The sequence below is a fragment of the Arenibaculum pallidiluteum genome (assembly GCF_017355985.1).
In the GTDB taxonomy this organism is placed as follows: Bacteria; Pseudomonadota; Alphaproteobacteria; order Azospirillales; family Azospirillaceae; genus Arenibaculum; species Arenibaculum pallidiluteum.
Window position 1 is genome coordinate 1 of record NZ_JAFIQU010000020.1, and the last position, 111,305, is coordinate 111,305.

A 111,305-nucleotide genomic window follows, 5' to 3' on the forward strand; every position below is an offset into this window, starting at 1 on the left:
GCACCACCGCAGCCCCCGCCGCAACCGGCAGAACGACCGCCGACAGGCGCTGAAAACGGGCGGGATTCGCAAATCGATGCATGGCGGGCTGCGGCGACGTCGGTTCCGGGGCTGCGCATCATATGTCGATGCGCACCGGGTTTTCGAGTCGCCGCTTGCGCGGCCCTGCCCCGCCGGCGGGTCGCGCGCCGGACCGCCGGCTCAGCGCGCGGGGGCCGACTCCCCGTTGCCGGCCCCCTCGGCGGGGGCGGCCTCCGAACCGGAGGTCGCCGCGCCCTCGGCCGGTCCCGACGCCTGCCCCTGTGCGTCGTTCGATGGCACCGCCGGCTGTGCCGCCAGCGCGCCGCGCGCCTGGTCCAGCGCGGCCTGCACCTCCTGGAGCTGGCGGGCATAGACGGCCACCTGCTCGGTGCGCTCGGACAGCTCGTCCGTGGCGGCGGTCAGGTTGGCGCGCGCCAGCGCCTCGCGCTGCTCGAGCGCCGCCACGCGCTCGGCCAGCGAGGCGGCCTCCTGGTTCGTGCGCGCGATGCCCTCGGTAAGCCGGCCGAGCTCGGCCTCTGCCGCCGCCACCTGCTGCTGAAGGGCGGCGGCCTGGGCGGTCAGCTCCTGGTTCGTGGCGGCGGTGCGCTGCAGGCTTTCGGTGGCGGCGCCCGCCTGGTCGTTCAGCCGCGCGAGCTCGTGCGTCGCGCGCTGGACGTCCTCGGCCATGCGGGCGCGCCGGTCCTGCAGCTCCGCCACCTGGCCCTGCAGCGCCTCGATCGTCGCCTGCAGCTCCTGGGCAGCCTGCTGGAGCAGGCCTTCGCGCTGGACCCGCTCCTCGAGCGCTGCCAGGGCCGCCACGGCCAGGTCGCGTTCCTGCGCCGCCTGCTGCAGGGCCGCGCGCTCCTGCAGGGCGGCGTCGAGCTGCCCGCGCAGCTCGGCAAGCTGGGCGTCGCGCTCGCGCCCCAGGGCCTCGACGCGCGCCTGCGCCTCGCGCCCCTGGGCTGTCAGGGCCTGCACCTCGCGCTGGGCCTCGGAGGCCTGGTGCGCGGTGTAGTCGAACCGGTCCTGGAGGTCGGTCAGCCGGCGCTGCTCGCGGTTGAGCTGGATGCCCTCGACGACCGCGATCACCAGCATCACGGCGGCCACCGCCCCCGCCGCGATGGCGGCCAGGCGCCAGCTACGGCTGCTGTCCCGGATCTCCTCGGCCATTCCGGTCCTCCCCCGCTGCATTCCGCCGAGTTAATCGCCGGAGGGGCCGCGAGGTGGCGCCGGACACGGGGATTAGTACCGACGCAACGCGCTGCCGCGCCCTTTCGCGCTGCATCTGCCTGCACCGTCCCCATTCGAGCTGGGTGCCGCGGTCACTCCAGCGCTTGGCGCAGCGCGGCCGCCCCCGCGATGGGTGCGAGCGGCAGCGTGGCCGCCAGGATGCCGCCCATCAGCAGGAGCTGGGCGCGTGCGGGAAAACCCGACAGCGCCGCATCCACGGCCGAGGCGCCGAAGATCAGGACCGGGATGTAGAGCGGCAGGATCAGCAGCGACAGCAGGACGCCGCCGCGCCGAGCGCCGAGCGTCAGCGCCGCGCCGATGGCGCCGATCAGGGACAGGGTGGGCGTGCCCACGAGCAGCGTCAGGACCAGCACGCCGAAGCCGTCGGGGTTCATGTTCAGCAGCACGGCCAGGACCGGGGCGGCGGCGATCAGAGGCAGACCGGTCACCAGCCAGTGAGCCAGGGTCTTGCCGGCGACCACGGCCTCCAGCGGCAGCCCGCCGAGCGCCAGCAGCTCCAGGCTTCCGTCCTCGTAGTCCGCCTGGAACAGCCGCTCCAGCGCCAGGAGCGAGGCGAGGAGCGCCGCGACCCAGATCACGCCCGCCGCGATCCGGGCAAGGATGTTGGGCTCGGGCCCGACGCCGAAGGGGAACAGCACGACGCAGAGCACGAAGAACATCACGGCGACCAGCGCATCGGCCCCCTGCCGCATGGCCAGCCGGATGTCGCGCCGGACGAGAACGAGGAACCGGTTCATGCCGCCTCGCCGGGCATGCCCGCCTCGTCCCGGCCGCCGCCGTCCTCGCCGCCGTCCTCGCCACCGTCCTCGTCGTCGTCGGTCAGGACCTTCGGGGCGAAATGGTCGAGGTGGAGCGTCTCGGCCCCGGGAAGATCGATCTCGGCATGGGTCGAGACGACCACCTGGCCGCCCGCCGCGCGGTGGCCCGCGATCTCCCGCTCCAGCAGGCGCACGCCGGCGCGGTCGAGCGCGACGCTGGGCTCGTCGAGCAGCCAGAGCGGGCGCGGGGTCGCGACAACCCGCGCGAGGTTCAGCCGGCGCCGCTGCCCCGCGGAGAGATAGCGCCCGGGAACCTCGGCGATGTGGGGAACGCCCATGCGGTCCAGCGCCTCGCCGGCGACCTCACCCGGGTTGGCGGCGCCCCCCATGGCCGCCCAGAAGGACAGGTTCTCGCGGGCGGACAGGACCGGCTTCACGGCGTCGTGGTGGCCGACATAGTGGATCCGGGACCGGTGGGCGTCGGGATCCCTGGCCACCGGCGCCCCACCCCATTCGAGACGGCCGGCGAAGGGCCGCAGCAGCCCCGCCATGAGGCGCAGCAGGCTCGACTTGCCGCTGCCGTTCGGACCCAGCAGGACGAGCGCGGCGCCGGGGGCGACCTGGAAGTCCAGCCCTGCGAAGACGATGCGGTCGCCGCGCAGGCAGGTCAGGGCGTGGCCGGTGAAGGCGGACATCACGGGGCCGGATGAGGAGCGGTCATGGTCGTGCTATAGCATGGCGACGCCGCCTCCTCCAGGAGACCACCGTGACCGCATCCGCGACGATCGGGACCACCATCAGACCCTGCCTGCCCGGCGACGTCGCGGCGATCCAGGCGATCTACGCGCACCACGTGCTGAACGGCGTGGCCTCCTTCGAGACCGAGGCGCCGAGCATCGAGGAGATGGCTAGCCGGCGTGACGCGGTGTTGGCGCGCGGCATGCCCTATCTGGTGGCGGAGCGGGACGGGGCGACGGTCGGCTACGCCTATGCCGGACCCTACAGGACGCGCCCGGCCTACCGCTTCACCGTCGAGAACTCCGTCTATGTCGCGCCGGGCTTCGTCGGCCAGGGGATCGGCCGAGTCCTGCTGGCGCGGCTGATCGCCGAGTGCGAGGCGCGCGGTCTGCGCCAGATGGTCGCGGTGATCGGCGACAGCGCGAACGCGGCCTCCATCGGACTGCATCAGGCCCTGGGCTTCCGCCAGGCGGGGCTGCTTCCCGCGGTGGGATTCAAGTTCGGGCGCTGGGTCGACAGCGTCCTGATGCAGCGGCCGCTCGGCGAGGCGGACACGACGCCGCCCGAGTGAGCCGCCGGACCGGGGATCACGCCTGCCTGCGGATCATGCCTGTCTGCGGGCCCCCTGCCGCACCTCCGCCGCGGCCGCCCTGTCGAGGGATTCCTCGGCCGCGACCAGCGCTTTGCGCAGGGTCGTCTCGCGGTAGGGTTTCTCGACGATGCCGACGGCCAGGCGCAGGGCCTCATCGGGGATCTCGCGCGCGCTGCCCGTGACGAACAGGCTCGGCACGTCGAACAGGCTGCGCAGGGCCAGCATCGCATCAATGCCGGTGATGCCGTCGGCGAGCATGACGTCGACCAGCGCCAGGTCGGGCCGGTGCCGCTCGGCCAGCCGCAGCGCCTCGGCATGATCGCGCGCGATGCCCACCACCTCGTGGCCGAGGTCGAAGAGCATCCCCTCCAGGGCGAGGGCCAGGATGGCCTGATCTTCGATGATCAGCAGACGCAAGGTGGCACGCGGCGTGGTGGTCGACACCGAACAGCAACTGTTTCGCACGGGATTCGGTTCCGATCCCTATCCGGATGCCGAGCGCCGTGGATGGAGGCCCAGCCGGCGCGTCCGGCCGGTCCCGAGCTGCGGACCTGAAAAGAAAACGGCCACCGCGGGGGGCACGTGCGGTGGCCGGCAGATCCAGCGGGGGCTTGGCTGGCGGCGCCCGTGCTGGGCGCCGTGATTGGGCTTCGGTGGTCGGCTTTGCCGTCCTGCCTTGCTGCGAGGAATCTCGTTCCGAAAAGTGGCGAAAATGGGGATCGCGGCGCTACGCGGGGCGTGCCTCGGGATCAAAATGGGGGTAGGCGCGAGCCGGGAGCGGGCCGGCCACGGCAGGGCAGACCGGGCGATTTTGCAGGCGGCGTCACGCGCCCCGCCGCGGTATGGGAATGCCTCTGCCCCGCCACTGGAGACGCGCCATGCGATTTTCGCCGCTCGTGAACCGGGTCGCCGGAAAGGGTGCCGCCGCCTGGGCGGTCCACACCGATGCCATGCGCCTGCGCGGAGAGGGGCGCGACGTGATCCTGCTGACGGTGGGCGATCCCGACATGGCCGCGCCCGCGCCGGTGATCGACGCCGCCGTCGCGGCCCTGCGCGCGCGGCGGACGACCTATTCGCCGATCGTGGGCTATCCCGAGCTGCGGGCCGCCGTGGCGGCCCGCTTCGCCGCGCGCACCGGCCAGCCCTGCACCGCGGAGAACGTCGTGATGGTGCCGGGCGCGCAGGCCGGCCTCTTCTGCGCGATGCAGTGCCTGGCCGGACCGGGCGATGCGGTGCTGGGCATGGAGCCGCTCTACGCGACCTACGAGGCGGTGGCGAGGGCCGCGGGCGCGCGCCTCGACACGGTGCCGCTGCGGCCCGAGCGGGGCTTCCATCCCGACCTGGACGCATTGGCGAAGGCCGTGACGCCGCAGACGCGGGTGCTGTGGCTGAACAGCCCGCACAACCCCACCGGCGCGGTGCTGGAGCGCGCCGAGATCGCGGCCATGTGCGACCTCGCCCGCCGGAACGACCTGTGGGTGCTCTCGGACGAGGTCTACCAGGACCTTGCCTATGCGCGGGAGCATCTCAGCCCCTGGGCGCTGCCGGGCATGGCGGAGCGAACCGTCGTCGTGTCCAGCCTGTCCAAGTCCCATGCCCTTCCCGGCTTCCGGCTTGGCTGGATCATCGGGCCCGTGGAGCTGGCGCGGCACCTCCACAACCTCGTGCTCTGCATGCTCTATGGCGGGCCGCCCTTCATCCAGGACGCGGCCCTGGTGGCGCTGACCGCCGAGCTGCCCGAGGTCGCCGGCATGGCCGAGGCCTACCGGCGGCGCGCCGCCCTCTTCGTCGAGGCCGTGGCCCCGGCACGCGGCTGCCGCGCCGCGGCTCCCGAGGGCGGCATGTTCGTGCTGCTGGACGTGCGCGGCACCGGGCTGGAGGCCGAGGCCTTCGCGCGCGGGCTGCTGGATCGGGAGGGTGTCGCGGTCCTGCCCTGCGACGGGTTCGGCCCGAGCGCGGCGGGGCACCTGCGCATATCGCTGGCCGCACCCGACGCCGTGCTGGCCGATGCCGCGCTGCGCATCCTTCGCTTTGCGGATTCCCTGGCCTGAATCCTGGCCCAAATCGTGGTCACGGATCACCCGTGGGCATTTTTTGGACAGGCCTATTTTTCGCTTTGATCCCCGTTCGATCGGGTGTATTCGGGACGTCCGCGAGAGCACGTGCCCCTGGCCCCCACGGTTCTTCCAAGTGGGGTTATGCAACGACGAACGCGTATCCCCGACCGTCCCTTAAACAAGGCGGCGTCTTGGAGGTTACGATGTTTGATGTTGTCCCCGGTGGGCCGGTGATGCCCGCCCCTGCCCGAAAATCCGGCCGGTACAGTCCAGGCTCCCCGAGCGCCTGATCGACGCGGCGTCCGCTTTAGGCGCCGGCACGGACCGATCGACCCAACCCGCCCCGACCTGAACCTTTGTCCCTTGGGAGCCCTGGGATGAACGAGAAGATTGCTCGTTTCCTGGACGAGCGACGTCCTGCTACCCCCTGCCTCGTCCTGGACCTCGACATCGTCGAGGGGAACTATCGCGCCCTGGCCGGCGCCCTGCCTGACGCGCGGATCTATTACGCGGTGAAGGCGAATCCCGCGCCCGAGATCCTGCGCCTGCTGGTCGGGCTGGGCTCGTCCTTCGACACGGCGAGCGTCAACGAGATCGAGATGTGCCTGGAGGCCGGCGCCACGGCGGACCGCATCTCCTACGGCAACACCATCAAGAAGGAAGCCGACATCGCCCGGGCCTACGCGCTCGGCGTGCGGCTCTACGCCTTCGACAGCATCGACGAGCTCGAGAAGATCGCCCGCTCGGCCCCGGGCTCGCGCGTGTTCTGCCGCATCCTGACCTCCGGCGAGGGCGCCGAGTGGCCGCTGTCGCGCAAGTTCGGCTGCGAGCCCGAGATGGCGCGCGCCCTGCTGCTGCAGGCGGCCTCCATGAACGTCGAGCCCTACGGCGTCAGCTTCCACGTGGGCAGCCAGCAGAAGGACGTGACCCAGTGGGACACGGCGCTGGCCCAGACGGCGCGGCTGTTCAAGGAGCTCGAGGCCCAGGGCGTCAACCTGCGCATGGTCAACCTGGGCGGCGGCTTCCCGACGCGCTACCGGACCGACGTCCCGGATTCGGGGGCCTATGGCACCGCGATCGACGAGGCGCTGCGCCGCCACTTCGGCAACCGTATCCCCGAGACGATCGTGGAGCCCGGCCGCGGCATGGTCGGCAACGCCGGCGTGATCCAGTCCGAGGTGGTGCTGATCTCGCGCAAGTCCGCCAACGACAATCGCCGCTGGGTCTATCTCGACATCGGCAAGTTCGGCGGCCTGGCCGAGACGATGGACGAGGCGATCCAGTACCCCATCAGCACCGAGCGGGCCGGCTCGGCCGAGCCGGTGATCCTGGCGGGCCCGACCTGCGACAGCGCCGACGTGCTGTACGAGAAGGCCGACTACCGGCTGCCGTCCGACCTGAAGATCGGCGACAAGGTCACGATCCACGCGGCCGGCGCCTACACGACGACCTACGCCTCGGTCGCCTTCAACGGCTTTGAGCCGCTGCGCCAGTACTGTATCTGATTGCTGCATCTGATCCCGACGGGATCCGATCCGACAGGATCGCGGGGCGGGACCGGCCATGCCGGTCCCGCCCTTTTCTTTTCCGGTTCCTTTGTTGGGCCCGCTCAGCGCAGCGCCGGCGCCAGCCGGGCCACGGCCTCCTCGAGCTTCTCGGGCGAGGAGGCGAAGCACAGGCGCAGATAGCCCTCGCCGGCATCTCCGAAGGCCGCGCCGGGCGCGAGGCCCACGCCGGTCTCGTCGATCAGGCGCTTGGCCAGCGAGACGCTGTCGGTCTCGCCCTCCACCGAGAAGAAGGCATAGAAGGCGGCGTCCGGCCGGGAGAGCCGCAGCCGCGGCAGCCGCTCCAGCGCGTCGCAGACGATGTCGCGCCCACGCCGGCAGCGCTCCACCATCTCGGCCACGAAGGGCTCGCCCTGCTCGATGGCGGCGAAGCCGGCCATCTGCACGAAGCCCGGCACGCCCGAGGTCGAGAACTGCACGAGCTTCTCGAAATGCGGGCCCATTTCCGCGGGCGCGGCCAGCCAGCCCAGCCGCCAGCCGGTCATGGCCCAGGTCTTGGAGAAGCTGTTCAGCACGATCATCCGGTCGTCGGGCGCGGCCAGCTCGAGCATCGAGGGGGCGGGACGGCCGGTGTAGCTGACGCGGGAATAGACCTCGTCCGAGATCACCCAGATCCCCCGCTCGCGGGCGAAGGCCAGGAGGCGACCGAGATCGTCCCGGCCCATGGTCCAGCCGGTGGGATTGCCCGGCGAGTTCACGAAGATCGCCCGGGTGCGCGGCCCGCAGGCCGCGAAGAGCCGCTCCAGGTCCAGGGTCCAGCCGCCATCGCCGGTGCTCAGCGGCACCTGGACGGGCACGCCGCCGACGATCCGGACCGCGGCGAAGACGTTGGGCCAGACCGGCGCCACCACGGCGACCTCGTCGCCGGGCCCGACCAGGGCCTGCATGGCCAGGACGATGCCGTGCATGCCCGAGGTGGTGACGGTGATCCGGTCGACCTCCACCGGCACCCCGTGCACGCGGCCGAGATAGGCCGAGAGCGCCGCGCGCAGCTCGGGCAGGCCGCGCTGCCAGGTGTAGAAGACGTGTCCCTCGCGCACGGCGCGGTCGCAGGCATCGGCCACGAAGGAGGGCGCGGGCACGTCGCCCTCGCCGAACCACAGCGGGATCAGGCCCGGGCGGCCGCGGCCGTAATTCGCGACCTCGACGATGGGGCTGTTGGGCAGGGCTTCGATCTCGGGGCGCAGGAGCATCGCTTGTGTCGGGTTCCGGGAATTGGCGTCGCACGCTAGCCTAGCGGCTCGCCGGCGGGTTTCCCAGGCGTCAGCGGGCCGAAGGAGCGAATGCATGGCTGAAGCGACCCAGGAGACGGTCCACGAGACCCACGAGGGCGGCTGCCTGTGCGGCGCCGTGCGCTACCGGGTGTCGGGCATCCCGGTTTCCGCCAATGCCTGCTTCTGCACGATGTGCCGGCGCCAGACCGGCTCGGCGCTGCCTGCCTTCGCGACCTGGAACCGCGCGCAGTTCGTGCTGCTGGCGGGCGAGCCCGCGGCCTACGCCGCCTCGCCCAAGGCCGAGCGGCAGTTCTGCCCGCGCTGCGGATCGGCCCTGTTCTGGATCAAGAACGGCGGCGAAGAGGTCGACGTGTTCCTCGGCAGCCTGGACGCGCCCGAGCGGATCCGCCCGCCCGACTACGCGATCTGGACGCGGCACCGCCTGCCCTGGGTCCCGCCGCTCGGCGGGCCAGAGTTCACGCAATCCCGCGGCTAGGTTCTGTCTGGCGGCCTGATGGCACCGTTTTCGTCCTTGTTGCCGGCGCCTGGGGCAGCGGAAGGTGGAGCCGATGCTACGGCATGAGCTCAATCCGGCCCTGAGTCCACGGCCCGGGCCCATGGCGTGGTAGTAAACCCCGTTTCGGTCCGAGCCGAGCCCGGATTCGCTTGCTCCTGGCCGCCGCCTGCGACCTCATCCTCGTCGAGGAGATCTGCGGCGCCTGATCGCCTGACTTCACATCCACGTGCCTCAAGCGCCTCGCTCGCGTCAAGATGACGCCGGCAAGATTACGCAGCGGATAACAGGGCCTACGACCCGAGGCATCATGTACCCGCTACTCCCGTAATAATAGCATGCATGAGCGTTTCCGTCCGGAGATAGTGTCGGCAAGACTGCAGATGGGTCTGTTTCTAACCAAGAATCCCCAATCTGGATCTCAAGGCCTTTCTCGACAGTGTAGCGGTGCCCGACCGGGCGGCAATCTCTGCTGTTGCAGCACGATGTTCCATTCTTCGCCCTAAGGTCCGAATACCAGTCGTGAGCAGATGCGTGGGGCGATGCCACCTTGATCGACAGCGCTGTCGCCAACGCCAGAATGGCACGCGACGTGACTTTGTCTTTCAGCATGAGCCGAGCTCCCCCGATACATTGGCAGCGAACCCGCCTGATGGAGCCTGAGTTTCCTTCCGCCACCCGGCAGATGCGGGGCTACGCGGCCGGCCGATCCTCGTAGCAATACCCGCTGGCATCGGGCAGACGGTTGAGGAACGGCACCGGATCTACCTCGGGGTGCGGCAGGCGCCCGACCTCCTCCGCACAGCCGTCCCGGTTCGTATCGAGCGAATACTTGCTGGTCCGGAAGTCAAAAATCAGGAAGGGCCGGCTCTCGAGTAACCTGTCGCAGGCCAAGCGGAACGCGACCAGGTCGTTCGCCCCCTCGGCTGCTTCGGAATAATACATGCCCTTCACGAGCTTGCCTTCGATCAGGACATCAGGATCGGTCTGCCGAACCATTGCATCAAGTGCCGGCATGGGGCCCACGGCAAAGCGCGCACTGCAGAACGCGTCGATCCTGCGTTGCGGTTCGGTGAAGGAGATCCCCGGCTCCACCCCGGCTAGGACCGCAGACGAAATCAGTCCGCTTGCCCCGAGCAGCACCGCCTCCAGGAATTGGGCATTTGTCATGATGCCGTCCTCTCGGTTGACAGGAGCCGCCAAGCGCTCCGGCGTCACGGGCACCGTGATCGCCCGGCCATCCTTGGGCACACTAAGGGATCGCTCCTGTCCCGTCGTCGTATGAACATACTAGGCGTCTGGACTCCGTCGCACGGTTGCATGACCCTTCCTTGCAGCGGTGGACGTATCTCAGCCGCTCGCGAGATGGGCCCGTATCGGGCGGAATGGAGGCATCGCCCGCTGGCATCAGGAGGCGTGTCCCATGGTCGCGCTGAACGATTTCGATGAACTCGTATCCGCCATCTACGACGCCGCGCTGGATGAGCAGCGGTGGGGCACTGCGCTCGATAGGTTCAGTCGAGCGTTCGAAGCGTCCCAAGTGGTATTAAGCATCGAAGACATGAGGCGTGGGACCGGGAGGACCATGACCCATGGCGCGGACGACAGCTACGTGCAGCGCTATCGCGACCACTTCATGCACTGCAATCCGATGAGCCGGCACAATGTTGCCCTCTTCGGGTGCACTGCCTTGATCGATCGCATGTTCCTGCCGAAGGAGGAGTTCCGCCGGACCGAATTCTGGAACGACTTCCTGCGGCCGCAGGACATTGACACCTGCCTCGCCTCACTCCCGTGGCGCTCCGGCGCCGAGGTCGCGGCGCTCGCGCTGTGGCGGTCCGAGCGCGCCGAACCGTGGGAGCGGCCTCACATCGAGCTGCTGACCCTGCTTACTCCCCACGTCAGGCGCGCCCTTGAGGCGAACCGGAGGATGAAGGAGCTGCACCTCACCCAAGGCATGGCATTGGATGCACTCGACCGGCTGGAGTGCGGCGTAGTTCTCCTGCGGAATGATGGCAGCATCGCATTCCTGAACCGCGCTGCGGGCGGGATCTTGATGTCCGGAGACGGAATCATGGTCGACGGAGGCCGGCTTCGCGCCATGTCCCGCTCACGGGATACCGCCCTGCAGCGTGCGATCGGGTCCGCCGCCGCAGGCGGCGCGTCGGACGGAAACTCTGGTTCTTCAATGGCGGTATCACGGCCGTCAGGACGGAGGCCCTTGATCATTCACGTCATGCCGTCGAGGGGCCGGGCAGACGGGATTGCCTTGCGGGGCGTCGGCGTTTTCGTGCTGATGGTGGATCCGGAGGTGGAGTCCAAGACATCACTGACGCAGTTGCGACAGCTCTACGGGCTAACGGCGGCGGAGGCCGCGGTTGCGGCTCTTGTCGCGCACGGCCATGGTCTGCAGGCTGCCGCTGACTCACTCGGGGTGACGCTGTCGACCGTGCGCGTCCACCTGCAGCGTGTATTCGAGAAGACGGATACTCATCGGCAGGCCGAATTGGCTCGGCTCTTAGTCAAGATCCAGTCCAATATTGGATCAGAGGATATCTGCGAGCTCCGACCACCTGACCTAAGCCACTACTGAAGACCGACCAAGTGTAGCAGCCTGAGGTTATTTGGTATCCGACCATATCTCAACGCGGCTTCCAACCCGAACTGGCTGAGACTGCAGCATGCCGTCAGCCAGGACTAAGTGCGACTGAGCCAACCATCATGAGCTCAGTCCAACAGACAAATTTGATCGCAAGCTTGACGCCCTAAGAGCGCGTGGCGGCGGGCGCAGCCCGTGTTGACAACGCCAAGCCGTGCCCTTAGTGACCGGCACAACCTCATGAAGGAGGAAACATTACCCCTTTAGGGCAGGAACCCAACGTCTCCAATGGAATAACGAAATCATGCCGGGGCAATTTCGCGCCCCTGCACGACAACAATCAGAACACGTCTTAAGAAACGAACCAAGGCTCAAGACAAAAACTATCAAGCCTTTACAAATTTGGCGAAAATCGGAAGAATGCCGTAGAAACTCAGGGTTTGCGGCATGCCGAGAAAGCTGGGGAACCTGCAGAGCGTCATCGCGGTGACTGGCGCCGTTCTGGCCGTCGGAGCGGCCGCCATGCTGAGCCTCGCCGTGGGTATCCGATCGGAACGGCAGCTCGAACGCGAGATCGGCCGGTCGCTCTCGGAAGCGGCGTTCCAGATGGCCGAGAAGCTCGATACCGACATGTGGGCCCGCTCGAACCAGGTCGCCGTACTCGCCAGGATCGACGCCCTGCGCGACGCCACCGTCGCGCAGAAGGTCGTCGACGAGTTGAAGCGCAAGGACCACACGCTAGCCTGGGTGGGCGTCCTCGACCGGGATGGTCGGATCGTTGCGGCCAGCGGCGGCATTCTGCTGGGAGCCGACGCGTCCTCGAGGCCGGTATTCCGCGAGGGCATTCGTGGGCATTTCATCGGCGACGTCCATGACGCGGTGATGCTGGCGAAGCTCCTGCCAAACCCGAGCGGCGAGCCCATGAAGTTCGTTGACGTCGCGACTCCGATGCGGAATGCGGAAGGAGACATCGACGGCGTCCTGGCGACCCATTTCTCCTGGGGCTGGGCGCGCGAGGTCGAGCGGACGCTGATGCGGCCGATGCAGGACCGTCGAGGTCTTGAGGTCTTCATCGTCGGCGCAGACGGAACGACGCTGCTCGGTCCCGAAGGCAGTCTCGGCCAAATGCTGCCGATCCACAGCGTCGGATCGGCTCGGCTTCGGGCGATCGGATGGGCGGTCGAGACCTGGCCGGACGGAGAGACGTACCTGACCGGCTACGCGCAGGGGCCCGGGCATGCCGACTACCGAGGTCTCGGCTGGACCGTTCTGGTTCGCCAGCCGGTCGAGGCGGCCTTCGCCGATGCGGCGGCGCTTCGTCGCGAGATCTTCGTCTGGGGAGCCGGATTCGCCTTGCTCTTCAGTGTCGCGGCATGGTTCGCCGCCGGATGGCTGGCGCGCCCATTGCGGGCCATTGCCGACGCCGCCGTCCGGCTGCGGCGGGGCGAGCCCGGCGTAGAGATCCCGGCGATTGGCGGGACGGCCGAGGTGGCGGACTTGTCGGCCTCGCTGCGCGACCTCGTCGCGTCGCTGACCGACACGAAGGTGGCCCTGTCACGGATGGAGGATGCCGCCTACCAGGACCGGCTGACGGCGCTGCCGAACCGGCGATTTCTCGACCGGTACCTTGAAGCGCAGGTCAGCCGGTCCGACGCCCGCCCCTTCACGCTGCTTTCCCTCGACCTCGACGGGTTCAAGCCGATCAACGATACGCTCGGGCATCAGGCCGGCGACGCCGTGCTCCGGCACGTGGCGAGTCGGATGGCGTCGTGCCTGCGCGGCGACGACGTCATCGCGCGTCTCGGGGGCGACGAGTTCGTCGCCGTGCTGAGCTCGTGTCCTGAAGGCGAAGCCGCTGCGGAGGTTGCGGATCGGCTGATCGGCGCTGTCAATGAGCCGCTGGTGGTGGGCGGCCGGGCCGTTCGCGTGGGATGCAGCATCGGCATTGCGGTTTGGCCGGACGACGGCATGACGCCTGAGCGTCTCCTGGCGACGTCCGACAAGGCGCTGTACGAGGCTAAGCGCGCCGGGCGAAACCGGGCCATGTTCGTGCGCGGCAACGCCTGCCGCGCTGGATCGCTGGCCTCGAGCTGAGCGGTCGCGACGCCGGGGATGCGAACGATGCTCTTCCGGCCATCCTCCTCGCCCAGTCCGAACGATGCGGCTGGGGGTATGGAGAGTGGTTGAGCTGGTCTACCAGCGGCGGAACCCTGTGGGCGCGGCCGGCCACGAAGTCGTCCGGGTGCCACGGCATATGCTGCGCACCTCCTTGCTCTGAGCTGAAGGAACGACGCTCAGCAGCGCCGGCGCCGCTCCTCGCTTCGGGCCCGGAGAACAGGCTCCGGATCGCAGCCCAGCGGCATCGCGGTCGCGTCGTGCAGATCCTGCCGCGCGAGCCCGATATCCGCCAGCTCGCGGTCGCTCATGGCGGCGAGTTCGATGAGCAGGCGCGGGCCACGAATGATGTTGGCAACCCTGGCGGCGAACCCGGTCGCGGCGTGACGCGCACGGATGATCCAGGACGGCCGAGCGGCGGCACACAGCGTATCGAAGGTTGTCGTCATTCCCCGTATCCTCGTCCTGCCGGGGATGCGATCCCTGGCACCGCCATCCTCGTGCCGCGGGCGCCCATCGGTCTAACGAATGTTTGACATGAGACCAATCGCGTTTCACGATCGATCTGCCATGCTCGACACCGACCAGCTCCGTTCCTTCATCGCGATCGTCGATACAGGAAGCTTCACGCGCGCGGCCGAACGCGTGAACAAGACCCAGAGCGCCGTGTCGATGCATGTGCGACGTCTGGAGGAGCGCATCGGCCGGCCGCTCTTCGTGCGCCAGGGACGCGGCGCCGTGCTGTCGCCGGACGGCGAGAGGCTGATCGACCATGCACGACGCATGCTGCAGGTCGAGGCCGAGGCGCTTGCGGAGATGGGGGCCGAGGGGCTCAAGGGCCGGGTCGTCCTGGGCATTCCCGACGATTATGCCGAGCCCTTTCTTCCAGAGATCGTCGACCGCTTCATCCGCCGGCATCCGCTGGTCGAGCTGTCGATCGTCTGCGACCCCAGCATCATGCTCGCGGAGCGTGTCAGGGCGGGGGAGATCGACGTTGCGATCGTCACCGATTGTGAACGGATCAAGGGCATCGAGATCCTGCGCGAGGAGCCGCTGCACTGGGTGGCAGGCCTGCGCGCAGGTCCGGTCGAGGAACGCCGCCCCTTGCCGCTTGCGCTCGCGGGCCCGAACTGCGCCTGGCGCCGCGCGGCGCTGACGGCGCTCGAGGCGCAGGGCGTGCCGGCACGCTTGGCCCTCGTGTCGAGCAACTACGCCGCCATAGCCCCGCTGATCCAGGCGGGGCTGGCCGTCACGGTTATGCCCGACAGCGTCCTGCGTGACGGGCACCGGGTCGTTGCGCCGGATGCCGGGCTGCCGGCACTGCCGGACTGCCGGATCGGGTTGATCCGCAACAGCGCCGGTCAGGCGCCGCAGGCAACCGCCCTTGCCGAGGTGATCAGCGACCGGCTCCAGGCGGCCGACGCCGGACGGGTGCGCATGCCGCGTGTCGCCGCCCCCGTTCCCGGCGCCGCCTGCCCCGCCTAGCCGCCGCTGCAGTCGAGCTGCAGTTCGCCGCCGACGGAGGGTGATGAAGCCTCGCCGGACGACGGCGCGGCGAAGCGCCCGTCGCGTCAGCGGATGCACGCCTCAGCGCCGCTTATCCCCGGCCTTAGGAGAATTGCCCTTCCCGGGCCGCAGCCCGCGCGGGAACATGAGCGTGGCGGCGGCTCGCCGCCGCGATCGGGAGCAGGTGGCATGGAACTCCGCGCGGTCATCTTCGATGTGGACGGCACGCTGGCCGAGACGGAGGAGCTGCACCGCCGCGCCTTCAACGAGGCCTTCGCGCGCTTCGGCCTGCCCTGGCGCTGGGACCGCGAGACCTATCGGCGGCTGCTCGCCACCACGGGCGGCAAGGAACGCCTGCGGCGCCACGCCCGGGACGTGGGCATGGCCGAGGCCGGGCTGCCGGAGAGCCTGGTGGCGGAGATCCACGCCTTCAAGAACGCCCGGTACCATGCCCTCGTGGAATCCGGAGGGGTCGCGCTCAGGCCCGGCATCGCGGAGCTGATCGGCGACGCGCTGGCGGCGGGCCTGCGGCTGGGCATCGCGACGACGACGAGCCCGTCCAACGTGGACACCCTCCTGCGGGCGACGCTGGGACCCGGCTGGCGCAGCCAGTTCGCCGCCGTCGCCGCGGGCGACCAGGTCCCACGCAAGAAGCCCGCGCCCGACGTCTACCACGCCGCCCTGGCCGATCTCGGCCTGGACGGCGACGACTGCCTGGCGCTCGAGGATTCGCGGAACGGCGTTCTCGCCGCGGTCGGTGCCGGCATACCCGTGGCCGTCACGCCGAGCCTCTACACCGCCGGTGAGGACTTCTCCGGCGCCGTGGCGGTCCTCGGCCCGGACGCGCCGCCACCGGCGCTCGCCGCCGTGGTGTCCTGGCACGCCGCGGCGCCACGGGTCCCCGGGGGACGCCCTGGGGGACGGCCCCACCCCGCGGGCGGGGCAGCCGGCCTCAGCCGTTGAGGCCCGGGCCGAGCTTGAAGTCGGGCTCGGTCTTCTGGCGGATTTCGTCGACGGTGACGCCGGGCGCCAGCTCGACCAGGGTCAGGTCGCCGCCCTTGTGCTTGTCGATGGTGAAGACCGCGAGGTCGGTGATCACCATGTCCACGACGCCGGCGCCGGTCAGCGGCAGGGAGCAGGCGTTCAGCAGCTTCTTCTCGCCGTCCTTGGCCGTGTGCTCCATCACGACGACGACCTTCTTGACGCCGGCCACCAGGTCCATGGCGCCGCCCATGCCCTTGACCATCTTGCCCGGGATCATCCAGTTCGCCAGGTCACCGTTGGCCGCCACCTGCATGGCGCCCAGGATCGACAGGTCGATATGGCCACCCCGGATCATCGCGAAGCTGTCGGCCGAGCTGAAGTAGCTCGTGGTCGGCAGCTCGGTGATGGTCTGCTTGCCGGCGTTGATCAGGTCCGGGTCCTCCTCGCCCTCGAAGGGGAAGGGGCCCATGCCGAGCATGCCGTTCTCGGACTGCAGCGCCACCGTCATCCCGGCCGGAATGTAGTTCGCGACCAGGGTCGGGATCCCGATCCCCAGGTTCACGTAGAACCCGTCGCGCAGCTCCTGCGCCGCGCGCGCGGCCATCTCCTCACGGCTCCATGCCATCGTCCGTCCCTCCCCTTCAGGCGCGCTTGCGGGTCGTGCGCTGCTCGATGCGCTTCTCGTAGTTCCGGCCCTGGATGATCCGCTGCACGAAGATGCCGGGCGTGTGGATCTGGTCGGGATCGATCTGGCCGGGCTCGACCAGCTCCTCGACCTCCGCGACCGTAAGCTTGCCGGCGGTCGCCATCATGGGGTTGAAGTTGCGGGCGGTCTTGCGGAAGACCAGGTTGCCCTCGGTGTCGCCCTTCCACGCCTTGACGATGGAGAGATCGGCCTTCAGCGCCGTCTCCATCACGTAGCGCTCGCCCTCGAACTCGCGGATCTCCTTGCCCTCGGCCACCAGCGTCCCGACGCCGGTCTTCGTGTAGAAGGCCGGGATGCCGGCACCGCCCGCGCGGATGCGCTCGGCCAGGGTGCCCTGGGGATTGAACTCCAGCTCCAGCTCGCCCGAGAGATACTGCTGGGCGAAGGTCTTGTTCTCGCCGACATAGGAAGAGACCATCTTCCGGATCTGGCGGGTGTCCAGCAGCTTGCCGAGGCCGTATCCGTCCACGCCGGCGTTGTTGGAGATCACCGTCAGGCCCTTCACCCCGCTCTCGACGAGCGCGTCGATCAGGTTCTCCGGGATCCCGCAGAGCCCGAAGCCACCGGACATGATGGTCATGCCGTCGAACAGCGCGCCCTCCAGCGCCGCCCGGGCATCCGGATACACCTTCTTCATCCCTGCAGTCCCCCTTCTTCTTGGCCGCGCCGGTCGCGGGGCATCCGCCGCGTCTGCCTATCCCGCGTTTCCGCCGGTGTCAACGGAACCGACCGCCGCTTGTCACGAGGAGCCCGGCGGATTAGACACGCGGCACGCCCATGCTCGATCTCGCCGCCACGGCCGCCATAGCCCTTCTCGTCACGCTCGATCCGCTCGGCACCGGCCCGATCTTCGCGGCGCTGACGCGCGGCGACGATCCCGCGCACCGGCGCCGGATGGCGGTGAAGGGCGTCCTGATCGCGGCCGGCATCCTCTTCGTCTTCGCTTTCGCGGGCGAGGCGCTGCTGCATGCGCTGGGGATCGGTTTCCCGGCCTTTCGCATCGCCGGCGGCATCCTGCTGCTGCTGCTGTCCGTCGACATGGTCTTCGCGCGCCCCTCCGGCCTGCGCTCGACCACCGCAGGCGAGGTGGAGGAGGCGACGAACCGGCAGGACATATCGGTCTTCCCCCTCGCGATCCCGCTGATCGCGGGTCCGGGGGCGCTGACGACCGTGCTGCTGCTGATGGGACGGGCGGACGGCGACCCCTGGGCGCAGATGCTGGTGCTGGGCGTGCTGGCCGCCGTGCTGGCGGTGGTGCTGACGGCACTGCTGGCGGCGGGCTGGATCAGCCGGGTTCTCGGCGTGACGGGGATCAACGTGGTGGACAGGGTGCTCGGGATCCTGCTGGCGGCGCTTGCCTGTCAGTTCGTGATCGATGGCATCCGGGAAAGCGGGGTGGCGGGATGAGGTGGACGATCGGCTTCGACGGGGACGACACGCTCTGGCACAACGAGACGCTGTTCTCGATGACCCAGGAGCGCTTCCGCGCGCTTCTGGCCGAGGAGGTGTCCCCCGATGACCTGGACGCGCGGCTTCTCGACACCGAGCGGCGCAACCTCGAGATCTTCGGCTACGGCATCAAGGGCTTCGTGCTCTCGATGATCGAGACGGCCGTCGAGGTGTCCGCGGAGCGCGTCCCGGCCAGCGACATCCGCCGCATCCTCGATTTCGGGAAGGAGATGCTGCGCCATCCCGTCGAGCTGCTGGACGGCGTCGCCGAGACGATTGAGGCGCTGTCCGGCCGTCACGACCTGCTGCTGATCACCAAGGGCGACCTGTTCGACCAGGAGAGCAAGATCGCGCGCAGCGGCCTGGCCGAGCACTTCCGCGGGATCGAGATCGTCTCCGAGAAGGACCCCGAGACCTATCGCCGCGTGCTGGCCCGCCACGGCGTCGGGCCCGAGCGCTTCGTGATGGTCGGCAACTCGGTGCGCTCGGACATCCTGCCGGTGCTCGCGCTCGGCGCGCGCGCCGTCCACGTGCCCTATCACGTCACCTGGGCTCACGAGCAGGCCGACCCCCCAGCCGAGGGCTACCTGCGCGCCGCATCGCTCGCCGATCTGCCGGATCTGCTGGCGGCGCTGTGAGGCCTGCGGCGGAGCGATGCTTGGCGCCACCGGTCCGCGACGCCATATTCCGTCCATGACGAGCACCGAGACCAATCCCACGCCGCGGGACGCGGCGGCCGATCCCGCCGCCGAGGAAGCAAAAGAGGGCGGCGCCCCGCCGGTTCCCCCAGTCCAGAAGCAGGGCGAGATCGGCGGCCCTCCCGGACCCGAGCCCACGCGCTACGGCGACTGGGAATTCAAGGGGCGCTGCTCCGACTTCTGATCGCGCGATTCCGATCGCGCGACTCTGATCAAGGGGCCCGCGGCGGGGATGCCCGCCCGCGAAGGATTCCCCGACCCACCCCATGGGGGCAGGCCGGAACAAGCACCGCCCACCCGTGTTCGCTTGGCATCAGCAAGACGATCGGAAGGGGCGACATGCGGATCCGCATCCTGCTGCCGGCCATGGCATGCCTGACCGTCGCCGGGGGCGCCCAGGCGGTCACCGAGAAGACTCCGCGACCGGATTCAGGCTTTGACCTCGTGGTCGTCGGATCCATGCCCAATGTGGAGCAGAACGCCTTCGTCGACGCCATCGCCCAGGCCCTTCCCCCCGCGCTGGTCGATCCGCAGGCCAACTTCACGCGCAGCCCGGCCTACCAGCCGAACCACACCTATCGCCTGGTGATGGTCTTCCACGGCGATGACGTCGTCGACGGCCAGCGCATGTGCCGCGAGCCCGAGGCGGTCCAGGCGACGCCGCCGGCCGATCCCGCGGATCTGCGCGCGACCACCCATGTGACCGGTGTCTTCTGCCGCGGGGCCGAGAAGCTCAGCGAGGCCTCGGATCGCATGTCGGGCAGCCTGCAGCCGGGACAGGCCGGCTTCCGCTTCCTTGTGGCCGACGTTGCGAAGCGGCTGTTCCCGCTCGGATTTGCGTCGATCCCCGGCGTCGTCGATTCGGCTGCCCCCAGCGAGACCGCCGACCGCCCGAACTGATCTCCCGTTCCCGGGATGACGGACACCATGCCCGGCGCGGGCTTGCGCTGCCCTGCGGGCATGAGGATCGGCGACCGGTTCCATTCCGGGACCGGCCGCCGTCCTCTGGCGGCTTCCCGCACGGGGCGCCCTTCCGCCCGGGTCACCCCCATGCTCACATGGGACTGTAGGGGCCGGTCGTGGACCGGTCGTGGCCGTCTGCGAGCGACCCGGCACCCCTGGCCGGTCCGGCGCTCGATGCCTGCGGCGGCTCGGCCGTCTTGGCCCGGCTCATGAGCGACGCCTGGGCGGACGCCGCCGAACGGACGGCGTTGAATGAGGCCAGATCCGTCGACCCCACGAACAGGTTCTCGGAGCCGATCCCCTCGTTGGCGAAGGCCGGAGCGGAGAACAGGGTGGCGGCGAGCGCCACGGAAACGATCTGCAACTTGTTCATGACAATTCTCCTTCCTGCGGCGCCCGTCATAGACGCCACCGGATGATTTGAAAGGAAGCTCAAATAGCTTTACGCCACCAGCAATGCGGAGAACACGCGAGAGAGAGCCGTCTATGGTCTGCTTTCGCAGAGCCCTTCAGGATCCATTGGGAGAGTCTGCTTCATTGCTCGCAGGATCGGATATAAATCTTGCGGACGGGACTTGCGAGTTAAGGGATGTAAAGCGCTGCTAGCGCGCGTTTGGGAAGCACGGGCCCGGCCCCGTGGGGCTGGGGAGGTCGGTTGCGCCCCTCGGTCTTCAGTTCAGGGCGGCCGCGAGCGGACGTGCAGCCCGGACAGCGGCGCGCATGCTGAGCGTGACCGTGGTGCCGCGGCCGGGCTCGGAGGCCAGCACAAGCGAACCGCGCTGCATCTCGGCCAGGCGCTTGGCGATCGGCAGGCCGAGCCCGGCGCCCTCGTGGGTGCGCGCAAGCGGTGTCTGGACCTGCTCGAAAGGCCGCATGACGCGCTCGAGTTCGTCGGACGGAATGCCGATGCCGGTATCGGAGATCCGGATCGTCACGGCATCGGCTTCGAGCCGTGTCGCCACCACGACCGAGCCGCGCGGCGGCGTGAACTTCACCGCATTGGAAAGCAGGTTGATCAGCACCTGGCGCAGCGAGCGCTCGTCCGCGAGGACGGCATCCACCGCGGGGTCGTGCTCGGCCGAGAGCGCGATGCCCGCCGCCACGGCCCGATGCTCCACCGTGCGGATTGCCTCGGCGACCGCACTCCTGACCGGCACCGGCCCCAGCCGGAGCGAGACCTTCCCGGCCTCGATCCGCGCGAGGTCGAGCAGGTCGTCCACGATCCCCAGCAGATGGGATCCGGCGGCATGGATGTCGGCGGCGTAGTCGCGGATGCGCAGCACGTCGTCCGTGACGCGGCCGTCGCGGATCACCTCGGAGAAGCCGATGATCGCGTTCAGCGGCGTCCTCAGCTCGTGGCTCATATTCGCGAGGAAGACCGATTTGGCGCGGTTCGCCTGCTCGGCCTGCTGGCGCGCGGTCTCCAGCTCCAGGCTGCGCCGGCGCTCGTGGGTCGAGCGCCGCGCCGAGCTGACGGTGAGGAATCCGAGCAGGCCGATGGAGATCGCCCCGATGAACAGCAGCGGCACCGCCGTGGTCGCCCAGCGCTCCAGAAGGCTCGCGCGCGGAACGTCGATGACGGCCGCAAGCGGCAGGTGCCCGAAATTGGCGACGGCGGCGATGTGCGGATGCCCCAGCCCGAGCGGGTCCGGCCCCTCCAGCAGGCGCGGGGCGAGATCCGTCACGGGGCGCAGCGCGGCGGCCGCGACGGTCGCCCGCGCCGGGGTGTGCGCACGCCCTTCGGCGACCGCCTCGACCAGGACGACGCCGTCCGTGCGGGCGACGGCCATCCGGCAGCCGGTGCAGCCGTCCAGCCCCTCGATCATCGGAATGTAGTAGCCGGGCTCCATGGCCGCGACGATGACGCCCTGCAGGCGTCCGCCGTCGCGCACCGGAATGCCGACCGGGAAGTACCGGCGCGCTGCCTGGCGGCCCACCGTGGGGCCGCCGATGAAGGGCAGGTCGGGCCCGGCGCCCTGAAACGCCTGGATGTAGTGCCGCTCGGAGACGTCCAGCGCCGGCGCCGGGAAATGATCGCTGTCGAGCCGCATGCGGCCCTCGGCATCGACGAGCCAGACGGAGCGGATCTGGGGAAGCTCGTTGGCGAGCGCGCGCAACTCGGTCCACAGGGGCCGCGAAGTCGCGACCTCGTCCCAGCTGCGGCCCGCGACCTCGCGGGCGAGGCGCCGTAGGGACAGCTCGGTCCCCTCCAGGGTGCGGTCGACATGCTCGCGCAGCAGCCGCGCGTAGCTCCGGGCCTCGGCGCCGGCCGCAGCCCGCGTCTTCCAGTAGTCGGTGACGAGCTGGTAGGTCAGGCCGCCTGCGACCATGGCGATGGCCAGGGCGCCGAGCACCAGGATCCGCGCGCCGGGATGCCACCAGGCCTGGATCGCGCGGCGCTTCCGGCCGGCTTCGGAGTCCCGGAAGACCTCCGGCTTCACGCCAATTCCCTTTCGTCCGCGCCACCTCACGGGCGCAGACCATAGCAGCATTTATAGAATTTTTAGCAAATACATTGTATCAGCCGGCGGCGTGTTGCGGGAGGCTCCGGCGCCTCCTTCCACGGGCGGATCGCAGCTCAGCCGGAAGGCGGAAGGCAGGCCGCAGCCGGCCCGGCGCTCCCCGGCTCCGCCGGGGAGCGCCGGGCCGCGGATCAGCCGCGGTTCATGCGGTTGTCCACGAGGTCGTTGACGACCGCGGGATCGGCCAGCGTCGAGGTGTCGCCCAGCGCTTGGTGCTCGTTGGCCGCGATCTTGCGCAGGATGCGGCGCATGATCTTGCCGGAGCGGGTCTTCGGCAGGCCGGGTGCCCACTGGATCAGGTCCGGGGTCGCGATGGGGCCGATCTCCTTGCGGACCCAGGCGACCAGCTCCTTGCGCAGGTCCTCGCTCGCGACCTCGCCGGCATTGAGCGTGACATAGGCGTAAATTCCCTGACCCTTGAGGTCATGGGGATAACCCACCACGGCCGCCTCGGCCACCTTGGGATGTGCCACCAGGGCGCTTTCGATCTCGGCCGTGCCCATGCGGTGACCGGACACGTTGATCACGTCGTCGACGCGGCCGGTGATCCAGTAATAGCCGTCCTCGTCGCGGCGGCAGCCGTCGCCCGTGAAGTACATCCCCTCGAAGGTCGAGAAGTAGGTCTGCACGAATCGCTGGTGGTCGCCGAAGACCGTGCGCATCTGGCCCGGCCAGCTGTCGGCGATGCAGAGGTTCCCCTCGGTCGCCCCTTCCAGCGTCTTGCCGTCGTTGTCGACGACGACCGGCCGCACCCCGAAGAAGGGCAGCGTCGCCGAGCCCGGCTTGGCGGCGATGGCGCCCGGCAGGGGCGAGATCAGGATGCCGCCGGTCTCGGTCTGCCACCAGGTGTCCACGATCGGGCAGCGGCTGTCACCGGCCACGCGGTGGTACCAGAGCCAGGCCTCGGGATTGATGGGCTCGCCCACCGAGCCGAGGATGCGGAGGCTGGCGCGGCTGGTGCGCTTCACGGGCTCCTCGCCCTCGCGCATCAGGGCGCGGATGGCGGTCGGCGCGGTGTAGAAGATGTTGACCTTGTGCTTGTCGATGACTTCCCAGAACCGCGACACCGTCGGGTAGTTGGGAACGCCCTCGAACATCAGCGTGGTGGCGCCGTTGGCCAGCGGCCCGTAGAGGATGTAGCTGTGCCCGGTCACCCAGCCCACGTCGGCCGTGCACCAGTAGACCTCGCCGGGCTTGTAGTCGAAGACGTACTGGTGGGTCATCGCCGCGTAGACGAGATAGCCGCCCGAGGTGTGCAGCACACCCTTGGGCTTCCCGGTCGATCCCGAGGTGTAGAGGATGAACAGCGGGTCCTCGGCGTTGACCTCGGTGGGCGGGCAGTCCGCCGGGACCTTGGCGGCCGCCTCGTGCAGCCAGACGTCGCGCCCCTCGCTCCAGTCCACGGTGCCGCCGGTGTGGCGCACCACGACGACCGTCCCGACGCCGGGGCATTGCTTCAGCGCCTCGTCCGCATTGCGCTTCAGCGGCACCTTGCGGCCGCCGCGCAGGCCCTCGTCCGCGGTGATCAGGACCCGGCTGTCGCAGTCGATGATCCGGTCCTTCAGGCTGTCCGGCGAGAAGCCGCCGAAGACGACCGAGTGGATGGCGCCGATGCGCGCGCAGGCCAGCATCGCATAGGCGGCCTCGGGGATCATGGGCAGGTAGATCGTGACCCGGTCGCCCTTGGAGACGCCGCGGGACTTCAGCACGTTGGCGAAGCGGCAGACCTGCTCGTGCAGCTCGCGATACGTGATGGCGCGGCTGGTGCCGGGGTCGTCGCCCTCGAAGATGATGGCCGTCTGGTCGCCGCGATCCCGAAGGTGCCGGTCGATGCAGTTGGCGGCGACGTTCAGCGTGCCGTCCTCGTACCATCGGATGTGCACGTCGCCGCGGTAGCTGACGTCCTTCACCTTGGTGAAGGGCTTGATCCAGTCGATGCGTCGGCCCTGCTCGGCCCAGAAACCCTCGGGATCGCTGATCGAGCGCTCGTACATCTCCTTGTACTTCGCAGCGTCGATCCAGGCCTTGGCCGCAACCGATTCGGGCGGGGTGAAAAGGGTATCGTTGGTGTTCATGGGCTGGCTCCCCCGATGTGGTTATGTCCTTGGGCGCGTGCCTTAACGCGATCGCCGCCGACTTTCCGCGGACCTTAACAATCAGGACTGCAACGCGGCAAGGCGACGAACGTAGCGGTCCGCGGCCCGTGCGGTCCGCCCCGCGAACCGCAGGGAAGCACCGGCCGATCTCTACCACTTTCGGTGGGTCATCAGCGCTTCCGGGCGAGGGAATTGATTCCCCTTGTGGCGTTTCAGTCCCTTCGCCTTAAATCCCATCATAAGCGAGGCGGGCCACGAAGCCCGCCCGACAGGGGGAGGGTTCGTCGGCCGGCGCCTCACGGGGCCGGCAGTCTGAACCGTCAGGGAGAGACAATGGACGCGAATGCTACCGCCGCCGGCGCCGGGCGCCGTGGCTTCTGGACCATTGGCCGCAAGGTCACCGCCGCCTTCACCGCATCCATCCTGCTGGGCTTCGTTGCGATGGTGGGTCTTCAGGCCCATCGCCAGCACGCCCAGTTCGTGGCGGTGGCCACGGCGGATTCCGTGACCAAGACGCAGATGCTCGCCAATGCGGCGCGCGTCGGCGTGGCCGGGCGGGACGGCGCCTCGATCGAGAGCGAGTTCCTGCCCCTGGCCCAGGCGGAGGGATCGCAGCTTGCGGCCCTTGCGGCCTTCGCCGACGCCTCCGGGCCCATCATCGCCTATCAGAACCCCGCCCATTCGGCCTTTGATGCCGCCGCCGAGAACGCGATGGTGCAGCGGGTCCTCGCCGGCGAGGGCGTGCAGACCCGGGCGACGGACGGGCATCTCGCCGTCGCCGTTCCCGTCATGAACACGCGCGGCACCCGGATCGCCGGCGCGCTCGTCGTGGCCTGGAGCCTGGACCGGCAGAACGCCGCGACCGCCTCTATGCTGGTCGAGCAGGTCGGCCTGTCCCTGGTGGTGCTGGCGCTGCAGCTCGTCGTCCTGAACCTGCTTTTGGGCAGGGTGGTGGTGGGTCCGCTGCGCGCCATGGCGGGCAGCATGGTGGCCATCGCGCGCGGCGCGCTGGATGCCGCCATCCCGGGGCTCGGGCGCCGGGACGAGATCGGCGTCATGGCGGCCTCCGTCCAGGTCTTCCGGGACAACGCCTCCGCCATTGCCCGGCACGAGGCCGAGCGCGCCGAGCAGGAGCGCCGGGCGGAGGCCGAGAAGCGGGCCGCGCTGGTTGCGCTGGCGGACCGCTTCCAGGGCACCGTCAGCGCGCTGGTGGCGGAGATCGGCGACGCGTCCCGCCGCATGGCGGGAGTCGCGGGCTCAATGGCCGAGCTGGCGGCAGTCACGGCGCAGGGCACGGACGCGGCGGCCGGCAGCTCCGCCGAGACGCTGGGAAGCGCACAGTCGGTCTCCAGCTCGGCCGCCCAGCTGGCCGGGTCGATCAACGAGATCGCGCGCCAGGTCGGCCATTCGACGGAGGTGGCGACCCGCGCCGTCGCCGATGCCGAGCGCACCGACGGCACGGTGCGCGGCCTGTCCGAAGGGGCGGCCCGCATCGGCGAGGTGGTGAAGCTGATTCACGACATCGCCGCGCAGACGAACCTTCTGGCGCTGAACGCCACGATCGAGGCGGCGCGCGCCGGCGAGGCCGGCAAGGGCTTCGCCGTGGTGGCGCAGGAGGTCAAGAACCTCGCGAACCAAACGGCAAGGGCGACCGAGGAGATCTCGGGCCAGATCGGCGCCATGCAGCAGGTCACCGGCGAGGCCGTCGGCGCGATCCAGGAGATCGGGCGGACCATCGGCGACATCAACCGCATCGCGACCCTGATCGCGAGCGCGGTCGAGGAGCAGAGCGCCGCCACCCAGGAGATCGCCCGGGCCGTCGACCAGGTCGCCAGCGGAACACAGGCCGTCTCGCGGAGCATCGGGGCCGTGACCGAAAGCGCGGGCAGCACCGGCCGGTGCGCGTCCGAGGTGCTGGAGGCCGCCCAGAGCCTGACGCGCCGCTCCGAGACCCTGAGCGACGAGGTCGCGCGCTTCCTGTCCGAGATCCGCGCGGCCTGAGGATCGGCCCGGCCCCGGGACTTAAGCCCGCGTTAACCCCGCGGGCCTAGCCTTGGGCCGGTTTCCGATCATGAGGTCAGGTCATGGCGAGGGACATCGAAGCGGGCGGCGGCCGTGGACGGGACGGGGGGCAGGACGATCCGCCCCGCTCGCCCGACACCGCCGGCCGGCTGGTCCAGATGGCCGACCGGACCTGTCTGATGGCGCTCGACGAGATCCTGCGCGCCCTTCCGGGCGAGGGACGTCCCGCCGCCACGGCCGCCCGGGATGCGAAGGCGGTCGCTCAATGCGTGGCCGCCGCGACCGACGCCTTCCTGGCCGGGGCCGCCGAGCTCCGCTGAGCCCGGCGGCCGCCAGGCGCTCAGGCGGCGACCCCCGCCAGCGTGCAGACGCGGCGCCATTCGGCCTCCGTCACCGGGCAGACCGACAGGCGCGACTGGCGGATCACGGCCATCGCCGAGAGTTCCGGATCCGATTTCATGGCCTTGAGCGTGACCGGGTTCGGCGCCGGCGCGACCGGGGCGACGTCCACCATCACGAAGCGCCCGGCTTCGTCGGACGGGTCGGGATAGGCTTCGCGCACGATCTCGCAGACACCGACGACCGCCAGCCCCTCGTTGGAATGGTAGAAGAAGGCGCGGTCGCCGACGCGCATCGCCTTCAGATTGGCGGCGGCCTGGTGGTTGCGCACGCCGTCCCAATGGGTGCGGCCGTCGGCCACCAGGCGGTCCCACGAATACTTGAAGGGCTCGGACTTCAGGAGCCAGTAGGCCATGGGATGCCTCAGCCGCGCGGCAGGACCCGGCGCCAGGGCCGGATCGTGACCTGCTCGAAGAGCCCGGCCCTGGCATAGGGATCGTCCGCGCAGAAGCGCTCGGCCTCCGCGCGGTCCTCGAAATCGACCACCAGCAGGCTGCCGGTCATCCCGGCCCCATCCTCGGTCAGGGTCGGGCCGGCGCAGAAGACCTTGTCGCCGAAGCTCTCGAGATAGGCCAGGTGCTCCGCCCGGTTGGCCGCGCGCACATCCGCGGCGCCCGGCCTGTCCTGGCACAGGATCGCATACAGCATCGTTCGCTCCTCTCCTCTTCGTTTTCGCTTGGTCGCTGTCTCGTCGCTGCCGCGTCCCCGGCAGCTTTCTCACTTCGCCAGTTCGATTCGCATGCTCAGGCGCCTTCGGCCTTCAGCGGCCGGCTCATCAGCGCGGCGATCGTCTCGTCGATGGCGCCGCCACGCGCCAGGATCGTGTCCACGGCGGCGCAGATCGGCATGTCGACGCCCAGGCGCGCGGCCAGGTCGGTCACCGCGCGCGAGGTCGCGACGCCCTCCGCCACCGAATGGCGTTCCGCCAGGATCTCGTCAAGGGTCCGGCCCTGCCCCAGCGCCATGCCGAGCGAGGTGTTGCGCGACTGCATGCTGGTGCAGGTCAGCGTCAGGTCGCCGAGCCCGGAAAGGCCCATCAGCGTCTCGGGCCGCCCGCCCAGGCGCACGCCCAGGCGCACGATCTCGGCGAGACCGCGGGTGATCAGGGCCGCGCGGGCGTTGTCGCCGAGCCCCCGCCCCGCGACGATGCCGCAGGCGATGGCCAGCACGTTCTTGACGGCCCCGCCGACCTCGGCGCCGACGAGGTCGGCGCTCCAGTACGGCCGGAAGGACAGGCTGCCGAGCGCTTCCGCCAGACTGCGGCCGATCTCCCCGTCGGCGCAGGCGAGCGTCACGGCGGTCGGCAGGCCGCGCGCCACCTCGGCCGCGAAGGTCGGGCCGGACAGCACGGCCACCGGGTTGCGCGGCAGCTCGGCCGTCACGACCTCGGTCATCAGGGCGCCGGTGCCGAGCTCGATCCCCTTCGCGCAGACGACCACCGGCGTGCCGCCGGGCAGCAGCGGCGCCAGGGTCCGGCAAACGCCGCGCAGGAACTGCGCCGGCACGACCAGCAGGACGGCGTCGCAGGCGGCAGCCTCGGCCAGGTCCGTGGTCGCCCCGGGGCCGGGATCCAGCGCGATGCCGGGGAGATAGCGCGGGTTGGCGCGGTCCCTCGCGATCGCGCGCACGGTCTCGGTCTCGCGCGCCCAGAGCACCGCCGGCCGGCCCGCGCGTTCCGCGGCCACGGCCAGCGCGGTTCCCCAGGCGCCGCCGCCGATCACCCCGATGCGCGCGATGGCCACAGCCCGTCCCCGCCCTCAGGCCTTGACGCCGGCGCCGCGGGCCGGGCGCGCCGCGGGGTCGAGCGGCCAGCGCGGCCGCGGGGCGAAGTCCAGCCCGTCCGCGCTGCCGGCGCGCAGCCGTTCGACCCCGGCCCAAGCCACCATCGCCGCATTGTCGGTGCACAGCCGCAGCGGCGGCGCGACGAACCGCAGCCCCGCGCGCTCGGCCAGCAGGCGCAGGCGCTGCCGGATCGCGGCATTGGCGGCGACGCCCCCCGCGACCACCAGGGCGGTGCCGTCGGGATGCTCGGCTCGGAAGGCCGCGATCGCCCGCTTGCAGCGGTCCGCCAGGGAGTCCGCGACCGCCTGCTGGAACGAAGCCGCCAGGTCGCTCCGGTCGGCATCGGAGAGCGGCGCCGGAAGCGAATCGACCGCCAGACGCACCGCCGTCTTCAGCCCCGAGAACGAGAAGTCGCAGCCGGGGCGGCCCTTCATGGGGCGCGGCAGGTCGAAGCGCGCGGGGTCGCCGCCCTGTGCCGCGCGCTCCAGCGCCGGCCCGCCGGGATAGCCGAGGCCCATCAGCTTGGCCGCCTTGTCGAAGGCCTCGCCCGCGGCATCGTCGATGGTGGTGCCGAGGCGCCGGTACCGGCCCACCCCCTCCACGGCCAGGAGCTGGCAGTGCCCGCCCGAGACGAGCAGCAGCAGGTAGGGGAAGCGCAGCTCGGGATCGGTGAGCCGCGCCGTCAGCGCATGCGCCTCCAGATGGTTCACCGCGACGAAGGGCAGGCGCCGCACGCTGGCGATCGCCTTTGCCGTCATCACGCCCACGAGCACGCCGCCGATCAGCCCGGGCCCGCCGGTGGCCGCGACGCCGTCGAGGTCGCCGAGGTCGATCCCGGCCTCCGCCAGGGCGCGGCCGACCAGCCCGTCCAGATGGTCGAGATGGGCGCGCGCCGCGATCTCGGGCACCACGCCGCCATAGGGCGCATGCTCCTCGAGCTGCGAGAGCACCAGGTTCGACAGGATCTCCCGCCCGTCGCTGACGACGGAGGCGGCCGTCTCGTCGCAGCTTGTCTCGATGCCGAGGACGAGCATGGCTCAGGCCCCGCCCTGCTGCGGACCGATGGGGATGCGCTTGGTGATCACCAGCGACAAGCCGCCGCTCTCGGTCTCGAGGAACTTGTCGGAGCTCCGGGGCAGCGGGATCCGGACCTTGCGGCACAGGAGGATCACCGCAGCCGCGGCCTCGCGCTCGTTCAGCGCGTGCTCGTGCAGCGTGCGCGCGCCGGCCTGCTCGATCTGGACGACGAGCTGGGTCTCGGGATCGGCCACGGTCCAGACGCGCCGGATCGCACCCATCGGCACCCGTTCGGGATGGGCCTCGCGCAGCAGGGCGACGGCGTCCTTCAGCGCCTCGTTCGAGAAGATGATCTGTCGGCGTTCGGTGATCATGCGACCTTGATGAGCCGGGCGGCCCGCATCGATTGCGGCGGCCACCATATAGGCCGCCCCGGCCGCTTGTCAGCCGTCGCGACGCTTCACAGAGGCACCGCGACGCCCTAAGACTGCGCAATGACCGAACCGCTCCGCATCGGCACGCGCGGCAGCCCGCTGGCGCTTGCGCAGGCCCATCAGACGCGCGACCGCCTGGCGGCGGCGCACCCCGCCCTCGCCGCCCCCGGCGCCATCGAGATCGTGGTGATCAGGACCACGGGCGACCGGATCCAGGACCGCACGCTGATGGAGGCCGGCGGAAAGGGCCTCTTCACCAAGGAGATCGAGGAGGACCTGGCCGCCGCCCGGATCGACCTGGCGGTCCACTCCATGAAGGACGTGCCGACCTGGCTGCCCGAGGGGCTGGAGATCGTGTGCATGCTGCCGCGCGAGGATCCGCGCGACGCCTTCATCTCGGCCAGCGGAGTGAGGCTGGATGTCCTGCCGCAGGGCGCGGTGGTGGGCACCGCCAGCCTGCGCCGCCAGGCCCAGATCCTGGCACGTCGCCCGGACCTGCGCGTGATCCCCTTCAGGGGCAACGTGCAGACGCGGCTGCGCAAGCTCGCCGATGGCGAGGCCGACGCGACCCTGCTGGCCCTGGCGGGGCTGCGCCGGCTCGGCATGGCCGATGTGGCGACGGAGATCCTGGATCCCACCGTCATGCTGCCGGCCGTGGCCCAGGGCGCCATCGGGATCGAGATCCGCTCCGACGACGCGGCGACGCGCGCCCTGCTGGCGCCGCTGGCCTGCGCCGAGACCATGGTCCGCGTCTCCGCCGAGCGCGCCCTGCTGGCCGTCCTGGACGGATCCTGCCGCACGCCGATCGGGGCGCTGGCGAGGGTCGATGGCGACACCCTGTCCCTGGACGGCCTTGTCGCCGCGCCCGACGGGCGGCAGGTGCTGCGCACGGCCGTCCATGGCCCCGCGGCCGAGGCGGAGCGGCTTGGAAGCGAGGCGGGCGCGGCGCTGAAGGCGCAGCTTCCCGCGGGCTTCTTCCGCGCCTGAGCGCGGGCCCGCCGGTGCCCGCCCCCCGCCTGCGCCTTCTGGTCACGCGCCCGCGCGAGGACGCCGAGCCGCTCGCGCGAGCGCTCGCCGCGCGCGGGCACGAGGCGGTGATCGAGCCGCTCCTGGAAATCCGGATCGCCGAGGGGCCGGCCCTCGACCTCGACGGCGTACAGGGCCTGCTGCTGACCTCGGCCAACGGCGTACGGGCCGTCGCCCGGCGCACGCCGCGCCGCGACCTCCCGGTCTGGGCGGTCGGCGATGCGACGGCCCGGGCCGCCCGCGGGGCCGGGTTCGGGCAGGTCGAAAGTGCGGCGGGCGCCGTCGAGGACCTGGCGCGGCTGATCGTCGCGCGCTGCGATCCTTCGGCCGGACGGCTCGTTCATGCGGCCGGAACGGCTGTCGCCGGCGACCTGTCGGAACTCCTCGCGCAGGCGGGTTTCACGGTCGACCGGCAGGTCCTGTACGCCGCGGAAGCCGCCGAGGATCTCTCCCCCGGGACGGTTTCTCGCCTGTACGCGGGAACAATCGACGCCATCCTGTTTTTCTCTCCCCGTACGGCTCGGAGCTTTGTTAGGCTCGCGGGGCGTGCGGGGTTGTCGGAGCGTCTGGGCCCCGTGACCGCCTTCTGCCTGAGCGAGGCGGTGGCGCATGAGGTTCGTACGCTCGGCTGGGGCGCCGTCAGGACGGCCCCGCGACCCGATCAGGCATCCCTGCTCGCCCTGATCGACCCGCTGGTCGAGACACGGCGGGAGCCGGGGAGCCATTCCGGAAGCCCGAAGGAATGCGGGCCAGAGAATAGGGGGATGCGCGATGAGTGACTTCAACGGTCCGGACGCTTCGGATCCGGCACCGGCGGGCCCCGGCGCGGCCGAGCGGATCATCGAGAGGTTCGGCGGGATCCGCCCCATGGCATCCAAGCTCGACGTGCCGGTCACCACGGTCCAGGGCTGGAAGAAGCGCGGCGCGATCCCCACCAGCCGGCATGCCGACCTGCTGGCCGCGGCCAGCAGGCACGGAATCGCCATCGACCCCGCCGAGCTGGAAGCGGCCGCGCCCGCGGACGAGCGCGGCGAGACCCATCTGGACGTGCTGCCGGGCTCGACGCTCGATGCGGGGCCGGACGGCCCGGCCGATGCGGTCGGCGAGCCCGAGGCCGACAAGCCCCCGATCGGAAGCCTCGAGCCCGAGGCGGTGGCGGTCCCGCTGTCGCCGGCGGCCATGGACAGGATCGATGAAGCCCGCGGCGCGCCAGAACCCCTGCGCGGCGCCTCCGATGATGCCGGCGGCGCGGCGCAGGGCGGCTTCGCCGCCGCGGAGCAGCCCGCGCCCGCCCCGCCGCCGGCGGTCCGCGGCGGCGCCGGCCTGGCCGGCACCGCGCTGGTCGTCTCGCTGCTGGCGCTGGCCGGCGCCGCGACCTCGCCCTGGTGGGCGCCCGCCCTGCTGACGCCAGTTCTCGGGCCGCCCGGGGGCGGCGGGAACGGCATCGAGCAGCGGCTGGCGCAGCTCGACCGACAGGTCCGGCAGATTTCCGAACGCCCGGTCGCAGCCGCGCCCGCCGCCCCGGCGGCACCGGCCGCGCCGGGGGCCGCGCCGGGGGCCGCGCCGGGCCAGCAGGCCGGCGGCGACCCGGCCATGGAGCAGCGGCTCGCCGCCCTGGAGCAACGCCTGGGCGATCTTGCGGCCCAGCCCCGGCCACAGCCGGGCGAGCCCCAGGCGGCCGAGGCGCAGTCGGCCCAGCCGGCACAGCCCGCGGTCGTGCCCGATCCGCAGCTCGACCAGCGGCTCGACCAGCTCGCGCAGGAGATCCAGCAGCTCCAGCAGATCCAGGGGGCGGTGCAGGGCAACAGCCAGCAGGTCTCGGCCGTCGAGGGCCAGACCAGCCGCCTGGCCCAGGAGCTGGCGCAGCTCCGCGACAGGACGGCCCAGCTTGGTCAGGAGCTCGCCCAGCGCCGGCGCGACGAGACGCGGATCGAGGCGCTGGCCCTGGCCTCCGCCCAGATCCGCGCCGCCGTGCAGACGGCGCGCCCCTTCGAGGCGGAGCTGACGGCACTGCGGGCGCTGGGCCCGGAGGAGCCGGCTGTGCGCGAGGCGCTCCAGGCCCTGGCGCCGCACGCCTCGGCAGGAGTGCCGACCGAGGCGCGGCTGACCGAGCGTTTCGACCGGGTCGCGGGCGAGATCGCCCGGGCCGGATCGGTGGGCGAGGAAGGCCGCTGGACCGATCGCGCGCTGTCGCGCATCACCTCCCTGGTCAGCATCCGCCGCCCTGCCGGCTCCGCCGAGGGGGACGGCCCCTCGGCGGCGGTGTCGCGGGCCGAGGCGCGGCTCGAGGAGGGTGACCTGGCGGCGGCGGTGGCCGAACTCTCGTCGCTCCAGGGCCCGGCGCGCGAGGCGGCCGAGCCGTGGCTGGCCGATGCGCGGGCGCGCGTCGCCGTGAACCGGGCCTCCGAGGCCCTGACAAACGCCGCAATCGCGCGGATGGCAGGGGCCGATGCCTCGCAGGCGGCGGCGCCCGCCGGGACGGCGCAGCCATGATCCGCGCCTTCTGGATCATCGCCAGGATCGCGATCGTCATCGCGATCGGCATCTGGCTCGTCGAGCATCCCGGCGTCCTGCGGGTCGACTGGTTCGGATACGTCGTCGAGACCACCGTCGCCGTGGCGCTCGTCGCCCTTGTGGTCCTGATCGCCGTCTGCGCGCTGGCCTACAGGCTGTACCGCGCCCTGGTGCGGACGCCGCGGCGCTACGCCCGCTGGTCGCGCGGCCGGCGGCGCGAGCGCGGGCTGCGGGCTCTGTCGCGCGGCTGGGTGGCGGTCGCGGCCGGCGACGCCCCGGCCGCCCGCCGCCATGCCGAAGAGGCGGAGCGTATGCTGCGCGACCGCGAGCTGACGGAGCTGCTGTCGGCCCAGGCCGCGCAGCTCTCGGGCGACGACCGGTCGGCGGACGCCCGTTTCCGCGCCATGATGGAGAAGCCCGAGACCGCTTTCCTGGGCGTCCGCGGCCTGCTGAACAAGGCCATGCGCGAGGGCGACCGGGACGAGGCGCTGCGGCTCGCCCGGCGCGCGCACGACCTGCGCCCGCGCACGCCCTGGGTGCTGGGCACGCTGTTCGACCTGGAGGCCCGCGCCGGCAACTGGGAGCGCGCGCAGCAGGCCCTGGACGAGGGCGAGCGTGTGGGCACCATCCCAGCCGACGATGCCCGGCGGCACCGTGCCGCCGTTCTGTTGGAGCGCAGCTTCGAGGCCGAGTTGGACGGACGCGAGGCCGAGGCGCTGACATTTGCCGGCCGGTCGCACGACCTGCAGCCGGCCTTCGCCCCGGCCGCCGCGCGCGTCGCCCGCCTGCTGGCCCGTGCCGGCCGGCACAAGCATGCGCTGCGCGCCGTCGAGCGCGCCTGGAAGCTGGAGCCCCACCCGGACTTGGCCGCCGCCTACCGCGACGTCCTGCCGGAGACCGACGCCCTGGCACGGGTCAAGCGATTCGAGCGGCTGCTGTCGCTGAGCCCCGACAGGTACGACGGCCACGTCGCCCTGGCGGAGGCCGCGCTGAAGGCGAAGCTCTGGGGCGAGGCGCGCAACCATCTGGCCAAGGCGCTGGCGATCCGTCCCTCGGCCCGGGTCTACGGGCTGCTGGCCGATCTCGCGCAGCAGGAGCACGGCGACGCCGCCGCGGCCCGCGAATGGCTGGAGAAGGCGGCCAGCGCCCCGCGCGACGCCTTCTGGGCCTGCGAGCGCTGCAACACGCCCTCGGCCCATTGGCGGGGCATCTGCCCGGGCTGCGGCAGCTTCGACACGCTGGAATGGCGCATCATGCCCGAGCCTGCCGGCACCCTGCTGCCCGTCGATGCGCCGCGCGCGGCCGTGCCGGCCGGGAACGGCGCAGGCCCGAATGGCGCGGGCCTGTACGGCTCAGGCCCGAACGGCTCGGCACCGGGCGGGGCGCGCAACGGCGTCGCCGCGGCCGGCCCGCCGGCAGGTGCACCGAAGCCGGGCGCTCCCCTTCCCGGCACCGGTTCCGCGACCAACGGGTCGGACGAGATGCCGGCGGGCAGTCCGTCGAGCAATACCCCAGGCAGTCCGCCGGGCAGCCCCCCGGCCGGGCAGGCGGCCGGCCGTCCGCCAGCCGAGAGCCGCCCGAACGCCGCCTGACCTGCGTGCCGTCCCGATCGGGCGGCACGGGCAGGAACACCCGCCTCGCGCGACCGTTTCCCAGAGGGAACGGGACGCGAGGCGGAGATGGTGCGGCTTGAGATCGACGGTGAAATGACCGCCCACATGGCGGGTGCGATCCGCGACTACGTCGCGAAGCTGCGCGAACATCAGGCGGCGAGCCCGTCCGCGGCCGAGAAGGCGAGCTACGAGCGCACCATCGAGGCCTTCCAGGCCATGCTGGCCGATATCTACGCGCAGAGCTGAGAGCTGAGCCGCGGTGCGGGGAAGGATCCCGGGCGGCGCCCCTGGAGTTCCCTTGGGCGCCGCCCGGTCCGCAGGGACTACTCGGCTGCGGGTGGAGGCTGGCCGGTCGTCCGGCCCATGTCCGGCGCGGGCGCAGCGCCGCTGGGCGACGGCATGCCCGTGCCGGCAGGGCCGGCGCCGGCGCCGGGGGCGGGATCCCGGGGCGCCGGACGGTCGAGCGACACCGTCGAGGAGTCGGGATCGTATTCCGGCATGTCGCGGATCGTCTCCTGCGTCAGGCCGCTGACGGTGATGCCCTCCTGCGGCCTTACCTGCACCCGGTCGACCTCGACCGCGACGTTCTTCTTGCCGATGCCGAGGAAGCCGCCGCTGCCGATGACCAGGCGGCGGATCTGCTTGCTGTCGGGATCGATGATCACGTCCGTGACGGATCCGAGATCCTGGCCGCTTTCGCTGTAGACCGTGCGGCCGATCATGTCGTCGGCGCTGACCCCTTCTCGGTTCCCGGCCGGCTGGCCGGCCGCAGAGCCGTTCGTCGGCGCGGCCTCGGGCGCCATGGGCGCGGGCGCGGTCGAGCTTTGCGCGACGGCCGCGCCGGCGGCGATCACGGCGGCGAGGGAGACGGTCCCTATCAATGCGAGACGCATGGTGAACCCCCTTCTGCTTGAAGCTGCGTTTGGGCGTGCGTAACGCGGACTCGATCAACAGCGCGCCCGGCCGTGCATCTCGGTGCGGCAGGCCGGCACCCGCATCGCCCCGGGCGGCGGATGGCACGTGGATTGGCATGCCTGGCCCGGCGCGAATGGCCCTGGGACCGGCGGCGCGGCCGGTCTAGAAGGGACGATGCGAACCGACGAACGCCCCCTTCCGCTCGCCTCCAAGGACGAGACCCGCGGCCTGCTCATGGGATTCCTGGGCGTCGCCATCTTCGCCGCGACGCTGCCGATGACGCGCCTGGCCGTGGCCGAGCTCGACGCGGCCTTCGTCGGAATCGGCCGCGCCGTGCTCGCAGGGCTGCTCGCCCTGGCCTGGCTGGGGGCCACCCGGGCGCCCCTGCCGGCGCGCGGCCAGGTCGGCACGCTGGTCCTGGTGGCTGCGGGGGTCGTGCTGGGCTTTCCGCTGTTCAGCAGCCTCGCCCTGCGGGACGCGCCGGCCTCCCACGCAGCGGTGATCAACGGCCTGCTGCCGCTGGGAACCGCGCTGATGGCCGCCTGGCGCGGCGGCGAGCGGCCCTCCCCGGCCTTCTGGGGCTGCGCGGTCGCGGGCAGCGCGCTGGTGGTCGGCTTCGCGCTGGCGCAGGGCGGCGGGGGCCTGGGCGGGTCGGACTGGCTGATGCTCTGCGCCGTCGCCGCGGGGTCCCTGGGCTACGCGGAGGGCGGGCGCCTCGCGACCGTGATGGGCGGCCCCCGCGTGATCTGCTGGGCGCTGGTGGTCGCGCTGCCGCTGACGCTGCCGGTGACGGTGTGGCTCGGCTGGTCACGGGGGCTCGCGGCCTCGCCCGCGGCCTGGGCCTCCTTCGCCTATGTCGGCGTGTTCTCGATGTTCCTGGGATTCTTCGCGTGGTACCGCGGCCTGGCCCTCGGCGGGGTCGCACGGGTGGGGCAGGTGCAGCTCGTCCAGCCGTTCCTGACCCTCGCCATCGCGGCGCTGATCGGCGGCGAGGCCATCGGCCCGGTCACCTGGCTCGTCGCGGTGGCGGTCGTGGGGGTGATCGCGCTGGGCCGGCGGACGCGGGTCGCGAGATCCGCCGTGGCGCGCCCGGCTGAGCCCTCGACTCGGGCCCCCGCGGCAGGCTAGATCCCGGGGGATGACCGACGACACCATGCTGGCCTCCCGCGCGGCGGCCCTGGACCTGATCGAGGCGGTGCTGCGCCGCCGCACCCTGCTGGACGAGGCGATCGAGGCGAACCAGCCGCTCCGGGCGCTCGATCCCCGCGACCGGGCGTTTGCGCGCCTGCTGGCCGCGACGGTGCTGCGGCGGCTGGGGCAGCTCGACGCCGCGCTGGCCGAGTTCCTGAACAAGCCCGAGCCGCCGAAGGCGCCGGTCCACGACATCCTGCGCCTGGGCGCGGCCCAGCTCCTGTTCCTCGGCACGCCGGCCCATGCGGCCGTCGACACGGCGGTGGCGCTGACGGCCAGGCGGCGGCAGGAGCCCTTCCGGGGGCTCGTGAACGCGATCCTGCGGCGGGTCGCGCGGGAGTCCGACACGCTGGCCACGAACCAGGATGCCCCGCGGCTGAACACGCCGGACTGGCTGTGGCGGTCCTGGACGGCGGCCTATGGCGCCGAGACGGCGCGGCGGATCGCCGAGGCGAACCTGCACGAGGCGCCGCTCGACATCACCGCCAAGTCGGACCCCGCCGCCTGGGAGGGACCGCTCGAGGCGCAGCTCCTGCCCACGGGGACCCTGCGCCGGGCGACCGGTGGCCCGATCACCGAGCTTCCAGGCTTCGCCGAGGGCGCCTGGTGGGTGCAGGATGCCGCCGCGGCGCTGCCGGCGAAGCTGCTGGGCGACGTGGCCGGGCGCCTGGTCTACGATCTCTGCGCGGCGCCGGGCGGAAAGGCCGCGCAGCTCGCTGCCGCCGGCGCGCGGGTCGTCGCCGTCGACCGCTCGGCCAAGCGGCTGGAAAGGGTCTCGGCGAACCTCGCGCGGCTGGGCCTGCAGGCCGAGCTGGTCGCCGCCGACGCGGCGTCCTGGCAGCCCCCTGCCCCGGCCGACGCGATCCTGCTGGATGCGCCGTGCTCGGCCACCGGCGCGATCCGCCGCCATCCCGACGTCGCCCGGCTGAAAAGCCAGGAGGACGTGGACAAGCTGGCGCTCAGCCAGGATCGCCTGCTGCGGCAGGCGGTCGGCATGTTGAAGCCGGGCGGCGTCCTGGTCTACTGCACCTGCTCGATCCAGCCCGAAGAGGGCGAGGCGCGCATCGACGCGCTGCTGGAATCCGGCGCCCCCGTGACGCGCGTGCCCGTCCGCCCGAGCGAGGTCGGCGGCTTCGCCGAGCTCGTGAACGCCCGGGGCGAGCTGCGCACGCTGCCGGGACAGCTTGCGGATCTCGGCGGCATCGACGGCTTCTTCGCCGCGCGGCTGCTGCGCCGCTGACGCGGGTCGGCGCGGGGCAAGCTGCTTGCAGCCCGCGGCGGGGCTTGCTAGAGGTGCCGCCGACATGCAGCAGCCCACCCGAATCGCTCCCTCGATCCTCTCGGCCGATTTCGCGCGGCTGGGCGAGGAGGTGCGCGCGGTCGACGCCGCCGGCGCCGACTGGATCCACATCGACGTCATGGACGGCCATTTCGTGCCGAACCTGACGATCGGGCCGGGCGTCGTGAAGGCCCTGCGGCCACACAGCGCCAAGACCTTCGACGTCCACCTGATGATCGCGCCGGTCGATCCCTTCGTGGCGGATTTCGCGAAGGCCGGGGCGGACATCATCACCGTGCATCCCGAGGCCGGGCCCCACCTGCACCGCACGATCCAGCTCATCAAGTCGCTGGGTAAGAAGGCCGGCGTGTCCCTCAATCCCGGCACGCCCGTCGAAGCCGTGGACTGGGTGCTCGGCGACATCGACCTGGTGCTGGTGATGACCGTGAACCCGGGCTTCGGCGGGCAGGGCTTCATCGCCTCGCAGCTCGACAAGATCGCGGCGCTGCGCCGCCGGATCGACGCGTCCGGCCGGGCCATCGACCTCCAGGTCGATGGCGGGATCAACGCCGAGACGGCGCCCCTGGCCATCCGGGCGGGGGCCGAGGTGCTGGTCGCGGGGACCGCGACCTTCGCGGGCGGGCCCGGCGCCTATGCCGAAAACATCCGGCGCCTTCGGAGCGCGTGAGGGGCATGGGCAGCCAGCGGGACAATCCGGGCTGGTTCCGATCGCTGGCATACCGCAGTCCGCTCTACGCCCTGACGCTCGGTGGCAAGGTCCCGGCCGCGCTTGCCTGCGTGCCCACCGACCCCTGGCCGGGCGATTCCGCCAGGGGCGCCGCCCTGCTGGCGGGGCGCTACGAATTCTCCGGCGAGACCATCATCGCCGACGAGCCCGACTGGTCGCCCGAGGCGGGATCGCCGGGCTGGCGCGCCGGGCTGCACGGCTTCGAGTGGCTGCGCGACCTGCGCGCCCAGGCCGGCGACGACGCCCGCCGCCACGCGCGCATGCTGGTGGGTGGCTGGATCGACCGCAACACCGGCTGGCAGGGCGAGACCTGGTCGCCCGAGGTGCTGGGCGCGCGCATCTCCAACTGGATCGGGCTGCACGACTTCTTCTGCCTCAGCGCCGACGACGTGTTCCGCGCACGGGTCTTCGACAGCCTGGCGCGCCAGGCCCGCCACCTGTACCGCGTACTGCCCGGCCAAGCCGAGGGCGCGGGCCTGATCCAGGGCATCAAGGGGCTGGTCTTCGCGGCGGTGGCGCTGCCGGGCTCGGACAAGCACATGGCCGCCGCGCTCAGGCTCCTGCAGCGCGAGCTGCCGCGCCAGATCCTGCCCGACGGCGGACATGTGGAGCGATCGCCCCAGCGGCACCTGCACGTGCTGCGCCACCTGATCGACATCCGGGCGGCCCTGCGGGCCGGCCGGGCCGAGGTGCCGGACGCCCTGCAGCATGCCATCGACCGCATGACCCCGGCGCTCCGGTTCTTCCGGCACGGCGACAACACGCTGGCGCTGTTCAACGGGGGGCAGGAGGCGGATGCGACGACGATCGACGCGGTGCTGGCCCAGTCGGACGCGCGCGGCCGCCCGCTGAAGAGCATGCCGCACACGGGCTACGAGCGGCTTCTGGCCGGGCGAACGCTGGTGCTGATCGATGTCGGGGCCGCACCGCCCCCGGGGCTCGACCGCACGGCCCATGCAGGGCCGCTGGCCTTCGAGTTCAGCGTCGGACGCGAGCGGGTGATCGTGAACTGCGGCGCGCATCCCGCGGGCGGCGTCTGGCGCCGGGCCCTGGCCGCCACCGCCGCCCATTCGACCGTCACCGTGGCCGAGACCAACGCCGCCGAGGTCCTGGAGGCCGCCGGTCTGGGCCGGCGGCCCGCCTCCTTCGGATGCGAGCGCATCGAGAACCAGGGTGCGACGCTGGTCGAGGCCAGCCACGACGGCTATCTGCGCGCCTTCGGGCTCACGCACCACCGGCGGCTCTATCTCGCGGACGACGGCGAGGACATGCGCGGCGAGGACCTGCTGGAGGGTCCGGCGGGCCATCCCTTCGCCCTGCGCTTCCACCTGCATCCCTCCGTCCAGGTGTCGCTGGTCCAGAGCGGGGCCGCGGCGCTGCTGCGGCTGCCCAGCGGCATCGGCTGGCGCCTGCGCGCCACCGGCGGCACCATCGAGGTCGCCGAGAGCATCTATGTCGGCCAGGGCCAGGAGCCGCGCCGGACCAGCCAGATCATCGTCACGGGCACCACCGAGCCCGACCGCACCTCCGTGAAATGGGCGCTGCGGCGGGAGAGGAAGGTCCCCTGAGCGCCGATCCCGAAACCCGCCCCGGGACAGATCCCGGGGCCCGAGACCAGACCCGAGCCGAGAGATCCGCCATGACCGCCGCCCCGATCCGCGTCACCCGCGCCCTGCTGTCCGTCTCCGACAAGAGCGGCCTCGTCGAGTTCGGACGCTTCCTGGCGGGCCATGGCGTGGAGCTGCTGTCCACCGGCGGATCGGCCAAGGCCCTGCGCGAGGCCGGGCTGGCGGTGAGGGACGTCTCCGAGCATACCGGCTTCCCCGAGATGATGGACGGCCGGGTGAAGACGCTGCACCCCAAGGTCCATGGCGGGATTCTGGCGCGCCGGGACGACCACGCGGCCGCCATGGCCGAGCACGGCATCCCGCCCATCGACCTGGTCGTGGTGAACCTCTACCCGTTCGAGGCGACCGTCGCCCGCGGCGCCGGCTTCGGGGATTGCGTCGAGAACATCGACATCGGCGGACCCGCCATGATCCGCTCGGCGGCCAAGAACCACGACTTCGTGGCGGTGGTGACCGAGCCCGAGGACTATGCCGCGGTGATGGCCGAGATGGAGGCCAACGGCGGGGGCACGACGCTGGCCCTGCGCCGCCGGCTGGCCGCCGCGGCCTTCGCGAGGACCGCCGCCTACGATGCCGCCATCTCGTCCTGGTTCGCGGGCCAGACCGGCGAGGCCTGGCCGAAGCGGGTGAGCCTGACGGGAACGCTGCGCCAGACCCTGCGCTACGGCGAGAACCCGCACCAGTCCGCCGCCTTCTACGCGACCGGCGAGGAACGCCCGGGCATCGCGACGGCGCGCCAGCTCCAGGGCAAGGAGCTCAGCTACAACAACCTGAACGACACCGACGCCGCCTTCGAGCTCGTGGCCGAGTTCGACCGGCCGGCCGTCGCCATCATCAAGCATGCGAATCCCTGCGGCGTCGCCGAGGGCGCGAGCGTCGCCGAGGCCTATGGCCGGGCGCTGGCCTGCGACCCGGTTTCGGCCTTCGGGGGCATCATCGCGCTGAACCGCACCCTGGACGCGGCCACGGCCGAGGAGATCGCGAAGCTCTTCGCCGAGGTGGTGATCGCGCCCGACGCCGACGAGGCGGCCCGGGCCGTGCTGGCCTCCAAGAAGAACCTGCGGGTGCTGCTGACCGGGGCCCTGCCCGATCCCGGCGCCAAGGGGCCTTTCGTGAAGTCGGTTGCGGGCGGCTTCCTCCTGCAGGACCGCGATGCCGGCCGGATCGACCCCGGCGCGCTGAAGGTCGTCACCCGGCGCGCGCCCAGCGAGCAGGAGATGCGCGATCTCGTCTTCGCCTTCCGCGTCGCCAAGCACGTGAAGTCCAACGCCATCGTCTATGCCCGGGACCTGGCGACGGTGGGCATCGGCGCCGGCCAGATGAGCCGGGTCGACAGCTCGCGCATCGCCGCCATCAAGTCGGCAGAGGCCGCCCGGGCGGCCGGCCTGGCCCAGCCGGGCACCGTCGGCTCGGTGGTGGCGTCGGACGCGTTCTTCCCCTTCGCTGACGGACTGCTGGCGGCGGCCGAGGCGGGCGCCACCGCGGTGATCCAGCCCGGCGGCAGCGTACGCGACGAGGAGGTGATCGCCGCCGCCGACGAGAAGGGCCTGGCGATGGTCTTCACGGGCATGCGCCACTTCAGGCACTGATCCAAAGGACTGCGGCAGATTACCACGGAGGCAGGTGCGGCCCACTGTCACCGTGACATGCGCAGGGATCGGCGGTTCTATGCTCGGGCGTACGATCGCCGCCCTTCGGAGGACCCATGGACCTGGATCCCCTGCTGCTGTCGCGCCTTCAGTTCGCCTTCACGATCTCCTTCCACATCCTGTTCCCGGCCTTCACCATCGGGCTCGCCTGGTGGATCGTGGTGCTCGAGGCGGTCTGGCTGTCGACGAACCGGCCGATCTTCCGCTCGCTCTCGGAATTCTGGATGAAGATCTTCGCGATCTCCTTCGGCATGGGGGTCGTCTCGGGGATCGTGATGTCCTATCAGTTCGGGACCAACTGGTCCCGCTGGTCGGACGTGGTCGGCAACGTGCTGGGCCCGCTGATCCAGTACGAGGTGGTGACGGCCTTCTTCCTGGAGGCGGCCTTCCTGGGGATCATGTTGTTCGGGCGCGACCGGGTCCCGCGCCCGATCCATTTCGTGGCGACCTGCATGGTCGCTCTCGGCACGCTGATCTCGTCCTTCTGGATCCTGTCGGCCAATTCCTGGATGCACACGCCCGCGGGCTACGAGATCCGTGACGGTCGCTTCTTCGTGACGGACTGGTGGGAGGTCGTCTTCAACCCGTCCTTCCCCTACCGCCTCTCCCACATGCTGACGGCGACCTTCCTGACGACCTCCTTCGTGGTCGCGGGCTTCAGCGCCTGGTACCTGCTGAAGGACCGGCACGTGGAGCACGCGCGCCAGGGCCTGACCTGGAGCCTGGGGCTGATCACGGTGCTGGCGCCGCTGCAGGTGCTGCTCGGGGACATGCACGGGCTGAACACGCTGGAGCATCAGCCCGCCAAGATCGCGGCCATGGAGGGACACTGGGAAGGCGGGGCGGGCGCGCCGCTGATCCTGTTCGGCATCCCCGACATGGAGGAGGAGCGCAATCACTACGAGATCGGGATCCCGGCGCTGTCCTCTCTGATCCTGACCCATTCCCTGACGGGCGTCGTGCCGGGGCTGAAGGAATTCCCGCCCGAGAACCGGCCCAACGCGACCATCATCTTCTTCTCGTTCCGGATCATGGTGGGCATCGGGCTGCTGATGGTTCTGGCCGCGGTGCTCCACCTCTTCCTGCGCTGGCGCGGGACGCTGTTCGAGAACCGCGCCTTCATGCGCTTCCTGATCGCCATGACGCCGTCGGGCTTCGTCGCGCTCGAGATGGGCTGGATCACCACCGAGGTCGGGCGCCAGCCCTGGATCGTCAACGGCCTCTTCCGGACGGCGGATGCGGTGACCCCTGCGCTGACCGGGGCCGCGGCGCTGACGACGCTGCTCGCCTTCGTGGTGGTCTACGCGATCATCTACATCGCGGGTTCGTACTACCTCACCGTCATGCTGCGGACGGGGCCGAACCCGCCGTCGGAATACATGCAGCCGCGCGACCTCGCCCGCGAGGCCGGGCGGCCCAAGCGGCCGCTGTCCAAGGCCGACGAGACCTTCGCGGCGGGGGATTGATCCGATGACCGAGGATTGGGAGACGCTGACCCTGATCTGGACCGGCATCTGCGCCTTCGCGGTCATCATGTACGTCCTGATGGACGGCTTCGACCTGGGGCTCGGGATCCTGTTCCCCTTCGCGCCGCGCGACGCCGACCGCGACCTGATGATGAATTCGGTCGCACCCATCTGGGACTTCAACGAGACCTGGCTGATCCTGGGCGGCGCGGGTCTCTTCGCGGCGTTCCCGCTGGTCTATTCCGTGGTGCTGCCGGCGCTCTACCTGCCCCTGTTCCTGATGCTGATCGCCCTGATCTTCCGGGGCGTGGCCTTCGAGTTCCGCTTCAAGGCGCGGAGCAGCCGCCATCTCTGGGACCGCAGCTTCCATTTCGGCTCGCTCTTCGCGACCTTCGCGCAAGGGGTGGTGCTGGGCAGCCTGATCCAGGGCATCGAGGTGAGCGGCCGCAACTACGCCGGCGGGATGCTGGACTGGCTCTCGCCCTTCAGCGTGCTGACCGGCATCGCGCTGATCTTCGGCTATGCCCTGCTGGGCGCCACCTGGATGATCTGGCGCAGCGACGGCGAGCTGCAGCAATGGGCCTACCGGACGGCGCGCACGCTGCTCTTCGTGGTGCTGGCCTTCGTGCTGGTGGTCAGCGTCTGGACGCCCATCGCCGATCCCGGCATCCGCGAGCGCTGGTTCTCGGTGCCCAACATCATCTATCTCGCGCCCGTCCCGGTGGTGACCGGCCTGACGGCGCTGGCGCTCCTGCGCGCGCTGGACCGTGGCCGCGAGGTGGCGCCCTTCGTGCTGACCATGGTGCTGTTCCTGCTGTCCTTCATGGGGCTGGCCATCAGCCTGTGGCCCCATATCGTGCCGCCCTCCATCACCATCTGGGATGCCGCGTCCCCGCCCGAGAGCCAGGTCTTCCTGCTGGTCGGGATGGTGTTCCTGATCCCGACGATCCTGCTCTACACGGCCTATTGCTACTGGGTGTTCCGCGGCAAGGTCACCGGCGCCTTCTACCACTAGGACTGTTTCAGGCGGCGCGTGCGTCAGGTTCCCGGCTCGAACAGACGCACGCCGGCCTTGAGCGCGGCCCTGGACAGCGCGCCGTCCTTCGTCGCGAGCGGCAGGCCCAGCAAAAGCATGACACGCGCGGTATCGGCCGCAGTCTGTCGACCACTGCGCTCGGCCATGACGAGCACGTTGCCGATCTCGTAGGGTCAGATCGACGGCACGATGGCGTTGGTCCCACCCAGCGCCCTCAGCACGGCATCGGTTTCGGGCGTCGCTTCGTCCTCGAAGGCCCAAGCGAGCGTGACCGAGGCATCGAGAACGAACGTCACATTCGCCCCTTCTCGATCATGTCCTTGAGGCTCGGGCCTGGGCCGAGCCGCTTGCCGCGGCGCAGCTCAAGAATCGGATCGATTGTCTGGGCCGTGTCGAGACCGCCCTCATAGTCGGGCACCAGGCGCGCAACCGGACGACCACGGTTGGTGATGCGAATGGATTCGCCGCGCTCGACATCACGGAGCAGCTCGGGCAGGTGAGTCTTGGCCTCGAAGGCACCGACCTCGCGCATGAACTCCCCCGCAACCAGTCTATCGACCAGTCAAAACACATGGGGTATGGGTGCCATAGACAAGCGAGACGGGCCGGGACGGGAGCTTGCTGCTCAGCGGCGACGCAGGCCGCTGCGCACGCGCCCCATGAGGCCGCTGAGGCGCCGGCCCAGAGACCCGGGCTCGAGGCGTGGCGGCAGCAGGTCCTGCGGCATGGCCATCAGCATCAGCGGACCAGGCGCTGCGAACTCCGGCGGGAAAAGACCGGATTCGCAGAAATCCAGCTCCATTCGGTCCTGCACGGCGTGTCTCCGGCCAATGTTGCGGTCGGGGCGGACCATAACCGCAAATGCACGCCGAAGCACCGCCGCAACGAAAAATTCACGGGATCACGGCTGCAACGAAAGCTTCATTTTTCCCGGACCGCCCGGACCAGGACGAATCCCAGGACGAACAGCACCAGGATCGTGGCCATGCCGGCGCGCTGGCTCTGGAATGCTTCGGTCGCACGGGCGAACAGGAAGGGGCCGAAGAACGCGACCGCCCTCCCCGACAGGGCGTAGAGACCAAACATCTCGGTCTCGAGGCCCCGGGGCGACAGCCGCGCCATCATGGAGCGGCCCGCCGCCTGGGCCGGGCCGAAGAAGAAGCCGAGGCCGAGGGCGAAGGCCCAGAACACCCTCTTGTCGGCGGCAAGCAGGACCGGCAGGCCGCACAGCGCGAGGCCCGCCAGCGCCACGAGGATCGTGCGCCTGGCCCCGAACCGGTCGTCCACCCAGGCGAAGCCCAGCGATCCGATCCCCGCTGCCACGTTCAGGGCGATCGCGAAGACCAGGATCTCCTCGAACCCCATGCCGTAGGCGCCGGCGGCGAAGATCCCGCCGAACAGCGTCAGCGTGTTGATGCCGTCCCGGTAGAAGGCGCTGCCGAGGAACCAGCGCACGAGATTGCCGTCGCGGCCGACCGCCCGCAGCGTGCGGCCGAGCTGGGCCAGCCCCTCGGCAACGGCCCGCCCCGCCGGGATGCCCGCGCCGGGGCGGTCGGGCACCATCAGGAACAGCGGCAGGGCGAAGAGCGCCACCCAGGCCCCGACCAGGACCGAGGTCGCGCGGACATGCTCCTGCTCGCTGCGGTCCAGCAGGCCCCAGAGCGGCCGCTCGGCCTGCACCAGCAGGACCAGGCAGGCGACCAGGGCCATCAGGCCGCCGAAATAGCCGATTCCCCAGCCCCAGCCGGAGACGCGGCCGAGATGGCCCGGCGGCGCCACCTGGGGCAGCATGGCGTTGTAGAAGGTCCCCGCCAGCTCGAAGACGAGGTTGCCGACGACGATCAGTGCCAGGGCCGGCAGCACGAAGGCGGGGTCCGGCCGGACGAACCACAGGCACAGGGTGGAGACGACCGTGGCCGCCGTGAACCCGGCGAGCCATGGCTTGCGCCGGCCGGCCCGGTCGGCGATCGCGCCCAGGGCCGGCGACAGCACGGCGATCAGCAGGCCCGAGACGGTCTGGGCATCGCCCCACAGCGCTGTGCCCTCGATCTCCGACGGGGCCACGGCCCGGGTGAAGTAGACGCTGAAGACGAAGGTGCCGACCACCGTGTTGTAGGCCGAGATCGCCCAGTCGTAGAGGCACCAGCCCAGCACCCGCTTCCGCACGGCCGCGTCCATCCCGCCCCCTGCCATCCGCCATCGCCCGGGTCTGCGTAACCGGAACGCGCCGCGGGCGCCAGGGGTCTCGGCTCCCCGCGCCCTCCCGGGCACCCGCCCCCCGGCTCTTCGCCCGCCCCGGCTGGATGCTTGACGGCGGACCATGATCCCTGTCCCTTGCGCCACCATGGACCGCACGCCCCACCTCCTCGCCACCATCACCGCCAACGGGTTCGGCCATGCCGTGCAGACCGGGGCCGTGCTGCACGCGCTGCGTCGGCGCCTGCCCGGGCTGCGCCTGACGATCCAGACGGCGATCCCCGCCGCGCGGATCGCCGAGATCGCGCCACAGCCCTACGACCTGCTGCGGGTCGACCACGATTTCGGCGTGGTGATCCGCTCGGCGACCGAACTGGACCTGCCGGCGACGCGCGAGGCCTATGGCCGCCTGGCGCGCGACTGGGAGATCCTGGCCGAGGCCCAGGCCGCCACGATCCGCGGACGCGCGGTCGACCTCGTCCTGGCCAATGTCTCCTTTCTCGCCATCGAGGGGGCGGCGCGCGCAGGCGTTCCGGCGGCGGCCCTCGCCTGCCTGACCTGGTCGGACATCCTGCGAGGCCTGTTCCCCCAAGGTGACCCGGCCCTGGCCGCGCTGTGCCGGATGGAGGCGGCCTATGGCCGCGTGGCCGCCTTCCTGCAGCCCGAGCCCAGCATGCCGACCGCGGCCCCGGTCGAGGCGGTGCGGACGGGGCCGATCTCGACGCGCGGGCAGGACCGCCGGGATGCCCTGCGCAGGCAGCTCGGCATGGCGCCGGGGGAACGGCTTGTCCTGGTCGCGCTGGGTGGAATGGGGGATGCGCCGCCGGTCGCGCAGTGGCTGGAGAATCCGGGCCTGCGATGGCTGGTCCCGGCGGGAACGCCCGAGGGGCCGCGCGTCCATGCGTTGCCGGGGCTGGATCTCGGCTGGGCGGACGCGGTCGCCTCGGCCGATGCCTTCGTGGGCAAGCCCGGCTACGGCAGCATCACGAGCGCCGCGGTCAACGGCGCGCCGTTCCTGTTCATGCGGCGCGGCGACTGGCCGGAGGAGCCGCCACTGATCGCCTGGGCCCTGGACCGGATCCAGGCGCTCGAGGTGCCGCCGGGGCAGCTCTGGTCCGGCGCGATCGCCGGCGCGCTGGACGCGCTATGGGCCCGGCCGGCCCGGCCGCGCGTGGAGCCCACCGGCGCGGACGAGATCGCCGAGGCCCTGGCGGCGCTGCTGGACTGAGGGGATGGGGGCGAGGCGCCGATGCCCCCGCGGGCATCGGCGCCTCGGTCCGGATCAGGATGCCTTGAAGAAGTCCACGACCTCCTGCTGGAACAGCAGGTGGCCCTTCTGCAGGTGCATCATGTGGCCGGCGTCGGGGATCACCACGTACTTCTTGCGGGGGTTCGGAAGCTGCCCGAAGAAGGGCAGAAGCCCGTCGGTATCCGCGACGTCGTCGTACTGGCCGTGGATCATCATGGTGGGAACCGTGATCAGCCGCGCGTTCACCAGGGGCATGGCGGTCGCGAGGTCGAGCTGCGGCCCGGTCGCGCTCTTGGGCTCGGCCACGACGGCGGCCTTCGCGAAGGCGTCCACCGTCTCGGCCTCGTTGACTTCGGCCGGGGCCATGGAGACGAAGCGCGTCTTCCAGCCCGCCTCGGGGATCACGACGTAGGGGTTCTCCTCGAAGAAGCCGATGCGGGCGCGCCGGCGCGCGAGGTCCGGGCTGCCCGAATGCATCTGCGCATAGCTGACGTAGCGACCGACCTTGCCCGGATTGTCCATGACGTACATGCCGGCGTACTGGGTGCCCCACGACCAGCCGAGCAGGTCCACCTTGGTGACGCCGCGCAGCTTCAGGACGTAGTCGATGACGGCGCGCAGGTCGTCCTTCGCCTCGCCCGTGGTCATGTGCCCGGCAGGGCGGGTCGAGCGCCCGAAGCCGCGGGTGTCCAGGGCGAAGACGTCGAAGCCTTCCCGGGCGAGCCGGTCCATCAGGCTGTAGGACGGCTTGCCCGGCACCTGGAGGTCGAAGCTCTCGCGCCCGGCCGTGGCCGAGCCATGGGCGAGCACCACGACCTTCTTGCCGGCCGGCGCGTCGGCGTACTTTTCCCAGACATAGATCCGGTTGCCGGCGTTCTCCACCCAGTGCTCGGCGCCGGTGATCCCGGCGGCGGAGGCGACGGAGCAGGCCATGGCGTAGAGGGCCGCGCCCAGCCCCAGCATCAGTGCGCGTTTCATTCTGGAATGCAACCTTTGCTTGCTTCGTACCTTGCGAGGGAGCGGGGCCCGCGGCGAATGCGGGCCCCGTTCGGGCTCACGCGGCCTTCATGGTGTCGATGAACTCGGCGACCTCGCCGCGCAGGCGTTCGGCCTCGCGCGCCAAGCCCTCGCAGGCGCCCAGCATCTCGGTGGCCGCGGCCCCCGTCTGGGCGGCGGCGCGGTTCACGTCGCCGATGTTGGACGAAACCTCGCCAGTCCCGCGCGAGGCCTGGGAGACGTTGCCGGCGATGCTCTGCGTCGCGGCGTTCTGCTGCTCGATGGCCGAGGCGATGCTGGTGGCGATCTCGTTCATCTGGCCGATGGTCCGGCCGATGGTCTCGATCGCGCCGCGCGCGCCGCCGGTGGCGTTCTGGATCTCGACGACCTTGCTCTGGATCTCCTCGGTGGCCCTGGCGGTCTGGGTGGCCAGCGCCTTGACCTCGCTTGCCACGACCGCGAAGCCCTTGCCGGCCTCGCCGGCGCGCGCCGCCTCGATGGTGGCGTTCAGCGCCAGCAGGTTCGTCTGGCCCGCGATCGAGTTGATCAGCCCGACGACCTGCCCGATCTGCTGGGCGGCCTCGACCAGGGTGTTGATGGTCTCGCTGGTGCGCGAGGCCTCCTGCACCGCCTGGCCCGCGATCCGGGTCGAGGTGGAGACCTGACGCCCGATCTCCGAGATCGAGGCCGAGAGCTCCTCGGTTGCGGCTGCGACGGTCTGCACGTTGGACGAGGCCTGCTCGGACGCCGCGGCGATGGCGGCGAGCTGCTGCTGCTCGTGCGTGGCGCTGCTGGCGAGGCCTGTGGCGGAGCTGCGCATCCGCGCAGCGGCCGATGCCACCGAGTCGACGATGCCGAGAACGCTGCCTTCGAAATCGGTCGCGAGCGTCAGCAGGGTCCGGCGCTTCTCCTGCTCGGTGAGGTTGGCCATCTCCGTGCGCTCGCGCTCGAGGCGGGCCCGGGTCTCGGCATTCTCCTTGAAGATCTGCGCGGCCTTGCCCATGGCGCCGAGCTCGTCGCGGCGCGAGGCCTCGGGGAAGGCCACCGACAGGTCGCCGTCCGCGAGCGCGTGCATCTTCTTCGCGAGGCGCGCGATGGTCGCGCTGACGTTCTGCCCGATCAGCGCGATCAGCAGCACGGCCGGCAGCGCCAGGACCGCGACGACGCCCAGCAGCGTCCAGAGCTGCGTCAGGAAGGCCGCCTGCAGGTCGGCGATGGTGACGCCGGTGCTGACGAAGATCTGCCAGGGCTCGAAGCCCTTGACGTAGGAGAGCTTCTCCTCGGTCTCGCTGGAGCCCGTGTTGTTGATGAACCACGGATAGAGGTAGGTGCCCTCGCCCTGCTTGGCGATGCGGACCATGGCGGGCAGGATCGGAACGCCCTTCGCGTCCTTCAGCCCCGAGGCATCCTTGCCCATGATCTTGGGGTTGATGTGGGCGAAGCCGACATTGTCGTAGGTGTAGGAGAACAGATAGCCGCCGTTCTGGTACTTCAGCGCCAGCAGCAGCTCCTTGAAGCGTGCCTGCGCCTCGTCGCGGGTGATCTTGCCTGCGGCGGCATCGGCCTCGAGCTTCTCCGCGATGGAGTGGCCGAGATCCACCAGGTTCCTGAGGTCCGACACCCGGTCCTGGTACATGCGCTGGTAGTTCAGGTACAGGCCGCCGCCCGCGATTGCGAGCACGGCGATGCTGGCCGCGACCACGAGAGCCCAGAGCTTGGCACGGATCGACAGGTTCCAACTCGTCATGGCGTATACATCCAAAAGCATTAATACGATAGGATAGGGCGCTGGTTTAGCGCCGCGTCCTTAACAATGATTGAAGAAGCCGCCACCGGGGGCGGCGGCAGGCATCGCCTGCGGCGGCTCGCCTACAGGAGGCAGGCCGGCACGACCGGCCGGCCGAGCCCGAACCCCTGGAAGAGATCGATCCCGGCACCCTGCAGCCAGCGGTGCTCGGCTTCGGTCTCGATCCCCTCGGCCAGGATCAGGGCGCCGTTCTCGCGCGCGATCGCCGCGAGATGGGTGACGATGCTCTGGCGGAATCGGTCCTGATCGACGTCGCGGACGAGGTCCATGTCGATCTTGATCACGTCGGGCTTCACCTCGCGCAGCAGGCTGAGGCCCGAGAACCCCGCCCCCACGTCGTCGAGGGCGACCAGGAAACCGGCCCTGCGGTAGTAGTCGAGAATGGAGAGGAGGTGGGTGCGGTCGCGCACCTGCGTGCTCTCGGTGACCTCGAAGACCACCGTTCGCGGATTCAGCCCCAGCCTGCGCACGGCGTCGAAGGTGGTCCCGAGGCAGGCCTCCGGATCGTAGATGCTGGTCGGGTTGAAATTGACGAAGAGGTGACCGTTCAGGCCGGCACGTGCCGCCCCCTCGATGGCCTGGCGGCGCCCGATCTGGTCGACGGTGAACAGCATGCCGGCCTCCTCGGCCACGCCGATCAGCCGTCCGCCCCCTACCAGCGCACCGTCCTCGCCGAGCCCGCGCAGCAGGGCCTCGTGCCCGTAAGCCGCGCCGGACCGGTCGAAGATCGGCTGGAAGGCGGGGCGCAGGCGATCGCCTTCGATCATGCGCACGAGCCAGCGGCCCCGGATTGCGCCCACGACCTCTGCCAGGGGGCGGACGGCCAGCCAGTCCTGCGGGCTTGGCAACGCCTGCGCATCCAGCACCAGCGCACGCGTCTTCTGCATCTCCTCGGTCGAGAGGGTGGATTCCGCCGCCCCCGCGAGGGTCTCCAGCTCTGGGGCTGCGAGGACGATCTCGGCCGTCAGCGCCTCGGCCCCGACCCCGAGACCGCGGCCTACGGCGGCATGGAGGAATTTCGCGGCGGCATGCGCGGTCGGGAAACCGAGAAGGACGCGGTTGCGGTCATGGAAGAGGGGATCGACCCTCTCGCAGTCGGGACAGTGCATGCAGGAAGCTCCCCGCCGGCATGGGGCCGGCGGCGGAGCAAACCTACCACTTCCGAGCGGGGGAGTCCTGTGATCAGCCCGCGACCATGCCCCTGAGCTGGCGGCTTGCGACCGCCAGCATGGCGAGATCCAGCTGGCCCGCGGCCCTGAGATCCGCCAGGAGCTGGCGCACCCGCTCCACCGGGCCCGGCCGCGCCGCGATCCAGGCATCGATCGCGGCGCCTGGCTCCGCCTCGGGTCCGGTCTCGGCCAGGTCGGTCTCGAGTACGCGGGTGGTGAGCTGGCCCTGCAGGGCGAACAGGTCGTCGACGATGGCCGACACCGCCTGACGCTGCCAGTGGTTGTCCGCCCTGATCGCAGCGGCCTGCGCCCGCAGCCAGTCGAGGCCGAGCCGGTTGCCGAGCGCGAAATAGACGCCCCCGACCCCGTCGGCGGTCCGGCCCAGCCGGTCGGCGATGCGCACGATCTCGGGCGCGGCGGACAGGGCCGGCAGGCTCGCGACCCTGCGTGCCAGCGCCTCGGGAACGCCCAGCGCCTGGCGGCGCCCGGTCTCGACCTCCAGCCGCTCGCGGTCGGCCGGGGGCAGCAGGTCGGCCAGCCGGGCCGCCAGCGCGGCGGTCCCGGCGGCGCAGGCCTGCCCCGTCTTGCGCAGGTCGCCGGCGGCGTTCACCAGAAGCCATGAGGTGGTGCGGTCCAGCAGGGCCTGGATCTGCAGCAGCATCTCGATCTGGAGCTCGGCCGGGGCGTGGTTGTCGAGCGCTTCGATGCCGTCCCACAGGGCGCGCAGCCCGAACGCCTCGCGCATCGCGGTATAGGCGATCGCGACATCGGCGGGGCCCATGCCGGTGCGGTCCATCTGGTCCATGACGAAGGTCGGCCCGACCCGGTTCACGAGATCGTTGGTCACGACCGTCGCCACGATCTCGCGGCGCAGCCGGTGGCCGGCGACCGCCGCCCCGAAGCGCTCGCGCAGCGGTGCCGGGAAGTAGGACGCGAGGTCCCGCTCCAGGTCGGGATCGTCGGGCAGCGGGGATTCCAGCAGGTCGTCGTAGAGCGTGATCTTGGCGTAGGCGAGCAGCACCGCCAGCTCGGGCCGGGTCAGCGGCATGCGCGAGAGCAGCCGGCCGGAGAGCTCCTCGTCGTCGGGCAGCGCCTCGACGGCGCGGTTCAGGTGGCCGCGCTTCTCCAGCGCGCGCATGAAGCGCAGATGGGCCTCGAACCGCTCCATGCCGGCCGCGCGCTCCACCGACAGCGCCTGCGTCTGCAGGTAGTTGTCGCGCAGGACCAGCGCCGCGACCTCGTCGGTCATCTCGGCCAGCAGCTCGTCGCGGTGCTTCTCCGTCATGTCGCCGCGGGCGACCACGCCATCCACCAGGACCTTGATGTTCACCTCGTGGTCCGAGGTGTCCACGCCGGCCGAATTGTCGATGGCATCGGTGTTGATGCGCACGCCGGCGAGCGCCGCCTCGATGCGCGCGCGCTGTGTCAGCGCCAGGTTCGCGCCCTCGCCGACCACGCGGGCGCGGATCTCGGCGGCGTCGATGCGCAGCGGGTCGTTGGCCTTGTCGCCGACCTCGGCGCCGCTCTCGGACGAGGCCTTCACATAGGTCCCGATGCCGCCGAACCACAGCAGGTCGACCTGGGCGCGCAGCATGGCCTGGATCAGCTCGGCCGGGCTGACGCGCTCGCGCTCGATGCCGAAGCGCTCGCGGATCTGCGGGGTCAGCGCCACCGACTTGGCAGAGCGCTCGAAGACGCCGCCGCCTTCCGAGATCAGGCTCCGGTCGTAGTCCGCCCAGGACGAGCGCGGCAGGTCGAACAGGCGCCTGCGCTCCTGCCAGCTCCGCTCGGGGTCGGGATCGGGGTCGCAGAAGACGTGCCGGTGGTCGAATGCGCCGAGCAGCCGGATGTGCCGCGAGAGCAGCATGCCGTTGCCGAACACGTCGCCCGACATGTCGCCGACGCCGACCACGGTGAAGTCCTGGGACTGGATGTCGGTGCCGAGCTCGCGGAAGTGGCGCTTCACCGCCTCCCAGGCGCCGCGGGCGGTGATGCCCATGTCCTTGTGGCTGTAGCCCCGCGACCCGCCCGAGGCGAACGCGTCGCCGAGCCAGAAGCCGTATTCCAGCGCGATGGCGTTGGCGATGTCCGAGAAGCTGGCCGTGCCCTTGTCGGCCGCCACCACCAGGTAGGGATCGTCGGCGTCGCGGCGCACCACGCCCTTGGGCGGGACGACCGTGCCGTCGGGCGCGAGCGTGTCGGCGAGGTCGAGCAGCCCGCGCATGAAGGTGCGGTAGCACTCGATCCCCTCGGCCTGGAAGGCGTCGCGCCCGGCCTCGGGCGCGGGCGGGCGCTTCACGACGAAGCCGCCCTTGGCGCCCACCGGCACGATCACGGCGTTCTTCACCATCTGGGCCTTCATCAGGCCGAGGATCTCGGTCCGGAAATCCTCGCGCCGGTCGGACCAGCGGATGCCGCCGCGAGCCACCTTGCCGCCGCGCAGGTGCACGCCCTCGACCCGGGGCGAGTAGACGAAGGTCTCGACCCAGGGCCGCGGCAGCGGCAGGTCGTCGATCTGCCGGCTGTCGAGCTTGAAGGCGATGTAGGGCTTGCCCTGGTAGTAGTTGGTCCGGAGCGTCGCCCGGACCAGGTTCACGAAGCGCCGCAGGATGCGGTCCTCGTCCAGGTTCGAGACGGCGTCGAGCCGGTGGTCGATCTCGACCAGCAGGCCGTTCACGGCCTCGCCCTTGGGCGTCGCCTCCTGCGGGCGCGCGGGATCGTGAAGGGCGTGGAACAGCCGCACCAGCAGCGCGGCGATCACCGGGTGGCTGGCCAGCGTGTCCTCGACCGTATCCTGGCTGAACTGCAGCCGGGCCTGGCGCAGGTACTTGGCATAGGCGCGCAGCACCGCGACCTCGCGCCAGGAGAGGCCGGCGCGCAGGACGAGGCGGTTGAAGCCGTCGTCCTCCATCTCGCCGGACCAGACGCGGGCGAAGGCGTCCTCGAAGGCGTCGCGCACGGCCCCGAGGTCGACGGGGCCGCCGTCGCGGCTGCGCATCTCGAAATCATGCAGCCAGACCGATTCGGCGCGCCCGGCCAGCCGCAGCTCGAAGGGGCCGGTCTCGGCCATGACCTTGGCCCCCATGTGCTCGAGCATGGGCAGCACGTCCGACAGCGGGATCGCCCCGCCGGCGCGGTAGAGCTTCAGGTGCAGCGCCTCGGCCGGGGCCTCCACGGGCCGGTACAGCGCCAGGGACAGGCCGCCCGACTGCACCGCCTGCTCGGCATGGCCGATATCGGCCACGGCGACCTCGGCCGGGAACCGCTCGCGGTAGGCCAGCGGGAAGGCGGCGGCGTAGCGGCGCTGGAGGCGCAGCCCGTGCTCCTCTCCGTGCGAGGCGGTCAGCGCGCTCTGCAGCCGGTCCGTCCAGGCGCGGCTGGCCTCGGCGATATGCGCCTCCAGCGCCACGAGGTCGATCTCGGGGATCTGCCCCGGCGTCGTCTGGATCGTGAACTGCACCCGCGCCAGCACGCTCTCGGCGAGCTGGGTGTAGAAGGCCGTGCAGGTGCCCTGGAAGGCCTGTTCCAGGATCGCCTGGATGCGCCGGCGCAGGTCCGTGTCGTAGCGGTCGCGCGGGACGTAGACGAGGCAGGTCACGAAGCGCTCGAACGGGTCGCGCCGCATGAACAGGGCCGTTCGCTGCCGCTCCTGCAGGTGCAGGACGCCCAGCGCCATGTCGTAGAGCTCGTCCTCGCCGATCTGGAAGAGCTCGTCGCGGGGGAAGGTCTCCAGGATATGGATCAGCGCCTTGCCGTCATGCCCCTCCGGCGCGAAGCCGGCGCGGGCCAGGACCCGGTCGATCTTGCGTCGGAGCAGCGGGATGTCGCGCGCCGACCGGCTGTAGGCCGCCGAGGTGAAGAGCCCGACGAAGAGGTGGTCGCCGACGACCCGTCCCCTGTCGTCGAAGACCTTGACGAACACGGCGTCCAGTGGGGTCGGGCGGTGGACCGTCGAGCGCACGTTGGACTTCGTCACCATCAGCAGGCGCGGCTGGCGCAGGAACTGCTGCACGTCCGGCGGAAGCTGCCCGAAGTTGCGCAGCCCCTGGAACACCATGAAGCCGTGGTCGCGCAGGATGCCGAGGCCGGATTCCTCGAGGACCCGCAGCGAGGTCGCCTGCTCGGCCTCGGCCTCGCCCTCGGGGAAGCGGTAGGACCGGTAGCCCAGGAAGGTGAAGTTGTCGGCGTCCAGCCAGCGCAGGAAGGCCGATGCCTCGGCGCGCTCGTCCTCGGGCACCGGCACTTCGGGCGCGCCGATGTCGGACAGGGCCTGCTCGACCCGGGCCCGCATGGGCTTCCAGTCGGCCACGGCGGCCCGCACGTCGGCCAGCACGCGCCGGATGTCGGCCGCCAGACGGGCCAGAGCCTCGGCGTCGGTCAGCTCCTCCAGATGGACGTGCATCCAGCTTTCGGCGGCGGCATCGGCCGGCGCCGCATGGGGCTCGTAGAGCTCGACCAGGGCGCCCGCGTCGTTGCGTCGCACGCGCAGCACGGGGTGGATCACGAGATGCACGCCGAGCCCGTGGCGGTTCAGCTCGGCGGTCACCGAATCGACCAGGAAGGGCATGTCGTCGTTGACGATCTCCAGCACCGAGTGGTGGCTGGTCCAGCCGTTCAGGGCCAGGTCGGGATGGTAGGCCCGGACCTGCGCCGCGCCCGGGTCGCGCGCCTGCCCGAACTGCCAGAAGGCCAGAGCGGCGCCGTAGAGCTGCTCGGGGCTCGCGCGCAGGATGTCGTCGGGCGGGACGTTGGCGTAGAACTGCCGCGCGAAGCGCTCGGTCTGGTCGGAGCGCTCGCGCCCCACGCGGTCACGGATCCGGCGGGCGACCTGCTCGGTCAGCTCGCCCTTGAGCTGCTCGGCCTTCAAGGCCATGGATGCCTCCCTGCGCCCGCCCGTACGGGCAGCGTCTTCGAATCTCGGGTTCGAATCTCAGGGCAATCTATCGGATCGGCCCGCAGCCGTAACCCGCCTTGAAGGGGTCAGGGCGTCGCGAACCGGCCGAGCGAGAGCCGGCCGGGGCCGCCCTCGGGATCGGGATCGCGCCGCAGCGTGCCGGGGGCCTCGGTCAGCACCACCTCCAGCACGGGCCGGACCACCGCTTCCAGCAGGTGGCCGCCGATGACCGAGCCGTCGGCGCGCGCCAGCACGCATTTGATCCAGGGGCTCGGGCCAGATCCGTCGATGGCGACGGTGCCGGTCATGGAGACGACCTCCACCTGCTCGTCGACGGCGATGCGGCGCCAGTTCCGCAGCTCCGGGTCGTAGAGGCCGAGAATGGCGCGCGCGAAGCCGCCGGTCCCGGCCAGCCGGCTGGCCGTGAACTCCTTCTCGCGGGCAAGCGCGTCCAGGCCGGCCAGAGGATCCTCGCCCTCGCGAAAGGCGACCACGTAGGTCCGCTCCGATCCGTCCTTGATGCGCCCCTCGTCCACGCGTCCCTCCGCCCTGCCTTGCCGCCAATCCCCATGGTCTCGGGGGCACAACAGGCGCACCGCTTGAATATCCCGTTGGGGCAGGTCTAGGCTCGCCGCGGCCGTTGAGGAGGCATCTGTGGACCAGCGTTACGACGTGGTGATCGTCGGCGGGGGCGCCATCGGCAGCGCCGTCGCCTATTTCCTGGCGGCCGAGAAGGGATTCGGCGGCTCGGTGGCGGTGATCGAGCGCGACCCCAGCTATGCCGGCGCGTCCTCCGCCCTCTCGGCGAGCTCGATCCGGCAGCAGTTCTCGACGCCCGGCAACATCGCCATGTCGCGCTTCGGGCTGGAGTTCCTGAAGTCCGACGCCCTGGCGCTGGACGGTGAGACGCCGGACCTGGGCCTGCGCGAGGACGGTTATCTCTATCTCGCGACCGCGGCCGGCCGCGGCGTGCTGGAGCGCAACCACGCGGTCCAGCGCGCGGCAGGCGCCGATGTCGCGCTGCTGGAGCCGGCGGCGCTGGCTGACAGGTTTCCCTGGATCTCGACCGAGGGGGTCGCGCTGGCCTCTCTGGGCCTGTCGGGAGAGGGCTGGTTCGATGGCTACGGCCTGCTGCAGGCGTTCCGCCGCAAGGCGCGGGCGCTGGGCGTCGACTACCTGACCGCCGAGGCCGTGGGCATCGAGCGCGAGCGCGGCCGCGTCGCCGCGGTGCGGCTGGCCGACGGCCGGCGGATCGGCTGCGGCACGCTGGTGAACGCCGCCGGGCCCCATGCCCGGGCCGTGGCCGCCATGGCGGGGCTGGAGCTGCCGGTCGCGCCGCGTCGGCGCTCGGTCTTCGTCTTCGAATGCCGCGACGCGCTGCCGGGCTGCCCGCTGGTGATCGACACCAGCGGCGTCTGGTTCCGGCCCGAGGGCACCCGCTTCATCTGCGGGACCAGCCCGGCCGAGGGCGAGCCCGACCCCGACACCACCGACCTCACCGTCGAGCACCAGCAGTTCGAGGAGGTGCTGTGGCCGGCTCTGGCGGCGCGGGTGCCGGCCTTCGAGGCCGTGCGCCAGTCGGGCGCCTGGGCGGGCCTGTACGAGATGAACACCTTCGACCACAACGCGGTGCTGGGGCCGCATCCCGAGCTGCCGAACTTCCTGTTCGCCAACGGCTTCAGCGGCCACGGCCTGCAGCAGTCGCCGGCAGCCGGCCGCGCCATCGCCGAGCTGGTCGCCTTCGGCGCGTACAGGACCCTGGACCTCCGCGAGTTCGGCTGGGAGCGCCTGCGCGAGAACCGCCCGATCCTGGAGCTGAACGTGATCTGACCGAATTCGCGGGCTGAAATACCGGGCCTTTGGAACGAATCCCCGCAAACTGCGTTTCGGCAGCGACCCACAGGAACAAAGGGAAGGGGGCTGCATCATGGACCGCAACGAACGCATCGCCGCGCGCGCCTACGCGATCTGGGAGAAGGAGGGCCGGCCCGAGGGCCGTGACGTCGAGCACTGGCATCGCGCCGCCGACGAGATCGCGGCCGAGGAGCGGTCCGCCTCCGGCCTGCTGAAGCCCATCACCCGCAAGGTGAAGGCCACCATCGAGGAGGTCGCCTCCGCCGCCATCCAGACAGCCGCGACGGCCGCCTCGAAGGGCATCCACGCCGCTGCCGGGGTGGTCGAGGAAGCCCTTCTGCCCAAGCGCGGCCGCACCCCGCGCGCGGCGAAGCCTGCGACGTCCCCCGCCACGTCCGGCGCTGCCAAGCCCGGCGACACCAAGCCCGGCAGCACAAGGCCTGCTGCCGCCAAGCCCGCTGCCGCCAAACCCGCTGCCACCAAACCTGCCGCAGAGCCGGCCCCGGCCAGGGCCCGCACGGGCCGCAAGCCCGCCGCCGGCCCTGCTGCCGCGCCGGCCGCCGCCGCGGCGCAGGACACGGCCAAGGGCGCTCCGGCGCAGGACGCCGCGAAGAAGCGCGGCCGCGCCAAGGCCGACGTGACCTGGACGCCCGAGGACATCGGCAAGACCGCCGCGGGCGGCCGCAAGCGCCGCGGCTCCGTCGCCATCCACTGAGCCCGACGGGGAGATCCCGTCCGGGATCTCCCCGTCGCCCCCGGCGGCGGCCGCTCCTGCGCCGGACGGTGGGTCTGGACCTGGGGCCGGCCGTGACCCACACTCCTTCCCGGCACAGGCGGGAAGGAGGCATGGATGCTCGGGACCCTGCACGCTCTGCGATGCTCCCTGGCGGGGGCCATGGCAGGGTGCCTCGCGCGCCTCGTGCCGGCCGCGGCGGGCGCCTGGCTCCTCTTGCCAGCCGTGGCGCAGGCCATCTGCCTTCCGGTGGCCGACCTGCCGCTGCCCCAGCGCTACGCGGCCCTGGAGGGCCCCGCGCCGCTGCCACTGCCGGCGGGAACGCGCCTCGCGCAGGCGCAGGGCGGGGTACGCATCACCTTCGTCGGCCACGCCAGCTTCCTGATCGAGAGCCCGGCCGGCGTGCGGGCGGTGACGGACTACAACGGCGTGCACCGGCCGCCGGGGATGCCCGACATCGTCACCATGAACAACGCCCACTCGACGCACCACACGGACCGTCTGGACCGCGGCATCCGGCACGTGCTGCGCGGCTGGAGCATCGAGCCCGGCAAGCCCAGCCTGCACGATGTCACCGAGCAGGACGTGCGGGTGCGCAACATCCCCACCAACGTGCGCGACTGGTCCGGGGACACGCGCTATGCCGGCAACTCCATCTTCGTCTTCGAGGTCGCGGGGCTGTGCATCGCCCATCTCGGCCACCTGCATCACGACCTGACGGAAGAGCACCTGGCGGCGCTGGGCCAGATCGACGTGCTGATGGTGCCGGTGGATGGCGGCTTCACGATGGCGCAGGAGTTCATGCTGGAGGTGATCCGGCAGATCCGGCCCGCCGTGGTGATGCCCATGCACTATTTCTCGCGCGATCGGCTGCAGCGTTTCCTGGACATGGTGGGCGAAGAGTTCCCGGCCCGGGTGCTGGACACTCCCACCATCGTGCTGAGCCGCCAGACCCTGCCCTGGAAGCAGACCATCGTGCTGCCGGGGCCGCATTGAAATGAAGATGCGGCCGGGACCACATTGACGCGGGAGTGAGAAAGGGCTGGGTACGGGGCGCGACGACGTGGCCATCGACATCCACCGCATCCTGGTTCGCAAGCAGGAGCGCGACTCGGCGCGGCTCGACGACTTCCTGTTCCGGCAGCGCGCCCGTTCGATCCGCATCCTGGCGGAATGGGCCCGCGGGCGGGCGCCCGAGGCGGCCATCGATCCCCGGGCCTTCGCGGCGCAGATCGCCGACAGGCGCGATGCCGAGCTGCTGGCTGAGCTGCGCGCCCTGGTGCCGCCGGAACGCGCCACCGAGCGGGCCTTCATGCGCGCTTTCGAGCGCGCCCGCTCCCAGGCCTACCGCGAGCTCGTCGAGGAGCTCGGCGATCCCACGCCCTGGACCCTGGCCTGAGGCATCCCTGGGCGCGGCGGGTCGCCGTTGACCTCCCGCAGGAAATCGACCAGGGCGCGAACGGCCGGCGGGGTGTTGCGCTGCCGGGGGTAGTAGAGGTGCCAGCCGGAAAAGCCCGGTGAATGCTCCTCCAGCACGGGGACGAGCCGCCCGTCCTCCAGGAGCGGGCGCAGCCAGCGCTCGGACCAGTAGACGAAGGCGATGCCAACGCCCTGCACCGCCGCTTCGAGCGCCGCGTCGCGGTGCGAGACGATCAGCGGTCCCTCGACCGCGACCGAGATCCAGCGGCCGTCCTGCTGGAATTCCCAGTTGTAGAGCTTCCTGCTGCCGGGCTTGCGCCAATTGATGCAGCGGTGGGCATGCAGATCGGCCGGCGTCCGCGGCCGGCCGTGGCGCGCGAGATAGTCCGGCGAGGCCACGGCGATCTGCCGGACCTCGCCCCCGAGCCGGACGGCGACCATGTCCTTCTCCAGCAGCTCGCCCAGGGTGATGCCGACATCGAAGCCGCCCTCGACGATGTCGATCACGGCATCGTCCAGCGCAAGCTCCAGCACGATGTCGGGGTAACGCTCCCGGAACCGGCCGAGATGCGGCTCGACCAGGGCGGCGGAGGCCGGGCGCGGCAGATGCAGGCGGACGGTGCCGGCCGGCGTGCTGCGGAGATTGGCGACATCGGCGACAGCCGCCTCCATCTCCTGCATGGCGGGCTTGAAGCGTGCCAGCAGGCGCCCACCCGCCTCGGTCAACGAGAGGCTGCGGGTCGTGCGGTTCAGCAGCCGCACGCCCAGCCGCTCCTCCAGCCCGCGGATGGTCTGGCTGAGCGTCGAGGGGGAGATCCTGAGCTGCTCTGCCGCCCGGGCGAAGCTTCCCAACTCTGCGACCATCGCGAAGGCCCGCAGGTCCGCATATTCGTGGCCACGCATTCTATCGCCGAATCCAATGAGGTTGTTCGGATCATAGGCGATAGTTCAAGGAATGACGCCCCTCTACCGTTTCACCCGTTGGGCCGGTGCGCATCCGGAGCCGGACATCGAGACGAGGAGAGAAAGATCGCGATGAGCGGAACCGACGGCAGAGTCTTCCTGATCACGGGCGTGAACTCGGGCTTCGGCCGCGCCTTCGCCGAGGCGGCGCTGGGTGCCGGGCACCGCGTCGCCGGCACGGTGCGGAACGAGGCCGCGCGGCGGGAGTTCGCCGCGATTGAGCCCGGCCGCGCCTCGGCCGTCCTTCTGGACGTGACCGACACGGCAGCCATCGGCCCGGCGATCGTCGCGGCGGAACGGGAGCTCGGTCCCGTCGACGTGCTCGTGAACAACGCCGGCTACGGCCATGAGGGCGTGCTGGAGGAATCCCCGCTGGAGGAGATGCGGCGGCAGTTCGAGGTCAACGTCTTCGGGGCCGTGGCCATGATCAAGGCGGTGCTGCCCGGCATGCGCGCGCGGCGGCGCGGCCATATCGTGAACATCACCTCGATGGGCGGCTTCATCACGATGCCGGGCATCGCTTATTACTGCGGCAGCAAGTTCGCGCTGGAGGGCATCTCCGAGGTTCTCGCCAAGGAAGTCGCCGGCTTCGGCATCAAGGTCACGGCCATCGCGCCGGGCTCGTTCCGAACCGATTGGGCCGGCCGCTCCATGGTCCGGACAGGCCGCAGCATCGCCGAGTACGACGCGCTGTTCGATCCCATCCGCAAGGCGCGCGAGGAGAAGAGCGGCCGCCAGGCCGGCGATCCCGCGAAGGCCGCGCAGGCGCTGCTCCGGATTGTCGAGGCCGAGGATCCGCCCATGCACCTGCTGCTGGGCAGTGACGCGCTGGCCCTGGTGCGCCAGAAGATCGACGCGCTGAGCGCCGAGATCGCGGCCTGGGAGGAGGTGACGCGCTCGACCGACTTCTGAGTCGCCGGCATACGGAATGGGACGACCGGTTCGGCCGTCGCGTATCGTCGACTTGTCGGGAGAAAACTGGAGCGGGCGAAGGGATTCGAACCCTCGACCCCAACCTTGGCAAGGTTGTGCTCTACCCCTGAGCTACGCCCGCATCCGGCGGCCGGTCCGGGTGGTGACCGGCGGTGAGCGGGGACTATACGCATCCCGGAACCGATTGCAAGGGAGGATTTCCCGGCGCGCCGGGGCCCTTCCGCGGGCCGGCCGGGCAGGCTATAAACCCGCGCCATGGACGACCAGACCCGGGAACCCGACACCAGGCCCACCAACGCGCCCGAGATCGGGGATGCGTCGCCGCCGACCTCGCCCGAGGCGCTGCTGGCCTATCTCGACTCGCTCGGGATCGAGACCGAGACGATCGCGCACAGGCCGCTCTTCACGGTCGAGGAGAGCCGCGAGATGCATGCCCTGATCCCCGGGGCGCACTGCAAGAACCTGTTCCTGAAGGACAAGAAGGACCAGCTCTGGCTGGTGGTGGCGCTGGCCGACACGGCCGTCGACCTGAAGCGGCTGGACAAGCGCATCGGCGCGGCCCGGCTGTCCTTCGGCCGGCCGGACCTGCTGTGGGAGGCGCTGGGCGTGCGGCCCGGCTCGGTCACCCCCTTCGCGCTGGTCAACGACCGAGCGGGGCGCGTTCGCGTGGTGCTCGAGCGGGCCATGGTCGCCGAGCCCTTGCTGAATTACCATCCGCTGGTCAACACGCGCTCGACCGTGATCCGGAGCGAGGACCTCGTGCGCTTCGTCCGGGCCACGGGCCACGAGCCGCTGATCGCTGATCTGCATTAGCCCCGCGGCGGGGCCGTCCGGCATGCGGACGCCCGCCCGGGCCGCGTGCTTGCCGAGTGGCGGGCCAGCCTCCATCTAAACTGCGAGCGGAAACGGGAAAACCCATGCAGCCCATCTTCAACAGCCAGCCTTCCGGCAACGGCGCCGGAGCCGACCTCGTGAAGGATGGCTCCGACCGCACCTTCATGGCCGACGTCATCGAGGCCTCGCGCACCGTCCCCGTGATCGTCGATTTCTGGGCGACCTGGTGCGGCCCCTGCAAGCAGCTCGGCCCGATCCTGGAAAAGGTCGTGAAGGGCGCCAAGGGCGCCGTCCGGCTCGTCAAGATCGACGTGGATAAGAGCCCGCAGATCGCGGGCCAGCTCCGCGTCCAGTCGATCCCCGCGGTCTACGCCTTCTACCAGGGCCGCCCGGTGGACGCCTTCATGGGCGCCCTGCCCGAGAGCCAGGTGAAGACCTGGGTCGACCGGCTGATCCAGATCGCCGGCGGCGCCGGCGCCGAGGGGGACGGGCTGGAGGAGGCGCTGGACGCCGCCCGCCAGGCGCTGGAGGAGGGCGACGCCGAATCCGCAGCCGCGATCTATTCCGAGATCCTGCAGGCCGAGCCCGAGAACGCCGCGGCCTATGCCGGCCTGGCCCGTGCCCTGATCGCCCTGGACCGCGCCGACGACGCCCGCCAGATGCTTGACCGGGCGCCCGAGGCGATCGCCAAGGACAAGGATCTGGCGGCGGTGCGCACGCAGCTCGAACTGGCCGAGCAGAGCCGGCAGGCAGGCCCGATCCCCGAGCTGATGGAGAAGGTCGCGCGCGCGCCCGACGACCATCAGGCGCGCTTCGACCTGGCCATGGCGCTCTATGCCCTGAACAAGCGCGAGGCCGCGGTGGACGAGCTGCTGGAGCTGGTGCGGCGCGACCGCGAGTGGAACGAGCAGGCTGCGCGCAAGCAGCTCGTGAAGTTCTTCGAGGCCTTCGGTCCCACCGACAAGCTGACCATCAACGCGCGGCGGCGGCTGTCCTCCCTGCTGTTCGCCTGACCGCCATGGGCGCCAGCGCGTTCGACCTGCGATTCGGGGAGCTGCCCGGCACGCTGCCGGTCTTCCCGCTCTCGGGCGTGCTGCTGCTGCCGCGCGCCCGGCTGCCGCTGAACATCTTCGAGCCGCGCTACCTCGCCATGACGCGCGAGGCGCTGGCCTCGCCCACCCGGCTGATCGGCATGATCCAGCCGTCCGAGGATATCCCGAAGCGCGACCCGCCGCTGTTCGGCTGCGGCTGCGCGGGCCGAATCGTCAGCTTCTCGGAGACCGATGACGGCCGCTACCTGATCACCCTGCTGGGCGTCAGCCGGTTCCGCGTGCGCGGGGAGCTGGACAGGCAGCCCGGCGGGTTCCGGGCCGTCACCCCCGACTGGGAGCAGTTCCGGAGCGACCTGGAGGCCGAGGACGCGGCCTTCGACCGGGGCCGGCTGGTCGAGGGGCTGAAGGCCTATTTCCGCCGCCACGGCATCTCGGCCGATTGGAGCACCATCGAGAAGACTCCCTCGGAGCGGCTGATCAACTCGCTCTCGATGATCTGCCCCTTCGAGCCCAACGAGAAGCAGGCGCTTCTGGAGGCACAGACCCTGGGCGAGCGGGCCGGGCTCCTGACCGCGCTGGTCGAGATGGCCGTGCTGCGGCCGGACGACGGTGATAGCCTGCCGCCTCAGTGAGCGGCCCGAACGAAACGGCGCGAACGAGGCGGCCCGCGTGACGGGGCCAGCCGAGACCCATCGGAGGATCGATGCCATGACCGAACCCGGCCGGACCGAGGACCAAGCGACGCCGCCGAGCGGCGCGCGGGTCGACCCCAAGCTGCTGGAGATCCTGGTCTGCCCGCTGACAAAGGGCCCCCTGCGCTACGATGCCGAGCACCAGGAGCTGATCAGCGACCGCGCGCACTTGGCCTATCCCATCCGCGACGGCGTGCCGATCATGCTGGTGGACGAGGCGCGCCGCCTGGACGGCGAGGCGCGGGACGCAAGACCATGACCGACGACGGGACGGAGAACAGGAACCGGCTGGAGCCCCAGCAGGAGGAGCGCCGGACCGTTCCGCGCTGGCCGGTGGAGATCCGGCTGCGCCAGGCCGAGAAGCGCCTGGAGGTGGATTTCGACGACGGCAGGAGCTTCTCCTTCCCGGCCGAGCTGCTGCGCGTCGAGAGCCCCTCGGCCGAGGTCCAGGGTCACGGGCCCGGACAGAAGCAGATCGTCGCCGGACGCAGCCAGGTCGGGATCCTGGCGGTCGAGCCGGTCGGCAACTACGCGATCCGGATCCGGTTCGACGACCTGCACGACACCGGGATCTTCTCGTGGCGCTATCTCTACGAGCTAGGCGAGCGGCAGGACGAGATCTGGGCGACCTACCTGCGCGAGCTCGAAGCTCGCGGCCTGTCCCGCGACCCGCGCCGCGGCGGCCCCGTCTTCCCGGGCCGGGGATCCGGCTGCGGCTGAGGCCGGTGGGTGGTTCGGAGCGCGCCGCCGTCACGACAATGGCGGCCGGCGCCGTATTCAGACGCTTCGCGGCTGCTCGACATCAGGAGCGGTCTTGGGACCGCCAGGGGGACCGCCAGGGGGATTTGCCTCCATTCTCGGGGTCAATTGAGCCCCGGCAGAACGAAGTCGTTCAGCACGACGCCGGGCAGCCCTCCCTCCTGGGGCTGGTTATAGCGGCCAGCGGCGATGACCACGACGAGGTCGAGACCCGGTACGATGAAGAGCCGCTGGCCGCCATTGCCGAAGCCGGCGATCACGCGTTCGCCACCAGGCAACGCGCTCAGCCACCAATGGTAGCCGTAGCGCATCTTTCCCCCGATCTCGGCATGCGGCGAATGCGACGCCTGGAGCCAAGCCTCTGAAACGATGCGGCGTCCGTCCCAGGTTCCACCGTTCAGCACCAACTGTCCGATCTTGGCGAGATCCCGGGGTCGCATCCTAAGCCCAGAGGCGGCCGCCGGCTCTCCATCCGCGCCTTCGACCCACTCGACGTCCTCGATCCCGAGCGGTCCGAACAGCTTCTCGCGAGCGTAGGACAGCAGCGGCTTGCCGGCCCCCATTGCGATCAGCCGCCCCAGGAGCGCAGTGGCACCGCCATTGTAGGCCCAGCGTTCTCCAGGCGAGTCCTTCATCGGACGGTCGAGGATGTAGCGATAGCGATCGGGAGCAAGCTCCATGGCGATCTCGCTGTTGCGCGGATCGGTGTATGGCAGCTCCTCGCTCCAATCGAGGCCGATCGTCATCGTCAGGACGTGTTCGATCGTGATGGCGCGCTTGGCTTCGGCCTCCAAGACGTCGGGATACTTCCGGAATTGCTCGAGGAGCCGCGCATCGAGCGGCGGGACGAGCCGCTCCTCGAGCGCTATTCCGTAGAGGAGGCCCACGACGCTCTTCGAGACCGAGCGCAGATCGTGCTTGAGGTCGGCGCGATGCTCGACCACCCCGAGAGCCTGACCCCAGCGCTCGTCGGCGCCAGGGTAGTAGCGCTCGATACGCAGCTTGCCGTGACGAATGACCACGACGCCGTGCAGGCCGGCGAGGGTCCCGTCGGCGAAGGCCGCATCGAGCCGATCGCCGAGCGTCGCGTCGAAACCGGCCTCGGCCAGCGGGCCGGTCTCCCAGTCGTGGTGCGGCCCGGCGGCAGCGCCGCCGCTCAGTGACAGCATGACGAGGGCCGACATGACCCAGGCAACGCACCACTTCGCCATCCAGACCTCCCCCAGCGGACATTCCGGATCCTGTTCCCGGTCATGCTCCCGATTCGGACATCTCCCCCACCGACTTGATCAAGACTAGCAGCACGGCGACGTGGAAGGTGAGGCCAAACCAGGAGAACACCAGGTCTCCTCATGGCCGGAGTCTCGGCATTGCAGGCCGCGTCGACATCACGACGGATCGCCGCACTCCGCCGCGCCGACAGCTCGGTTGCATCCGTAGCCCGATCGGCTCCTCGATCAAATCGAGCTGCAACCGAAGCCCCCGACAATCCTCCGACAACAGGAGCGGACGAGGACCGCAGCGGTCCTTGCCCGATCGGATCGGTTCATCGGGGTTGAACGAACACATGAGAAGCATCGCAGTGGGCGCACTCGCCCTCCTTCTGTCCGGACCGGCGGGTGCCGCCGAGGACCCGGTGAAACGGGGCGAGTACCTGTCCAGGATCATGGACTGCACCGGGTGTCACACGCCGGGGGGCCTGACGGGCAAGCCGGAGGCGGATCGGTATCTGTCCGGATCGGAGCTCGGCCTCGCGATCCCGGACCTCGGCGTCTTCTATCCCCCCAACCTGACACCCGACGACGAGACGGGCCTCGGGACCTGGAGCGAAGCCGACATCGTCAGGGCGCTCAGGACGGGAACGCGCCCCAATGGCCGGATCCTCGCGCCGGTCATGCCCTGGGTGTCCTACGCATCGCTGACCGATGGCGACGCGGCGGCGATCGCGGCCTACCTGAAGAGCCTGCCCGCGGTGAGCCACCGCGTGCCGCCCCCGCTCGGGCCGAAGGAGCAGCCGCGGACACCCTATCTGGGCGTCGTCGTGCCATAGGAGGGACAGCGTCTAGGACGCCCGGACCGCCGCAGGGACGATGGCCAGGGCCGCGCCGATCGCCGCGGCAGCGATGGCATCGCTGCCGGGAAGGCCGGGCTCGAAGGACGCGATGGTCATGGCCGCGACGGGGGCGTGACCGCGCACCACGCCGAGACAGGCCATGAGGTCCTCCGTGCCCAGCCCGCCGGGCGCCGCGTAGGCGTTGGCCTGTCCGACGGCGGTGTCGAGGCAGTCCAGGTCGAGATGGATGTGAAGGCGCGCACGGTCCGTCCCGTGCAGCGCCGCCCGCAGGCCGCCGGCGAAATCGGGGCGCTGCCCCGCCGCCAACGTCGAAGTCGGCGTCGCCCCGAGGACGGCCCGGATTCCGTGCGCCTCGACCTTCTCGCGCTGGCCGGGCTCGAAGTCGCGGATTCCGCAATAGACCAGCCGGCGGGGATCGAGCGGGCGGAAGCCGGGGATCGTCGCGGCCAGCCGGCGCCAGCACTGGCCGGCCAGCGTGGCGACGCCCATCCCGTCGAAATAGCCGCTGAGATGCTCGTCCGGGGTGTCGAAATCGGGATGCGCGTCGAACCACACGACGCCCGTCCCGGGATCGCCGAGCCCGGCATGGACGCCGACGCTGGCATTGCAGTTTCCGGCGAGCACCAGCGGGAAGCGGCGCGCCGCCCGGGCCGCCGACACGACCGCGGCCACATGGCGCTTTACCGCGAAGCTGCGGCCGATCTCGCCCTCGTGCTCCTCGACCGGCGGGATCTCGACGATCTCGACCCTGGCGCCGCGGGCGCGCAGGGCCTCGGCCAGCCCGGCGCGCATGAGGTGGCCGGGCCCGCGGCCGACGCGGCATTCGCGCCGGCCGGCGTGATAGGGCGCAAGGACGACGGTCACCCCCGCCGCAGACGGCGCCGCATCGCCGTCCGGATCGTCCCTTCCGTGTTTCGGTTCCATGAAATCTCTCGAATCCCCGGGCTCGGAAATTGCCGCGCGGCGCGGGCCGGGGCATGATCCCGCCAACAACGGGACCCAGGGAGACCTCACGCCATGACGACCGAACGCGATTCCAGCCGCGAGACCCAGCGCGCCGCCAAGGCCTTCACGCGCCGCACGGTGCTGCGCGCGGGCGCGGCGGCGGGTGCCATCGCCGCCGCCGGCCCCTGGTACGTGCGAAACGCGCTGGCCTCCTCGGGCGAGGTCCGGATCTTCGCCTGGGCCGGCTACTTCAGCGACGAGATCCTGGCGCAGTTCCAGAAGGATACGGGCATCAAGCCGGTCTACGTGCCCTTCGCCACCAACGACGAGCAGCTGAACCAGCTCCGCGCCTCGGGCGGCGAGGGCTTCGACATCATCATGCCGACCGTCGACCGCGTGCCGAACTACCTGGAGCTCGGCTACCTGCAGCCGCTGGACGAGAAGAAGGTCCAGATGGACCGGATCCTGCCCTCGGCCATCCAGGGCTCGGCCGAGACCGGCGGCGTCGCCGAGGGCCGGCGCTACTTCGCGCCGACCCATTGGGGCACCGAGGCCATCGCCTTCGACCGCAAGAAGGCCCCGCTGAAGTACGGCGCGTCGTTCGGCGACCTCTGGAAGCCCGAATACGCCGGCAAGGTCACGCTGCGCGGCCATTCGGGCCTGGCGGGGATCGGCCGCTGGCTCGAGGCCCAGGGCAAGCTGCCCCAGCCCTTCCGCAAGGCCTTCACCGACGAGGCCGCCATGCGGGCGAACTGGGACGAGATCCTGAAGGTCGCGATCGCCAACAAGAAGAGCGTGGGCCAGTTCTGGAGCTCGGCCAACGAGGCGCTGGGCGCTTTCCAGGCCAATGGCTGCGTGATCGGCCAGAACTGGGACGAGACCGCGGTGGCGCTGCGCGACCAGGGCCTCGACATCGGCTACATCGCTCCGGCCGAGGGCGCCTTCGCCTGGATGGAGGGCTACTGCCTCCTGAACAAGGCCCGCAACGTCGAGCAGGCCTATGCCTGGATCAACCACTTCCTGAAGCCGCAGGTCGGCGCCACCTTCGCGGCCTCGAAGGGCACCAACGCCGTCGCCCTGGGCGCCGAGCAGCACCTGCCGGAGAAGGCCAAGACCTTCTTCGCCGAGGCCTTCCCGGGCGATGCCCTGCAGAAGCTCTGGTGGTGGCCGGTCCAGCCGTCGTGGTACGTCTCGCTCCGGAACGAGTACACCGACAAGTACCTCGCGGCCTGAGGGGCTGCGGAGGGGCCCCGCTCCCTGCGGAGCCGGGGCCCCTCGCGGACCGGAATCCCATGAGCCAGGGTATCGATCTCGAAGGCGTCACTATGCGCTTCGGCGCCGTCGCGGCCGTGGACGGCGTCGACCTGTCCATCGCCGCGGGCGAGTTCTTCAGCTTCCTCGGACCCTCGGGCTGCGGGAAGACGACGCTGCTGCGCCTGATCTCGGGCTTCGAGGAGCCCACCGCAGGCACCGTTCGCATCGGCGGGCGCGACATGCGCGGCATGGGCCCGAACCGCCGGCCGACGGCTCTGATCTTCCAGAACCTGGCGCTGTTCCCGCTGATGACCGTGGCGGAGAACATCGGCTTCGGGCTGGAGGTTCGCGGGCTGCGCGCGGCCGAGCGGCGGGCCAGGGTGGAGCGGCTGCTGGAGCTGGTGGCGCTGCCCGGGCTGGGCGGGCGGCGCGTATCGGAACTGTCGGGCGGCCAGCGCCAGCGGGTCGCCATCGCACGTGCCCTGGCGGTCGAGCCGCAGGTGCTACTGCTGGACGAGCCGCTCTCGGCGCTGGACCTGAAGCTGCGCCAGCACATGCGTGCGGAGCTGAAGGCGATCCAGCGGCGCACCGGGATCACCTTCATCTACATCACGCACGACCAGGGCGAGGCCCTGACCATGTCGGACCGGATCGGCGTGATGAACCGAGGCCGGCTGGAGCAGGTCGGCGACGGCCGAACCCTGTACGACGCGCCCGAGACGCCCTTCGTCGCCAGCTTCCTCGGCGAGAGCAACCGCTTCGCCGGCACGGTGGCGCTGGCGCAGGACGGGATGGCGGCGCTCGACACCGCCTGGGGCCGGCTGGTCGGGCGCAATCCGCGGGGCCTCGCGCCGGGCGAGGCCGCCGCCCTCTTCGTGCGGCCCGAACGGCTTCGGGCCGGCGCCGGCGCCAACCAGGTGGAAGCCCGCGTCCTGCGCCAGGACTTCGAAGGTGCCTTCGTGACCACACTGCTGGAGAACGCCGCGGGCGGGCAGGTCACGGTCCAGACGCCCCATTCCGGCGACGAGCCGGCGCTGACGCCGGGCGAGGTCGCACGGCTGGGCTTCGCGCCCGCCCATGCCACCGTGCTGCCCGACGCGCCGGGGGACCGCCCGTGACGGCGTGCCGGTCCGGCCGGGCTCGCCGCGCCGCGGGCGAGGGCCGCCCCGGACCGCGCCGGCATCGGGAGCCGCGCCCGCCGATCCTGCGTCCCCCGTTCCCGCGTCCCAGGAACCCGCGCCCTGTCCAAGGGGTTGAGGTGGAGACACCTTTGGATTCCTGGAGCACGGATTATGCAATCTGGCGACGCCCTTTGGCTGTTCGGAACCATCGGCGGAGCCCTGATCCTGGGCCTCGCCTTCCTTTACGGTCTGTCGCGCAACCGGCGGCTGCGCAACCCGCCGGCCTCGGAGGCCGGGAACGGCCTGCAGCCCAACCGCCTGTCGCGGGACCAGCCGACCGCGGTCCGCGTGGGCTCGCGGGAGGGGGTGGTCAGCCCCATCCTGGCGATCTCGCTCGGCCTGGTGGTCGTCGCCATGATCCTCGCCTTCGTTTTCGCGGTCTGAGGAGGGACGGCGCGGCCGCGCCGCGCATGTCCCCGCGGAGCGCCGCATGAGGGCGGCGCTCCGCCATTACGGGCCGGTGCTGACGGCGGCGATCACGGCACTGACGGCGTTCTGGATCGTCGTGCTGATCGTGCTGCCGCAGCTTCTGATGGTGGACTTCTCGTTCCGGCCCATGCTTCCGCCGTCCAAGCTCGGCGGCCCGGAGGACGTCCACACCCTCCGCAACTACGCCACGCTGTGGGGCAACACCGTCCATCGCGGGATCTTCCTGCAGACCATCTGGGCCAGTGCGCTGGTGACACTGTCGACCCTGGCTGTCTGCTATCCCGTCGCCTTCTACATGGCCCAGGTCGCACCGCGGCGGCGATTGGCCACGCTGATGCTGCTGCTGGTGATTCCCTTCTGGATCAACGAGCTGCTGCGCACCTTCGCCTGGTATGTGATCCTGGCCTATAACGGGCCGCTGAATGCCGTGCTGATGACGCTCGGCCTCATCGACGAGCCGCAGCGCTGGCTTGGAACGCCCGGGGCGGTGATCCTGGGCATGGTGTACGTGTACGTCCTGTTCATGGTCTTCCCGATCTACAACGCGATCGAGACGCTGGACCGCGCGCAGATCGAGGCGGCCCGCGACCTGGGCGCGTCCTGGCCGCGCATCCACTGGCGCGTCGTGGTTCCCCATGCCCGGCCCGGCATCGCCGTGGGCTGCGTGATGACCTTCATGCTGGCGGCCGGCAGCTACGCCGTGCCCGCGATCCTGGGCGGCCCGAGCAGCCGCTGGTTCACCGAGATCATCTACAACTGGTTCTTCGAGGGCGGGAACTGGAACCAGGGTGCGGCCTACGCCTTCATCCTCCTGGTCCTGTGCGTGGGCTTCATCCTGCTGATGATGCGCCTGTTCCGGGTCGGCATCGGGGAGATGGCGAAGTGACGGCCCCCGCCGATGCACGGGCAGCCGACGCACAAGCAGCCGATGCACGGACGGCCGACGCACGGACGGCGGCGGACCTGCCCGGGCGCGCCGCGGCAGCCGTGCCGGCCCACGGCGCGGTGCCGGCCGGGGACCGCCTGGCCCGCGGCCTGCTGGGCCTGTGGATGGTCGCCTTCTTCGCGTACCTGTTCCTGCCGCTGGCGGTGATGGCCGCGGCGACCTTCAACACCAGCCGCTTCCCGACGGTTACGCCGTGGCTGGGCTTCACGCTGGACTGGTTCGGCGTGCTGTTCCGGGACGCCCAGCTCTGGCGCGCGCTGTGGACGAGCCTCGCCGTCGCGGTGGGCGTCGTCGCACTGGCGGTCCCGACCGGGCTCGCCGCGGCGCTGCTGCTGTGGCGGCTGCATGGCCGGGCACGCACGCTGCTCTATGCGGTGATGGTGTCGCCTCTGCTGACGCCTGGCGTGATCATCGGCATCTCGACGCTGATCTTCTGGGACCGCTGGCTCGACGTGCGCGGGGGGATCTTCCTGACCGTGATGGCCCAGTCCAGCTTCATCGCGGCCTATGCCATGCTGCTGGTGACGGCCCGGCTGCAGCGCTTCGACCCCGCGCAGGAGGAGGCCGCGCTCGACCTCGGGGCCACGCATCTTCAGACCTTCCGGCGCATCACCCTGCCCTACCTGATGCCCTCCGTGCTGTCGGCGGCATTCCTGGCCTTCCTGCAGAGCTTCGAGAACTACAACACCACGATCTTCGTGCGCGGGCTGGACACGACGCTGACGGTCTACATCGCGTCCAAGGTCCGCACCGGCCTGACGCCCGCGGTCAACGCCCTGTCTCTGATCCTGATCGCGCTGACCGTCCTGGGTGCCGTCGCCTACGAGATCGCGCGCCGCCGCCGCAGGGCCTGAGCCGCCCCCGCCGCCCCCGCCAGTGACGCGGCGCCGGCGGCCTCAGGGCAGCCGCGCCAGCCGCTCCACAAGCAGGTCACAGAAGCCCGCCCGGTCGACAGCATTCAGGACCAGCGCATTGGCTGGCCTGTGTGTCACTCCCCACCAGTCCGCGACGGACATGCCGGCTGTCAGCGGGGATTCGGTCTCGACCTCCAGGTTGACGTGCCGGCCCGCGAAGAGCCCGGGTGCCAGCAGCCAGGCGATCACGCAGGGGTCGTGCAGGGCCACGCCCTCGGCCCCGTAGCGCTCGACCGAGTAGCGCCGGGGCCGGTCCATCAGCCCCGCGACCGCCGCCCCGGCCCGGTTCCCCAGGCCGCGCAGCCGCGCCAGCTCGGCGGGGCCGATCAGCGCCCGGTGCGTCACGTCCAGGGGCACGAGCGTGACCGCCGCCCCGCTCGCCATGACCGCAGCCGCGGCATGCGGGTCGGCCAGGAAGTTGTACTCGGCCGCGGGGCTCGCATTGCCGCCGCGAAAGACGCTGCCGCCCATCACGACGACCTCGCGCAGGCGCGCGGCCAACCCGGGATCCCGGGCGAGGGCCAGGGCGAGGTTGGTCAGCGGCCCCAGGCAGCACAGGGTCAGGCCGCCCGGTCCCGTGGCGTTCGCTGCGGCCAGGATGGCGTCGACCGCGTGGCCGGGGGCCGGCGGCTGCGCAGGCTCGGGCAGGACGAGGCCTTCGAGCCCCGTGCGGCCGTGGATGTGCTCGGCCGTTTCGGGCGGGCGGCGCAGCGGAGCCGCCGCGCCGGCATGGACCGGGATGTCGGGCCGCCCGCAGAAGGACAGCACGGCGCGGGCGTTCCGCTCGGTCAGGGCCAGGGCGACGTTGCCGGCGACGGCCGTGACGGCCGCGATGGAGAGCTCGTCCGGCGAGGCGCAGGCCAGCATCAGGGCGACGGCGTCGTCCTGCCCGGGATCGGTGTCGATCAGGATGCGGCGGGGAAGGGAGCCGGGGGGCAGGGGTGTGGATGGCATCGCGCGACACTACACGCCGGCGGCGCGGCTTGTCGTCCCGCGGCTTGTTCCTTGGGCGCGCACGGAGTATGCCTAGAGCGGGTCGGGCTTCGCAGTGAAGCGCGAGCCACTCTCAACCTGCCGTGGTGGGGCGGATTCCCGCGATCGGGTGTCGACACCAGACCGCGATCCGCTCCGGGCAGTTCCGCAGCCGGGCCGCACCGTGCAGGGCATCGCCTTCTTCGATTTCGACGGCACGCTGGTCAAGGGCGACAGCCTGCTGCCATTCCTGGGCGAGCTGGCCGGACGCCGCCGCGTGCGCTGGGCGCTGGCGCGGGCGGTCAAGGCCGCGGTGCGCCAGCCGCGCAGCCCCGCGGTGCCCGACCTGCGCACGGCGGTGAAGGCCTCGCTCCTGCACCAGCTCCTGGCGGGCGTGCGGATGGAGGAGGCGCAGGCGGCGGCGCGGCGGCTGGCGGCTTGGCCGCGATGGAACCGGCGGGTGCTCGATCACCTCAGGCGCCATAAGGACGCGGGCCGGCGCGTCGTGGTCGCGACCGGCGCGCTGGAGCTCTACATGCCCGAGCTGCTGGCGGAGCTGGAGGTCGATGCGCTGCTCGCCACCGGGCTGGAATGCGTCGACGGGGTGCTGACCGGGCGCATGCAGGGCGGCAACTGCGTGCGCGCCACCAAGGCGCACCGGGTCGCCGCCTATCTGCACGAGCACGGTCCCTTCGGGGAGAGCTGGGGCTACGGAAACCGGCCCTCGGACCTGCCCATGCTGGCGCTGCTGAAGCACAGGACGGTGATATGAGCCAGGAAGCCCGACAGGCGCGCGCATCGGACCCGGAATCGCTGGCCCGGCGCTTCGTCCGCGACGGCTTCCTGGTCATCGAGCGCTTCGCCGACGAGGCGGCCTGCGACGCGCTGCGCGCGCGCATGGCCGAGCTGGTCGCGGACTTCGATCCAGCGGGCCTCGCCTCGGTCTTCTCGTCGCGGAACCAGGATGCGACCTTCGACCGCTACATCCTGGAATCCGGCGACAAGGTGCGCTTCTTCTTCGAGGAGGACGCCTTCGATGCCGAGGGACGCCTGACGCGCGCCAAGGAGCTCGCCATCAACAAGGTCGGGCACGCGCTGCACGACCTCGACCCCGTCTTCGACCGCTTCTCGCGCGACCCGCGGCTGGCCACCATCGCCGCCGCGGCCGGGCTGCGCGACCCGCGGCTGCTGCAGTCCATGTACATCTTTAAGCAGCCCTTCGTCGGCGGCGAGGTGTCGCCCCATCAGGATGCCACCTACCTCTACACCGAGCCGGTCAGCGTCACCGGCTTCTGGTTCGCGCTGGAGGATGCGAGGGCCGAGAACGGGTGCCTGTGGGCCCTGCCCGGCGGGCACCGCGGCCCGCTGCGGCGCCGCTTCCGGCGCCGGCCCGAAGGGGGCGTCGGCCATGACGAGCTCGACGCGGCGCCCTGGCCCGAGGAGGGCTGGATCCCGCTTGAGGCGCCCAAGGGCACGCTGGTCGTGCTGCACGGGCTGCTGCCGCACCGGAGCGCGCCGAACCGCTCGCCGCACTCGCGCCAGGCCTACACGCTCCATGCGGTCGACGGATCGGCAGCCTATCCCGCCGACAACTGGCTGCAGCGCCGCCCGGACCTGCCCCTGCGCGGCTTCGCCTGAGGCCGGCCCGGCGCCGCCCGCTCATGCCCGGCTCCAAGCCCGACCGGCTCCGCCACGTCCTGGTGCTGTCGCTCGCGGTGCTGGCCGCGGCGGCGGCGGGCGAGCTGCTGGTCCCGCCGGGCGTGCCGGCGCCGATCCGCGCGGTGCTGCCCGCGCTGGTGGCCGGCCTGCTGGCCTGGGTGCTCCTGGGCCGGCGTGCCGCCGGACCGGCGGAGACGCAAGCGCCCGCCGGATCGTCGCATGAGTCCCCCCCGGAGATGACTCTGGAGGTGCTGGCCGCGGCGGAGCCCGTTCCAGCCTTCCCGCCCCTCCAGGCCGTCCTGGACGCACTGCCCTTTCCGGTAGCGCTGCTCGATGCGCAGGACCGCGCGCTGGCAGCGAATGCCGCGGCCGAGGCCATGCTTCCCGCCCTGTCCGGGCTGGCCGGGACGGGGCGCGAAGAGGGCGAGCAGGGCGAGGTCGCGGGACCGGACGCGCGCATGTTCAGGATCCTGCGGCGGGAGCTTACCGGAGGCGGGTACCTGGCCTGCGGGATCGAGGTGACCGACCTGAAGCATGCCCAGGCGGCGCTCGCCGAGGCGCGCGGCGACAGGGCGCGGGCGCGCCGGTCCGCCGCCGCCGCGGATCGCGTGAAGGCCGAGTTCCTGGCCATGATCAGCCACGAGGTGCGCACGCCGCTGAACGCGGTGCTCGGGATGGTCGGGCTTCTGCTCGACACGCCGATGACGCCCGAGCAGCGGAGCTTCGCCCAGACCGCGCGCGATGCCGGGGAAGCGCTGCTGATGATCCTGAACGACATGCTGGATGCGGCGCGGCTGGAGGCCGGCCGCCTGACACTCGAGCCCGGACCCTTCGACTTGGTGGAGCTGGTGGAGAGCGTCGCCGGGCTGCTCGGCGCGCAGGCGGCGGCCAAGGGGATCGACCTCGTCTGCTGCGTTCCGGCCGGGGTGCCGCGCGCGCTGACCGGCGATGCCGGCCGCCTGCGGCAGATCCTGCTGAACCTCGGCGGCAACGCGGTCAAGTTCACCGAGCGCGGCGCGGTGGCGCTGACCGTCGGCGAGATGCCGGGCGAGGCTGGCATGGCCCGGCTGCGCTTCGAGGTCGAGGATACCGGGATCGGCATCCGGCCCGAGCACCGGGACAAGCTGTTCGGCGACTTCAGCCAGGCGGAGGCGGGGCTTGCGCGGCGCCATGGCGGCATGGGGCTGGGGCTGGCGATCGCCCGGCGCCTGACGGCGCTGTTGGGCGGGCGCATTGGGTTCGAAAGCCGCCCGGGCGAGGGCAGCCTGTTCTGGCTGGAGCTGGACCTGCCGCGGCGCGGCCGGAAGGACCGCCAGGCGGCGATGCCGCCGGGCAGCCGGGTCCTTCTGGTGTCGCCGACGGCGCTGGTCCGGCGGACGCTGTCCACCTTGCTGGGCTCCTGGGGGGCCAGCGTCTCGGCCGCCCCGTCGAGCGAGGAGGCGCTGGCGGCCGCCGGGATCGCCGCCGCCGGCGGGCGGCCCTTCGACGTGGCGCTGGCGGACGAGGGGGCGCTGCCGACGGCCGGCGTGCGCGACGACCTGAGCGAGGGACTGCGTGCCCTGTCGGTCGGGCGGCTGGTGCTGATGACGGTGATCGACCGGCGGGCCGACGGCCCGCCCGCGGGCTTCGCCGCCACGCTGTCCAAGCCCGTGCGCCAGGCGGCGCTGCTCGCGGCGCTCAGCGGCACCGCCGCCCCCGAGGCGCCAGCGCCGCCGACGGGCGCGGGGCGGCGCCTGCTGGTCGTCGAGGACAGCGCAGCCAACCAGCTCTTCGCGGCGGCCGTCCTCCGCAAGGCCGGCTACCGGGTCGACGTGGCCTCCAACGGCGTGGAGGCGGTGGAGGCCGTGCGCAAGGTGCCCTATGATCTCGTGCTGATGGACGTCGCCATGCCGGAGATGGACGGGTATGGCGCCGCACGCGCGATCCGGGCGCTGCCGCCGCCCCTGGGGCGGCTGCGGATCGTCGCGATGACCGCCGGTGCGCTGGAAGGCGACCGCGAGCGCTGCCTGGAGGCCGGCATGGACGATTATCTCGCGAAACCCGTAGGCACGCGGCAGCTTCTCGACACGGTGCAACGCTGGCTGCCCGAGACGCCCCGGGCCGAGGACGGGCTGGTCGACGGCGCCGTGCTGGCGCAGCTCGCAGCCGACCTGGACCCGCAGGTCGTTGCCGACCTGACGGAAGCCTTCCTGCGCGAGGCCGAGGCGCGCGTGCACGCCATGGCGGCCGCCGGCGCGGAGGGTGACTTCGGCCTGCTGGCGCGCGAGGCGCACAGCCTGAAGAGCAGCGCCGGCACTTTCGGCGCGGCCGGGCTGGCGGACTCCGCCCGCGAGATCGAGCGCGCCTGCAAGGGCGCCGAGACGGACCGCGCCGCCGCGCTCGCCGCAGCGCTGCCGGAACTCGGCCGCAGGACGGCCGAGGCCATGCGCGGCATCCATCCGGCGGCATAGCGGCTCCGGCGGCGCAGGGGAGCCTGGCGCCCTTGGGGTGCCGGGCGTCCGGGTTCGCGACAGATAGTTGCGCAAGCGTGACGACCGTCACTGGCCGGCGGGCCGGGCTGTGGCCATATAGGCGCGCTCCCATCCCCCTTCCTTCCGGAAAAGCCATGAAGCAGGGTCCCGATGCCGTCCGGCGCGGCAGCATGCTGACGTTGTATGCGGCCCTGTGGCGCTATGCCGCCGGCAGCCGGCACCTGGTCGTCGCCTTCTTCGCCATGCTGGCGCTGGCCCAGGCGGCGCGCCTGCTGGTGCCCTACTTCTTCGGCTCGGCCGTCAACCACCTGCAGGACACGCGCGCCCAGGACATCGCCGGGGCCGCCACGGCGCTGGGGCTGATGCTGGCGGCGGGCGTCGGCGCCTGGCTGCTGCACGGCCCAGGCCGGGTGCTGGAGCGCTTTACCTCGCTGCGGATCCGCGAGCGCTTCGCCGATACCGTCTACGGCAAGCTGATGCGCCTGCCCATGCAGTGGCACGAGACCCATCATTCCGGCGAAACCATCAGCCGGGTCGGCAAGGCCAATGCCGCGCTCTCGGGCTTCTCGCAGAACCAGTACACCTACCTGCAGAACGCGGTCGGCCTGTTCGGTCCGCTCGGGGCGCTGGCGCTGATCTCGCTGCCGGTGGCCGGCGCCGCCGTCCTGGCCTATGCCCTGGTCGGGCTGGTGGTGCTGCGGCTGGACCGCACCATGGCGCGGCTGATCGAGGCCGAGAACCGGGCCGAGCGCCGCTACGCCGCCGAGATGGTCGATGGGCTCGGCAATGTCGGCACAGTGCTGACCCTGCGCCTGGGCGATGCGATGCGGGGCGCGCTCGCCGCCCGGCTGCACGAGGTCTTCGCGCCACTGCGCCGGAACATCGTCGTGAACGAGGCCAAGTGGTGCACGATCGAGCTGCTCGGCCAGGTGCTGCGCGTGCTGCTGGTCGGCTTCTACGGCTGGCTGGCCTGGCGGCAGGACGGGCTGATCCTGGTCGGGACGGCGGTGATGGTGCACCAGTACGCCCAGCAGATCGGCGACGTGGTCGGGGCGCTGGCGAACCAGTGGCAGGATATGGTGCGCAACGGGACCGACCTGGCCGGGGCCGACGAGATCCTGGAGGCGCAGGAGCGGCGCGGGGCCGCCGTCGCCGCCCCGGCGGCATGGCGCGAGATCCGGGTCGAGGGGCTGGCCTTCCGTCATCCCAACGGCCGGGGTACCGCGCCGACCCTGGACGCGGTCGATTTCGCGATCCGGCGCGGCGAGCGCGTGGCGCTGGTCGGCGAGAGCGGATCCGGCAAGAGCTCGCTGATGCGGGTGCTGGCCGGCCTCTACGAGGCCGACCGGGCCTCCTTCCGCGTCGACGGGCAGCCGGTCGAGGGGCTTTCGGACCTCGCGGCCGTGACAACGCTGATCCCGCAGGACCCCGAGATCTTCGAGAACACGCTGGCCTACAACCTGACCATGGGCCTCGAGCATTCGGAGGAGGAGGTGCTGCGCGCGGCCGAGCTCGCCTGCCTGACCCCCGTTCTGTCGATGATGCCGGCGGGGCTGCGGACCCCCGTGGTCGAGCGCGGCGGCAACCTGTCCGGCGGGCAGAAGCAGCGCCTGGCCCTGGCGCGCGGCATCCTGGCCGCGCGCCGGAGCTCGATCCTGATGCTGGACGAGCCCACCAGCAGCCTGGACCCCGGCACCGAGGCGCAGGTCTATGACAACCTGATGGCCGATTTCCCGGATGCCGCCATCGTCTCGTCGATCCATCGCCTGCACCTGCTGCCGCGCTTCGACCGCATCGTGCTAATGGAGAAGGGCCGAATCCTCGACCAGGGCACGTTGCGCGAACTGCTGCAGCGCCAGGAGGGCTTCCGCACCCTGTGGCGGAAGGCCGCCGGTGCGGAGACGGCGCAGGGCGAGGCCGCGAACGCGGCCTGAGGGGAAGGATCCGCGGGCGGGGGCCGGTTGGCCCCCGCCGGGAGCTCAGTCCGCGGCGAGCACGCGGCGCGCGATGCCGCCCACCAGCTCGGGCAGAACCTCGAAGGCGTAGGGCGCGTGCAGGCGCTCCAGCGGCGTGTGGTAATCGCGGCCCCAGGGTCCGGCATTCACGATGGGCACCCCGCCGAGGGCCGGCCCCTCGGGCCAGGGGATCCCCGCGCCCCAGGCGGGGGTGTTCCCGGCGACGGCCGCGATCGCACCCTCGTCCGCCTGGCCGAGGAAACTCATGTCCGAGATGCCGGGGAAGTAGCGCAGCGTGCGGATCGACGTGCCACGGCGGCCTGCGACCTCCGCCGCGGCCTCGCGGGCAGCCGCCTCGAGCCGCCGGCCATCCTCGCCGAGGAGGCGCGTCGGCAGGTAGGGCATCGATGCGAAGCCGAGCACGACCGCAGGCCCCGACAGGCCGGAAAGGTCCCAGGTCCGCTCGGTGAGCACGCGGCACTGCTCCGGAAGGTCCAGGCCGCGGGACACGGCGTCGGCCGCGGCCTCGGCCAGGATGCCGGCGGCGCCGGGCACGCGCGCCTCGGCCCGGCGCCGGAGATCGGCATAGGTCATCACCGCGACCGGCAGCGGCGCCCCAGCCTGTTCCGCGGCCTGCGCCCCGAGCGCCGCCGCGCTGCGCGCGCCGAGCCGGTCGACGAGCCCCGCGACCGAGGCGCCGGCCAGGCGTTCCAGGATCGACATGATCTCTTCAGGGCCGCGGTCCTGGACCATCAGGTTCCAGAACATCCAGACCCGCTCCGGGGTCGTGACGTCGTAGCCGCGCTTGCCGTCCTTCATGCCCAGCAGGGAGAAGCCCGCCGTGACCTCGTCCTCGGTGCGCTCGGACAGCTCGGGCGCCCATTCCAGGTCGGCAGCTAGCGCGCCGGCGATGGCCCCGGCCCCGAGCCCGCGATAGGCGTCCGAGGCATGCACGGCGCGGCCGACCACCAGGGCGCTTGGCAGCAGCTTCCCGATCGTTCCGAGGGCGACCGCCCGGCCGATGGTGCCGTCGCCGTCGTCGACCAGCGCGTCCAGGTTGATCGCCGCAGCGATCTCGAGCCCGAGGCGGCTTGCGATGCCGGCCAGGGCCGGCGCCGCGGCGCGCGCCCCGGCGGAGTTCACCTCCTCGTCGGGGACGGCGAGGAACAGCAGGTTGCCCTGGCGGGCGGGATCCCGCGCCGCCTCCTCCAGCACCGCGATGCCGGCGGCCAGGCCCGACTTCATGTCGAGCAGCCCGCGCCCGGGCAGGAAGTCCGGCCCGGCGAGATCGCCCAGGGCCCTTCGCTCGGCATCCGTCGTGGCCGAGGCAGCCAGCCGCGCCGCCAGGGCGGGCTTCAGTTCGTGGGGCCGGCAGGCCAAGGGCGCCAGGTCGCCGTAATCCTCGACATGGACGGTGTCGAAATGCCCCGTCAGCACCACGGTGCGCGGGCCGCTTCCGCGCAGCAGGGCGCAGACGCAGGCGCGGCCCTCGGGCACGCCTGGCACCGGCAGGGTCCAGACATCGCCGGCACGCCCGGCGAAGGCGGGGCTGGCCCGCAGCATCGCGGCCAGGCGGTCGGCGAAGCCGGCCTCGTCCGGCGTCCCGGTCACGCTCGGGATCTCGGTCAGGGCGATCGCCCACCGGGCGGCGGGCGGAACGGCGTCGGCGGTCATGATATGGTCCGGTCTGGCTGCGGTGATCCCGCAGTCTGGGCCGGCGGCGGCGCCGGTTCAAGCCGCCGACGCCAAGGGCCGGTCAGCACCGGTCAGGCCACTCCCGGTCAGGCCCGGCCCTCGGCCTCCCAGGACAGGCGCTTGCGGTAGATCGTCGAGACGCTGATCCCGAGAAGATGCGCGGCGCGCGGAATGTTGCCGTCGCAGGCGGCGATGGCACTCTCGATCGCTTCCTTCTCGACGATCCAGAGCGGCCTCACGGGCTGAGGCTGCGGTGCCGCGGCCGCACGCGGCTGCACCGGCGCCGCGCAGCGCTCGGACAGGGGTGGGGGAAGCATGGCGGGCGAGACTGTCTCGTCGTCGTGCAGCACCACGATGTTGCGCAGCACGTTCTGGAGCTGGCGGACATTGCCGGGCCAGGGATAGGCCCGGATGATCGCCTCCACCATGGAATCGAAGCGCTTGAAGCGCTTGCCCTCCTCGCGGGCGTAGTCGACCAGGAAGTTGCGCGCGATCAGCACCACGTCGTCCTCGCGCTCGCGCAGGGGCGGCAGGTGCAGCGGGATCACGTGGAGCCGGTAGTAAAGATCCTCGCGGAAGCGCCCTTCCTCGACCTCTTTCAGCGGGTCGCGGTTGGTCGCGCAGACGATGCGCAGATCCACTTTCTCGAGCCGCGTTCCCCCGACCTTCTGGAAGGTCCCGGTCTGGATGAAGCGCAGCAGCTTGGTCTGGAGGTTGGGCTCCAGCTCGCAGATCTCGTCCAGGAAAAGCGTGCCGCCGTCGGCTCGTCCGGCCGCACCCTCGCGGTCGGAGGTGGCCCCGGTGAAGGCGCCCTTCACATGGCCGAAGATCTCGCTCTCCATCAGGTCCTTTGGGATCGCCCCGCAGTTGATGGCGACGAAAGGCCCGTCGCGGCGCGGGCTCTGGCGGTGGATGGCCTCGGCGCAGACCTCCTTGCCGGTGCCGGATTCGCCGGTGATGAAGACCGTGGCGCGCGAGCCCGCGGCGCTGTCGATGATCCGGTAAACCGCCTGCATGGCGAGCGAGGAGCCGATGAAGCCGTGGTATCGCTCGCGCCCGAGATCGTCGGCGAACCGGTCGACGATCTGTGCCAGGCGCCGGTGCTCGAGCGCATTGCGGACCGTGATCAGCAGCCGGTCCGCAGTGAAGGGCTTCACGATGAAGTCGTAGGCGCCGTAGCGCATCGCCTCGACCGCCAGGTTCACCGAGGCATGGGCGGTGATCACCACGGTGGCGACGGGGATCGCCTGCTCGTGGATGTCCCGCAGGATCTCCATCCCGTTGATGTCGGGAAGGTTCAGGTCCAGGAGCAGGAGCTGGGGCGGACGCTCGCGCAGGGCAGCCAGGGCAGCGCGCCCGGTCTCGGCCGTCTGGGCGGCGATGCCGTCCTTCTTCAGGTATTCGGCGTAGACGCGCGCAAGGGACGGCGTGTCTTCGACCAGCAGGACCGAGGCGTCGGAGATGATGCTCCCCATGGGCGCAGGTGGATGGGCTGGCTGGCGGGCCACGGCCCGCAGGCGGGGGCCCGCGGCCGTCCCGGCTGCGCCGGGTGCGGCCGCGGGCCGGGTCGCCTACTCGCGCTGGCCGAAGAGGTTCAGCAGCGAGGTGAAGAGGTTGATGAAGTTCAGGTACAGCGACAGCGCGCCGAAGATGGCGAGCTTGTTGTTGGATTCGACGCCCCAGTTCTCGTCGAAGGTCTCCTTGATGCGCTGCACGTCGAAGGCGGTCAGGCCGGTGAAGACCAGGACGCCGATCACCGAGATCGCGAACTGGAGCGCCGAGGAGCCGACGAAGATGTTCACCAGCCCCGCGATCACGATGCCGATCAGGCCCATGAGCAGGAAGCTGCCCATGCCCGTCAGGTCGCGTCGCGTGGTGTAGCCCCAGAGCGCCGTCCCCGCAAACATGCCGGCAGAGATGAAGAAGACCCGCGCGATGCTCGCCCCGGTGAAGACCAGGAAGATCGCCGCCATGGACAGGCCCATCACGGCCGAGAAGGCCCAGAAAAGCGCCTGCAGCGTCGAGGACGAGATCGTCTGAAGCCGGAAGGAGATGAAGAACACGAAGGCCAGCGGAGCCAGCATCACGACCCACTTCAGCGGCGAGCCGAAGATGAGCTGAAGCATCGCCGGACTCTGGCTGGTCATGAAGGCCACCAGCCCGGTCACGGCCAAGCCGCCGGTCATGTAGTTGAAGACACGCAGCATGTGCGTGCGCAGCCCGGCGTCGTAGACGGCCTGATCCGCCACACGCCCGGGCGCCGCATAACGGTTGAAAGGTCCGGTCGCCATTGTCGCCTCGGCAAGAAAGGGCACAGTGCGACAACTATATCAGCCGGATGGCCTGGGCTTTCAACGCCTTTCGGCGGATAGGATCTTTCGCCGCGCCGGCCCTCGTGCGCCGTCCGGCCCGGCTACTCGTTGCGCAGCAGCGGCGCCGCCGGTTGGCCGAGCGCCCGCCATGTCCCCACGAAGCCGAAGGCCAGCGTGATCACGGTGCACAGCGCGGCGACACCCAGCACCGATGCAGGAAGGAATACCCAGCGGTCCCAGCGCATCACCTCGATCAGCACGGCCCAGGCGGCCAGCGTGCCGATGGCGCCGGCGATCACCGCCGTGACGATGCCGAGAAGCCCGTATTCCAGCATGAAGGCGCGCAGGATCGCACCCCGCGTCGCGCCGAGCACCTTCAGCACCACCGCATCGTAGACCCGGCGCCGGTGCCCGGCCGCGACCGCCCCCGCGAGGACCAGCGTGCCGGCGATCAGGGTGACGGCCGCCGTCAGCCGCACGCCCGTCCCGATCTGGCCGAGCAGGGCGTTGACCTGGTCCAGCGCGTCCTTGACGCGCACGGTGGTGACGTTCGGGAAGCTGCGGGCAACCAGGCGCTGGATCTCCGGCTCGGCCTCGGGCGTGGCGCGCAGCGTCGCGATCCAGGTCTGGGGCGCTCCCTCCAGCAGGCCGGGCGCGAAGACGAGGGCGAAGTTGATGTTCAGCGACGAGAAGTCGACCTCGCGGACATTGGCGATCCGCGCTTCCATCGTGCGCCCCAGGATCGTGATGCCGAGCCGGTCGCCGGGGCCCACGCCGAAGGCGCGCGCCACGTCGCCGATCACCGAGATCAGCGGCGGCCCGGCATAGTCGCGCGGCCACCATTCGCCGGCCACGAGGCGAGAGCCCGAGGGCAGCTCGGCCGAATAGGTCAGCCCGCGGTCGCCGCGCGCCACCCAGCCCTCGGACGGGTCGACCACCGCCTTCTCGGCTTCGACGCCGTTCACGGTGGCGATGCGCCCGCGCAGCGAGGGAACCGCCATCAGCCCCTCGGCCCCGGGCACCGACTGGACGGCCTGGAACAGGCGCTCGCGCTGGTCGGGCTGGACGTCGATGAAGAAGAAGGACGGCGCGCCGGAGGGCACGGCCTCCTGCAGGCGGCGGGAGAAGTTGCCCTCCACCAGCGCGATCGCCACCAGCACCGTCAGGCCGAGCCCCAGCGAGAGCACGACCGAACCCGTCGGGTTGCCGGGACGGTGCAGGTTGGCCAGGGCTAGGCGCAGGCCGGGGTTGCGCGGGCGGCCCGCGCGCGCCGCGGCGTGCGTGACCAGCCAGGCCGCGCCGCGGAAGGCCAGCAGGGTCACGAAGGCGCCGGCCACGAACCAGGCGGCGAAGCTCCGGTCCGGAGCGGTCGCGATGGCGAGCGCGGCAAGGCCGAGAGCGGACGCGCCGGCCCCGAGCACATAGGCCTGCCGCGGCAGGGCGCGAACCGGCGCAACGGCGTCGCGGAACAGGGCCGCCGCCGGGATCTCCCCGGCCCGGCCGAGCGGCCAGAGCGAGAAGGCCAGCGCCGTCAGCAGGCCGAAGGCCGCCGCCGTGACCAGCGCCGCCGGCTGCAGCCCGACCCGGGCCGGCACCGGCAGGACATCCTCGAGCGCCGCCGCGGCGAGCGGCGGGACCAGCGCGCCGATTACCAGGCCGATGGCGATCCCGATCGCGGCCAGCGCAGTCACCTGCAGCAGGTAGGTCGCGAAGACCAGCCGCCCCGGGGCGCCCAGCGTCTTCAGCGTAGCGATGGTCTCGACCTTGCCATCGAGATAGGCGCGCACGGCATTGCCCACGCCCACTCCGCCGACCAGCAGCGCCGTCAGCCCGACCAGCGTCAGGAACAGGGCCAGACGGTTGATGAACTGCTGGAGCTGCGGCGCCGCGTCAGTGTAGTCGCGCACCCGCCAGCCGGCATCTGGGAAGGCGGCCGCCAGCTCGGACCGGACCGCCGCCACGTCGCTGCCCGGCGGCAGCGCCAGCCGGTAGGTCCAGTTCACCAGAGAGCCCGGCTGCAGGAGGCCGGTCTGCGCCAACGCCTCCAGCGGGACCATCAGACGCGGCCCCAGGGTGAATGCGCCCGACCCGGCCTTGTCGGGCTCGCGGGCGATGACGCCCCGCAGGACGAATTCTGCGTCGCCGACCCGCACCCGCTCGCCCACGGACAGGCCGAGCCGATCGAGGACGGCCTCCTCGGCCGCAACGCCCCAGGCGCCGTCGCGCTGGGCCAGAGCCGTCTCCACCGGCGCGCCGTCGCGCAGCGTCGCCGTGCCGTACAGGGGATAGGCGCCGTCCACGGCCTTCAGCTCGACGAGGGTCGAGCGGCCCTCGCCGGCGATCGCCATGGCGCGCATCTCGACGCCCTCGGCCACGCGCCCGCGGGCGCGCAGCCAGTCCTGCTGGGCATCGCTCGCAGGGCGGTAGATCAGGCGCAGGGCGATGTCGCCGCCCAGGATGGCCCGGCCGTCCTCGCGCAGCCCGTCCAGGATGCCGCCCGCGACCGACTGGACCGCGGCGATGGCCGCGACGCCCAGCGCCAGGCAGGCGATGAAGATGCGGAAGCCGCGCAGCCCGCCACGCAGCTCGCGCCGGGCCAGACGCCAGGCCTGTGCGATCATGGATGCCCGCCGACCGCCTGGAGCGCCGCCGGCGCCGCGTCCTGGCCGACGATCCGGCCGTCCACCAGGCGCACCGACCGATCGCATCGCGCGGCCAGGGCCGCGTCGTGGGTGATCAGCACCAGGGTGGTCCCGCGTTCCCGCGCGAGCTCGAACAGCAGGGCCATGATCCTGGCCCCGGTCTCGCCGTCGAGGTTGCCGGTGGGCTCGTCCGCCAGCAGGAGCCGGGGCTCGACCGCGAAGGCGCGGGCCAGGGCGACGCGCTGCTGCTCGCCCCCCGAGAGCTGGCCGGGATAATGCGTGATGCGGTGGCCCAGCCCGACGGCCTCCAGCCGCTCACGGGCGCGCTCGAAGGCGTCGGCGCGGCCTGCGAATTCCAGCGGGATCGCCACGTTCTCCAGCGCCGTCATGGTCGGCACCAGATGGAAGGACTGGAAGACGATGCCGACATTGTCGCGCCGGAAGCGCGCCAGCGCGTCCTCGTCCATGCGGCCGAGATCCTGGCCGGCGACCATGACGCGCCCGGAGCTCGGCCGCTCCAGGCCCGCCATGATCATCATCATGGTCGATTTTCCGGAGCCCGAGGGACCCACGACGCCTAGCACCTCGCCGCGACCGACGCTGAGGTCGATTCCCCGCAGGATGTTGACGGTCCCGGCCTCGCTCTCCACCTTCAACTGCACGTCGCTCAGGGCGACGATCGCTTCATTCATCATGTCGGGAATTCGCAGCATGCGGGGAACACCCAGCGGATATGGCCCCCTGGGCCGCGTTTTCAACGCGACCGTGCTGCTGGCGGTGCTGGCGCTGCTCGTGCTGGCCACGCCGGCTCGCGCGGCGGGCACGCTGCGGATCCTGGCCCTGGGCGACAGCCTGACGGCGGGCTTCGGCCTGCCGCCGGAGGAGAGCTTCACCACGAAGCTCGAGCAGGCGCTGAAGGCCCGGGGCCACGACGTCAGCGTGATCAATGGCGGCGTCTCGGGCGACACGACGGCTGGCGGGCTGGCGCGGCTGGACTGGTCGCTGGCCGATTCGCCGGGGCTGGTGATCGTCGAGCTCGGCGCCAATGACGGCCTGCGCGGCATCGACCCGGCGGCGACCCGGGCCAACCTGGACGCGATCCTGACGCGGCTGAAGGAGCGCGGCATCCCGGTGCTGCTGGCCGGCATGTACGCCCCGCGCAACCTCGGCCGCGACTTCGCCGAAAGATTCGACCGGATCTTCCCGGAGCTTGCGGCCAAGCACGATGTCGCGCTTTATCCCTTCTTCCTGGACGGCGTCGCAACCGACCCGAAGCTGAACCAACCCGACGGCATCCACCCGAACGCCGCCGGCGTCGCGGTGATCGTCGAGCGGATCGTCCCGGCCGTGGAGCCGCTGGTCCGCGCCGCCCAGGGCTGAGCCCCGGACGGCCCCGGCCGCCCGTCATCCACGCGCCGCCCCAACGGAAGAAGAGCAAGCCAAGCCATGCGTACCCGCCGCCTCGGCCGAACCGACTTGGCCGTCACCGAGATCTGCCTCGGCACCATGACCTGGGGCCGCCAGAACACCGAAGCCGAGGGCCACGCCCAGATGGACTACGCGCTGGAGCGCGGCGTCACGTTCTGGGACACGGCCGAGATGTACGCGATCCCGCCGACGGCCGAGACCTTCGGTCGGACCGAGGAGATCATCGGGAGCTGGCTCGCGAGCCGGGGCGGTCGCGACCGCATCGTGCTGGCGAGCAAGGCCGTCGGCCGTTCCCCCGGCGGCTTCGGTTGGGTGCGCGACGGCCAGCCGCGCCTGGACCGCGCGAACCTCGTGCGCGCCGTCGAGGACAGCCTGCGGCGCCTGCGCACGGACTACATCGACCTCTACCAGCTCCACTGGCCCGACCGATCGACGAACCGGTTCGGCGCCCGAGGCTTCGCGCTCGGCGACGACGAGGGCGCAACCCCGATCGCCGAGACGCTCGAGGCGCTGGCCGGGCTGGTCCGGGCCGGGAAGATCCGCCATGTCGGCCTGTCCAACGAATCGGCCTGGGGCGTCATGACCTATCTGCGGGCGGCCGAGCTGCACGGCTACTCGCGCATCGTCTCCATCCAGAACGCCTATAGCCTGCTGAACCGGACCTTCGAGGGCGACCTGGCCGAGGTCGCGATCCGCGAGCAGGTGGGGCTGCTGGCCTATTCGCCCCTGGCGGCCGGCACCCTGACCGGCAAGTACCTCGACGGCCGGATGCCCGAGGGCACGCGCCGCGCCATCGACCACCGCAAGTCCCGCTACGCCCGCGTCAACGCCGACGCGGCGACTCGCCGGTACCTGGAGATCGCGCGCCGGCACGGGCTCGATCCCGCGCAGATGGCGATCGCCTTCGTGCTGTCTCAGCCCTTCGTCACGGCCGCGATCATCGGGGCCACCACCATGGACCACCTGAAGACCAACATCGCGGCGGGGGAGCTCCGGCTGTCCGCGGAGGTGCTGGCCGAGATCGAGGAGGCCCACGAGGCGATCCCGGACCCCTGCCCATGATCAGGCTCTTCGTCGCGCTGGAGCTGCCGGAGCCGGTACGGGCGCGCCTGGCCGGGCTCGGTGGCGGCGTGCCCGGCGCCCGCTGGACGGAGCCCGAGAACCTGCACCTGACCGTGCGCTTCATCGGCGAGGTCGGCGAGGACGTCCTCGCCGAGATCGACCTGGCGCTGGCGGCCGTGCGGGCGCCGGGCTTCGACCTGATGCTGGACGGCGTCGGCCAGTTCGGCCAGGGGCGCAAGGCGCGCGTCCTGTGGGCGGGGGTCGAGCGCAGCGACGCCCTGGTCCACCTGAACCAGAAGGTCGAGAGCGCGCTGGTGCGCGCGGGGCTTGCGCCCGAGGAGCGCCGCTTCTCCCCCCATGTCACCCTGGCCCGGCTGAAGGACGCGCCGCCGGAGCGCGTGGCCCGCTTCATGGAGGAGCGCGCGCTGTTCCGCACGGAGCCCTTCCCGATACGCCATTTCACGCTTTTCGAAAGTCGCACCGGCAACGGCGGGCCCGTCTACGTACCGCTGCGGGAATACGAGCTCGACTGAAAGGGACCGGCAAGTCACGGCGCCGGTCGCGCGCGCGGTGTGCCATCGCGCGGCCGCGCACGATTCCGTCCTTGGCTTTCCGGGGGCTTCGGTGTATCTCCCGTGCCCTTCATCGGGAGTCACGAGATCATGGCGTATAGCAACAAGGACGAGACGAGCATCCTCGGTGCCTCCGAGGCCGAGCTCGTCGGCCGCACCCGCCGTCCGGGTATTGTGGACCTGTCCGACGACCAGCTCCGCAGCCTGCTGGACGAGGTCGCCGGCAAGGAGAAGGCCCTCGGCACCAAGATCGCCGGCTTCCGCCGCGCGCTGAACGGCCGTGGCGGCCAGAAGCCTGGCGCCGCCGACGCGGGCATCGCGCGCAAGAAGCAGGTCTATGCCAAGGCCGTCCAGCGCCTGAAGCGCGAGATGGGCCGCCGCGACAGCTTCGTCACCGCCAAGAAGGCCGAGCGCCGGGCCGCGAAGAGCGCCTGAGCCCGACGCCGCCCCAGGGCGGCGTCCCGGAGCCGCCGCGAGGCGGCGCTTGTGTCCTGGCCGCCGCGAGGCAGCCCTTGTGCCCGAAGCCGCCGCGAGGCGGCTTCCGTGTGCGAGGCCCCGGCGGCACCCAGCTTCATCCGGCCCTGCCCCGTCCCGCCCTGCTCGATCCGGCCTGCCGGATCCAGGAACCGCGGATCCCGGGCAGGACCGGAAGCCGGCCGCCGATGGCGGCCAGGCCCAGGGCGATCAGCCCCATCCCCCCGAGATGCCGGAGCTCGAGCCGCTCGCCGAGTACCAGCGTGCCGAGCAGCAGCGCGCTGACAGGGATCAGGAAGGTCACGAGCACCACGTTCGTGGCCCCGGCCCGGGCCAGGATCCGGAAGAAGATCACATAGGCCAGCGCCGTGCTGAGCAGCGCAAGGCCGGTCAGGGCGGCCCAGGAGGCGGGGCCCGGCATGGGCAGCGTCCATGGCCGGTCCACCGTCAGGGCGAGCGGCACCAGCATCAGCGTGGTCATGCTCACCTGCCCCATGGCCGTGACCAGCGGCTCCTGGCCGCGGAAGCGCCGGCCGTAGATCCCGGCGAGGCCGTAGGACAGGGCCGCGCCCAGCACGGCGAGCTGGGCGGCGGTCTCGCCTCCAAGGCCGGCCAGCGCCGCCGGGCCGACCATCACCACGACGCCCGCGAATCCGGCGAGCACGCCGCCCAGCCGCGCCGGCGTCAGCCGCTCGTCCCGGGTCAGCAGATGGGCCAGCACCACGCCCCAGAGCGGCGTGGTCGCGTTCAGGATGGCGGCCAGACCGCTGCCGATCCGCGTCTGGCCCCAGAAGATCAGGGTGAAGGGGACCAGGTTGTTCAGGACGCCCATGCCTGCGAAGGCGAGCCATGGACCGCATCCGCGCGGCATGGCGAGGCCCCGCGCCCGCAGCACGATCCCGAGCGCCGCCGCGGCGAGCGCCACCCGGCCCAGCGCCAGGGTGAGGGGCGGGATCTCGGCCACGGCGATCTTCGCGAAGAAGAAGGACCCGCCCCAGAGCACCGAGAGGACACCCAGAAGCGCCCAGTCGCCCGCCCCCATCCGCGCAGCGCTCATCGCCATGCTTCCCGTCCGTCCGCCGTTTCCCGAGCGGGGAACCATGCGCCGCCGGCCGGCGGTGGGGCGACCCGGATCTTGCCCCCGGGCCTCAGAGCGGCTCGCCGCGGATCAGGCGGGGCAGCTGGCCGACCATGCCCATGGCATGGCGCATGAAGAGGCGCTTGAGCGGCGGCAGCCGGTGCACCGCCGCCATGCCCAGGTCGCGGGCCAGGCGCAGCGGCGCGATGTCGTTGGAGAACAGCCGCGTCAGCGCGTCGGTCACCGCGATCAGGCTGACATTGTCGAACCGGCGCCAGCGCTGGTAGCGCGCCAGTACGTCGGCCCCGCCGGGATCCAGGCCGAGCCGGCGCGCATCCACCACCGCCTCGGCCAGGGCGGCCACGTCGCGCAGGCCCATGTTCAGGCCCTGGCCGGCGATGGGGTGCATCGCATGGGCCGCCTCGCCCACCAGCGCGAGCCGGTCGTCGACGTAGCGCTCGGCATGCATGACGCCCAGCGGCCAGCTCCAGCGCCGGGTGACCGGGCGAATCGTCCCCAGCCAGGGGCCCGCCCGCCGCTCCAGCTCGCGCGCAAAGGCGGCGTCCGGAAGGTCGCGGTACAGGGCCAGCATGTCGTCGCGCAGGCTCCAGACGATCGAGGACCGATGGGGAACCCCCTCGACCGGACACAGCGGCAGCACGGCGAAGGGGCCGCTGGGAAGGAAATGCTCCAGCGCGATGCCGTGATGCGGCTTCTCGTGGCCGATGTTGCAGATCAGCGCCGTCTGTCCGTAGCGCAGGCGCGTCACCCCAATCCCCGCATGCTTGCGGCAGAAGGAATCCTTGCCGTCGGCGCCGACCACCAGCCGCGCCCTCACGCGGCGTCCGTCCGACAGCTCGGCCGTCGCCCCGCCCGCATCGCGCGCCAGCGCCGTCACGGCGACCGGGGCGAGGTGGAGGAGGCGGCCGCCCGCCTCGGCGGAAAGCGCCCGCGCACGTTCGGCCAGGGCGTGCCGGATCGTGGCGTTGTCGACCACGTGGCCCATGGCGCCGAGACCGACATCCTGGTGGTCGTAGTGAAGGAAGAGCGGCGAGTTCTTGTCCGCGACCCGGATGTCCCAGATGGATCCGCCCTCGGCGGCCTCGGCCATGTACGGCCACACACCCGCGCCTTCGAGCACCCGGCGCGAGCCCAGGGCGAGCGCCGTCGTGCGGCCGTCGAAGGCGTCGGTGCCCGGGACGGCAGGAAGGTCGCGGTCGGCGCAGACCACCGGGACGCCGGCCCCCGCGAGCGCGCAGGCAAGCGTCAGGCCGGACAGGCCACCGCCCACCACGAGGACGTCCGCTGCGATCTCGGATCCGGGGAAAAGGGCTGGGGCGTCGGTCATGGCGGCAGAATCGGAAGCGGCGCCGCGGATGTCCAGGACTTCGTGACATCCTGCCGCATCCGCCCCGGCGCGACGCCGGGCATGCGCACAAAAATCAGGCGTTTTCTGCCTTGATCCTGGGCAGGTCGGACGGGGTAGCGGGCGCCGGCCATCCCTGCCGCGCCGGTTGCGGTGCGGCACAATATCCGGCACGTTTCTTGAAAAGAGATCCCGGGCGGTCCTTCGGGACCCGGCGGACACAAGGAGCGGACCCGGCGGGGGGTCGGCCGAACATCGACGAGGGATAACTCCATGAAGCTCGTAATGGCCATCATCAAGCCCTTCAAGCTGGACGAGGTGCGCGAGGCGCTGACCTCGCTGGGTATCCAGGGTCTCACGGTCAGCGAAGTGAAGGGTTTCGGCCGCCAGAAGGGCCAGACCGAGATCTACCGCGGGGCGGAATACTCCGTGTCGTTCCTGCCCAAGGTGAAGGTCGAGGTCGCCGTGGACGATCCCATGGCCGATCAGGTCGTCGAGGCGATCCAGAAGGCGGCCAACACCGGGCGCATCGGCGACGGCAAGATCTTCGTGATGGAGATCGCCCAGGCCGTCCGCATCCGCACCGGCGAACAGAACGCCGAAGCGCTCTGAAACGATCCCTCGCATCCGGTTCCGGAGGGCCCGGCGCGTCGCGCCGGGCCCTTTTCCTTTGCACCAAATCTCAACGCTTCCGGCGCATCATGGACGGCCGCCGCGCACGCAGGGGCGCGGCCGCGGGCGCGCGGCAGGCCGGCCGGCCGGAATGATCCGAGGCGGATGCCGCGATCCCGATGTAAGGTGCGGGGCGGGTTCACGACCGGGCGGGGTTCCGTCCGGGACGATCCCGCTCTAGTCTCGTTCCCGTTCCGTACGCGGCCCCCGCGCCGCACGACCCGGTGGTGTCCCCCGCGCATGATCCCTCTGGCCAATCCCCGTCTCGACCGGCTTCGCGACTATCCCTTCGCCCGGCTGGCGCAGCTCCTCGAAGGCGTCGCGCCGCGCTCGAACCTGGAGCCGATCGTAATGACGATCGGCGAGCCGCAGCACGCCCCGCCCGCCCTGATCGAGGAGACGCTGCGCGCCAATGCCCATCTCTGGGGCAAGTACCCGCCGGTCTTCGGCACGCCCGAGTTCCGCAGCTCCGCGGTCCGATGGATCGGCCGCCGCTACGGCGATGCCGCGGCCGCCCTGGTGGACCCGCAGGAGGGCGTCCTGCCGGTCTCGGGCACGCGCGAAGCTCTGTTCCTGGCGGCCATGCTTGCCGTTCCCGAGCGCAAGGCCGGCGCCGTTCCGGCGGTGCTGCTGCCCAATCCCTTCTACGCCGCCTACGAGGGCGCGGCGGTGATGGCGGGCGCGGAGCCGGTCTTCCTGCCCTGCGACCGTGAGACCGGCTTCCTGCCGGACCTGGACGCTCTATCGCCCGAGCTCCTGGCGCGCACGGCACTCTTCTACCTGTGCTCGCCCTCCAATCCGCAGGGCGCCGCGGCCGACCGCGCCTATCTCGGGCGCGCCATCGCGCTGGCGCGCCGCCACGGCTTCGTCCTGGCGGTGGACGAGTGCTATTCCGAGATCTGGGACCGCACGCCGCCCCCCGGCGTGCTGGAGGTCGCGGCCGCCATGGGCGGCGGCCTCGACGGGGTGATGGTGTTCCACTCGCTCTCCAAGCGGTCGAGCGCGGCCGGGCTGCGATCTGGCTTCGTGGCCGGGCCGGTCGAGCTGATGCGCCTTTACGGCCGGCTCCGGAGCTACGGCATGGCCGGTGTGCCCCTCCCGACGCTGGCGGCCTCGGCCGCGCTCTGGGACGACGACGCCCATGTCGAGGAGAACCGGAGGCTGTACCGCGCCAAGTTCGACGCGGCCGAGGCGGCGCTCGGCGGCCGCTTCGGATTCCGCCGTCCGGACGGGGGCTTCTTCCTGTGGCTCGAGGTCGGCGATGGCGAGCAGGCGGCGCTGCGGCTTTGGCAGGAGGCCGGGGTCAAGGTCCTGCCGGGCGCCTACCTGACGCGGCCCGGCCCCGACGGGACCAATGCGGGCGTGCCCTATATCCGCGTCGCCCTGGTCCACGACGCGGAGGTCGTCGGCGAGGCCTGCGCGCGCATCGCGCAGGCGCTCTGAGCGGAACGGAGGCGGGATTCATGGCGAGTCGCACGATGACGCCCCGGAACCGGCGGGACAGGGCGCTGCTGCCCGCGGCCGTCGCCGACTTCCTGCGCCGCCGCACGGTCGAGGCCGGGGGCGGGCTCCTGGCCTCGGCGGGGCTGCTGCTGGCGGCCGTGCTGCTGACCTACGACCGCGCCGACCCGTCCTTCAACACGGCCGTCAGCCCCGAGTCGAACCAGCGCGTGGGAAACATCCTGGGCGTCCCCGGCGCCCATGTGGCGGACCTGCTGCTCCAGCCCCTGGGCGCGGCGGCCTACCTGCTGCCGCTGCTGATGCTGATGTGGGGCCTGCGCCTGATGGCGCATCGGGGCTTCGGCAGGCCGCTGCACAGGCTGCTGCCCGCCGTGCTGGCCGTGCTCCTCGCCTCCACCGGCCTGGCCGGCCTGCCGGCGTTCCCGGGCTGGCAGCTCGTTCACGACCATCTCGGCGGCGGCGGTGGCGCGCTGCTGCTCGGCGGGCTCGCAGGCCTGCTGGGCGCGGGGACGCGCAGCCTGGTCGCCCTGGGATCCGGCATCCTCGCGGCGCTGCTGACGATCCCCGCGGTCGGCCTGTCGGTCGCCGACTGGACCGCGGGCGCCCGCGGCGTCGGCCGGGCCGCCGGCGCGGCCGGGCGAGGCGCGCGCGATGTGATCGACCGGTCCGGCGAGCTGGCGGCCTGGGCGGGACGCCAAGCCGGCGAGATGATTCGCCGCGACCCCAGCTTCGGCGAAGCGCAGCCGCCGCGCGGCGCGGCCGGAGTCGGGGCCGGGACTGGGGCCGGGACTGGGGCCGGGACTGGGGCTGGGACTGGGGCCGGGCACGCCGAGATGGACGGCCCGGTGCTCCGCCCCATGCGCCCGCAGCCCGGCGACATGCCGCCCGAGATGCCGCGCGAGGAGGTCTTCGCCGAGTCGCGGCTCACCAGGAACGCGCCGGTGATCGGGCCCAAGCCAAAGCCGGTCGAGCCCGGGCGGCGGGTCGAGGCCGAGCGCCAGGCCGAGCTGCTGCCCGGCGCCAGGTACGAGCTGCCGCCTCTGGAGCTGCTCCAGCTTCCCGAGGCGGCGGCCCGCCCGGCCGCTCTGAACGAGGAGGCGCTGCAGCGCAACGCCGCCATGCTGGAGGGCGTACTGGCCGATTTCGGCGTGCGCGGCGAGATCCGCAAGGTGCATCCCGGTCCCGTCGTCACCCTCTACGAGCTCGAACCCGCTCCGGGGACCAAGTCGAGCCGGGTCATCGGCTTGGCCGACGACATCGCGCGCTCGATGAGCGCGGTGTCGGTCCGCGTCGCGGTCGTGCCCGGGCGCAACGTGATCGGCATCGAGCTGCCCAACGCCAAGCGCGAGACCGTCTACCTGCGCGAGCTGCTGGGGGCCGACGCCTACGACCGGTCCGGGGCCAAGCTGGCGCTGGTGCTGGGCAAGGATATTGGCGGCGAACCCATCATCGCGGACCTGGCGCGCTTCCCCCACCTCCTGGTGGCCGGCACCACCGGCTCGGGCAAGTCGGTCGCCGTCAACACCATGATCCTGTCGCTGCTGTACCGGCTCGCCCCGGACAAGTGCCGCTTCATCATGATCGATCCGAAAATGCTGGAGCTCTCGGTCTACGAGGGCATCCCGCACCTGCTGGCGCCGGTGGTGACGGATCCCAAGAAGGCGGTCGTCGCGCTGAAATGGACGGTCCGCGAGATGGAGGACCGCTATCGCGCCATGTCCAAGCTGGGCGTGCGCAACATCGAGGGCTACAACGCGCGCCTGCGCGAGGCCCGCAAGACCAACGAGACGCTGACCCGCCGCGTGCAGACGGGCTTCGATCCCGACACCGGCAAGCCGATCTTCGAGGACCAGCCCCTGGAGCTGGTCGAGCTGCCCTACATCGTGGTCATCGTCGACGAGATGGCCGACCTGATGCTGGTGGCGGGCAAGGAGATCGAGGGCGCGATCCAGCGCCTGGCGCAGATGGCCCGTGCGGCGGGCATCCACCTGATCATGGCGACGCAGCGGCCCTCGGTCGACGTGATCACCGGCACGATCAAGGCCAACTTCCCGACCCGCATCTCCTTCCAGGTCACCTCCAAGATCGACAGCCGCACCATCCTCGGCGAGCAGGGCGCCGAGCAGCTCCTGGGGCAGGGCGACATGCTCTACATGGCTGGCGGCGGCCGCATCACGCGCGTCCACGGCCCCTTCGTCGCAGACCACGAGGTCGAGGCGGTGGTGCGCTACCTGAAGACCCAGGGCGAGCCCTCCTACGTGGACGCCATCACCGAGGACGAGGACGAGATGTCCGTCTTCGAAGCCGAGGAGAGCGCCGGCGGATCGGGAGACGAGCTCTACGACAAGGCGGTCGCCCTGGTCCTGCGCGAGAAGAAAGCCTCGACCTCCTTCGTCCAGCGCCACCTGCAGATCGGCTACAACAAGGCCGCGCGGCTGGTGGAGCGCATGGAGGCCGAGGGGCTCGTGGGGCCCGCCAACCACGTCGGCAAGCGCGAGATCCTGGCCGGCGGCGGGATGGCAGAGGACTGAGCGGGCAGGGCCGGGGACCCGCCGTGGCGGTCCTCAGCCCAGCAGCGCCTGGAGGTCGGGCGGCAGGGCGCCGCGACGGCGCAGGACCTCCGCCTTCATCAGCAGCGCCACGCTGGTCGAATCGGTGATCCCGCCGTCCAGCGCCATGGACACGGCCTCGTCGAAGGGCAGGCGCCGGATCTCCAGCACCTCCTGCGGGTCGGCGATGCCGGGGCAGGGCTCCAGCTCCCAGGCGAGGAAGCCGTGGGTGCGCGTGCGCACCAGGGCGGCGAGCTGATCGAGCTCCAGGATCTCGAGCCAGCGGCCGGCTTTGAGGTCGACCTCCTCCGACAGCTCGCGCGTCGCGCAGGCCAGCGGCTCCTCGGCCGCGGGATCGTGTCCGCCCTTGGGCAGCTCCCAGCGCCAGGCGCCCTGGGCGAAGCGCCACTGGCCGACCAGGCGGGTGTGACCGTCGGCATCGACGGGCAGCACCGCGACGCCATGCTTGCGCATGTGGACGGTCGCGTAGCGCCCGGGATTGCCGCCGGCATCCACCACCGCGGCATCATCGAGGCGCAGCCATGCGTTCTCGAAGCGGGTGGCCGTGTCGAGGATGGTCCAGGGGTTGCGCCGCTTGTCCATGGGGAGTTCCTTTCGGGGGGCGCTCTTGTATCGCCGGGTCGAGCCGGCATATGGAGTCACATGATCGCGACACTTCTGACAAGGCGCCTGCGCGCCGGCCTGGCCGCCATCGCACTGGTCGGCCCGATGGTCCTGATGCCGAGCATTCCGGCCGCCCAGGCGGCACAGACCGCCCAGACGGCGCTCTCCGAGCAGGACCGTGCCGACATCGCCCGCGCCGAGAAGGCGCTGGACGGCATCCGCACGCTCCAGGCGCGCTTCATCCAGACCGCCGACAACGGCGGGACCGCCATGGGAACGGCCTATGTGTCGCGCCCGGGACGGATGCGGCTCCAGTACGACCCGCCTGTCCGCGACTTCATCGTCTCGGACGGGACCTTCGTTTACTACTGGGACGACGAGCTGAAGCAGCAGTCGAACACGACGCTGGGCTCGACCCTGGCCGATCTGATCCTGCGCGAGGACGTGAAGCTCTCGGGGGCGGTCACGGTGACCCGGGTGGATCGGCGCCCCGGCGTTCTGGAGATCACCGTGGTCGAGACCAAGGAGCCCGGCAAGGGAAGCCTGACCCTGGTCTTCGAGGACAACCCGCTGCAGCTCCGCAAGTGGCGGGTACTGGATGCCCAGGGCCTCACGACCGAGGTCGCGCTCCAGAACCCGCGCTACGACGTGGCGCTGGACCGGAGCCTTTTCGTGTTCCGTGAACCGACGGGCTGGGGCGGCCCGGGCAACTGAGCCCGGGCCCGACCTCCCGCGAAGGCGGCTGCGCCGCCGCGGGCCACAGGGCGGCTGTGCCGCCTTGGGATCACCATGGCGGCTGCGCCGCCGGGGATATCACCATGGCGGCTGCGCCGCCGGGATCAGCCCGCGCGGGCGACCCGCTGCAGCAGGTCGATGAGCTGCTGCTGCTCCTGCTTGTTGAGGTCGCTGGTCATCTGGCGCTCGTGGGCGCGCACCTTCGGGATCAGCTCGTCGACGAGCCGCTCGCCCTCGGGGCTCAGCTCCAGGGCGTAGGAGCGGCGGTCGGAGGGGCTCGGCGCGCGGACGACCCAGCCGCGGCCCTCGAGCCGGTCGATGACGGCCACCATGGTCGAGCGGTCGATCCCGACGGCGGTGCCGAGCTCGGACTGGCTCAGGCCGGTGTTCTCGCGGATCAGGATCAGCACGCCGAACTGGCCGGGCGTGATGTCGTAGGGCGCGACGGCAGCCTGGAAGTTCTGGAAGACGGCGATCTGCGCCTTGCGCAGGTTGTAGCCGATCAGCTCGGGCAGGAGGCCGGGGCTGAGCTTCGAGCGATCATCGCGCGGACGCTTGGTGACGGTACGGGTGCTATCGGGCAAGGGAGGCCCCATCAAGTTGGAGACCATCGGTCACATGCGGAGACCTTAGGTCGGACTGCGGCCGCAGTACAGCCGCGTTGTTCGTAATACCAAACGTTATAACGCGCATCTGCACGAAAGTCGCTGCTTTTGTTGCGCCGCAGCAAAATTTTCCCGCATCGTGGAGTGAATGCGTTTTTCACTTATCTGCCATGCGTCTGGCGCGGTGGTCGGCGCCCGCTACCGGTTCACATCGCTTTGGGGAGGGGCGGATCCGTTCGCGGGCCGCCGGCCCGGATACCGGTTTCCCCTGCCGCCCGGGCTTTCCGAAAGGTCCTTCCGGCGCCCGGCTTCCCCTGGCCGGGCGCCTCCCCTCCCCTCCGCGCGGGCCGCGGCTTGGCATCGCGGGCCGAACCCGGTACGTCTTCCCCGGAAAGCACGAACACCGACCGAGGGACCGACCGGCATGAAGTCAGCAATCCCGCTCTGGGACATCCCGAGCCTTGCGATCCAGGGACGCGCCGAGCGGTTCCCGGTCCGCCGCATCTACTGCGTGGGCCGCAACTATGCCGCCCATGCGCGGGAGATGGGCCATGATCCCGACCGCGAGCCGCCCTTCTTCTTCCTGAAGCCCGCGGATGCCATCGTCCCCGATGGCGGCACCATGCCCTACCCGCCCGCGACCGCCGATCTTCACCACGAGATCGAGCTGGTGGTGGCGCTTGCCAGAGGCGGGCGCGATGTTCCCGCCGAGCATGCCATGGACCTGGTGTTCGGCTACGCCGTCGGCCTCGACATGACCCGGCGCGACCTGCAGAACCAGGCCAAGAAGGCCGGGCGGCCCTGGGACATGGGCAAGGGGTTCGACCATTCCGCTCCCTGCGGCCCGGTCGTGCCGAAGGAGGCCGTCGGCGACGCCTCGAAGGGCGCGATCTGGCTCGACGTCAACGGCGCGCGCCGGCAGGTCGGCGACCTGTCAGATCTGATCTGGAGCGTGCCGGAGACCATCGCCTATCTCTCGGGGCTGGTGGAGCTGATGCCCGGCGACCTGATCTTCACGGGCACGCCCGAGGGCGTGGGCGCGGTGGTCCGCGGCGATCGTCTGCACGGCCATGTGGATGGCGTGGGCGACATCGAGGTCGTCATCGTCTGATGCGCATCGCGACCTGGAACATCAATTCAGTCCGGCTGCGGCTGCCGCTGGTCATGCGGCTGCTCGACGAGGCGGATCCCGACGTCCTGTGCCTGCAGGAGACGAAGTGCGTCGATGACGCCTTCCCTCGCAACGCCTTCGCGGAGCGCGGCTACACGCATGCCCACATCCATGGGATGAAGGGCTACAACGGCGTCGCCATCCTCTCGCGCCGCCCCATCGAGGGCCAGGAGGTGCTGCACTGGTGCGAGCGCCAGGACTGCCGGCACGGCGTGGCGCGCGTGGACGGGCTGGAGATCCACAACGTCTACGTCCCCGCGGGCGGCGACGTCCCCGACCCGGCGGTGAACGAGAAGTTCGCCCACAAACTGCGGTTCCTGGACGAGCTGGCCGGCTGGTGGCCGCAGGAGCGCTCGTCCGACCGGCCCATGGTGCTGGTGGGCGACCTGAACGTCGCCCCGCTGGAGAACGACGTCTGGTCGCACAAGCAGATGCTGGGCGTCGTCTCCCACACGCCGGTCGAGGTCGAGAAGCTCGGCGCGGTCCAGCGCTCCATCGGCTGGATCGACGCGATGCGGGCCTTCGTGCCGGATACCGAGAAGCTCTACACCTGGTGGAGTTACAGGGCCCAGGACTGGGCGGCATCGGACCGCGGGCGGCGGCTCGACCACGTCTGGGTGACGCCGCCGCTGCAGGACCGGCTCCGCGGCATCCGGGTCCTGCGCGAGGCGCGCGGCTGGGAGCCCAAGCCCTCGGACCACGTGCCCGTGGTGCTGGACCTGGCGGACTGATCCCGGAGCGCCGCGCGTGCCGTCGAGCACCGTCCGGGCCGGCACCTTCCGCTACGGCCGGCGCGCCCTGCGCGGCGACGCGCTGCGGGCGATAGCGGGGCTCGTCCTGACGCTGGGGCCCCTGGCGCTGCTCCCCGCCTCGCCGTGGGTTGCGGCGGCGCTGGGCGCGGCGGCCGCGGTCTTCGCCGCCTTCGGCGCCCGCACGGCCCTGCGCGCCGCCACCGCCGTGGAGTTCGACGATGCGGGCATCCGCGCCGTCGGCCCGCTCGGAGCCAGCATTGCCTGGGCCGAGCTGCGCGAGGTGCGGCTGGACTATTACGCGGCGGGGCGCAAGCGCCGCGACGGCTGGATGGTCCTGCGGCTGCGCGGGGCCGGGCGCGTCCGGCTGCGGGCCGAGAGCAGCCTGGACGGTTTCGAGTTGGTGGCGGAACGCGTCGCCGAGGCCGCCCGGGCGCGGGGTCTCGCGCTTTCGGAACGGACGCTCGCGAACTTCCTGGCCCTCGGCATCGACGCCGATCCGGCCCCACGGGACCAGGATGGCCGGGGGCGAGGAGGAAGGGGCAGCCGCCCGCAGCCCTGACCTCCGGGGCGGGGCAGCCGCGGGGCGGTCCCCGGGCAGCCCTCCTGCGCACTTGTGCCGCGGCTGCGGCTCGGCCCTAATTTCCAGAATAATTCCTGGAGGAGAGCCCAATGCAAGTGGCAGCGATCCTGAAGCGCAAGGGCGACGCGGTGGTCTCGGCCGACGCCGGTTCCAGCGTGCGGTCGGCGGCGGCCCTGCTGACGGAGTATCGCATCGGTGCCGTCCTGGTGCGCGGTCCCGACGGAACGATCCACGGCATCCTCTCGGAACGCGACATCGTCCGCGGCATCGCGCTCGAGGGCGAAAGGGTGCTGGACCTTCCGGTCGAGGCGCTGATGACCCGGGACGTCCTGACCTGCCGACCCGACACGTCCGTCGCCGAGCTGATGCGCACCATGACGGAGAAGCGCCTGCGTCACCTGCCGGTGCTCGAGGACGGGCAGCTGGTCGGCATGATCAGCATCGGCGACGTCGTGAAGGTGCGCGTCGAGGAAGCCGAGATGGAAGTGGAGATGCTGCAGGGCTATATCGCGGGCTCGCACTGAAGGGCGGGGCCGGGCCGCGGTTGCTCCGGCGCGGGCCCGCGTCGCCGGAGTCCCGTCCGCGCCCATGGCCGCCAAGCTCAGCAGGGCCCAGATCGCCCATCTCGTCCGGATCGACGCCGGCGGCAGCGACGGGCTGCCGGCCGCCGGCTACACCGGCTCGGCCGCGGAGATGCGGCTGGCCATGCTGGGGCTGATCCGCGCCTGGTCGGTCGATGTCCCGCTGGGCATCGGTGCCCTGTCCACCCGGATCCGCTTCGCGGAGCTGACGGAAGAGGGGCACAAGGTCCACGCCGCCCTCGGCCTCCCGCTGTCCGAGCGCGACGCCGACTTCCTGGCGAGACCCGGCGGCGTGTGCCGCGAGGACGACGCGCGCTACCGCACGGCTGCGGCGCGCGGCCATGTCCATCCCGTCGCCCGGTTCGAGGGCTGCGTCGTCTGGGAGCGCACGCCGGCCGGCGCCGCTGCCCTGGATACCCATCGGCCCGAATCTCCGGGAACCACCGGCCGGTCGTAGGCCGGAGCCTTCCCGCACCTCGACCTCAGAAGCCATCCCGCTGCGGCGCGGATCGGTTTCGCACATAGCCGGATCGGTTTCAAACGAAGCCGGATCGGCGCCCCGGCACATGAAATTGAAACCGAGCCCCCCGACAGTCCGCATGCGGCCTGGATGGAAACGCGCACGGGCCGCGGCGGCAGGACGGGATCGTCGCGAGTGAGTCGGGCCCCGCATCGCCCCGGGCACCCACCCCGTCCGCAGCACCGTCGTTCCGGGTGGGAGGCGTGCCGCGTCCACCGGTTCGGCCGACATGGCTGCAGGGCCCTGCTGCCCCAAGCGTGAAAGCGCCATAGTCCCGGGAGGAACAGCATGTCGTTCAAGACAGGGCCGTTGCCGTCCGCACGCCTGGCCGGCCGCATGAGATCGGCGCTGGCCGACATCGGCGTTATCGTCACGGCCATTCCGTCGCAGGTCTGCATCCAGTTGAAGGGCAACCGTACGCGCCTGTTCGCGTCGATCCTGACCATGAACCTGCTCTGGGCCGCATGGATGGTGCTCGTCGAGCGCTTCGTCGTCGGGATGTCATGGACGGCCATGGCAGAGCTTCGCTTCTCCGCAATGCTCTGGAACACGCTGGCAGCCGTCGTCTGGACGGGACACATGGAGCAGGGTCTCTCCGCGGTGTGGCACCGCGCCTCCGGCAGGCGATCGCCGTTGAGGTGGTACTGGACGGCCCTGGCCGTTTCGCTGATCTCGCAGGTTCCGGTCCAGGCCGCCGCCTATATGCCGCCGATCCTGTGGGGTGACGCGCGCTGGGAGGAGGTGAGGTGGTCGTGGGGCTTGGCACTGCTCTTCTCGCCGGTCATCGGCATCCACTTCAGCCGAATTCACTCAGGGATCGAGACGCTCCTGGATCGGGTACTCGGCCTAAGGCGCCAGCCCGGGTGGAGCTGACAAGCGACAGGACAGGAGCAGCACGGCGCCGGCGGTGCCCGTCGTTCCCGGCAGGATGATGCCGAGCTGCCATCGGTGGCCCTCTCTGCATCCATGGAGAGAAACCATGGACCGTGCCCAGATCGAGGCGATCCTCGACCGGATCACCTCGGCCGGGAGGAGCATCGTCTTCGACTTCGCGCTGCCCCGCGCGACCGCCGGGCTTCCCGGCGGCCTCGTTGGGCGGCCCCGGATCCGGGCGGCCTTGAGATCCCCCCGAGATCCCCCGCCTGGGATCGCGCCGCCGTGGCGTCCGCGCGGGGCTCGGTCGCGGTGCCCGCAGGGCTCCCCCGATTGACAAGGAAGCGCTTCCGCGCGCAGAGAAGCGGGATGAGCCAACAATCCCGCCTCATCACGCCCGTCCTCCTCGCCGGCAGCCTCGTGGTGCTGGTGGGCTTCGCGATCCGGGCCTCCTTCGGCGTCTTCCAGCTTCCGATCGCCGTGGAGTTCGGATGGCCACGCGCCGAGTTCTCGCTCGCCATCGCGATCCAGAACCTCGCCTGGGGCTTCGGACAGCCGCTCTTCGGCGCCTTGGCCGAAAAGATCGGAGACCGCAAGGCGATCGTCCTCGGGGCACTGTCCTATGCGCTGGGGCTCGTGCTCTCGGCCGGCGCGACCCTGCCGATCCAGCACCACCTCTACGAGGTGCTGGTGGGCATGGGCATTGCGGGAACCGGGTTCGGGGTGGTGCTGGCGGTCGTGGGGCGGGCCTCGTCGGACGAGAACCGCTCCATGTCGCTCGCCATCGTGACCGCTGCCGGGTCGGCCGGGCAGGTGCTGGGGCCGCCGCTGGCCGAAGGCCTGCTGGCGCACATGCCGTGGCAGGGCGTGTTCCTGGTCTTCGCGGGACTGGTCCTCGCGGTGCTGCTCGTGCTTCCCTGGATCCGCACGCCCGCCCCGGCTTCCAGGACGGAGCTCCAGCAGAGCATGGGCGCAGCGGTGATGGGTGCGCTGCGCGACCCGAGCTTCGCGATGATCTTCCTGGGCTTCTTCTCCTGCGGGTACCAGCTCGCCTTCATCACGGCCCATTTCCCCGCCTTCGTGGCCGAGGTCTGCGGGCCGATCATGTTGGGCGGCGTCCTGCACACGATGGGGATCACGACGACCAGCGCCCTGGGCGCGGTCGCGATCTCGATCATCGGGCTCGGCAACATCGTGGGAACGCTGGCCGCAGGCTGGGCCGGGAAACGCTTCACGAAGAAGTACCTGCTCGCCGGCGTCTACACGGGCCGGACCCTGGCCTCGGCCTGGTTCATCCTGACGCCCATGACGCCGACCACCGTGCTCGTGTTCTCGGCCGTGATGGGAAGCCTCTGGCTTGCGACCGTGCCGCTGACCTCGGGCCTCGTCGCGCATATCTACGGACTGCGCTACATGGGCACGCTGTACGGCATCGTTTTCCTGAGCCACCAGCTCGGAAGCTTCGTCGGGGTCTGGCTCGGCGGCCAGCTCTACGACGCCTACGGCAGCTATGACGCCGTATGGTGGATCGGCGTCGGCGTCGGCGCTTTCAGCGCGCTCGTGCACCTGCCGATCCGGGAGGGCACCCGGCCGCTCGCGGCCGTGCCGGCCGAATAGGGCGGCTGCGCCACTTCCGCGGAGGTGCTAGCGCACCTGCCAGGTGCGCTGCGGGCCCACATCCACGTGAAGGTGCTTGCTGCGGGGATAGAAGGCCCAGCCGCCGCGGCCGAGCGCCCTCGCCGCCTGGACCAGGCGATCGCCATCGACCCCCGGGATACGGATGTCCGCGGCCATGCCGCGCAGGTGGTAGCTGTTCTCGGCGACCTGTGGGTCGGTCCGCGCCAGGGTTGCGTTGGAGCGCGGCGAGCGATAGCCCGAAACCACGTGGATCGGCGCCTCCTCGGGAAGGCCGAGCCGCGTGCGGAGGTCCCAGAAGAGATCAGCCAGCGCGGGATCGAGCGGGCCGACCTCCCCGGTGCGGCGGTCGCGCATCACCTGGGCGAGGGCCGAGAGCCCCTGCGGATCGTAGACGTCGCCGCGCCTGTAGACCGCCCGGGCGGTCTCGCCGCTCCAGGGATGCTGGAGCGTCAGGCTGCGCGCAGCGCCCAGTTCGCCCACAGGTGACGGGGGCAGGGGCGGGGCGGCGGCGCAGGCGCCGAGGAGCAGCAGGGTCAGGGCGGCGAAGCGCCCGGAATGCGCCAAGTCGGGGATCCTCCGGTCTCGGTCCGATCCGGTCCAGTCCGGCCGAGGATCCCGCGTCACGCTTAAGGGATGGTTTAGGGCCGCCACCATTCAGGTGGGGCGGATTCGGTTAAGGAGGGCTGTCGCTGGTTACCTTTTGTTAAGCTTAACGAGCCTATAAAGCCTCATCGCATCTTTGGTGCGGTTCCTCCCAAACGTTGAACTCGCCCCGTCCGGTCGCCCGGGCGGGGTTTTTCTTTGGGGCTCCGGCCCGGTCGCGGGCCCCGGGCGGCTGCTCCCTCCCGACGCCCCCATCCCGTGGCACTCCCGGATCGCCCCTCCGAATGAGGTGTGTTGATCGGGCCGCCTCCTCCCACCATGTCGGTCGCGCGGTCGGCTCGGGAACCCGGCGACCGCGCAGGACGACAGCCGATCCCGGAGGAGCGCCGCGAATGACGCCCAGAAGCCTGTTGCCGATCCTTGCCGCCGCCATGCTCGCGACTGCGCCGGCCCATGCGCAGACTGCCGGCGCACGGGCCCAGGAAACCATCGTCGGGAGCGGATCGACCGCGGTGCGCGTCGAGACGCTGGCGAGCGGCCTGCAGCGGCCCTGGGGCCTCGCCTTCCTGCCGGACGGGCGCATGCTCGTGACCGAGCGGACGGGATCGCTGCGCATCGTGTCCCGCGACAGCCAGCTTTCCGAACCGGTGGCCGGCGTTCCCCAGGTGGTCGCGCGCGGGCAGGGCGGCCTGCTGGACGTCGCCCTCGATCCCGACTTCGCCACGAACCGGCTGGTCTACCTGACCTATTCAGAGCCCGGGGAGGGCGGCGCCTCGACCGCCGTCGCGCGCGGCCGCCTGGAGGGGGGCCGGCTGGAGCAGGTCCAGGTGATCTTCCGCCAGCTTCCCAAGGTGGATGGGAACAATCACTTCGGCTCGCGCCTCGCCTTCGCGCCCGACGGGACCCTGTTCGTCGGCCTGGGCGAGCGCTTCAAGTTCGATCCCGCCCAGGACCCGGCCAGCCATCTCGGCAAGGTCGTGCGAATCAACCGCGACGGCTCCGTGCCGCAGGGCAACCCCTTCGCCGGCCGCGGCGACGCGAGGCCGGAGATCTGGTCGCTGGGTCACCGCAACATCCAGGCGGCGGGCATCAACCCCGCCACGGGCGAGCTCTGGGTCGTCGAGCATGGGCCGCGCGGCGGCGACGAGGTCAATGTGGCCGAGGCCGGCCGGAACTACGGCTGGCCGCTGGTGAGCTGGGGGCGCCACTACGACGGCACGGACATCCCGGACCCGCCGAGCCGGCCCGAGCTCGCGCAGCCGATCCACCAGTGGACGCCGGTGATCGGCGCCTCGGGCATGGCCTTCTACGGTGGCGACCTGTTCCCGGAATGGAAGGGCGACATGCTGGTCGGCGGGCTGGTATCGCGCGGGATCGTGCGGCTCGATTTCGACGGAAGGCGCTTGGTCTCGGAGGACCGGCTGGACCTGGGGGCGCGGATCCGCGACGTGCGCCAGGGCCCGGACGGCGCCGTCTATGCCCTGACGGATTCCGATTCGGGCAGGATCCTGCGCCTCTCGCCCGCCGGAGAGGGCGGCGTCACCGCTCGTTGAACCAGATCACGCCGGCGATGATCCCCGCGATCACGCCGAACAGCACGGCGAGCAGGACGAGGCTGCGCAGGAACTGCGCGATCTCGCCCTGCTTCCAGGCGCTGCGGCCGAGCAGCCCCAGCAGCACCAGGAAGGCGAGGCCCGACCATTCAAGCCTATCCATGACTCAGCGCGGCCCCTTGCCGCGCGCCAGCGCCGCCACCTGGTAGAGCGCCCGGGCGCACAGCGTGCGATCGGGCATGCCGGTGCGCTTGCATTCGGCCTCGGCCTCGGTGAGCCGGTCCAGGGCCTGGCGCAGCCCGGCGGGCGTCCACCGCCGCGCCTGGGCGAGGAACTGGTTGCGGGTCTTGAAGAACAGCGGCGGCTTCAGCGCCCCCGCCGCGCGTTCCAGACTGTCCCCGCGCGCGACCTGAGCCACGACGAGCTGAAGCCGCTGGCAATGGCGCTGCGCCGCGCGCAGGATGCCGACCGGCGACTCGCCCTCGCCGTAGAGCCGGGCGAGCGCCCGATCGACCGCTGCGTAGTCGCCGTCCGCCGCCGCCCAGACGGGGGCGTCGAGCTCCATGGCGCCACTGTCGCCGATTACGGCGCGCACGTCATCCAGCCCGACCTCGCGCTCCTCCCCCATATAGGTGATCAGCTTCTCGATCTCGGCGCGCGCCAGCAGCCGGTCGCCGACCAGCGATCCCGCGAGCTGGGTCAGCGCATCGGGAGCGGCGGTCTTCCCCGCGCCGCGCAGCATCTCCGCAATCGTGCGTGAGAGCTCGCCCTCGTCCTCGACATAGCAGGGGATGGCCGTGACGTTCGCCCCGTCCTCGAACAGAGCCCGCAGCTTCGATCCCTTGCCCAGGTCGCCGGCCTCGACCACCACGAGGGTGTCGCCGGGCGGCAGGTCGCCCAGCAGCGCCGCGAAGACCGGGCACAGCGTGTCCTCGGCCCCGCGCACGCGCACGCAGCGCCGGCCGCCCGTGAGCGCCATGGCCGCCACCTCGTCCGCCAGACGCGCTTTGTCCTTGGCGAGCTGGTCGGCCGGAAGCTCGGCGATCCGGAACGGGTCTTTCAGGTCCGGCACCACCCCGCGGGCGAGCAGGTCCGCGCGCTCGCGGACGAGGCCGCCGTCCGGGCCGTAGACGAGCACGGCCCGGATCTCGGGGTCGGGCCTGCGGAGGAAGGCCTCGATGCGGTTCGCCGGAAGCTTCACACCACCACGTTGACGATGCGGTTGGGGACGAGGATCACCTTGCGCGCCGGCTTGCCCTCCATGGCCCGCTGCACGTTCGGCTCCGCCAGGGCCGCGGCCTCGGCCTCGGGCTGGGCGGCGTCACGCGGCAGGTCGATCGTGGCGCGCAGCTTGCCGTTGACCTGGACCGCCACCTTCACCGTGTCCTCGACCACGAGGGACGGATCGGCCGCCGGCCAGGACTGGTCGGCCAGCAGACCGGTGCCGCCGATCCGCTGCCACAACTCCTCGGCCAGGTGCGGCATCAGCGGGTTGACCAGCTTGATCAGGACCTCGGCGCCCTCGCGCAGGGCCCATGCCTGATCCTCCGGCGCGCCCTCGCCCGCCCCGTCCAGCTCGGCCAGGGTGTTGGTGAGCTCGCGGATGCGGGCCACGGCCTTGTTGAAATGGAAGCGGTCCAGGTCCTGGGTGACCGCGGCGATCGTCTTGTGGGTCGCGCGGCGGGCCGCCAGGGCCTTCTCTCCGAAGCTGGCCGGCGCCGGGGCGCCGTGGGGCGGCAGCGGCAGCGACGGCTCGGTCACGAAGCGCCACAGCCGGCCGACATAGCGCCAGGCGCCGTCGATCCCGGCCTCGGTCCATTCCAGGTCGCGGTCCGGCGGGCTGTCGGAGAGGAGCAGCAGGCGCACCGTGTCCGCGCCGTAGGTCTCGACCATGTGCTCGAGTCCGACGACGTTCTTCTTGGACTTCGACATCTTCTCGAGGCGGCCGACCTCGACCGACCCGCCGCCGGCCCGCTTCACCGGGCGGCCGTCGCGGATCTCGACCTCCTCGGGATAGAGCCAGTCGCCGCCGGCCTCGCGGTAGGTGGCATGGGTCACCATGCCCTGGGTCATCAGCCCCGCGAAGGGCTCGGCCAGGTCCAGGTAGCCGCAGTCGCGCATGGCGCGGGTGAAGAAGCGGGAATAGAGCAGGTGGAGCACGGCGTGCTCGACGCCGCCGATGTACTGGTCGACGGGCAGCCAGTACTGCGCGGCCTCGCGGGTGAAGGGCCCCTTGGCATACTGCGGCGACGCGAAGCGGGCGAAGTACCAGGAGCTCTCGAAGAAGGTGTCGAAGGTGTCGGTCTCGCGCCGCGCCGCGCCGCCGCATTGCGGGCAGGAGA

108 protein-coding genes and 1 tRNA gene (1 of these 109 running past the window's edge) are annotated in these 111,305 nt (G+C 71.3%); 63 read left to right on the forward strand and 46 right to left on the reverse strand.

Going from position 1 to position 111,305, the window contains the following annotated elements; all coding sequences use genetic code 11:
- Positions 1-201 precede the first annotated feature (201 nt).
- The 3 genes from JUB13_RS26625 to ccmA all read right to left on the reverse strand — a co-directional run bounded on the left by JUB13_RS26625 (position 202) and on the right by ccmA (position 2,725).
- Positions 202-1,191 (reverse strand): coiled-coil domain-containing protein, encoded by a 990-nt coding sequence (locus tag JUB13_RS26625; protein WP_207484590.1) that lies wholly within the window; start codon positions 1,189-1,191, stop codon positions 202-204.
- 152 nt (positions 1,192-1,343) lie between these two features.
- On the reverse strand, positions 1,344-2,009 hold the full coding sequence (gene ccmB, locus JUB13_RS26630; protein WP_207484592.1) for a heme exporter protein CcmB: 666 nt from the start codon (positions 2,007-2,009) through the stop codon (positions 1,344-1,346).
- Complete coding sequence (gene ccmA / locus JUB13_RS26635) at positions 2,006-2,725, reverse strand: heme ABC exporter ATP-binding protein CcmA (protein WP_207484594.1); 720 nt, start codon at positions 2,723-2,725, stop codon at positions 2,006-2,008. Before ccmA ends, ccmB begins: the two co-directional genes overlap by 4 nt.
- Before the next feature lie 71 nt (positions 2,726-2,796).
- On the opposite strand from ccmA, the gene JUB13_RS26640 reads away from it, so the two are divergent.
- A complete protein-coding gene (locus JUB13_RS26640) occupies positions 2,797-3,339 on the forward strand; it encodes a GNAT family N-acetyltransferase (RefSeq protein WP_328703030.1) in 543 nt (180 codons plus the stop codon).
- Between the two features lie 33 nt (positions 3,340-3,372).
- On the opposite strand, the gene JUB13_RS26645 is transcribed toward JUB13_RS26640, so the two are convergent.
- Positions 3,373-3,804 (reverse strand): response regulator, encoded by a 432-nt coding sequence (locus JUB13_RS26645; RefSeq protein WP_207484599.1) that lies wholly within the window; start codon positions 3,802-3,804, stop codon positions 3,373-3,375.
- 434 nt (positions 3,805-4,238) lie between these two features.
- Here JUB13_RS26645 and JUB13_RS26650 point away from each other — a divergent pair, with 434 nt between their 5' ends.
- Positions 4,239-5,411: a pyridoxal phosphate-dependent aminotransferase gene (locus JUB13_RS26650; protein WP_207484603.1), complete on the forward strand. Its 1,173-nt coding sequence runs from the start codon at positions 4,239-4,241 to the stop codon at positions 5,409-5,411.
- A 383-nt stretch (positions 5,412-5,794) separates the two neighbouring features.
- Positions 5,795-6,922, forward strand: coding sequence for a type III PLP-dependent enzyme (locus JUB13_RS26655; protein WP_207484605.1), 1,128 nt, complete (start codon positions 5,795-5,797; stop codon positions 6,920-6,922).
- A gap of 104 nt (positions 6,923-7,026) precedes the next feature.
- Here the strand turns inward: JUB13_RS26655 and JUB13_RS26660 are convergent, their stop codons facing one another.
- Positions 7,027-8,175, reverse strand: a complete 1,149-nt coding sequence (locus tag JUB13_RS26660; protein ID WP_207484608.1) for a pyridoxal phosphate-dependent aminotransferase — start codon at positions 8,173-8,175, stop codon at positions 7,027-7,029.
- Between the two features lie 94 nt (positions 8,176-8,269).
- Here JUB13_RS26660 and JUB13_RS26665 point away from each other — a divergent pair, with 94 nt between their 5' ends.
- Positions 8,270-8,692 carry a GFA family protein gene (locus JUB13_RS26665; RefSeq protein ID WP_207484610.1) on the forward strand — a complete coding sequence of 141 codons (423 nt, stop codon included), beginning with the start codon at positions 8,270-8,272 and terminating at the stop codon, positions 8,690-8,692.
- Positions 8,693-9,403: 711 nt separating this feature from the next.
- Here the strand turns inward: JUB13_RS26665 and JUB13_RS26670 are convergent.
- Positions 9,404-9,961, reverse strand: a complete 558-nt coding sequence (locus tag JUB13_RS26670; protein WP_207484613.1) for a hypothetical protein — start codon at positions 9,959-9,961, stop codon at positions 9,404-9,406.
- Between the two features lie 172 nt (positions 9,962-10,133).
- Between JUB13_RS26670 and JUB13_RS26675 the strand changes: the two genes are divergently transcribed.
- Complete coding sequence (locus JUB13_RS26675) at positions 10,134-11,303, forward strand: helix-turn-helix transcriptional regulator (RefSeq protein ID WP_207484616.1); 1,170 nt, start codon at positions 10,134-10,136, stop codon at positions 11,301-11,303.
- A 453-nt stretch (positions 11,304-11,756) separates the two neighbouring features.
- A complete protein-coding gene (locus tag JUB13_RS26680) occupies positions 11,757-13,403 on the forward strand; it encodes a sensor domain-containing diguanylate cyclase (RefSeq protein WP_207484618.1) in 1,647 nt (548 codons plus the stop codon).
- Between the two features lie 200 nt (positions 13,404-13,603).
- On the opposite strand, the gene JUB13_RS26685 is transcribed toward JUB13_RS26680, so the two are convergent.
- Positions 13,604-13,873 (reverse strand): DUF1127 domain-containing protein, encoded by a 270-nt coding sequence (locus JUB13_RS26685; RefSeq protein WP_207484621.1) that lies wholly within the window; start codon positions 13,871-13,873, stop codon positions 13,604-13,606.
- A 121-nt stretch (positions 13,874-13,994) separates the two neighbouring features.
- Here JUB13_RS26685 and JUB13_RS26690 point away from each other — a divergent pair, with 121 nt between their 5' ends.
- Positions 13,995-14,909 carry a LysR substrate-binding domain-containing protein gene (locus JUB13_RS26690; RefSeq protein WP_207484624.1) on the forward strand — a complete coding sequence of 305 codons (915 nt, stop codon included), beginning with the start codon at positions 13,995-13,997 and terminating at the stop codon, positions 14,907-14,909.
- Between the two features lie 210 nt (positions 14,910-15,119).
- Positions 15,120-15,893 carry an HAD-IA family hydrolase gene (locus tag JUB13_RS26695; protein ID WP_207484627.1) on the forward strand — a complete coding sequence of 258 codons (774 nt, stop codon included), beginning with the start codon at positions 15,120-15,122 and terminating at the stop codon, positions 15,891-15,893.
- Here the strand turns inward: JUB13_RS26695 and JUB13_RS26700 are convergent.
- Together JUB13_RS26700 and JUB13_RS26705 are read right to left on the reverse strand one after the other, a co-directional pair.
- Positions 15,883-16,539 (reverse strand): CoA transferase subunit B, encoded by a 657-nt coding sequence (locus JUB13_RS26700; RefSeq protein ID WP_207484629.1) that lies wholly within the window; start codon positions 16,537-16,539, stop codon positions 15,883-15,885. The genes JUB13_RS26695 and JUB13_RS26700 overlap by 11 nt on opposite strands.
- 16 nt (positions 16,540-16,555) lie before the next feature.
- On the reverse strand, positions 16,556-17,257 hold the full coding sequence (locus tag JUB13_RS26705; protein ID WP_207484631.1) for a CoA transferase subunit A: 702 nt from the start codon (positions 17,255-17,257) through the stop codon (positions 16,556-16,558).
- Positions 17,258-17,397: 140 nt separating this feature from the next.
- On the opposite strand from JUB13_RS26705, the gene JUB13_RS26710 reads away from it, so the two are divergent.
- From JUB13_RS26710 to JUB13_RS26725, 4 genes are all read left to right on the forward strand, one after another.
- The gene (locus JUB13_RS26710) at positions 17,398-18,027 is read left to right on the forward strand and encodes a MarC family protein (RefSeq protein ID WP_207484633.1); all 630 of its coding nucleotides are present in this window, start codon (positions 17,398-17,400) and stop codon (positions 18,025-18,027) included.
- Positions 18,024-18,707 (forward strand): HAD family hydrolase, encoded by a 684-nt coding sequence (locus JUB13_RS26715; RefSeq protein ID WP_207484635.1) that lies wholly within the window; start codon positions 18,024-18,026, stop codon positions 18,705-18,707. The genes JUB13_RS26710 and JUB13_RS26715 overlap by 4 nt, the downstream gene beginning before the upstream one ends.
- A 55-nt stretch (positions 18,708-18,762) precedes the next feature.
- Complete coding sequence (locus tag JUB13_RS26720; protein WP_207484637.1) at positions 18,763-18,951, forward strand: DUF1674 domain-containing protein; 189 nt, start codon at positions 18,763-18,765, stop codon at positions 18,949-18,951.
- Between the two features lie 155 nt (positions 18,952-19,106).
- Positions 19,107-19,667, forward strand: coding sequence for a hypothetical protein (locus JUB13_RS26725; protein WP_207484639.1), 561 nt, complete (start codon positions 19,107-19,109; stop codon positions 19,665-19,667).
- A gap of 154 nt (positions 19,668-19,821) precedes the next feature.
- Here JUB13_RS26725 and JUB13_RS26730 read toward each other — a convergent pair whose 3' ends face one another.
- From JUB13_RS26730 to acs, 3 genes are all read right to left on the reverse strand, one after another.
- On the reverse strand, positions 19,822-20,103 hold the full coding sequence (locus tag JUB13_RS26730; protein WP_207484641.1) for a hypothetical protein: 282 nt from the start codon (positions 20,101-20,103) through the stop codon (positions 19,822-19,824).
- Positions 20,104-20,401: 298 nt separating this feature from the next.
- Complete coding sequence (locus JUB13_RS32145) at positions 20,402-22,171, reverse strand: sensor histidine kinase (RefSeq protein ID WP_207484643.1); 1,770 nt, start codon at positions 22,169-22,171, stop codon at positions 20,402-20,404.
- 212 nt (positions 22,172-22,383) lie between these two features.
- Positions 22,384-24,327 carry an acetate--CoA ligase gene (gene acs, locus JUB13_RS26740; RefSeq protein WP_207484645.1) on the reverse strand — a complete coding sequence of 648 codons (1,944 nt, stop codon included), beginning with the start codon at positions 24,325-24,327 and terminating at the stop codon, positions 22,384-22,386.
- A gap of 354 nt (positions 24,328-24,681) precedes the next feature.
- Here acs and JUB13_RS26745 point away from each other — a divergent pair, with 354 nt between their 5' ends.
- Together JUB13_RS26745 and JUB13_RS26750 are read left to right on the forward strand one after the other, a co-directional pair.
- Positions 24,682-26,349 (forward strand): methyl-accepting chemotaxis protein, encoded by a 1,668-nt coding sequence (locus JUB13_RS26745; RefSeq protein ID WP_207484648.1) that lies wholly within the window; start codon positions 24,682-24,684, stop codon positions 26,347-26,349.
- An 83-nt stretch (positions 26,350-26,432) separates the two neighbouring features.
- Positions 26,433-26,690, forward strand: coding sequence for a hypothetical protein (locus tag JUB13_RS26750; RefSeq protein ID WP_207484651.1), 258 nt, complete (start codon positions 26,433-26,435; stop codon positions 26,688-26,690).
- Positions 26,691-26,710: 20 nt separating this feature from the next.
- Here JUB13_RS26750 and JUB13_RS26755 read toward each other — a convergent pair whose 3' ends face one another.
- The 5 genes from JUB13_RS26755 to JUB13_RS26775 form a co-directional block, all read right to left on the reverse strand.
- The gene (locus JUB13_RS26755) at positions 26,711-27,124 is read right to left on the reverse strand and encodes an EVE domain-containing protein (RefSeq protein ID WP_207484654.1); all 414 of its coding nucleotides are present in this window, start codon (positions 27,122-27,124) and stop codon (positions 26,711-26,713) included.
- Between the two features lie 8 nt (positions 27,125-27,132).
- Positions 27,133-27,417, reverse strand: a complete 285-nt coding sequence (locus JUB13_RS26760; protein WP_207484657.1) for a YciI family protein — start codon at positions 27,415-27,417, stop codon at positions 27,133-27,135.
- 95 nt (positions 27,418-27,512) lie between these two features.
- Positions 27,513-28,511 carry an NAD(P)H-dependent glycerol-3-phosphate dehydrogenase gene (locus JUB13_RS26765; protein WP_328703031.1) on the reverse strand — a complete coding sequence of 333 codons (999 nt, stop codon included), beginning with the start codon at positions 28,509-28,511 and terminating at the stop codon, positions 27,513-27,515.
- Between the two features lie 15 nt (positions 28,512-28,526).
- Entirely contained in the window at positions 28,527-29,585 is a 1,059-nt protein-coding gene (gene tsaD, locus JUB13_RS26770) for a tRNA (adenosine(37)-N6)-threonylcarbamoyltransferase complex transferase subunit TsaD (RefSeq protein WP_207484661.1), read from the reverse strand.
- A 3-nt stretch (positions 29,586-29,588) separates the two neighbouring features.
- Positions 29,589-29,942, reverse strand: a complete 354-nt coding sequence (locus tag JUB13_RS26775; protein WP_207484664.1) for a hypothetical protein — start codon at positions 29,940-29,942, stop codon at positions 29,589-29,591.
- A 120-nt stretch (positions 29,943-30,062) separates the two neighbouring features.
- Between JUB13_RS26775 and hemC the strand changes: the two genes are divergently transcribed.
- The 5 genes from hemC to JUB13_RS26800 all read left to right on the forward strand — a co-directional run bounded on the left by hemC (position 30,063) and on the right by JUB13_RS26800 (position 35,401).
- Positions 30,063-30,989 (forward strand): hydroxymethylbilane synthase, encoded by a 927-nt coding sequence (gene hemC, locus JUB13_RS26780; RefSeq protein WP_207484667.1) that lies wholly within the window; start codon positions 30,063-30,065, stop codon positions 30,987-30,989.
- 14 nt (positions 30,990-31,003) lie between these two features.
- A complete protein-coding gene (locus JUB13_RS26785; protein WP_328703032.1) occupies positions 31,004-31,807 on the forward strand; it encodes a uroporphyrinogen-III synthase in 804 nt (267 codons plus the stop codon).
- Positions 31,800-33,521, forward strand: coding sequence for a COG4223 family protein (locus JUB13_RS26790; RefSeq protein WP_207484669.1), 1,722 nt, complete (start codon positions 31,800-31,802; stop codon positions 33,519-33,521). Before JUB13_RS26785 ends, JUB13_RS26790 begins: the two co-directional genes overlap by 8 nt.
- Positions 33,518-35,134, forward strand: coding sequence for a heme biosynthesis protein HemY (locus JUB13_RS26795; RefSeq protein ID WP_207484672.1), 1,617 nt, complete (start codon positions 33,518-33,520; stop codon positions 35,132-35,134). Before JUB13_RS26790 ends, JUB13_RS26795 begins: the two co-directional genes overlap by 4 nt.
- Before the next feature lie 87 nt (positions 35,135-35,221).
- Complete coding sequence (locus tag JUB13_RS26800; protein ID WP_207484675.1) at positions 35,222-35,401, forward strand: hypothetical protein; 180 nt, start codon at positions 35,222-35,224, stop codon at positions 35,399-35,401.
- 77 nt (positions 35,402-35,478) lie between these two features.
- Here JUB13_RS26800 and JUB13_RS26805 read toward each other — a convergent pair whose 3' ends face one another.
- On the reverse strand, positions 35,479-36,048 hold the full coding sequence (locus JUB13_RS26805) for a PRC-barrel domain-containing protein (protein WP_207484678.1): 570 nt from the start codon (positions 36,046-36,048) through the stop codon (positions 35,479-35,481).
- Positions 36,049-36,244: 196 nt separating this feature from the next.
- On the opposite strand from JUB13_RS26805, the gene JUB13_RS26810 reads away from it, so the two are divergent.
- From JUB13_RS26810 to cydB, 7 genes are all read left to right on the forward strand, one after another.
- Positions 36,245-37,198, forward strand: a complete 954-nt coding sequence (locus tag JUB13_RS26810; protein ID WP_236025249.1) for a DMT family transporter — start codon at positions 36,245-36,247, stop codon at positions 37,196-37,198.
- Positions 37,199-37,208: 10 nt separating this feature from the next.
- The gene (locus tag JUB13_RS26815) at positions 37,209-38,501 is read left to right on the forward strand and encodes an RsmB/NOP family class I SAM-dependent RNA methyltransferase (protein ID WP_207484680.1); all 1,293 of its coding nucleotides are present in this window, start codon (positions 37,209-37,211) and stop codon (positions 38,499-38,501) included.
- Positions 38,502-38,565: 64 nt separating this feature from the next.
- Positions 38,566-39,228 carry a ribulose-phosphate 3-epimerase gene (gene rpe / locus JUB13_RS26820; protein ID WP_207484682.1) on the forward strand — a complete coding sequence of 221 codons (663 nt, stop codon included), beginning with the start codon at positions 38,566-38,568 and terminating at the stop codon, positions 39,226-39,228.
- A 5-nt stretch (positions 39,229-39,233) separates the two neighbouring features.
- Positions 39,234-40,856, forward strand: a complete 1,623-nt coding sequence (locus tag JUB13_RS26825) for a heparinase II/III family protein (protein WP_207484685.1) — start codon at positions 39,234-39,236, stop codon at positions 40,854-40,856.
- Positions 40,857-40,927: 71 nt separating this feature from the next.
- Positions 40,928-42,505, forward strand: a complete 1,578-nt coding sequence (gene purH / locus JUB13_RS26830) for a bifunctional phosphoribosylaminoimidazolecarboxamide formyltransferase/IMP cyclohydrolase (protein WP_207484687.1) — start codon at positions 40,928-40,930, stop codon at positions 42,503-42,505.
- A gap of 116 nt (positions 42,506-42,621) precedes the next feature.
- On the forward strand, positions 42,622-44,031 hold the full coding sequence (locus tag JUB13_RS26835) for a cytochrome ubiquinol oxidase subunit I (RefSeq protein ID WP_207484689.1): 1,410 nt from the start codon (positions 42,622-42,624) through the stop codon (positions 44,029-44,031).
- A 4-nt stretch (positions 44,032-44,035) separates the two neighbouring features.
- On the forward strand, positions 44,036-45,046 hold the full coding sequence (gene cydB, locus JUB13_RS26840) for a cytochrome d ubiquinol oxidase subunit II (RefSeq protein ID WP_207484691.1): 1,011 nt from the start codon (positions 44,036-44,038) through the stop codon (positions 45,044-45,046).
- A 23-nt stretch (positions 45,047-45,069) separates the two neighbouring features.
- Here the strand turns inward: cydB and JUB13_RS26845 are convergent, their stop codons facing one another.
- The 5 genes from JUB13_RS26845 to JUB13_RS26860 form a co-directional block, all read right to left on the reverse strand.
- Positions 45,070-45,222: a hypothetical protein gene (locus JUB13_RS26845; protein WP_207484692.1), complete on the reverse strand. Its 153-nt coding sequence runs from the start codon at positions 45,220-45,222 to the stop codon at positions 45,070-45,072.
- A gap of 18 nt (positions 45,223-45,240) precedes the next feature.
- Positions 45,241-45,363 (reverse strand): PIN domain-containing protein, encoded by a 123-nt coding sequence (locus JUB13_RS31900; RefSeq protein ID WP_268914423.1) that lies wholly within the window; start codon positions 45,361-45,363, stop codon positions 45,241-45,243.
- Positions 45,360-45,599, reverse strand: coding sequence for a type II toxin-antitoxin system Phd/YefM family antitoxin (locus tag JUB13_RS26850; protein WP_207484695.1), 240 nt, complete (start codon positions 45,597-45,599; stop codon positions 45,360-45,362). Before JUB13_RS26850 ends, JUB13_RS31900 begins: the two co-directional genes overlap by 4 nt.
- 93 nt (positions 45,600-45,692) lie before the next feature.
- Positions 45,693-45,881 (reverse strand): hypothetical protein, encoded by a 189-nt coding sequence (locus JUB13_RS26855; RefSeq protein ID WP_207484698.1) that lies wholly within the window; start codon positions 45,879-45,881, stop codon positions 45,693-45,695.
- 107 nt (positions 45,882-45,988) lie between these two features.
- Positions 45,989-47,245 carry an MFS transporter gene (locus tag JUB13_RS26860; protein ID WP_207484702.1) on the reverse strand — a complete coding sequence of 419 codons (1,257 nt, stop codon included), beginning with the start codon at positions 47,243-47,245 and terminating at the stop codon, positions 45,989-45,991.
- 142 nt (positions 47,246-47,387) lie between these two features.
- Here JUB13_RS26860 and JUB13_RS26865 point away from each other — a divergent pair, with 142 nt between their 5' ends.
- Positions 47,388-48,491: a glycosyltransferase family protein gene (locus tag JUB13_RS26865; RefSeq protein WP_207484705.1), complete on the forward strand. Its 1,104-nt coding sequence runs from the start codon at positions 47,388-47,390 to the stop codon at positions 48,489-48,491.
- Positions 48,492-48,545: 54 nt separating this feature from the next.
- On the opposite strand, the gene JUB13_RS26870 is transcribed toward JUB13_RS26865, so the two are convergent.
- From JUB13_RS26870 to JUB13_RS26890, 5 genes are all read right to left on the reverse strand, one after another.
- Positions 48,546-49,490: an alpha/beta hydrolase gene (locus JUB13_RS26870; protein WP_207484708.1), complete on the reverse strand. Its 945-nt coding sequence runs from the start codon at positions 49,488-49,490 to the stop codon at positions 48,546-48,548.
- Between the two features lie 76 nt (positions 49,491-49,566).
- Complete coding sequence (locus JUB13_RS26875; protein ID WP_207484711.1) at positions 49,567-51,255, reverse strand: methyl-accepting chemotaxis protein; 1,689 nt, start codon at positions 51,253-51,255, stop codon at positions 49,567-49,569.
- Between the two features lie 122 nt (positions 51,256-51,377).
- The gene (locus JUB13_RS26880) at positions 51,378-52,424 is read right to left on the reverse strand and encodes an EAL domain-containing protein (RefSeq protein ID WP_207484714.1); all 1,047 of its coding nucleotides are present in this window, start codon (positions 52,422-52,424) and stop codon (positions 51,378-51,380) included.
- A 73-nt stretch (positions 52,425-52,497) separates the two neighbouring features.
- Positions 52,498-57,357 carry an NAD-glutamate dehydrogenase gene (locus JUB13_RS26885; RefSeq protein WP_207484717.1) on the reverse strand — a complete coding sequence of 1,620 codons (4,860 nt, stop codon included), beginning with the start codon at positions 57,355-57,357 and terminating at the stop codon, positions 52,498-52,500.
- 107 nt (positions 57,358-57,464) lie between these two features.
- Positions 57,465-57,914: a PPC domain-containing DNA-binding protein gene (locus JUB13_RS26890; RefSeq protein WP_207484720.1), complete on the reverse strand. Its 450-nt coding sequence runs from the start codon at positions 57,912-57,914 to the stop codon at positions 57,465-57,467.
- Positions 57,915-58,032: 118 nt separating this feature from the next.
- Here JUB13_RS26890 and JUB13_RS26895 point away from each other — a divergent pair, with 118 nt between their 5' ends.
- From JUB13_RS26895 to JUB13_RS26910, 4 genes are all read left to right on the forward strand, one after another.
- A complete protein-coding gene (locus tag JUB13_RS26895; protein ID WP_207484723.1) occupies positions 58,033-59,208 on the forward strand; it encodes an NAD(P)/FAD-dependent oxidoreductase in 1,176 nt (391 codons plus the stop codon).
- Positions 59,209-59,305: 97 nt separating this feature from the next.
- Positions 59,306-59,947, forward strand: a complete 642-nt coding sequence (locus JUB13_RS31635) for a DUF2934 domain-containing protein (protein ID WP_236025250.1) — start codon at positions 59,306-59,308, stop codon at positions 59,945-59,947.
- 135 nt (positions 59,948-60,082) lie between these two features.
- Entirely contained in the window at positions 60,083-60,961 is an 879-nt protein-coding gene (locus JUB13_RS26905) for an MBL fold metallo-hydrolase (RefSeq protein WP_207484726.1), read from the forward strand.
- Between the two features lie 67 nt (positions 60,962-61,028).
- Positions 61,029-61,364, forward strand: a complete 336-nt coding sequence (locus JUB13_RS26910; RefSeq protein ID WP_207484728.1) for a hypothetical protein — start codon at positions 61,029-61,031, stop codon at positions 61,362-61,364.
- Here JUB13_RS26910 and JUB13_RS26915 read toward each other — a convergent pair.
- Positions 61,310-62,287 carry a LysR family transcriptional regulator gene (locus JUB13_RS26915; RefSeq protein ID WP_207484730.1) on the reverse strand — a complete coding sequence of 326 codons (978 nt, stop codon included), beginning with the start codon at positions 62,285-62,287 and terminating at the stop codon, positions 61,310-61,312. The genes JUB13_RS26910 and JUB13_RS26915 overlap by 55 nt on opposite strands.
- A 132-nt stretch (positions 62,288-62,419) precedes the next feature.
- On the opposite strand from JUB13_RS26915, the gene JUB13_RS26920 reads away from it, so the two are divergent.
- Entirely contained in the window at positions 62,420-63,259 is an 840-nt protein-coding gene (locus JUB13_RS26920) for an oxidoreductase (protein WP_207484732.1), read from the forward strand.
- 67 nt (positions 63,260-63,326) lie between these two features.
- On the opposite strand, the gene JUB13_RS26925 is transcribed toward JUB13_RS26920, so the two are convergent.
- Positions 63,327-63,401 (reverse strand) — tRNA-Gly (locus tag JUB13_RS26925).
- Positions 63,402-63,535: 134 nt separating this feature from the next.
- On the opposite strand from JUB13_RS26925, the gene JUB13_RS26930 reads away from it, so the two are divergent.
- From JUB13_RS26930 to JUB13_RS26950, 5 genes are all read left to right on the forward strand, one after another.
- Positions 63,536-64,093 (forward strand): prolyl-tRNA synthetase associated domain-containing protein, encoded by a 558-nt coding sequence (locus tag JUB13_RS26930; protein ID WP_207484734.1) that lies wholly within the window; start codon positions 63,536-63,538, stop codon positions 64,091-64,093.
- 104 nt (positions 64,094-64,197) lie between these two features.
- Positions 64,198-65,127 (forward strand): thioredoxin family protein, encoded by a 930-nt coding sequence (locus tag JUB13_RS26935; RefSeq protein ID WP_207484736.1) that lies wholly within the window; start codon positions 64,198-64,200, stop codon positions 65,125-65,127.
- A 5-nt stretch (positions 65,128-65,132) separates the two neighbouring features.
- A complete protein-coding gene (locus tag JUB13_RS26940) occupies positions 65,133-65,798 on the forward strand; it encodes an LON peptidase substrate-binding domain-containing protein (RefSeq protein WP_207484740.1) in 666 nt (221 codons plus the stop codon).
- A gap of 76 nt (positions 65,799-65,874) precedes the next feature.
- On the forward strand, positions 65,875-66,117 hold the full coding sequence (locus JUB13_RS26945; protein ID WP_207484743.1) for a Trm112 family protein: 243 nt from the start codon (positions 65,875-65,877) through the stop codon (positions 66,115-66,117).
- On the forward strand, positions 66,114-66,578 hold the full coding sequence (locus JUB13_RS26950; RefSeq protein ID WP_207484746.1) for a gamma-butyrobetaine hydroxylase-like domain-containing protein: 465 nt from the start codon (positions 66,114-66,116) through the stop codon (positions 66,576-66,578). Before JUB13_RS26945 ends, JUB13_RS26950 begins: the two co-directional genes overlap by 4 nt.
- Before the next feature lie 143 nt (positions 66,579-66,721).
- Here JUB13_RS26950 and JUB13_RS26955 read toward each other — a convergent pair whose 3' ends face one another.
- The gene (locus tag JUB13_RS26955; protein WP_207484750.1) at positions 66,722-67,828 is read right to left on the reverse strand and encodes a serine hydrolase domain-containing protein; all 1,107 of its coding nucleotides are present in this window, start codon (positions 67,826-67,828) and stop codon (positions 66,722-66,724) included.
- Positions 67,829-68,184: 356 nt separating this feature from the next.
- Here JUB13_RS26955 and JUB13_RS26960 point away from each other — a divergent pair, with 356 nt between their 5' ends.
- Positions 68,185-68,667: a c-type cytochrome gene (locus JUB13_RS26960; protein ID WP_207484752.1), complete on the forward strand. Its 483-nt coding sequence runs from the start codon at positions 68,185-68,187 to the stop codon at positions 68,665-68,667.
- Positions 68,668-68,679: 12 nt separating this feature from the next.
- Here JUB13_RS26960 and JUB13_RS26965 read toward each other — a convergent pair whose 3' ends face one another.
- Positions 68,680-69,615 (reverse strand): arginase family protein, encoded by a 936-nt coding sequence (locus tag JUB13_RS26965; RefSeq protein WP_207484755.1) that lies wholly within the window; start codon positions 69,613-69,615, stop codon positions 68,680-68,682.
- Positions 69,616-69,708: 93 nt separating this feature from the next.
- Here JUB13_RS26965 and JUB13_RS26970 point away from each other — a divergent pair, with 93 nt between their 5' ends.
- The 5 genes from JUB13_RS26970 to JUB13_RS26990 all read left to right on the forward strand — a co-directional run bounded on the left by JUB13_RS26970 (position 69,709) and on the right by JUB13_RS26990 (position 74,300).
- Positions 69,709-70,869 carry an extracellular solute-binding protein gene (locus JUB13_RS26970; protein ID WP_207484758.1) on the forward strand — a complete coding sequence of 387 codons (1,161 nt, stop codon included), beginning with the start codon at positions 69,709-69,711 and terminating at the stop codon, positions 70,867-70,869.
- 59 nt (positions 70,870-70,928) lie between these two features.
- On the forward strand, positions 70,929-72,008 hold the full coding sequence (locus JUB13_RS26975; RefSeq protein ID WP_207484761.1) for an ABC transporter ATP-binding protein: 1,080 nt from the start codon (positions 70,929-70,931) through the stop codon (positions 72,006-72,008).
- Positions 72,009-72,182: 174 nt separating this feature from the next.
- Complete coding sequence (locus JUB13_RS26980) at positions 72,183-72,455, forward strand: hypothetical protein (protein ID WP_207484763.1); 273 nt, start codon at positions 72,183-72,185, stop codon at positions 72,453-72,455.
- A gap of 46 nt (positions 72,456-72,501) precedes the next feature.
- Positions 72,502-73,386 (forward strand): ABC transporter permease, encoded by an 885-nt coding sequence (locus JUB13_RS26985; RefSeq protein ID WP_207484766.1) that lies wholly within the window; start codon positions 72,502-72,504, stop codon positions 73,384-73,386.
- The gene (locus JUB13_RS26990) at positions 73,383-74,300 is read left to right on the forward strand and encodes an ABC transporter permease (protein WP_328703033.1); all 918 of its coding nucleotides are present in this window, start codon (positions 73,383-73,385) and stop codon (positions 74,298-74,300) included. The genes JUB13_RS26985 and JUB13_RS26990 overlap by 4 nt, the downstream gene beginning before the upstream one ends.
- Positions 74,301-74,342: 42 nt before the next feature.
- Here JUB13_RS26990 and JUB13_RS26995 read toward each other — a convergent pair whose 3' ends face one another.
- Complete coding sequence (locus tag JUB13_RS26995) at positions 74,343-75,314, reverse strand: nucleoside hydrolase (protein WP_207484768.1); 972 nt, start codon at positions 75,312-75,314, stop codon at positions 74,343-74,345.
- Positions 75,315-75,462: 148 nt separating this feature from the next.
- Between JUB13_RS26995 and JUB13_RS27000 the strand changes: the two genes are divergently transcribed.
- The 4 genes from JUB13_RS27000 (at position 75,463) to JUB13_RS27015 (ending at position 81,396) form a co-directional block, all read left to right on the forward strand.
- Complete coding sequence (locus tag JUB13_RS27000; RefSeq protein WP_207484770.1) at positions 75,463-76,104, forward strand: HAD-IB family hydrolase; 642 nt, start codon at positions 75,463-75,465, stop codon at positions 76,102-76,104.
- Entirely contained in the window at positions 76,101-76,970 is an 870-nt protein-coding gene (locus JUB13_RS27005; protein ID WP_207484772.1) for a phytanoyl-CoA dioxygenase family protein, read from the forward strand. The genes JUB13_RS27000 and JUB13_RS27005 overlap by 4 nt, the downstream gene beginning before the upstream one ends.
- Positions 76,971-76,993: 23 nt before the next feature.
- The gene (locus JUB13_RS27010) at positions 76,994-79,441 is read left to right on the forward strand and encodes a hybrid sensor histidine kinase/response regulator (protein ID WP_207484774.1); all 2,448 of its coding nucleotides are present in this window, start codon (positions 76,994-76,996) and stop codon (positions 79,439-79,441) included.
- Positions 79,442-79,596: 155 nt separating this feature from the next.
- Positions 79,597-81,396, forward strand: a complete 1,800-nt coding sequence (locus JUB13_RS27015; protein ID WP_207484776.1) for an ABC transporter ATP-binding protein — start codon at positions 79,597-79,599, stop codon at positions 81,394-81,396.
- Positions 81,397-81,441: 45 nt separating this feature from the next.
- Here JUB13_RS27015 and JUB13_RS27020 read toward each other — a convergent pair whose 3' ends face one another.
- The 5 genes from JUB13_RS27020 to JUB13_RS27040 form a co-directional block, all read right to left on the reverse strand.
- A complete protein-coding gene (locus tag JUB13_RS27020) occupies positions 81,442-83,091 on the reverse strand; it encodes a M20/M25/M40 family metallo-hydrolase (protein WP_207484778.1) in 1,650 nt (549 codons plus the stop codon).
- A 107-nt stretch (positions 83,092-83,198) separates the two neighbouring features.
- On the reverse strand, positions 83,199-84,587 hold the full coding sequence (locus JUB13_RS27025) for a sigma-54-dependent transcriptional regulator (protein ID WP_207484780.1): 1,389 nt from the start codon (positions 84,585-84,587) through the stop codon (positions 83,199-83,201).
- Positions 84,588-84,683: 96 nt separating this feature from the next.
- Entirely contained in the window at positions 84,684-85,403 is a 720-nt protein-coding gene (locus JUB13_RS27030; RefSeq protein WP_207484781.1) for a Bax inhibitor-1/YccA family protein, read from the reverse strand.
- A 122-nt stretch (positions 85,404-85,525) separates the two neighbouring features.
- Entirely contained in the window at positions 85,526-88,045 is a 2,520-nt protein-coding gene (locus tag JUB13_RS27035; protein WP_207484785.1) for an ABC transporter permease, read from the reverse strand.
- Positions 88,042-88,761: an ABC transporter ATP-binding protein gene (locus JUB13_RS27040; protein WP_236025251.1), complete on the reverse strand. Its 720-nt coding sequence runs from the start codon at positions 88,759-88,761 to the stop codon at positions 88,042-88,044. The genes JUB13_RS27035 and JUB13_RS27040 overlap by 4 nt, the downstream gene beginning before the upstream one ends.
- A 16-nt stretch (positions 88,762-88,777) precedes the next feature.
- On the opposite strand from JUB13_RS27040, the gene JUB13_RS27045 reads away from it, so the two are divergent.
- From JUB13_RS27045 to JUB13_RS27060, 4 genes are all read left to right on the forward strand, one after another.
- Positions 88,778-89,446, forward strand: a complete 669-nt coding sequence (locus JUB13_RS27045; RefSeq protein ID WP_236025252.1) for an arylesterase — start codon at positions 88,778-88,780, stop codon at positions 89,444-89,446.
- A gap of 66 nt (positions 89,447-89,512) precedes the next feature.
- Positions 89,513-90,556, forward strand: a complete 1,044-nt coding sequence (locus JUB13_RS27050) for an NADP(H)-dependent aldo-keto reductase (RefSeq protein ID WP_207484801.1) — start codon at positions 89,513-89,515, stop codon at positions 90,554-90,556.
- Positions 90,553-91,089, forward strand: coding sequence for an RNA 2',3'-cyclic phosphodiesterase (gene thpR / locus JUB13_RS27055; RefSeq protein ID WP_207484811.1), 537 nt, complete (start codon positions 90,553-90,555; stop codon positions 91,087-91,089). Before JUB13_RS27050 ends, thpR begins: the two co-directional genes overlap by 4 nt.
- 129 nt (positions 91,090-91,218) lie before the next feature.
- Positions 91,219-91,563: a hypothetical protein gene (locus JUB13_RS27060; protein WP_207484815.1), complete on the forward strand. Its 345-nt coding sequence runs from the start codon at positions 91,219-91,221 to the stop codon at positions 91,561-91,563.
- A gap of 136 nt (positions 91,564-91,699) precedes the next feature.
- Here the strand turns inward: JUB13_RS27060 and JUB13_RS27065 are convergent, their stop codons facing one another.
- A complete protein-coding gene (locus tag JUB13_RS27065) occupies positions 91,700-92,659 on the reverse strand; it encodes a DMT family transporter (RefSeq protein WP_207484817.1) in 960 nt (319 codons plus the stop codon).
- 91 nt (positions 92,660-92,750) lie between these two features.
- Positions 92,751-94,028 (reverse strand): UbiH/UbiF/VisC/COQ6 family ubiquinone biosynthesis hydroxylase, encoded by a 1,278-nt coding sequence (locus JUB13_RS27070; RefSeq protein WP_207484821.1) that lies wholly within the window; start codon positions 94,026-94,028, stop codon positions 92,751-92,753.
- 291 nt (positions 94,029-94,319) lie between these two features.
- Between JUB13_RS27070 and JUB13_RS27075 the strand changes: the two genes are divergently transcribed.
- The 3 genes from JUB13_RS27075 (at position 94,320) to JUB13_RS27085 (ending at position 98,710) form a co-directional block, all read left to right on the forward strand.
- On the forward strand, positions 94,320-94,658 hold the full coding sequence (locus JUB13_RS27075) for a P-II family nitrogen regulator (protein ID WP_207484824.1): 339 nt from the start codon (positions 94,320-94,322) through the stop codon (positions 94,656-94,658).
- A 300-nt stretch (positions 94,659-94,958) separates the two neighbouring features.
- Entirely contained in the window at positions 94,959-96,161 is a 1,203-nt protein-coding gene (locus JUB13_RS27080) for an aminotransferase class I/II-fold pyridoxal phosphate-dependent enzyme (RefSeq protein ID WP_207484834.1), read from the forward strand.
- Between the two features lie 20 nt (positions 96,162-96,181).
- Positions 96,182-98,710, forward strand: coding sequence for an FtsK/SpoIIIE family DNA translocase (locus JUB13_RS27085; protein ID WP_207484844.1), 2,529 nt, complete (start codon positions 96,182-96,184; stop codon positions 98,708-98,710).
- Positions 98,711-98,743: 33 nt separating this feature from the next.
- On the opposite strand, the gene JUB13_RS27090 is transcribed toward JUB13_RS27085, so the two are convergent.
- Positions 98,744-99,331, reverse strand: a complete 588-nt coding sequence (locus JUB13_RS27090) for an NUDIX domain-containing protein (RefSeq protein ID WP_207484848.1) — start codon at positions 99,329-99,331, stop codon at positions 98,744-98,746.
- A gap of 60 nt (positions 99,332-99,391) precedes the next feature.
- Between JUB13_RS27090 and JUB13_RS27095 the strand changes: the two genes are divergently transcribed.
- The gene (locus JUB13_RS27095) at positions 99,392-100,066 is read left to right on the forward strand and encodes a LolA family protein (protein ID WP_207484851.1); all 675 of its coding nucleotides are present in this window, start codon (positions 99,392-99,394) and stop codon (positions 100,064-100,066) included.
- Positions 100,067-100,191: 125 nt separating this feature from the next.
- On the opposite strand, the gene JUB13_RS27100 is transcribed toward JUB13_RS27095, so the two are convergent.
- On the reverse strand, positions 100,192-100,671 hold the full coding sequence (locus JUB13_RS27100) for a MarR family winged helix-turn-helix transcriptional regulator (RefSeq protein ID WP_236025253.1): 480 nt from the start codon (positions 100,669-100,671) through the stop codon (positions 100,192-100,194).
- Positions 100,672-101,116: 445 nt separating this feature from the next.
- Between JUB13_RS27100 and JUB13_RS27105 the strand changes: the two genes are divergently transcribed.
- The 7 genes from JUB13_RS27105 (at position 101,117) to JUB13_RS27135 (ending at position 106,786) form a co-directional block, all read left to right on the forward strand.
- Positions 101,117-101,803 (forward strand): fumarylacetoacetate hydrolase family protein, encoded by a 687-nt coding sequence (locus JUB13_RS27105; protein WP_207484854.1) that lies wholly within the window; start codon positions 101,117-101,119, stop codon positions 101,801-101,803.
- A complete protein-coding gene (gene xth, locus JUB13_RS27110; protein ID WP_207484857.1) occupies positions 101,803-102,594 on the forward strand; it encodes an exodeoxyribonuclease III in 792 nt (263 codons plus the stop codon). Before JUB13_RS27105 ends, xth begins: the two co-directional genes overlap by 1 nt.
- A 16-nt stretch (positions 102,595-102,610) precedes the next feature.
- The gene (locus tag JUB13_RS27115; RefSeq protein ID WP_207484859.1) at positions 102,611-103,174 is read left to right on the forward strand and encodes a hypothetical protein; all 564 of its coding nucleotides are present in this window, start codon (positions 102,611-102,613) and stop codon (positions 103,172-103,174) included.
- Between the two features lie 110 nt (positions 103,175-103,284).
- Positions 103,285-103,719 (forward strand): CBS domain-containing protein, encoded by a 435-nt coding sequence (locus JUB13_RS27120; RefSeq protein ID WP_207484862.1) that lies wholly within the window; start codon positions 103,285-103,287, stop codon positions 103,717-103,719.
- A 64-nt stretch (positions 103,720-103,783) separates the two neighbouring features.
- Positions 103,784-104,233 (forward strand): hypothetical protein, encoded by a 450-nt coding sequence (locus tag JUB13_RS27125; RefSeq protein WP_207484865.1) that lies wholly within the window; start codon positions 103,784-103,786, stop codon positions 104,231-104,233.
- A gap of 351 nt (positions 104,234-104,584) precedes the next feature.
- A complete protein-coding gene (locus JUB13_RS27130) occupies positions 104,585-105,169 on the forward strand; it encodes a hypothetical protein (protein ID WP_207484868.1) in 585 nt (194 codons plus the stop codon).
- Positions 105,170-105,538: 369 nt separating this feature from the next.
- Positions 105,539-106,786 carry an MFS transporter gene (locus JUB13_RS27135; RefSeq protein ID WP_207484870.1) on the forward strand — a complete coding sequence of 416 codons (1,248 nt, stop codon included), beginning with the start codon at positions 105,539-105,541 and terminating at the stop codon, positions 106,784-106,786.
- A gap of 27 nt (positions 106,787-106,813) precedes the next feature.
- On the opposite strand, the gene JUB13_RS27140 is transcribed toward JUB13_RS27135, so the two are convergent.
- Complete coding sequence (locus JUB13_RS27140) at positions 106,814-107,371, reverse strand: YcbK family protein (protein WP_207484872.1); 558 nt, start codon at positions 107,369-107,371, stop codon at positions 106,814-106,816.
- 431 nt (positions 107,372-107,802) lie between these two features.
- Here JUB13_RS27140 and JUB13_RS27145 point away from each other — a divergent pair, with 431 nt between their 5' ends.
- Positions 107,803-108,963, forward strand: a complete 1,161-nt coding sequence (locus tag JUB13_RS27145) for a PQQ-dependent sugar dehydrogenase (protein WP_207484874.1) — start codon at positions 107,803-107,805, stop codon at positions 108,961-108,963.
- On the opposite strand, the gene JUB13_RS27150 is transcribed toward JUB13_RS27145, so the two are convergent.
- The 3 genes in view from JUB13_RS27150 to leuS are tightly spaced (at most 3 nt apart) and all read right to left on the reverse strand, a layout consistent with a single transcriptional unit that may run on beyond the window.
- On the reverse strand, positions 108,950-109,126 hold the full coding sequence (locus JUB13_RS27150; RefSeq protein ID WP_207484876.1) for a hypothetical protein: 177 nt from the start codon (positions 109,124-109,126) through the stop codon (positions 108,950-108,952). The genes JUB13_RS27145 and JUB13_RS27150 overlap by 14 nt on opposite strands.
- A 3-nt stretch (positions 109,127-109,129) precedes the next feature.
- The gene (holA, locus tag JUB13_RS27155; RefSeq protein WP_207484878.1) at positions 109,130-110,164 is read right to left on the reverse strand and encodes a DNA polymerase III subunit delta; all 1,035 of its coding nucleotides are present in this window, start codon (positions 110,162-110,164) and stop codon (positions 109,130-109,132) included.
- Positions 110,161-111,305, reverse strand: the final stretch of a protein-coding gene (gene leuS / locus JUB13_RS27160; protein ID WP_207484881.1) for a leucine--tRNA ligase. It continues 1,432 nt past the right edge of the window; only the last 1,145 of its 2,577 coding nucleotides appear in the window; its start codon lies beyond the right edge, outside the window; its stop codon occupies positions 110,161-110,163. The genes holA and leuS overlap by 4 nt, the downstream gene beginning before the upstream one ends.

Coding starts and splice junctions, on each gene's coding strand:
- JUB13_RS27145 (WP_207484874.1), top strand. CDS start 107,803: ATGACGCCCAGAAGCCTGTTGCCGATCCTTGCCGCCGCCATGCTCGCG.
- JUB13_RS27150 (WP_207484876.1), bottom strand. CDS start 109,126: ATGGATAGGCTTGAATGGTCGGGCCTCGCCTTCCTGGTGCTGCTGGGG.
- rpe (WP_207484682.1), top strand. CDS start 38,566: ATGCAGCAGCCCACCCGAATCGCTCCCTCGATCCTCTCGGCCGATTTC.
- JUB13_RS26970 (WP_207484758.1), top strand. CDS start 69,709: ATGACGACCGAACGCGATTCCAGCCGCGAGACCCAGCGCGCCGCCAAG.
- JUB13_RS26790 (WP_207484669.1), top strand. CDS start 31,800: ATGAGTGACTTCAACGGTCCGGACGCTTCGGATCCGGCACCGGCGGGC.
- JUB13_RS26650 (WP_207484603.1), top strand. CDS start 4,239: ATGCGATTTTCGCCGCTCGTGAACCGGGTCGCCGGAAAGGGTGCCGCC.
- JUB13_RS26915 (WP_207484730.1), bottom strand. CDS start 62,287: ATGCGTGGCCACGAATATGCGGACCTGCGGGCCTTCGCGATGGTCGCA.
- JUB13_RS27135 (WP_207484870.1), top strand. CDS start 105,539: ATGAGCCAACAATCCCGCCTCATCACGCCCGTCCTCCTCGCCGGCAGC.
- JUB13_RS27020 (WP_207484778.1), bottom strand. CDS start 83,091: ATGACCGCCGACGCCGTTCCGCCCGCCGCCCGGTGGGCGATCGCCCTG.
- JUB13_RS26805 (WP_207484678.1), bottom strand. CDS start 36,048: ATGCGTCTCGCATTGATAGGGACCGTCTCCCTCGCCGCCGTGATCGCC.
- hemC (WP_207484667.1), top strand. CDS start 30,063: ATGACCGAACCGCTCCGCATCGGCACGCGCGGCAGCCCGCTGGCGCTT.
- JUB13_RS26705 (WP_207484631.1), bottom strand. CDS start 17,257: ATGAAGAAGGTGTATCCGGATGCCCGGGCGGCGCTGGAGGGCGCGCTG.
- JUB13_RS27075 (WP_207484824.1), top strand. CDS start 94,320: ATGAAGCTCGTAATGGCCATCATCAAGCCCTTCAAGCTGGACGAGGTG.
- JUB13_RS27090 (WP_207484848.1), bottom strand. CDS start 99,331: ATGGACAAGCGGCGCAACCCCTGGACCATCCTCGACACGGCCACCCGC.
- JUB13_RS26815 (WP_207484680.1), top strand. CDS start 37,209: ATGACCGACGACACCATGCTGGCCTCCCGCGCGGCGGCCCTGGACCTG.
- JUB13_RS26685 (WP_207484621.1), bottom strand. CDS start 13,873: ATGACGACAACCTTCGATACGCTGTGTGCCGCCGCTCGGCCGTCCTGG.
- JUB13_RS31635 (WP_236025250.1), top strand. CDS start 59,306: ATGGACCGCAACGAACGCATCGCCGCGCGCGCCTACGCGATCTGGGAG.
- JUB13_RS26860 (WP_207484702.1), bottom strand. CDS start 47,245: ATGGACGCGGCCGTGCGGAAGCGGGTGCTGGGCTGGTGCCTCTACGAC.
- acs (WP_207484645.1), bottom strand. CDS start 24,327: ATGAACACCAACGATACCCTTTTCACCCCGCCCGAATCGGTTGCGGCC.
- JUB13_RS27025 (WP_207484780.1), bottom strand. CDS start 84,587: ATGGGGAGCATCATCTCCGACGCCTCGGTCCTGCTGGTCGAAGACACG.
- JUB13_RS27130 (WP_207484868.1), top strand. CDS start 104,585: ATGTCGTTCAAGACAGGGCCGTTGCCGTCCGCACGCCTGGCCGGCCGC.
- JUB13_RS27015 (WP_207484776.1), top strand. CDS start 79,597: ATGAAGCAGGGTCCCGATGCCGTCCGGCGCGGCAGCATGCTGACGTTG.
- JUB13_RS27050 (WP_207484801.1), top strand. CDS start 89,513: ATGCGTACCCGCCGCCTCGGCCGAACCGACTTGGCCGTCACCGAGATC.
- JUB13_RS26825 (WP_207484685.1), top strand. CDS start 39,234: ATGGGCAGCCAGCGGGACAATCCGGGCTGGTTCCGATCGCTGGCATAC.
- JUB13_RS27010 (WP_207484774.1), top strand. CDS start 76,994: ATGCCCGGCTCCAAGCCCGACCGGCTCCGCCACGTCCTGGTGCTGTCG.
- purH (WP_207484687.1), top strand. CDS start 40,928: ATGACCGCCGCCCCGATCCGCGTCACCCGCGCCCTGCTGTCCGTCTCC.
- JUB13_RS26960 (WP_207484752.1), top strand. CDS start 68,185: ATGAGAAGCATCGCAGTGGGCGCACTCGCCCTCCTTCTGTCCGGACCG.
- tsaD (WP_207484661.1), bottom strand. CDS start 29,585: ATGCTCGTCCTCGGCATCGAGACAAGCTGCGACGAGACGGCCGCCTCC.
- JUB13_RS26930 (WP_207484734.1), top strand. CDS start 63,536: ATGGACGACCAGACCCGGGAACCCGACACCAGGCCCACCAACGCGCCC.
- JUB13_RS27095 (WP_207484851.1), top strand. CDS start 99,392: ATGATCGCGACACTTCTGACAAGGCGCCTGCGCGCCGGCCTGGCCGCC.
- JUB13_RS26760 (WP_207484657.1), bottom strand. CDS start 27,417: ATGCTGTATGCGATCCTGTGCCAGGACAGGCCGGGCGCCGCGGATGTG.
- JUB13_RS26920 (WP_207484732.1), top strand. CDS start 62,420: ATGAGCGGAACCGACGGCAGAGTCTTCCTGATCACGGGCGTGAACTCG.
- JUB13_RS26950 (WP_207484746.1), top strand. CDS start 66,114: ATGACCGACGACGGGACGGAGAACAGGAACCGGCTGGAGCCCCAGCAG.
- JUB13_RS27125 (WP_207484865.1), top strand. CDS start 103,784: ATGGCCGCCAAGCTCAGCAGGGCCCAGATCGCCCATCTCGTCCGGATC.
- JUB13_RS27105 (WP_207484854.1), top strand. CDS start 101,117: ATGAAGTCAGCAATCCCGCTCTGGGACATCCCGAGCCTTGCGATCCAG.
- JUB13_RS26750 (WP_207484651.1), top strand. CDS start 26,433: ATGGCGAGGGACATCGAAGCGGGCGGCGGCCGTGGACGGGACGGGGGG.
- thpR (WP_207484811.1), top strand. CDS start 90,553: ATGATCAGGCTCTTCGTCGCGCTGGAGCTGCCGGAGCCGGTACGGGCG.
- JUB13_RS26710 (WP_207484633.1), top strand. CDS start 17,398: ATGCTCGATCTCGCCGCCACGGCCGCCATAGCCCTTCTCGTCACGCTC.
- JUB13_RS26965 (WP_207484755.1), bottom strand. CDS start 69,615: ATGGAACCGAAACACGGAAGGGACGATCCGGACGGCGATGCGGCGCCG.
- JUB13_RS26810 (WP_236025249.1), top strand. CDS start 36,245: ATGCGAACCGACGAACGCCCCCTTCCGCTCGCCTCCAAGGACGAGACC.
- JUB13_RS26885 (WP_207484717.1), bottom strand. CDS start 57,357: ATGGCCTTGAAGGCCGAGCAGCTCAAGGGCGAGCTGACCGAGCAGGTC.
- JUB13_RS26715 (WP_207484635.1), top strand. CDS start 18,024: ATGAGGTGGACGATCGGCTTCGACGGGGACGACACGCTCTGGCACAAC.
- JUB13_RS26985 (WP_207484766.1), top strand. CDS start 72,502: ATGAGGGCGGCGCTCCGCCATTACGGGCCGGTGCTGACGGCGGCGATC.
- cydB (WP_207484691.1), top strand. CDS start 44,036: ATGACCGAGGATTGGGAGACGCTGACCCTGATCTGGACCGGCATCTGC.
- JUB13_RS27070 (WP_207484821.1), bottom strand. CDS start 94,028: ATGACCGACGCCCCAGCCCTTTTCCCCGGATCCGAGATCGCAGCGGAC.
- JUB13_RS26725 (WP_207484639.1), top strand. CDS start 19,107: ATGCGGATCCGCATCCTGCTGCCGGCCATGGCATGCCTGACCGTCGCC.
- JUB13_RS26980 (WP_207484763.1), top strand. CDS start 72,183: ATGCAATCTGGCGACGCCCTTTGGCTGTTCGGAACCATCGGCGGAGCC.
- JUB13_RS27030 (WP_207484781.1), bottom strand. CDS start 85,403: ATGGCGACCGGACCTTTCAACCGTTATGCGGCGCCCGGGCGTGTGGCG.
- JUB13_RS26680 (WP_207484618.1), top strand. CDS start 11,757: ATGCCGAGAAAGCTGGGGAACCTGCAGAGCGTCATCGCGGTGACTGGC.
- JUB13_RS27080 (WP_207484834.1), top strand. CDS start 94,959: ATGATCCCTCTGGCCAATCCCCGTCTCGACCGGCTTCGCGACTATCCC.
- JUB13_RS26800 (WP_207484675.1), top strand. CDS start 35,222: ATGGTGCGGCTTGAGATCGACGGTGAAATGACCGCCCACATGGCGGGT.
- JUB13_RS27065 (WP_207484817.1), bottom strand. CDS start 92,659: ATGAGCGCTGCGCGGATGGGGGCGGGCGACTGGGCGCTTCTGGGTGTC.
- JUB13_RS26625 (WP_207484590.1), bottom strand. CDS start 1,191: ATGGCCGAGGAGATCCGGGACAGCAGCCGTAGCTGGCGCCTGGCCGCC.
- JUB13_RS26755 (WP_207484654.1), bottom strand. CDS start 27,124: ATGGCCTACTGGCTCCTGAAGTCCGAGCCCTTCAAGTATTCGTGGGAC.
- JUB13_RS26730 (WP_207484641.1), bottom strand. CDS start 20,103: ATGAACAAGTTGCAGATCGTTTCCGTGGCGCTCGCCGCCACCCTGTTC.
- JUB13_RS27035 (WP_207484785.1), bottom strand. CDS start 88,045: ATGATCGCACAGGCCTGGCGTCTGGCCCGGCGCGAGCTGCGTGGCGGG.
- xth (WP_207484857.1), top strand. CDS start 101,803: ATGCGCATCGCGACCTGGAACATCAATTCAGTCCGGCTGCGGCTGCCG.
- JUB13_RS26665 (WP_207484610.1), top strand. CDS start 8,270: ATGGCTGAAGCGACCCAGGAGACGGTCCACGAGACCCACGAGGGCGGC.
- JUB13_RS26940 (WP_207484740.1), top strand. CDS start 65,133: ATGGGCGCCAGCGCGTTCGACCTGCGATTCGGGGAGCTGCCCGGCACG.
- JUB13_RS26720 (WP_207484637.1), top strand. CDS start 18,763: ATGACGAGCACCGAGACCAATCCCACGCCGCGGGACGCGGCGGCCGAT.
- JUB13_RS26905 (WP_207484726.1), top strand. CDS start 60,083: ATGCTCGGGACCCTGCACGCTCTGCGATGCTCCCTGGCGGGGGCCATG.
- JUB13_RS26865 (WP_207484705.1), top strand. CDS start 47,388: ATGATCCCTGTCCCTTGCGCCACCATGGACCGCACGCCCCACCTCCTC.
- JUB13_RS26875 (WP_207484711.1), bottom strand. CDS start 51,255: ATGACGAGTTGGAACCTGTCGATCCGTGCCAAGCTCTGGGCTCTCGTG.
- JUB13_RS26795 (WP_207484672.1), top strand. CDS start 33,518: ATGATCCGCGCCTTCTGGATCATCGCCAGGATCGCGATCGTCATCGCG.
- JUB13_RS26850 (WP_207484695.1), bottom strand. CDS start 45,599: ATGCGCGAGGTCGGTGCCTTCGAGGCCAAGACTCACCTGCCCGAGCTG.
- JUB13_RS26655 (WP_207484605.1), top strand. CDS start 5,795: ATGAACGAGAAGATTGCTCGTTTCCTGGACGAGCGACGTCCTGCTACC.
- JUB13_RS26975 (WP_207484761.1), top strand. CDS start 70,929: ATGAGCCAGGGTATCGATCTCGAAGGCGTCACTATGCGCTTCGGCGCC.
- JUB13_RS26835 (WP_207484689.1), top strand. CDS start 42,622: ATGGACCTGGATCCCCTGCTGCTGTCGCGCCTTCAGTTCGCCTTCACG.
- ccmB (WP_207484592.1), bottom strand. CDS start 2,009: ATGAACCGGTTCCTCGTTCTCGTCCGGCGCGACATCCGGCTGGCCATG.
- JUB13_RS26945 (WP_207484743.1), top strand. CDS start 65,875: ATGACCGAACCCGGCCGGACCGAGGACCAAGCGACGCCGCCGAGCGGC.
- JUB13_RS27005 (WP_207484772.1), top strand. CDS start 76,101: ATGAGCCAGGAAGCCCGACAGGCGCGCGCATCGGACCCGGAATCGCTG.
- JUB13_RS26880 (WP_207484714.1), bottom strand. CDS start 52,424: ATGCACTGTCCCGACTGCGAGAGGGTCGATCCCCTCTTCCATGACCGC.
- ccmA (WP_207484594.1), bottom strand. CDS start 2,725: ATGTCCGCCTTCACCGGCCACGCCCTGACCTGCCTGCGCGGCGACCGC.
- JUB13_RS26700 (WP_207484629.1), bottom strand. CDS start 16,539: ATGGCATGGAGCCGTGAGGAGATGGCCGCGCGCGCGGCGCAGGAGCTG.
- JUB13_RS26995 (WP_207484768.1), bottom strand. CDS start 75,314: ATGCCATCCACACCCCTGCCCCCCGGCTCCCTTCCCCGCCGCATCCTG.
- JUB13_RS26955 (WP_207484750.1), bottom strand. CDS start 67,828: ATGGCGAAGTGGTGCGTTGCCTGGGTCATGTCGGCCCTCGTCATGCTG.
- JUB13_RS26660 (WP_207484608.1), bottom strand. CDS start 8,175: ATGCTCCTGCGCCCCGAGATCGAAGCCCTGCCCAACAGCCCCATCGTC.
- JUB13_RS26675 (WP_207484616.1), top strand. CDS start 10,134: ATGGTCGCGCTGAACGATTTCGATGAACTCGTATCCGCCATCTACGAC.
- JUB13_RS27045 (WP_236025252.1), top strand. CDS start 88,778: ATGCGGGGAACACCCAGCGGATATGGCCCCCTGGGCCGCGTTTTCAAC.
- JUB13_RS26695 (WP_207484627.1), top strand. CDS start 15,120: ATGGAACTCCGCGCGGTCATCTTCGATGTGGACGGCACGCTGGCCGAG.
- JUB13_RS26745 (WP_207484648.1), top strand. CDS start 24,682: ATGGACGCGAATGCTACCGCCGCCGGCGCCGGGCGCCGTGGCTTCTGG.
- JUB13_RS26775 (WP_207484664.1), bottom strand. CDS start 29,942: ATGATCACCGAACGCCGACAGATCATCTTCTCGAACGAGGCGCTGAAG.
- JUB13_RS26935 (WP_207484736.1), top strand. CDS start 64,198: ATGCAGCCCATCTTCAACAGCCAGCCTTCCGGCAACGGCGCCGGAGCC.
- JUB13_RS27085 (WP_207484844.1), top strand. CDS start 96,182: ATGGCGAGTCGCACGATGACGCCCCGGAACCGGCGGGACAGGGCGCTG.
- JUB13_RS27120 (WP_207484862.1), top strand. CDS start 103,285: ATGCAAGTGGCAGCGATCCTGAAGCGCAAGGGCGACGCGGTGGTCTCG.
- JUB13_RS27040 (WP_236025251.1), bottom strand. CDS start 88,761: ATGATGAATGAAGCGATCGTCGCCCTGAGCGACGTGCAGTTGAAGGTG.
- JUB13_RS26690 (WP_207484624.1), top strand. CDS start 13,995: ATGCTCGACACCGACCAGCTCCGTTCCTTCATCGCGATCGTCGATACA.
- JUB13_RS26870 (WP_207484708.1), bottom strand. CDS start 49,490: ATGAAACGCGCACTGATGCTGGGGCTGGGCGCGGCCCTCTACGCCATG.
- JUB13_RS27060 (WP_207484815.1), top strand. CDS start 91,219: ATGGCGTATAGCAACAAGGACGAGACGAGCATCCTCGGTGCCTCCGAG.